Genomic DNA, 113,190 nt, shown 5'->3' with positions numbered 1-113,190 from the left:
ACGGTGGTCCGGCGGGTGTGATCGCCTGCGATGTTAGGGCAGGCTACCTTACTGCGGCCTTGATGCAGATCAGGTGATCGATTCCAGCCGTTCCTTGGACAGATCCCCAGGGACGATAGTGATTGGCACTGGCAAGGTGCCGGCTGAACGGCTGAGCTGTGTGACCAGTGGTCCTGGGCCCTTCTTGTCCGTGCCAGCACCCAAAACCAGCACGCCAATTTCGGGGTCATCATGGATCTGCGCCAAAATCTCGGTCACGGCTTCGCCTTCGCGGATCACCAGTTCGGGATCAATCCCCTGACGGTCGCGCATCCACTTGGCAAAGACCTCATAGTGGACCTCAATCCGCTCTCGCGCCTCTTCGCGCATGATGTCACCAACGCCGATCCAGTGATTGAACTCCTCCGGCTCAATGACCGAAAGGATTTCGACTCCGCCGCCGGTCTTGGCGGCGCGCATGGCGGCAAAGCGCATGGCATTCAGGCATTCGCGGCTGTCATCCAAAATCACCAGAAACTTACGCATTTTCACCCCTCGCGGATCCAAATCCCCACTCAGCGGCGATCATGGCGCAGGCGGACGCGGCTGGCAAGTATGCTGCAGGTCTTACGGTGTCAGCTGCAGACCGCTGCCGCAGTGGCGCCGAAATCCACGTAGCGTTTCCAGAACCGCTCATCCGAACGGCGATCAGACTGGCGCACTTCCTGTGCGCTGTGCGGATCCTTGAAGAACTTCGCCGCCTTGCGTTGGTCAGTCGAACTAAGTGTCTGTTTCGCCACCCGCCCGATGCAGCCACACAGCTGACGTGTTGCGCCATCGCGCGGGGAGGTCAGGCATGCCCGTTCAATCGGACCAGCGGTAGCGGGCAGTGTGATGGGGGTCATCAGGGCCGCCAGAAAGGCGGCGGTATAGATCTGTTTCATGCTCATGCCTCAAGCTCTGATGTGCAACGGGTTGTGCCGTTTGTTTTGGCCTGTCGGGGTTGAGTATGGCGTAACTGTGCGGCTGAGGGAAGGGGCTGGCGCAGAGGCGGTGCAGGGCAGGCAGGTTTATGCTATGCGACCCGAATGCGGACATTGGGCGTGATGTCAGCCATCGTGCTAGCGCTGGATCGCCTCACCTGCCACCAGTTGATCCAACACGAAAATTCTGTATTCGCCATAGCTTTGCTGCAGGATCTGAACCTCCTCTGCGGTCAGTTCGCGGCGGCTGTAGTCTGCATCTTCCAGACAGCGATCGGTTCCTCTCGCTTCGCCTGCGTAGCGGATTTGGTCTTCGTTTTCGGCAATGATCATCGGGCCCAACAGTACTCCGCCTAAAAGCACGCCAAGGACATAATTCACGGTGACGGCGTTGCTGCCGGATACCCGCGCCTCGGGTATACACTGGCGCACTGCCTCGCGGGCAGCGAAATAGGATTTTCCGGGTTGCGACGGCACCGAAGGTGGATAGGTGCTCGCGCATCCCGCGAGCAGGGTTGCAATCAGGACACAAGCCACACTGCTTCTTATGCGTTTGCGTGAAAATTCGTTTAATACTATATTGCTGGCGAGGCGCTGCATGGCAAAAGCGTGCCCTTTAAAGTAGTTTTTTCAGATTAACTTACTCGAAAAAGAGAGGCGGTCAATCCTCCATCCGGCCTCTCAGCCGATTTGCTGTGCGACAGCCAAATGCCTTTCGTTACCGTCCCCGCCGTTTCACATTGCCACCACGCTGCCCCGCACGTCCGGCGGTGGATCGGCCGCGTTTCTGGCTGGCCTCCTCGACCGCTGCGTCAACCGCGGATTGACGGGCCAGCGGATCATCGGCGATGGCCAGATCCACGGCCTCCAGCCGTTTGACCTCGTCACGCAGGCGTGCGGCTTCTTCAAACTCCAGGTTCTCTGCCGCTTTGCGCATCTCTTCGCGCAGACCATTGAGGTGGCTTTCCAGATTGGCGCCATGCATCGGCTTGTCGATTTTGGCAGTAACCCGCGACTGGTCGGTGTCGCCCTTATAAAGGCCTGCCAGCACATCCTCGACGTTCTTTTGCACTGTCGCAGGCGTAATGCCGTGCAGTTCATTATACGCGATCTGTTTTTCGCGACGACGCGAGGTTTCGGCCAGCGCCCGCTCCATTGAGCCGGTGATTTTATCGGCATACATGATCACCCGCCCGTCGGCGTTCCGCGCCGCGCGGCCGATGGTCTGAATGAGCGAGGTTTCAGAGCGCAGGAAGCCCTCTTTGTCTGCATCCAGAATGGCGACCAATCCGCATTCGGGAATATCCAAACCCTCGCGCAGTAGGTTGATACCGATCAGCACGTCAAAGGCGCCAAGGCGCAGATCGCGCAGAATTTCAATCCGCTCCAGCGTGTCGATGTCGCTGTGCATGTAGCGCACCTTGATGCCCTGTTCGTGCAGGTATTCGGTCAGATCCTCTGCCATGCGTTTGGTCAGCGTGGTGACCAGCGTGCGGTAGCCACCTGCACTGACGCGGCGGATTTCGTCCAGAAGGTCATCAACCTGCATATCAACAGGCCGGATCTCGACCTCTGGATCCAAAAGGCCGGTGGGCCGGATCACCTGTTCAGCAAAGACACCGCCGGCCTGCTCCATCTCCCACGCGGCGGGGGTGGCGGAAACAAAGACGGATTGTGGCCGCATCGCATCCCATTCCTCAAACTTCAGCGGTCGGTTGTCCATGCAGGATGGCAGGCGGAAGCCATGTTCAGCCAGCGTAAACTTGCGCCGGTGGTCGCCGCGATACATGCCGCCGATCTGTGGTACGGAGACATGACTCTCATCAGCGAAAACAATGGCATCGTCGGGGATGAATTCAAACAGGGTTGGGGGCGGCTCGCCAGGGGCGCGGCCTGTCAGATAACGCGAGTAGTTTTCAATGCCGTTACAGTGGCCGGTGGCCTCCAGCATCTCGATATCGAAGTTGGTGCGTTGCTCCAGCCGCTGTGCTTCCAGCAGTTTGCCCTCATCCACCAACTGATTGAGGCGCAGCTTTAACTCTTTCTTGATCGAAATAACCGCCTGATTAAGTGTCGGCTTCGGCGTTACGTAGTGCGAGTTTGCATAAACGCGGATCTTTTCAAAGGTGCCCGTCTTTTCCCCCGTCAGCGGGTCAAATTCGGTGATCGTCTCCAGCTCCTCGCCAAAGAAGGACAGCCGCCAGGCCCGGTCCTCAAGGTGGGCCGGAAAAATTTCCAGCACATCACCGCGCACCCTGAATGATCCGCGCTGGAAAGCCTGATCATTGCGCTTGTACTGCTGCGCCACCAGATCGGCCATAATTTCGCGTTGATTGTACTCTTCGCCCGCTACCAGATCCTGTGTCATTGCCGAATAGGTTTCGACCGAACCGATACCGTAGATACAAGAGACCGAAGCGATGATAATCACATCATCCCGTTCCAGGAGCGCCCGCGTGGCCGAGTGGCGCATGCGGTCAATCTGCTCGTTGATCTGGCTTTCCTTCTCGATATAGGTGTCCGAGCGCGGCACGTAGGCCTCTGGCTGGTAGTAGTCATAAAAGGAAACGAAATATTCGACCGCGTTGTCGGGGAAGAAACCTTTGAACTCCCCATATAGCTGCGCCGCCAGCGTTTTGTTCGGTGCCAGAATGATCGCGGGGCGCTGGGTTTCCTCAATGACCTTGGCCATGGTAAAGGTCTTGCCCGTGCCCGTTGCGCCCAGCAGCACCTGATCGCGCTCTCCCTCGTTGATGCCGCCAGACAGTTCGGCAATCGCTGTGGGCTGGTCGCCGGCGGGGGAAAATTCGGTCTGCATGACAAAGGCCTTGCCGCCCTCCAGCTTGTCGCGGGCCACGCGGTCTTCGACACTGGTTTTGGCGACAGATTTGTCGGAATGGGCGTAGGGCATTTCGCTCTCCTGATCGGTCAGGCTAATCTGGTCCCTTTTTGTTCCGGTTCAAGGATAAAGGCAATGGGAACGCGCACTGGCGCGCATGGAAAGCGTGAACGATGACAAAATTCTCGGCGGTTAACGCGGCGAGTTTTATGTGCAGACACAACTGGCGGATTTTTAATTATTCTTTTGTTTCAATGTACCTAGCGTCACTTGCAAGATAGTTGCGAAATGGTGATTTTGATGTTAACCTTTTCTGGCAAGTGCAAGGCTTGGCTGCCAGAAGGCCGCACTTCACCCACCCCTCGCTCCCTGCGGTTAACTGGCAGCCAATGCTGAAAGATGACGCAATTAACGCGCCCTGACGGGCGAAATGCCGCAACAGGCAAAGGCAGCGTGTCGAAGCTGACGCTTGCAAAACCCCTCTCGTTTATTGATAAACGCATCAACAAGAGGAGCCAGTGATGCGCGCACGAATCTACCAGCCCGCCCGTAACGCGATGCAGTCCGGCATGGGCAAAACACGCCAGTGGATTTTGGACTACGAACAGGCCGAGGCCCGTGACATCGACCCGTTGATGGGCTGGACCTCTAGTGGCGACACCCAAACTCAGGTGCGCCTGCGCTTTGACAGCAAAGAAGCGGCGCTAGAGTATGCTGCGGAAAATGGTCTGGAAGCCGAAGTGTTGGCCCCCCAAACACGCAAACCCAACGTCCGCGCGGGCGGCTATGGTGAGAACTTCGCCACCAATCGCCGCGGTCCCTGGACCCACTGACGCTGTAAATCGGGCCAAAGTTGCTGCGAAATTGGGCCAAAGATCCCACGGAGCGATGGTTGAGGTTTCGGAAAGAGCGCCTTTGGGTGCTCTTTTTTGTTGATGGTTCCTGTGCGGCTTATAGGCTTGGTAGATTGATGGTGATTATTGGCGGCGCATAATCGCGTTTTCGCTGTAAGTCGGCCCCTTATTTTTTTACAACGGCATCACATCTCAATTGCTTCAGGGGCGGACTGCATGTCATCGAAACCAAAAACTGCGATCGTTACTGGGGGGCTTTCGGGCATGGGGCTGGCGATCGCACGACGGCTGGCGCGGGACGGCACCAAGGTGTTTGTCGGCGCGCGCCGCGCGGGTGATGCGGCGCATGTCGCGGCAAAACTCGGGCCAGATGCAGGGACAATCTCTGCGGCTGTGCTGGATGTGCAATCACGTGACAGCGTTGATGGCTTCGTTGCTAACGTTGTGGCCGCGCAGGGGGGCGTGGATATTTTGGTGAATGCCGCCGGCGTCTATGACGAAGCCGCGATCATCGACCACGCCGAGGACGTCTGGCAGGATCAGATCGACATCAACCTGAGCGGCACCTTCCGCATGATCCGTGCCGTGATGCCGCATATGACCTCCGCGGGTTGGGGCCGGATTGTCAACATCGCGTCGATGGCTGCGCATACGGGTATGGCCAATAATGCTGCCTATTGTGCGTCGAAGGCAGGGCTGCTGGGGTTGGGCCGCTGCGTCAGCCTAGAGGGGGCGGCGCATGGCGTCACTTGTGTTTCCATCAGCCCAACCTGGGTCGAAACGGAGATGCTGCGAAAATTTATCGACGCTGATATCGCCGCGACAGGTCAGAGCCTTGCAGAAGTGCGGGCAGAATATGCGAAATCCAACCCGCAAAACCAGCTTGTTCAGCCCGAAGAAGTCGCCGAACTGGCCGCTTACCTGGTCAGTGACGCAGCGCGGGCGCTGACGATGTCAGACTTTGAGATCAACGCAGGATCGCCCTGGTAAGCCTGCGTTCTGCGCTCCAAGAGCGTCTTTGCATCACAAAGCGTCTCGAACGCCTGATCACTGACGCGCGCCCACGCGGCGCGGGCCTGCGCGGTCTCAAACCTCGCATCGGCGCGCAGCGTGTCGGGGAACTCGGCGATGACACCCGCAATGCCCGTATCCAGTGTGACCTTGTCCAGCCAGTCCTGTGTCGCGACGGGATCAGGTCCTGCAGGCATAACGCGCTGATCTGGGATCAGGTTGTAGATTGGTGCGTCAGGCATGGTGATATCGCCCAACAGGAACGCCGCCACTGCGGTGACGTCGATCATCGGGAAAGTAAGACCTTTGGGCATATGTCCAGCGCGCAGTCCGGCTTCTAGGATTAGTTCATAAATATCGCGTGGGTTTGGTGCCTCTAGATCATAGAGCGAGGGCAGCCGGACGATCGCCGCGCGGATGGCCGTGTTGCGGATGGTTGTCTCTGCACCGATTTTGGCCGCGCCATAGCCAGTGCACCCCTCCCACTCAGGGATCAGCCCCTCAGGCCACGGGCCGCCGCGATCAGGAACCACGGCAGTCGACGAGGTGAAGCGCAAGTCGGCCTGCGCATCGCTGCAGAATTCCAGCACGGTGGTGATGCCCCGCGCCGACCAGTCGAGCATCTCCTGACGGCCAATCGCAAGGTTCACCATTGCAGCGCAATGGATCACACGGGTGACCATCTGCGCCAGTGTCGCATATTGCGCCGGATCGAGCGAGAATTGCGGTGCGTCCAGCGTGCCGTTGACGATCACATAGCGGCTTGGGTCCACGCCATGCGTCTTGGCGACTGCGTCCAGACGGTCGCGGGCCGCGTGGTTCTTGTTCCGCACGAGGCAGTAGATAACCTCGCCCTCAGGCAGGCTGCGTGCGGCTTGGGCCAGCACATGCCCGCCAAGGAAACCGGTCGCACCGGTCAGCAAGATACCCGGGCGTTCAAACGCTTCGACTACAGCGGGGGCATCGGCCTCTTGGGTCAAAAGCTGATCGAGCCGATGCAAGGGCACGTTCATCGCCAGATCAAAATCGACGGGCAGCCCATAGATACCTTCCAGGTCGAGCATCAGATTCACGCACATCAAAGAATCGCCGCCCAGATCGTGAAAGCTGCGCGCAGGATCCAGATCGGCGGGCGCGCAGGACATCGCGCGCGCTGCAGCGGCCAGCACCAGATCCTCGGATGCACCTTCGGTGGGCGCGGTATCATCGACCTTCGGCAGGGCGCGCACATCCGCTTTGCCGGACACAGGATGCAGCGGCAGTGCGTCAAGCTGCACCAGATAGGAAGGCACACAGTAATGCGGCAGCACAGCGCGCAGGTCACTGGCCAGCGTCGCAGGGATACGGTTGATGCCCGGTACCAGCCCCCATGTGTCAGCGTTGCGCCTGGCCTGCGCGCTATCGGCAGCATAGTAGAAAATCAGGCTCTGGCCGCGGCCTTTGACCTCTGACACCCACGGTGCCGCACTGGAAAAGCCAAGGCTGTCGCGCATCGTTTCAGTCAGTTCGCGGGTTTGGATTGAATAGCCGCGCAGCTTGAGCATGTGGGCAATCCGCCCTTCGATATACAGCGCGCCATCTTCGTCCTGTCGCGCCTGATCGCCGGTATCGTAAAGTCGTGTCTGGCGGCCATTGACCTCCATCTGCCGGAACCGCAGGCGTGTTTCTTCGGGACGGTTCACATAGCCGGTCCCTAACATACGCGGGCCTTCAAAAAACAGCTGACCGGAGGTGCCGGGCGGGCAAGGTTGTTCGGCCTCGTCCAGAATAATCGCCTGCAGGTGTTCCATCGGGATACCAACAGAGGCCGGCTGATTGCCGGCTGGTTCGATCAGCTGGGTCATGCAGATATCATGCGTTTCGCAGATGCTGTAGAGGTTCCATAGCGCTGTGCTGGGCAGCTTGGCCAGCGAGGCACGGATCAGATCGTCTGTGACGACTTCCCCGTTTAGGACAACGCGGGACAGGGGCAGCGCCGCTGCGCTTTCGGGGTCCAGCGCGTTCAGGAACGTGTCGTAGAAGGACGGGGTGAAAAGCATCTCGTCGATATGGTTCTGGGTCAGAAAATTCGCCAGTTTCGCCGGCGCAAATAGCGTGCCTGCGTCAGGGAACCATAGGCTGGCGCCTTTGCGCAGCGGGCGGAACATTTCCCAGATGGCGAAGACATAGATCCCAACGCGGGTCTGTGGCGCATAGGGCGTGTAGGCGTCGCGCCACTGATAGGACAGGAACGCAGCATCTTGCGACACCGGAATGCACTTCGGACGGCCGGTCGTGCCGGAGGTGGCAACCAGATAGACCGGATCGGTGGGGGCCACGTCGGCTGCGCGCAGCTTTGGCAGCGGAGCGTCGAGCGTGCGCTGCGCCAATATCGCCTGTGCCTCGACCGTTTGGCAATCGCCTGGCAACTGCCCGGGTGCGGCGGGGTCGCAGAGGATAACCAGACCAACCTGTAGCTCGGACAGGATATTGTGCAGCACCATTTGCGGCATTGCAGGATCAAGATGCACGAAGGGACGGCCATGGATCACACAGGCCACCGCACTTGCGCCCATCGCAAGCCCCGGCGTCCCAAAGATCCCGATGACCTCATGCGCATTAAGGTGATCTGTCAGAGATGACACATACTGGCCAAGCTGCGCATAGCTCAGCTGTTGGTGGTCGTCAGACAGGGCCAGCCTATCGCTAAAGCTCTCAATGGCGCGGACAAGTTCGGTGGGCAAGGTTTGGGACAAGGTCAAGGTGCTCTGATATGGGGTGAGAATGGACCGTGGACTTACGCCTCTTATGAAACACACGTGGCGGTCAGTAAACCAACCTTTCCCTTTTGCGGTTGAAATACCAGATGCCGATGGCTGTGCAGTTCGGAGAATAAAGGTTACTTTTTGTGCATGAGAAGATTCCCGGCCGCGCGTGAGTGTCGAAGCAGCCTCATCTCGCTGCGCAGGTCCAGCACTTTCAGATTTACCGCTGACGGTCGGCGATCTGGATGATGTTCTGCGGCAGCAAACCATGTCGTGAACTGGTGCCGCCGCGCCACTGAGATGACCCATGTTGACGACTTGCGTGTTATTTTGATCTGGCGTCATACGGAAAGAGTGCAGACCCATACCGCCTTTTTTCTTGTACGGGCTTTCCAGTATCCGGTTGCGCCAAAAACAATCTGTCAATGCGGTCGCGGGTTTTATGGGCGACCAGGGGGGCTACCGATATGAAATTGGAAAAATGGCGATCCCTGAAGGACTCGAACCCTCAACCTGCTGATTAGAAGTCAGCTGCTCTATCCAGTTGAGCTAAGGGACCGCTCTGTCGACAGGGGCGCTGGGGCGCGTCCGGTCTGATTCTGGCTATAGAGTATCGCTGACGAAAGAAAAAGACCGACTGGGCAGGTGTGTGCGAAAATCTGTCAAGGTGGGGCGGATGCCGGATTAGCGTAGGGTTCGCACCCAGCTGGCAATGGCCGTGCAGCTGTCGTTGAGTGCGGCGGCGTGGTCCATGCCCGTCACCCGTTTGCGCGGTTTCAGGTCGTGATCGCCATCGTTGATCCAGTGCATGCAGATGCTGCCCGGCAGGGCGTAGCCTGCCACCTCATCAGCTGTGCCAAGGGGGTCGCGGGTGCCCTGTATCATCAGGGTCGGGGTGCGCAGGGCCATCAGGTGTTCGGTGCGCAGGCTGTCCGGCTTGCCTTTGGGATGAAACGGATAACCAAGGCAGAGGAGGGCGTCTGCCGCGCCTGCCTCTGCTGCCAAGAGCAGGCTGGCGACACGTCCGCCCATAGATTTGCCGCCGATGATCAGGCGGTTCACTTGCTCTTGTTCGCGCAAGGCCGCGATGGCAGTGCGGTATTCCGCGACCAGTACTGGCATTTTGGGGGGCGGGCGTTTGGCGCCGCCGCTGCGGCGACCGGCCATATAAGCGAACTCAAACCTTGCAACGCGCAGGGGCTTTTCGCTCAGCTCCTTTGCGCTCAGGCCTGCGGCGATCTGGTTCATAAAGGCCGTGTCCATCGCAGCGCCTGCACCGTGGGCCAGTAGCACGGTGGTGTCGGCACCTTTCGGGCCGTCAAACAGGAACGTGGCGGACAGGGCGGTCATCAGATCCCCGCAGCCTCTGCTGCTGCAACCGCCTGTTGCGCCATATTGACGATGCCATCGCGGCTGTTGGCCACCGCAATAAACAGCGCGTTATGGCAGAATACGGCACCTTCGACGCCGGTAACAGCAGCCAGATCGGCGCCGTTCAGACCGGCCCACGCGCCAGGCAGATCGGCGCGGGCCTCGAAGGTATCACCGCCCTTGCGTATGGTGGTCAGCGCCCAATCCACGCGATCGCCGTTTTCGCGCGGGTTGATCACGAACAGCAAGTGGTCGGCGCCCGTCTTCTCAACGGCAGCGCGGAAGGGCATGCCCATCGGCAGTTCCAGAATGCGCCCCTCACCCGCCTGCGCGATCGCTTCGGTCACCAGCGTTTCTGCGCGGTATTTTGCGGCACGGTTGCGAATGGCGGCTTCGACGAAGGCACGGGCCACGGGCAGGGCGGCCATAAACGCCTGATCATCCGCGCCAGCGCCGCGATCATCAAAGGTGGGTTTCAACGATTCCAAGAGGGTTGGCAGGGTCATCCCCGCCAGCGGCCCCGCGACCGAAGGTTCAATCGCGCCGTTGTCCAGTAGATCCACCGGCAGAACAAATCCTTTATCAAAGCTCAGGTGCACGCGATCCACATCCGCCTCTGGCACGTTTACTGCGCGCAGATAGTCATGGCCGAAATGTTTCCAGATCAATCCGAAAGAGCTGTAGGGTTGCTCATCCTCGCGCAAGGGCACGGGACGCTGGTGGTGATCGAAAATGCCTGCCTCCGCATCATAGGCGCGGCCGACGTCATAGATGATCTTGCCCGGACCGGGTGTGATCACGTCGGCGTCGCGGCTGCGGATCAGCGTGGCATCGGGAAACAAATGCGTCAGGATGACAGAGGACAGCAATTCATCGGCATGAAACCCGCCGGAGTGGGTGATTAACTGGGTGATGGTCATCATGGGGCCTTCAAGTTCATTTGGAGCGGTGCGTTCCTGGCACCGCGCATCGTTGTCTCAGCCGATAGTGAGGCGGACAGTGGATGTAAACCGCCGCGCGCGCTGGCGGATGCGATTGCCGGGCATGTGTGGCGTCCTGCCTGCACTGCACCGTCAGTCCTTAACCGATTGCATCGACACATGGGTCGAGGTGCTGTCCACATGCGGCAGGGTCGATACCACACGTCCTAGTACCTCACGATAGCTGCGCATGTCTTTGGTGCGCAGTTTCAGCAGATAGTCAAAGGCACCCGCGATCATATGGCATTGCTCCACCTCGGCGGCGGACTGCACGGCGGTGTTAAACTCCAGCAACGCCTCCTCAGTGGTTTTCTTCAGCTTGACCTCGACAAACACCACCTGTTCCGCGCCCAGCTTGCCGGGGTCAAGGATCGCGCGGAACCCCTGAATATACCCCTCAGCGATCAGCCGTTTCATCCGCAGTTGGCAGGGCGTTTTGGACAGGCCCACCCGCGTTGACAGTTCGGTCACTGGCAGCCGCCCCTCAACACTCAGAATGCGCAGGATTTCGGTGTCGTGGCGATCTAAGTGGCTATTAAGTGGCATTTTCATGGTGATTTGGTCTATTTGGGTGGGTAAATTTGGGTCGTTAGCCGTTAGGGTGTCATAGTTTGGGCAACGTGCCTAGAGGGGATCTGCTAAAATGGATGCCGCTCATATCAATTGGAGACCCCGATGACCGATCTGCACACCCTTCGCCTGACCCTGCGCCACAACACCCTGCGGGAGGAGGGTGCAGTTCTCGCTGATCTGTTGGCGACACATGGTCTAGACGCGGCGCAGCGGGCAGTGATCCAGAACCGTGCCACCGATCTGGTCCGCGCCATCCGCAAGGGCGACAATGCGGGCTTGATGGAGGTGTTTCTGGCGGAATATGGCCTGTCGACCAACGAAGGTGTTGCGCTGATGTGTCTGGCAGAGGCGTTGCTGCGGGTGCCGGATGCCGACACAATTGATGCGTTGATCGAGGATAAGATCGCGCCATCCGCCTGGGGCCAGCATCTGGGGCAGTCGTCATCGTCGTTGGTCAATGCCTCCACCTGGGCGCTGATGCTGACGGGTAAGGTTCTGCAGGACGGTACCGGCGTGGCCGCGACCTTACGCGGTGCGCTGAAACGTCTGGGCGAACCGGTGATCCGCCGGGCTGTCGCCCGCGCGATGAAGGAAATGGGGGCGCAGTTCGTTCTAGGCCAAACGATTGACGAGGCTATGAAACGTGCCGCGCCACAAGAGGCAGCGGGTTACACCTATTCCTACGATATGCTGGGGGAGGCAGCGCTGACCGCCCGTGATGCAGACGCTTTCATGGCCGCCTATGAGGGCGCGATTGCCCAGTTGGCGCAGGCGGCGACAGCGCCGGACAGCCGCGATAACCCCGGTATTTCAATCAAACTGTCGGCGCTGCACCCGCGCTATGAAGTCGGTCAGCGGACGCGGGTTATGTCCGAACTGGTGCCACTGGTCCTGCGACTGGCGCAGCAGGCGCGGGCGGCGAACATGGGTCTGAATATCGATGCCGAAGAGGCAGACCGGCTGGACCTATCGCTTGATGTGATCGAGGCGGTGCTGCGCGATCCTTCGCTGACGGGCTGGGATGGCTTTGGTGTGGTGGTGCAGGCCTATGGCAAACGGGCGCCGCAGGTGCTGGACTGGCTTTATGCGCTGGCCGCGGACGTGGATCGCCGCATTATGGTGCGCCTGGTCAAAGGTGCTTATTGGGACAGCGAAGTGAAACGCGCCCAGGTCGAAGGCCTGTCTGACTTCCCCGTTTACACCCGCAAGGCGGCGACCGATGTGGCTTATATCTGCTGTGCGCAGAAACTGCTGCAAATGACCGATCGCATTTACCCGCAGTTTGCCACCCATAACGCCCATACGGTGGCGTCTGTTCTGGAACTGGCCGCGGATAAGCACGCGTTTGAATTCCAGCGCCTGCATGGCATGGGCGAGGGGTTGCATGATCTGGTGCTGAAACAGGCTGGCACCCGCTGCCGTATCTATGCGCCGGTGGGCGCACATCGCGACCTACTGGCCTATCTGGTTCGGCGGCTGTTGGAAAATGGCGCCAACTCTTCTTTTGTTAATCAGATCGTTGATGAGGATGTGCCGCCTGAAACCGTGGCGGCTGATCCTTTTGACATGCTGGCAGATGCCGGTCCAAACGCTTCCGTGCGGTTGCCGCAGGATCTGTATGGGGCAGAGCGGGCGAATTCCAAAGGGTGGGATTTGCACGACCTCGACGATTTGAATGAAATTGCTGCCGCCCGCGATCCGTTCCAGGCCCACCAATGGGCCGCGACCCCGCTGATCGCCGGTACGGTGGCGGGCAGCGATACGCGTCCTGTGATGAATCCCGCCGTGCCAGATGATCAGGTGGGGACTGTGGCTGAGGCGGAGGAGGTGGATGTGGAAACCGCACTCTCCCGCGCCGCGTCGTGGGATGTGGATGCGGCTGCAAGGGCGCAGGTCCTGAACCGAGCTGCCGACCTTTATGAGCAAAACTTTGGCGAGATCTTTGCCGCCCTCAGCCGCGAGGCAGGCAAAACCCCGATGGACGCTATTGCAGAGCTGCGCGAGGCGGTGGATTTCCTGCGCTATTACGCCGCCCGGGGCACGGAACTGTCTGCACCTGCCCGTGGCGTCATGGCCTGCATTTCACCGTGGAACTTCCCGCTGGCGATTTTCACCGGCCAGATCGCGGCCGCCCTTGCGGCGGGCAATGGTGTTTTGGCCAAGCCGGCCGAACCGACCGCGATCACCGCCTATATCGCTGTGCGCCTTCTGCATCAGGCAGGGGTGCCTGCGCAGGCGCTGCAGTTGTTGCCGGGACGGGGTTCGGTGGTGGGCGCGCGGCTGTCCAGTGATCCGCGGATCAAGGGGATGTGTTTCACCGGATCGACCCAAACCGCGCAGGTGATCAACCGCGCCATGGCCGATCATATCGCACCAGCCGCGCCGTTGATTGCCGAAACCGGCGGATTGAACGCGATGGTGGTGGATTCCACTGCGCTGCCCGAACAGGCGGTGAAGGACATCGTGGCCTCTGCGTTCCAGTCGGCTGGTCAACGCTGTTCAGCGCTGCGTCTTCTCTATGTGCAGGAGGATGTGGCAGATACCATTCTGCAAATGCTCTATGGTGCGATGGATGAGCTGGTCCTTGGCAATCCGTGGGACCTCTGCACTGATGTGGGGCCGGTCATCACCTCTGCCGCGCAGGCAGAGATCGCCTCCTATATCGACGCCGCCCGCACGGAGGGCAGGGTGTTGAAGCAACTGACCACACCTGCGCAAGGCACATTCGTCGCCCCCACTGTGCTGCGAGTCACCGGCATGGCGGATCTGGAGAAAGAGGTTTTTGGTCCCGTCCTGCACGTCGCGACCTACAAGGCGGCAGAGCTGGATCAGGTCGTCGCGGCGATCAACGCATCAGGGTTCGGTCTGACCTTTGGCATGCACTCGCGCATTGATGATCGGGTGGAACAAGTCACTGCGCAGCTGTCGGTCGGCAACATCTACATCAATCGCAACCAGATCGGGGCCATCGTTGGATCGCAACCCTTCGGCGGCGAAGGCCTCTCTGGCACCGGTCCCAAGGCGGGCGGGCCTGCCTATGTCAAACGTTTCGCACAGGCGATCACGGCAGAGGTTGCAGCGGCTGAAAACGCGGCGGCTGATCCCGCAATCGTACAGGCAGCGCTGGATGCAACGCCGCATCCCGAACGTCTGGCGTTGCGGCGGCAGGAACTGCCGGGACCAACGGGGGAATCCAACGTATTGACCACCTACGGCCGTGGCCGGATCCTATGCCTTGGCCCCACTGTAGAGGCTGCACAGGCTCAGCAGCAGATTGCAGTGGCGCATGGCTGTACCGCGCTGATCATTGCGCCTGACGCATCGGGCCCACAGACGGTGGATGGCGCGATGGAACCCGATGCGCTCAGCAGGATCAATGGGTTTGATGCGGTGGTCTATTGGGGGCCGGAGGCGGTGCAACGCCAGATCCGCCGCGCCCTTGCCGCGCGTCAGGGGGCTTTGATCCCGCTGCTGGTCGAGGCCGATTTTGGCGATCGTTGCCAGTTGGAACGCCACACCTGCATCGACACCACGGCGGCGGGCGGGAATGCCTCGCTGCTGGCGGCTGCAAGCTAAGTCCGTCATTTTGGTGAGTTACTATATGCATTTCGCAGATCTAACTCATCAGATTGAACAACTCGGTCGCTAATATCTGGTGGTTTTGTCAGCAATACTGTTGGGCCAAGAGTGACAGCCACATCCAAGGCCCAACATAGGATCGCCCGCAAATGACCAAACCCCTAGCCTCTGATCTGGCCTATGTGCCGTTCGTCAGCGTCGAAAATATGATGCGGCTGATTCACCACATTGGTGTGGAGGAGATGCTGCAAGGGTTGGCGAACTATATCGAAGATGACTTCCGTCGCTGGGAGAAGTTCGACAAAACCCCGCGTGTGGCCAGCCATTCAGAGGTTGGGGTGATTGAATTGATGCCCACCTCGGACGGCGAGGCATATGGGTTCAAATACGTAAACGGCCACCCCAAGAACACCAAGGAGGGCCTGCAAACCGTCACCGCCTTTGGCCTCTTGGCTGACGTCTACACCGGCTATCCGGTGCTGCTGACGGAAATGACACTGCTCACGGCGCTGCGCACGGCAGCCACCTCGGCTATGGTTGCCAAACATCTGGCGCCCAAAGGCGCGGGCACGATGGCGATGATCGGCAATGGCGCGCAGTCCGAATTTCAGGCCACTGCGATGAAGGTGATCTGTGGCGTGGACCACCTGCGCCTTTATGACATTGATGTTCGTGCCAGTGAGAAGCTGTTGCATAATCTGACGGGGCGCGGGTTTCAGATCACCATCTGTAAAACGCCCGAAGAGGCCATCGAAGGCGCTCAGATCATCACCACCTGCACCGCCGACAAACAGAACGCCACCATCCTGACCGACAACATGGTTGGCGCGGGGGTGCATATTAACGCTATCGGTGGCGACTGTCCGGGCAAGACGGAGCTGCACCGCGATATCCTGACCCGCGCCGATGTGTTCGTCGAATACCCACCGCAAACGCGGGTTGAGGGCGAGATCCAGCAGATGCCGGAGGCGTTCGTCGTGACCGAAATGTGGGAAGTGATCACCGGCGCCGCACAGGGCCGTGTCAGTGACCGCCAGATCACCCTGTTTGACGGCGTTGGCTTCGCGATCGAGGATTTTTCGGCACTGCGCTATGTGCGGGATCGGGTGCAGGGCACGGACTACTGTCAGCAATTGGATATGTTGGCCGACCCTGATGATCCTCGCGATCTGTTTGGGATGCTGCTGCGGGCTGGCTGATTTGCCCGCCGCTTCCAGAATATCCCCTAGGGGAGGATATTGACATCTATCCCCTGGGGGAGGATGTTGTCACGATGACACATCCTCATTCCCATCCGCACGAACATGCCCATAAGCATGACAGCCACCCCAAGATCATCTCGCGCCTCAAACGCGCCGGTGGCCATCTGGAGGCGGTGGTGCGCATGATCGAAGAGGGCAAGCCCTGTGTCGATGTCGCTCAGCAGCTGCAAGCGGTGGAAAGCGCTCTGCGCAACGCCAAGCAGGCGCTTATTCACGATCATATGGATCATTGCCTTGACGAGGGTACGCTGGATGATCAGCGCGCCGAGTTGAAGGCAATTTCCCGTTATCTGTGAGGTCTGCTGATGTTCTCTATCCTCTCTGATCGCGCGTTTCGCCATCTTTTCACTGCCCAGCTTGTGGCGCTTCTTGGCACCGGTTTGGCCTCTGTCGCGCTGGGGCTCTTGGCCTTTGATCTGGCGGGCGAACAGGCGGGGATGGTTCTGGGCATCGTCTTTATGATCAAGATGGTGGCCTATGTGCTGATCGCGCCCATTGCGGGTGCCTTGGCCGATCGGTTGCCGCGCCGTACCTATCTGGTGGGGCTGGATCTGATCCGTGTGGCAGTGGCGGTGGCGCTGCCGTTTGTCAGCGAGGTCTGGCAGGTCTTTGCATTGATCTTTGCGCTACAGGCGGCTTCTGCCGGGTTTACGCCAGTGTTTCAGGCCACCATCCCCGATGTCTTGCCAGAGGAGGATCGCTATACTCAAGGTCTGGCCCTGTCGCGCATGACCTACGATCTGGAAAGCATCATCAGCCCGACACTGGCGGCGTTGCTGTTGTTACTGGTCAGCTATGATACGCTGTTTCTGGGCACCGCTCTGGGTTTCTTGGGGTCTGCGGTGTTGATCCTGACGGTGATGCTGCCTGCGCCGAAACCCGACGCCAAACGCGGGATCTATGACCGCACCACGCTGGGCACGCGGGTCTTTCTGGCCACGCCGCGCCTGCGCGGGTTGATGGCGCTCAACGTCACGGTGGCGGCGGCAGGTGCGATGGTGCTGGTGAATACCGTGGTTCTGGTGCGGGCAGATCTGGGCCTGTCAGAGGGTGCGCTGGCGTGGACAATGTTTGCCTTTGGCCTCGGCTCCATGTTGGCCGCAATGGCGCTGCCGCGGGTGCTGACACATTTGGCAGACCGCCCGGTGATGCTCTTCGGGGCGGTTCTGATGATTGGCGGGCTGATGCTATTGTCGCTGTTGACGGCGGTTTACGGTTTGCGCTGGCCTGCGCTGTTGCTGTGTTGGCTGATCCTTGGGCTGGGCTTTTCCACATTGTCCACCCCGGCGGGGCGCTTGCTACGTCGCTCCGCCCATGCGGCGGACCGTCCGGCGCTGTTTGCGGCGCAGTTTGCATTGTCGCATTTTTGCTGGCTGTTTGCCTATCCGTTGGCGGGTGTGTTGATCACATGGTTTGGTGTGCAGGCAGCGCTGCTGGGTCTGACGCTGATCGCCACGCTGGGCATGGTCGCCGCCATGCGCCTCTGGCCCGTTGGCGATCCGGTGGAGGTGGAGCACACACACCACAATCTGCCACCTGATCACCCGCACCTGCAGGGCGGCGGGCATCGTCACAGCCACGCGCTGATCATCGATGACGATCACCCGCGCTGGGCCACACGGTTTTAAACATACGCTACCGTATGGTGGGCAGTCACAGCGGCAGCCGCGCCATTTCGGCCTGAATGTGTTCGACCATGAAATCCATGAACAGCCGTGCCTTTGGATCCTGCCGACGTCGGTGCAGGTAAAGGCAGGCCAGTTGGATCGGCACTGGTGGCTCTTCTGGCAGAACCACCTCCAGCCGTCCGGTGGCAAGGTGTTCGGCAATCTCAAACACCGGTTTCATCACGATTCCATGTCCCGCCAGCGCCCATTGGGTCAGCACCTCACCGTGGTCGGTTTCAAACGGGCCAGTCACCGGCACCCGTTGCACACCGTTCGGGCCGTGCAGAGGCCACTGAAATTCCGGTGCGCCGGGGTAGCGCAGGTTCAGGCAATCCTGCGCATCGGTGCGCAACTCATCACTGTTCTGTGGCGCCCCCCGACGGTCGATGTAATCCGGCGCGGCACATAGAACCCGCGGGCAATCGGTGATTTTGCGGATGCGCAGATTGCTGTCCTCCGGCACCCCAAGGAAGAAAGCCGTGTCGAGGCCTTCTGCCGCCAGATCCAACTTCCGGTCTGACAGACGCAAACGTATGGAGATTTGCGGATACTGTTCCTTGAACGCAGGTACCGCAGGGGCAATGAACCGCTGCCCGACGCCCAAGGGGGCCGCCACATAAAGCGTGCCGCGCGGACTGTCGGTGATGTCGGAAATGTCGGCCTCTGCCTCCTCCACCGCCTCTAGGATCTTGCCCGCGCCGCTGTAGAAAATCTGTCCCTGTTCCGTCGGCGTCAGCGTGCGTGTCGTGCGATGAAACAGCCGTACGCCAAGGTGATCCTCCAATTGAGAGATCCGGCTGGAGGCCACCGCGGCCGATACCCGCAAATCCCGCGCGGCTGCGGACATATTGCCCAGTTCATAGACCCGGACAAAGGTGCGGATATTGTCGAGGTAGGCCATAGGATTTTCCGGTTTTTACTAAAGATCGGCGTATTTATTTGAATTTACCTTTAAATCCGCCGCCGCGCCACCCTATAGCCCCAGCCGCGCCTGACTACGTTCCGTCATGAAATCCACAAAGGCCCGCGTTTTCGGATCCTGCAATTTGCGGTGCGGATACAGGCAGCCAAACAGCGACGGGGCAGGGGGCGTGTCTGCCATCACTTCCACCAGGTCACCGCTTGCCAGATGCACTGCCACGTCAAAACGTGGTTTGTTGGCAATCCCATGCCCCGCCAGCGCCCAATCGGTCAGCACGTCGCTGTCATCAGCGTCAAAGCGCCCCGTCACCTCCAGCTTGCGCAGGCCTGCGTCCGTCTGCAGCTGCCAGAAATATTCGGGCGAGCGCGGATAGCGCAGCAGCAGGCAATTGTGGTTCTTCAGCAGATCCTGCGGTCCCGTTGGTCTGCCGTGGTTGGCGATATACTCAGGGGCGGCGACCAGCACACGCTCTACCTCCGCGATCTGGCGGAGTTTCAGGTTGGACTCTTTGGGTACCCCCACAAAAAACGCCACATCCATTCGTTCACTCATCAGATCCACCGCGCGATCTGACAGGCGCATCTGCACCTCCGTCTCGGGATACTCCGCCACAAATTCAGGCACCAGTGGCGCAATGATGCGCCGCCCGACACCCAGGGGCGCGGCCACTCGGATCACCCCGCGCGGGCGGTCGGAGTAATTTGCCACCACCGCCTCCGCCGTGTCCAGTGAGGCCAGCACATTCTTGGCCTCCTGATAAAACAGCTGGCCGACTTCCGTGGGGATGATCGACCGCGTGGTGCGATTGAACAACCTCACGCCCAGCCGCGCCTCCAGCTCTTTGATCCGTTTGGAGGCTACGGCCGGTGTCAGTCGCAAATCGCGCCCGCCAGAGGTGATAGAACCCAGTTCCACCACACGGGTAAAGACGCGCAGGCATTCGATATAAGGCATTTTGGACGGCGTCCTCGCGCTGATCTGCTTATTTGTCGGGCAGGCTATCATTATCAACAGATTGTAGAAAGTATTTAGCGTATAGCGTCATATTCATTGATAGTTGGCGGTGGTATTTTATTGTGGCACACCCCGCTTGCGGGGCAGCCACGCAGTCGGAGGGTCAGGATGAGCCAGCGTAGCGATATTCGGTTTTTGCTGAACGGACGGGCGATCTCGCTGCCGTCGGTTGCGGCGACGGACACACTGTTGGATTTCCTGCGCATCGACCAGCGCCTGACCGGCAGCAAGGAAGGTTGTGCTGAGGGTGACTGTGGTGCTTGTACCGTGTTGGTTGGGCGGTTGACCAAGCAGGGCCTGCGGTATGAGGCGGTGAATGCCTGCATCCGCTTTGTCGCCTCACTGGATGGCTGCCATGTGGTAACGATTGAACATATCCGTGGCGCCGACGGTGGGTTGCACCCTGTGCAGCAGGCGATGGTCGATCATCACGGATCGCAATGCGGGTTCTGCACGCCGGGCATCGTGATGTCGCTCTACGCCTTGTGGATGGAGGTGGCGCAGCCGACCGCCCGTCAGGTGGAGGTGGCATTGCAGGGCAACCTGTGCCGCTGCACAGGGTACGAACCGATCATCAAGGCCGCACTGGCGGTGAGTGAATACGGCACAGCAACGGCAGATTATCTGGCGGAGACCCGCGACGGGATCACTGAGCAGCTGCAGGAACTGCGCGATGGTGCCCGCGTGGTCACGGGACCAGTGGACAATCAGGCGATTGTGCCCGCCGATCTGGATGATTTCGCTGCTGTGCTGGTCGAAAACCCGCAGGCAACGATTGTGGCCGGTGCTACGGATGTGGGTCTCTGGGTGACGAAATTCCTGCGCCCGATCAGCCCTGCAATCCACATCAACCAGATCGACGCGCTGAAACGGATTGAGGTCGCGGATGGTGCCATCACACTTGGCGCGGGGGTCAGCTATTCGGATTTCCTGCCCTTGGTGCAGGAACACTTCCCCTTCCTCCTCGATTACTGGAACCGCATCGCCGGGTGGCAGGTGCGCAACATGGGCACAGTGGGTGGCAATATCGCTAACGGATCGCCCATCGGGGACACCCCGCCGGTGCTGATCGCGCTGGGCGCGCGTGTGACCCTACGCAAGGGTATGGAACGCCGAGAAGTGCCGCTTGAGGCGTACTTCATCGACTACGGAAAACAGGATCTGCACGCGGGTGAGTTTCTGGAGAGTGTCACTATCCCGGTGCCATCCACGGCGCAACTGAATGCGGCTTACAAAATCTCTAAACGGCGGGATGAAGATATTTCCGCCGTTGCGGTGGGCATCTCTGTCACTGTTCAGGCAGGCCAGATCACGGATGCACGCATCGCCTATGGCGGTATGGCAGCCACTCCGAAACGCGCTTCGGCGGCAGAGGCGGCGCTGATCGGTCGCCCCTTTGGCTCAGCCACCTTTGAGGCTGCGGCGCAGGCTGTGGCGACAGATTTCCAGCCACTCAGCGACTGGCGCGCCTCTGCGGATTATCGTCTGCTCTCGGCCAGCAATCTGCTGCGCCGGTTCTACATGGAACATTCAGACGTAGATCAGCCCGTGCGGCTGGTGGTTTGAGGAGGGGTTAAGATGAACAAACACGACACGCTCCCCCCGCTGAAAGGTCTGGTGAATGATGACCGTCAGCATGACAGTGCGGTGAAACACGTCACAGGCCGCGCTGAATACTGCGATGATATTGCCGAACCGATGGGCACGATGCACGCCTACCTTGGTACCTCGACCGTGGCGCATGGGCGCATCCTGTCGATGGATCTTGATGCGGTGCGCGCCGCACCGGGCGTTATTGGTGTGCTGACCGCAGAGGATATTCCTGGCCACAACGACATCAGCCCGACGGGAAAAGAGGATGAACCGGTCTTCCCCACCGAACGGGTCGAGTTTCACGGCCACCCGCTCTTTGCCGTAATCGCCGACAGCCGTGATGCAGCGCGGCGGGCGGCGGAACTGGCGAAAATGGAGTATGACGTCCTGCCGCACGCCCTTGATCCGCTGGCGGCGCGAAATGCAGGCGGCACGCTGGTCACCGACCCGCTGAAGCTGGAACGTGGCGATGTTACGCCAGCGATGGAGGCCGCATTACACCGCATTCGGGGGCGTATGGAAATCGGCGGTCAGGACCATATGTACCTTGAAGGCCACATCGCCTTTGCCGTGCCTGGAGAGGATGATGATGTGACTGTCACCAGCTCTACCCAGCACCCCAGTGAGGCGCAGCATATGGTGGCCCACGTCCTTGGCGTGCCATCGCATGCGGTGACCATAAACGTGCGCCGGATGGGAGGCGGGTTTGGCGGCAAGGAAAGTCAGATGAACCTGTTCTGCGTGGTTGCCGCCATGGCCGCGAAGAAGTGGAACCGCCCCTGCAAAATCCGTCCCGACCGCGATCAGGACATGACGGCCACCGGGAAACGGCACGATTTTGTCGTCGATTACGATGTTGGTTTTGACGATCAGGGCCGCATTCAGGCGGTCGATAGTGTCTTTGCCGCGCGCTGCGGCTATACCTCGGACCTCTCCGGCCCTGTCACCGACCGCGCGCTGTTTCACGCCGATAACGCCTATTTCTACCCGAATGTCCGCCTGCGCAGTGAGCCGTTGAAAACCAATACCGTGTCCAACACCGCCTTTCGCGGCTTCGGTGGCCCGCAGGGTGTGGTCGCGGCCGAACGGATGATCGAAGAGATCGCGTATAAGCTGGGCAAAGACCCGCTAGAGGTGCGCAAAGCAAACTTCTACGGTCAGCCCGGCGATAGCCGGACCCTCACACCCTATCATCAGGAGGTGGAGGATAACATTATCGACCGTGTGGTGGCGGAGTTGGAGGAAAACGCTGACTATCAAGCGCGTCGTCAGGCAGTGCTGGAGCACAACGCAAAGGGCGGCGTGATCCGCAAAGGCATTGCGCTGACACCAGTGAAATTCGGTATTTCTTTCACCGCGACTTGGTACAATCAGGCCGGATCGCTGATCCACGTCTATAACGACGGCTCGATCCACCTGAACCACGGCGGGACCGAAATGGGACAGGGTCTGAACACCAAGATTGCACAGATTGTAGCCGATGCCTTTCAGGTCGATTTCGACCGCGTGAAGATCACCAAAACCACCACGGAAAAGGTGCCCAACACCTCCGCCACTGCAGCCTCTTCTGGGTCGGACCTGAACGGTATGGCCGCGCTTGATGGGGCGGAACAAATCAAGGCACGACTGGTCAAATTCGCGGCAGACTCGCGCGGGGTGGCAGAGGATCAGGTGCACTTTCTGCCCAATACCATCCGTATCGGTGATGAGCTGGTGCCGTTCAACACATTGGTGAAAGAGGCCTATATGGCCCGCGTCCACCTGTCGGCCGCAGGGTTCTATAAGACGCCAAAAATCCACTGGGACCGTGCAGCGGGCAAGGGGAGGCCGTTCTTTTACTATGCCTACGGCGCGTCGTGTTCTGAGGTGTCGATCGACACGCTGACTGGCGAATACACCGTTGATCGCACAGACATTTTGCATGACGTGGGCCGCTCTCTGAACCCGATCCTTGACAAAGGTCAGGTCGAGGGCGCCTTTATTCAGGGCATGGGCTGGCTCACGACCGAAGAGTTGTGGTGGGACGACGCAGGCCGCCTGCGCACCCACGCGCCATCAACCTATAAAATCCCGCTGGCCAGTGATCGCCCGCGTGAATTTAACGTTGAGCTGGCGGAATGGTCGGTGAACAAGGAACGGACCATCAAACGCTCCAAGGCCGTTGGGGAGCCCCCCTTTATGTTAGGCATCTCGGTGTTTGAGGCGCTGTCGATGGCCGTGGCCTCGGTTGCCGATTACCGCGAGTGTCCGCGCTTGGATGCACCGGCGACACCTGAGCGGGTGCTGATGGCCTGCGAACGCCTGCGAACTGGGGGCTAACTCATGTCCATCTCGCGCACACTGCACGATTTTCTCAGTACAGACACCCCCGTGGTGGCCTTGCAGTTGACTCGTGTGCGCGGCTCTTCCCCTCGTGGCGAAGGGACGGAGATGTTTGTCAGCGCTGACGCGTTGTATGGCACCATCGGCGGGGGGCAGTTGGAACACCGTGCCATCGCCGCCGCCCGTGATCTGCTGGCGTCGGGCGACACAGCGGCCACGCTGGATTTGCCTTTGGGGCCAGAGATTGGTCAATGCTGCGGTGGTCGGGTGGAGGTCACGCTGATCCTCTTGGACGCTGCTGGTCGGCAGGCGGCAGTGGATCGCGCCGACGCAGAACAGCGGCTGCTGCCCCATGTCTATATCCTTGGCGCCGGTCATGTGGGGCGCGCTTTGGCGGATCAGTTTCAGCATATGCCGGTGCAGACCATCGTGATTGACCCGCGCCAGGAAGAGTTGGTGCAGCTCCGCGCAGATGTGGACTGTCGCCTGTCTGCACTGCCCGAACATGACATCCACATCGCCCCACCGGGCAGTGCCTTTATTGTGCTGACCCATGACCATGGTCTTGATTTCCTGCTGACCTCCGCCGCACTCGCCCGCGGTGATGCGGCCTATGTGGGCATGATCGGATCAGCTACAAAACGTGCCAGCTTCCTCAACTGGAGCACACAGAATTGCGCCGACAGATTGTCCGTCGCTCAATTGAACTGCCCCATCGGGGCAGGCGGTAGCCGCGACAAGCGGCCAGCCGTGATCGCCGCCCTTGTGGTGGCCGAAGTGATCACGGCGCTGACCTCTGAACCTGCCGCAACCGCCCCTTTGGGGGCAACTGAGCCGTCTCTGGCAGCCCAGTGATCCGCAGACACCATACGGTTGCGTATGGTTGTCTTGGTGATGGTTAAAATATGGAGGTCCCAATGCGGGATTTGAAACAACAGATGCGGCCTTCGGGTCGTTGCGCGGCGGCGTGTGCCCGTCAGATGGTGTGGCTATGACAGAGCAGGGTCTAAAACTCTTACGCGGTCGCCTCCTCACCTTCACCTCAGAGCCGCAGCATGAGGCGGATACCAACGCCTATAGCTATATCGAGGACGGCGCGCTGCTGATCGACGACGGTCGCATCATTGCGTCTGGCGACCACAGCCAGATCGCACCACAAGCGGGCGACGCGCAGGTGATCGACCATCGGCCCAACCTGTTGATGGCTGGTTTTATCGACACACACCTGCATTTCCCGCAGGTGCAGGTGGTGGCGTCCTGGGGCGATCAGCTGCTGGATTGGCTGAACAATTACACCTTCCCTGAAGAAACCCGTTTTGTCGACGCTGACCATAGCGCGCAGATGGCAACGCGGTTTTACGACCTGATCACTGGCCACGGCACCACCACGGCAGTGGCTTTCTGTTCGGTCCATGACACCTCGGCCAATGCTTACTTTGCTGAGGCCGCGCGCCGCGACATGCGGATGATCGGTGGCAAGGTGATGATGGACCGCAATGCGCCGGATGGCCTGCGGGATACAGCGCAATCAGGCTATGATCAGACCAAGGCGCTGATTGACCGCTGGCACGGACAGGGCCGCGCTCTTTATGCGGTGTCGCCACGATTTGCCATCACCTCCAGCCCCGCCCAGCTAGAGGCGGCGGGCGCGCTTATGGGCGAACACCCTGAGTGCTACATGCAGACCCACCTCAGTGAAAACCGCGATGAGATTGCGTTTACAAAGGACCTTTATCCAGACGCGCCTGACTATCTGGGGGTTTATGAGAACTACGGCCTTCTTGGTCCCCGTGCGCTGCTGGGGCATGCGATCCACCTGGAGCCGCGCGAAATCGAGGTTTTGGCTGACACAGGGTCGCATCCGGTGTTCTGCCCCACCTCGAACCTGTTCCTCGGCTCTGGCCTCTTTGATGATGCGGGCCTGCGCGGGCGCGGGATTGTGAACGGCATTGCCACCGACATCGGGGCTGGCACCAGCTATTCGATGCTGCAAACCCTGAATGAGGGGTACAAGGTGCTGCAACTGCAGGGTCAGAAATTGCATCCCCTGCGGGCCTTCCACTGGATCACCCGTGGCAACGCGGTGACGCTGGGGTTGCAGGATCAGATCGGCACGCTGGCGGCAGGGTCAGAGGCGGATATTGTGGTGTTGGATGCCCGTGCCACGGACGCTATGCGGTTGCGTATGGACCGCGCGGAAAGCCTGTCGGAAGAGCTGTTCATCCTGCAAATGCTGGGCGATGACCGTGCGATTGTCCAAACCTATGTCGCGGGCACGCCGCAAAAGGTCGCCGCCCCCGTGGCAGCGTAAAGTTAACCGCGCGATAAACGTGTTGCGACACAATCTCCCTGTTCGCAATACTCAAGGCCGCCCCTTTCCGGAGCGGCCTTTTTTCTTTGGGGCCTCTTTAGCCCCTGTATCAGGGCCAATCAGGCGCTCTGACGGTCCTGTGTCGCACCCGCATGGGCCGCTTTGATCATATCTGCGGCCTTTTCCGCGATCATCACGGTGGGCGCATTGGTGTTGCCGCCAATCAGGCGCGGCATGACGGATGCATCAACGACTCGGATGTTATCTAACCCATGAACGCGCAGCTCAGGATCGACCACGGCCTGATCATCCACACCCATTTTGCAGGTGCCGATAGGGTGATAGATCGTCTCCGCACGTGCGCGGATCGCTTTCTCCCAATCTTTGTCCGTCATGTCGTCATGCACACCAAACAGTTCTTTGCTAGCATAGCCCTTGAGCGGTTCAGTTTTCATGATCTCACGCGTCATCTTGGCCCCCTTGATCAGGGTTGCCAGATCACGCTCATCGCTGAGGTAGCCCGGATCAATCCGCGGCGGTGCCTTGGGATCAGCGCTGTTTAGCGTGACAGATCCACGCGAATAGGGCCGCAGCGCACAGACATGACAGGAATAGCCGTTGCCCCAGTGTAATTTGCGTGCGTGATCATCCACCACCGCGATGGTAAAGTGCAGTTGGATGTCAGGGCGTTCCTCCGCCGATGAGGTCTTGAGGAAAGCCGCGCCTTCGGCAAAACAGGTGGCCGCCATTGACGTGCCATCCTTACGCCAGCGCAGCATTTCCTTCACCACCTTGAACGTCGGCAGGACTCCGATGCCTATGTTGTCTGCGTCCTTGGTCTTGTAGGCAAGGGTGAAGTCGAGGTGATCCTGCAGGTTTTGGCCAACCCCCGGCAGTTCATGCACCATGTCGATGCCATGGGGGGTGATATCCTCGGCACGGCCGACGCCTGACAACTGCAACAGCTGTGGCGAATTGAAGGCACCGCCACACAGCACCACCTCTTTTTTGGCGCGGACGTTTTTTGACTTGTTACCCTGGCGATATTGGATGCCGCGTGCGGTCTTGCCGTCAAACAGGATGCGTTCGGCATGGGCGCGGGTGATCACGGTCAGGTTCGGGCGATCCATGATGGGATGCAAGTAGCCCGCCGCGACCGAACAGCGTTCGCCGTTCTTGGCCGGGTCGTGATACTGCGTCACCTGATACAGGCCGATACCTTCGTTGTCGCCAGCGTTAAAATCGGCCACCTCACGGTGCTGCAGGCGGGTGCCCGCCTCAACAAAGGCGCGGGTGATCGGGCGCGGAGCCTTCTGGTTGCTGACCTGCAAGGGGCCGGTGTCGCCATGAGCGGCATCAGCACCCCGTTCGTTGTTTTCGGATTTGCGAAAATAGGGCAGCACATCGTCCCATGCCCAGCCGTCGCACCCCAGCGCCGCCCATTCGTCATAGTCGCCCTTGTGCCCGCGTACATACAGCATCGCGTTGATCGCTGACGACCCGCCCAACGCTTTGCCGCGCGGTTGATAGGCCACACGCCCGTTCAATCCCGACTGTGGTACGCTGTTAAAGCGCCAGTTGTTGATCTCCACGTGTCCGGGCAGCATTGCGACCACAGCCATCGGCATGCGGACAAAAATGCTTTTACCTTTTCCACCCGCTTCCAGCAGGCAAACTGTGACATTCGGATCCTCCGTCAGCCGCGATGCCAGTGTTGCACCGCCTGATCCACCTCCGACGATCACATAGTCGAATTCCATTTCACCCCTCCCTTAGTTTATTATTTCTACTTCAGCGCAAAGTGCCTGTGATGTCTAATAAAAAGAGGGGGATGCTGAAAACGCGCGTATGAACTGCGGAATAGACTTGGCGGCGTAGAAAAATTTGATCATATTATTCCTGACTTCAGCGGTGTGCAGATCGAATCCCTGCGCCGTGAGGGAATAGCAATGTCGGGCATGCTGCCCGCTCTTTTGGAGGATCGTCCATGACCGTTCAGCCGAACTCAATCGAGGCGCGCGATGCGGCCTATCACCTGCACCCCTACAGCAATGCCCGCAAGGCCGAGTCCGAAGGCTCGTTGATCCTTGAGGAAGGCGAAGGCATCTACGTCACCGACAACACTGGAAAACGCTATATCGAAGGCCTGTCAGGCCTGTGGTCGGTTGCGGTGGGGTTCGGCGAACAACGCCTGATCGATGCTGCCAATGCGCAGATGCAGAAGCTGCCCTATTACCACGCCTTTGCGCAGAAATCGCACACCCCTGCGGTGGAACTGGCCGAAAAGCTGGTGCAAATGGCGCCGGTGCCGATGTCCAAGGTGTTCTTTACCAACTCAGGGTCCGAGGGCAACGATACCGTGGTCAAGCTGATCTGGTACCGCGCCAACGCTATGGGTCAGCCGCAGAAAAAGAAGATCATCAGCCGCATCAAGGGCTATCACGGCGTCACCGTTGCCTCTGCCAGCCTGACCGGTCTGCCGTATAACCACACCTCTTTTGATCTGCCGTTGCCCGGTATTATGCACGCGGGTTGCCCGCATTACGGCGGGTTTGCGCAGGAAGGCGAAAGCGAAGAGCAGTTTGTTGCCCGTCTGGCGCAAGAGCTGGAGGATATGATCCTGGCTGAGGGGCCCGACACAATCGCCGCCTTTATCGGCGAACCGGTGATGGGCGCTGGTGGCGTGATTGTCCCACCCGAAGGCTACTGGGCCGCTATTCAGGCAGTGCTGAAGAAATACGATATCCTGCTCATTGCGGATGAGGTGATCTGTGGCTTTGGTCGCACCGGCCAGATGTTCGGCAGCCAGACCATGGGCATGGAACCCGATGTGATGGTGCTGTCGAAACAGCTGTCGTCGTCCTACATGCCGATCTCGGCGGTTCTGGTGAACGATCGCGTCTATCAACCGGTTGCGGATGAAAGCGATCGCATCGGCACGCTGGGCCATGGCTACACTGGATCCGGCCACCCCGTTGCGGCGGCTGTGGCGCTGGAAAACATCAAGATCATCGAAGAGCGTGATCTGGTCGGTAACGCCGCCCGTCTGTCGCCGCTGTTCCTGTCGCGCCTGAAGGAACTGACCGCCAATCCGCTGGTGAAGGAAATGCGCGGCATCGGCCTCATCGGTGCGCTGGAGTTGAAACAGCAAGGCGACGCCGTGGGCGTGGCCGGTGGTGCGATGGCTGCGGCCTGTATGGAACGTGGCCTGATCGTGCGGAACCTCGGCGACACTGTGGCGCTGTGCCCGCCGCTAATCATCACCGAAGAGCAGATGGTCGAAATGTTCGACATCTACGCCGACGCGCTGGCCAGCCTCAGCTCCTGAGCGGTGGTATCGTGAATGAGAGAAGGCGGGCTGCGTGGTCCGCCTTTTTTATTGGGAGGGTATCAATGCCAAATCAAAGATTTGCCAGCGCCCGAACCTGCGTTTCTATTGAAATCCCGCCCAACAGGCACTGTTGGGCCGCGCCGTTCCGCCCCCACGGGGCGGCGCGTTTGCGCCTCCCCTCGGAACGGCGCTAAGTCACCAATGTTGGGTTGGTTCGGGCGCGATCTTCGCCCTTAAGCCAGCCCCTTCACCAACTCAGGCAGCCGCGCAAAATTATCAAACAACGCATGGTGCGGCAGCTCTGCATGGGGCACTTTGCAATACCCTTCGGTGAACAGCAAAAAGGGCACACCCGCGCGATCAGCGGTTTCCGCGTCCACGTCACTGTCGCCCACATAGACCTGTGGGCCATCCCCCAGCGCGTCAAATGTCGCATGCAACGGTGCGGGATCAGGCTTGCGCACATCCAGACTGTCACCGCCCAGAACCACCTCGAAAAAACCGGCCAGCCCCAGATGATGCAGCACCGCCTTCGCAGGCGCCAAGGGCTTGTTCGTACACACCCCCAGCCGGTGGTCCGCACTCCGCAATGCCTCCAGCGCGGCCAGCACACCGGCGAACACCTCGGACTTGTCTGACGAATGCATGTAGCGCTCTTCCAGCGTCGCCAGCAAAACCGCATGCTGATCCGCCGGAATGCCCCGCGCGGCGCTCATCTTCTCGATCAACACAGCCGCACCATTGCCGATAAAGCCGATCGTTTCAGCCAAGCTCAGCGGTTCCAGACCGCGATCTGCCAGCAGGCTATTGGCGACATACTGGATTTGTGGCGCAGAATGGATCAGCGTGCCGTCCAGATCAAAAACAATACGGGCCATTGGAAACCTCGGCTCAATATCTCAGGGGATCAGGCTTGCCATGTGGCGCAGCGCCAGCTGATAGCCCGCCACACCGCAGCCCGCGATCACCCCATCTGCCCGGCTGGAGACGAAGGAATGATGCCGGAACTCTTCGCGTTTGTGAATGTTAGAGATATGCACCTCCAGCACCGGACCATCAAACATGTTCAGCGCATCCAGAATAGCGACCGAGGTATGCGAATATGCGGCGGGGTTGATGATGATGCCATTGGCGCTTTGACGCGCGTCCTGAATCAGATCGACCAGCTCCCCCTCATGGTTTGACTGGGCAAAGCGCACCTCTACCCCCAGCACCTCGGCCAGGGCTTTGCAGTCACGTTCCACATCTGCCAGCGTGGTGCTGCCGTAAACCTCCGGCTGACGGGTGCCCAAGAGGTTGAGGTTCGGACCGTTGAGGATCAGGATCTGTTTCGCCATTGCGGTGCTCCTTTACGTTGGGGATGTTGTGACAAAGCCACGTCCTCATTGCAAGGTGTTGGCAGTCAGGTCGGGAGGGACCTGTGGGAAGAGGGGGACATTGCATGGATTTCAACGGGCAGATCGCCGTTGTGACCGGCGCGGGCGCTGGCATCGGTGCGGCCTTGGCACGCGAATTGGCCGCCCGCGGTGCAGAGGTTGTCGTCACCGATCTGAATGGCGAAACCGCCAGTGCGGTCGCGGCAGAGATCGGCGGTCACGGCCGGACGCTGGACGTGGCTGACGGCGCTGCGATCACCAGCCTGATTGAGGAGGTGGAGGCAGATATTGGTCCCATCGCGCTGTTTTGTTCCAACGCAGGCATCGCCACCGGATTTGATCTCAGCTTTGGCAATGCAGGTGGTGCGTCGGATGCGGTCTGGGATAAAGCGTGGCAGGTTAATGTGATGGCGCATGTGCACGCCGCCCGCGCCCTTGTGCCACTGATGAAGGCGCGGGGCGGTGGCACCTTCCTCAACACCGCGTCGGCGGCGGGCCTGCTGACTCAATTGGGCAGCGCGCCCTATGCCACCACCAAACACGCTGCCGTGGGGTTTGCCGAGAATTTGGCGATCACCCACCGTGATGACGGCATCCGTGTCTCGGTTCTGTGTCCGCAGGGGGTGCAGACTGATATGATCGCAGACATGAACATGGGGCCGCTGTCAAAGGATGGGGTGCTGAGTGCTGAATATGTGGCCAAAGTGACCTGTGACGGGCTGGTTGAGGGGCAGTTCCTTATCCTGCCACACGAACAGGTGCTGGGCTATATGACGCGCAAAGCACAGGACTATGACCGTTGGCTTGGCGGCATGGCCGCACTGCAGCGCCATGTGCGTGCGGCAAACGCTGAATAACGCGGCTTATAGACAGGGCGGGGTGGGTTAGCCCCGTCCGCCCACATCCGCGCGCGCAACAGACACCGTTTTGATCACCGCATGACAATGCTGCCCTTCGCGCAGGCCCATGGCTCTGACCGACCGTTTGGTCACGCGGGCCAGGATCTGCGCATCGCCCGCCTGCACCTGCACAAAGGCGCCGGGTCCACGTCCCATCCGCACCGAAGTCACCACGCATTCCAGCAGATTGAGGGCCGAAATCCCCTCAGGCCGGGTCAGTGACAGCATCACATCCTTGGCGTTCACGCGGACGCGCAGACTGTCGCCTACGGCTGTCGGCACTTTGGGCAGGAAGAGGCGGCCACCGGCGGCGGCGACCTCGCTTAATCCATCCGCGTGATGGGCAATGACACGACCTGCGATCAAGGCACCTGTGTCACGCAGCCCGATGATGGGTGCCAGCTCAGGATCTGACAGCAGATCCTGCACCGGCCCCGCACGGCGCAACTGCCCGCGATCCAGAACGGCCACCGTTGTGGCCAGACGCGCAATCTCACTGATCGCGTGACTGACATAGAGGATCGGAACCTCCGCCTCATCGCGCAGACGTTCCAGATAGGGCAGGATTTCTTCCTTGCGAGGGGCGTCCAGTGCGGCCAGCGGCTCATCCATCAACAACAGCCGCGGCGCGCTCAGCAGCGCCCGCCCAATGGCAACGCGCTGTTTTTCGCCGCCAGACAAATCACCGGGGCGACGGGTAAGCAGGGGGCCAAGACCCAGCATCTCCACCAGTCGTGCTTCATGCGCTTTGCCTTGTGGCACCCGTCGCCGTGCAAACCAGCGCCCATAGCGCAGGTTTTGCTGGACGCTCAGATGGGGGAACAGCCGCCCCTCCTGAAAAACATAACCGATCTGGCGCTTGTGTGCGGGCAGGGACAGATCACGCGCGGTGTCCAAGAGGGTGGTACCGCCCACGCGGATCATCCCCTGATCCGGTTGCAATAGGCCCGCAACCGCATTCACGATCGTGGTTTTGCCTGCACCTGACGCGCCAAACAGTGCAGTGACACCAGAAGGTGCCTCAAATCCCACATCAAGATGCAGATCGTTAAACCGGTGCTGTAGCTGGATCTGAATACTCATCGCCCGGATACCCGTTTTGCCGCACGGCGCGCCAAGGCTTCTGACAGCAACAAGGCTGTCATCGCGATGAGTATGGACAGGATCACCAGTCGCCAGGCCGCTGCCTCGCCGCCGGGCACCTGCAGAAAGGCATAGATGGCCGATGGCAGCGTCTGCGTCTCACCGGGGATGTTCGACACAAAGGTAATCGTCGCGCCAAATTCCCCCACGGCCTTGGCAAATCCTAACAGGGCGCCCGCAATCACCCCGGGCAGGATTAACGGCAGGGTCACGGTGGCAAAGACCCAGATCCGCGACGCCCCCAGCGTAGCCGCCGCCTGTTCCAGCTTCGGGTCCACGGCCTCAATCGCCAGCCGAATTGCCCGTACCATCAGGGGAAACCCCATGATCCCCGCCGCCAGCGCCGCCCCTGTCCAGCGAAACGCGAGGACAAGGCCGAAGGTCTGCTCCAGCCATTCCCCCAAGGGCGCACGGCGGCCGAATGTCAGCAACAACAGATACCCCGTCACCACCGGCGGCAGAATCAGTGGCAAGTGGACCAGACCGTTGAGCAGCTGCTTGCCCCAAAACTCGCGCCGTGCCAGCAGCCATGCCATCGCAACAGCCAGCGGCAACGACAGCACTGTCGCCCACAGCGCAACCTTCAGCGACAGGCGGATCGCCATCCATTCTGCGGGCGAAAGGGGAAGGTCAAGGAAAGCGGTCATAAACTGCGCGTCTGCGGCCTGATCTATTGCGGCGGGTCGGCAAAACCGTGGCGCAGAAAAATCTCTTTGGCAATGGGGCTGTTAAGATAGGCCAGCAGCTCCGTCGTCACTGGGCTGTCATGGCCCGCAACGAGGGCAGCGGGGTAAAGGATCGCCGGATGCCTCTCTGGGTCAAAGGTGTGCAAGGCCTGTACCCTTGGCTCTGCCAACAGATCAGAGGCGTAGACAATGCCCAATGGTGCCTCGCCAAGGGCCACCAGCGCCAATGCAGCACGCACGTTGTCAGTTTGCGCCACCTTTGACGCGACCGCGTCCCACAGGCCCAGTGATTGCAGCGCCGCCTTACCATAGATCCCCGCCGGCACCGCATCGACCAGCGCCATCGCCATGCGTCCGTCTTCCATACGCTGACGTATGGTTTGGGAAATATCCTGTTCAGGATCGCGCGTCTCGGCCCCCGCCGGGGCGATCAGAACCATTCTGTTGCTGAGGAGTGACAGGCGACTCTCCGCCTCAATAGCTTCACGCGCGTCGAGGTGGTCCATCCACGCTGCATTGGCAAGGATCACCAGATCCGCAGGTGCGCCCAACTCCACCTGACGGGCAAGGGTCGAGGATCCGGCAAAAGAGTAACGCAAGGTGTGGCCGGTTTCCCGTTGCCACGCATCCCCCACCTCACTCAGCGCGTCGCGCAGACTGGCGGCAGCGAAAACGGTGATCTGCTGCGGTTCTGCCGATGCGAGACTGGCCGTCAGTGCCAGTAAACCGGCCAGAGCGTTGCGGATCACCTTCAGCACAGATGCCCCCAAAAGTCCGCTTAACTTTCAGCTGTACTGGGCGCGCAGAACAGACGGTAAAGCAGGGCGATAACTTCACTCGTATTGGCGTCGGCCAGAGAATAATAGATCGTCTTGCCATCGCGGCGGGGTGTGACCAGACCTTCTTCGCGCAGACGGGCCAACATCTGACTGACGGCGGCCTGACGCATATCCAAGAGTGATTCCAGCTCGCCCACCGATTTTTCACCCGATCCCAGATGACACAGGATCATCAGCCGCCCCTCATGGGCCAGCGTTTTCAGATAGGTCGCTGCCGCCTGTGCACTGCGGGCCATTTCGCTGGCAGGGGGGGCTTGCGGTGCTTCAAGGGCGGTCTGATCGGTCATGGTGTCTTGGTCCGGTGTAGGGTGGTCCCGACAATAAGAGCTTTGGCGACGGAACGCGACAAGATATTCACATATCTCAATGTGGGGACGCCGCCCTGCGTTTCAAGACGCAGGCGCGGCGTAAACTGCCTGAATTTAGGGCGTTTGTCCCGTCGTCTTGCGGCTGTTGCTTTGGGTGATGAACACCAGGACGGCCAGCGTCATCAGCATGCCAGACACCAGGAACGGCGCGCCGGGCAGGTAGATCCCCGTCCCTTCGCGGGTCGCCCAGGCAAAGATCTGGGTCAACACCAGCGGTCCGACAATCATCGCGACTGACCCGACCGACGATAGAACCCCTTGCATTTCCCCCTGACTGTCATCCGGCGCGGTCTGCGCAATGATCCCCTGCAGGGCGGGCAGCCCGACGTTGCCCAAAGCCATCAGCGGCGTCAGGATCAGGGTGATTGTGCCCGATGTGATGAAACCTAAAATGCCAAAGATGACCACTTCGACGATCAGCCCAAACAGCACCGCCCCCCGTTGTCCCAGCCGCGCAATCACCGGCCCCACAAGGGCCCCCTGCACAATCGCCGCACCAATCCCGTAAAGCATCAGCGAAACGCCGATCATCCCCGGTGCCCAGCCGAACCGTTCGGTGGCGAAATAGGCCCAGACCGCCGGATAGACCATTGTTGCCAGCTGGTAGAGGAAAAACACCGCCGTTAACGGCTTTACCATTGGCATCTTTGACAGCGCCACAAAGGCAGACAGCGGATTCACCCCGCGCAAACGAAACGCACGGCGGGTGGCGTCTGTGACCGTTTCCGGCAGCACCAGCCACCCGAAGAGCGCATTGGCAAAGGCCAGGGCCGCCGCCATGTAAAACGGCGCGCGGGTGCCAAATTCTGCCAGCAATCCACCCAGTCCCGGCCCCAGAACAAAGCCAAGCCCAAAGGCCGCCCCGATCAGCCCGAACCGCTTGGCCTTTTCTGAACCCTCAGAAATATCCGCCATATAGGCCAGCGCGGTGGAATGTGTGGCCGCTGTGATGCCGCCGACAATCCGCGCCAACAGCAGGATCCAGACGGACCCGGCCAGCCCCATCAACACATAGTCCGCCGCCATCACAAGAAGGGACACCAACAGGATCGGGCGCCGTCCATAGGCATCTGACAGCCGTCCCAGCATCGGCGAAAACAGGAACTGCATCACCGCAAAGGAGGACGCCAGAATGCCGCCCCAGATCGCAGCCTGCCCCAAAGCCCCGGCAGACACCTCTTGGATCAGCTGCGGCATCACCGGCATGATCAACCCGATGCCCATCGCATCGATCACCATGGTGATCATGATAAAGAGGATCGGCAGGCGCTGAGAGCGGCTGGAAATGTCGGTGGTGGCCATCGGGATTCCTGACAGATTGAGCTTTGGCCAAACCTTAGGGGGCTTTTGTGGAAAAGCAACGGGGGGTTGCCCTAAGGTGACGTAGGATGGCGCAGGGACTATTTGATGCGCAATGCAGCCGCATGTTCCAGCGCAGAGCCAAGGCACAGGCACAATTGCGGCAGCACCAATGCTTCGACAAACAGGGCCGTCTGCCGGGATTGACCCGGGCCGTTTAGCGTATCGTTGAACCCGTTGATCTGCAGCGACAGGGCGCTGATCGCTGCCGCATGCACGTTTGCGGGCTGTGTTGCAGCCCACTGTGCCAATGCGTTTGCTGTGCGCACAATCCAGTCGCCAAGGGCATGCAGCCCGCTGCGGTCTGCGTGCCAGTCGCACTGCGGATCGGGCAGATTTAGCGCCTTGCCCAGTGCCTCGCGCACTGCGGCTGCGTTTGTCTCATCGGTCCCGCTGAAAGAGACACGCAGCAGACGTTCCCGCAGGGCAGGCAGGTCTTCGCGCAACTCTGCTAGCGGGGCGTGATCGGCGCCAAACGCCTCCAGCGCTTTGCCTGCGTGGGTCAGAAACTGACGCAGCCGCAGCATTTGGGCGGTGTCAGAAATATCCTGCGCAGTGGCGCCGAAATGCAGGTGCGCGGCGTGCTCTGGTGCCTCCATCAGCTTGGCAAAGGCTTCGACCATTGCGGGCACGGTGCTGCCAACCTTGGCCGTGTTGGCGGCAAGCCCACCGGGATCGACCTGCAATTCCATCGCCGAACGGTGGATAAATGCGGCGCTCTCAGTGGGGATCAGGCCTAGATCCCCCTGCACCTTAGCCAAAGCGCCCTCAACCAGCAGCATTGCGCGCACCTCGGCGGTGTCGGTGAACAGCTTGCCCACCTCACCCACGGGAAACAGGCGGTTATACAGCTCGGATCCAAAAACAGAGGCAGCCATAGCGGGTCCCTTTTCTCAGCGTAATCTCTCAGGCGCAGTTTGCGTACGCGGGGTGAAAATCTGCGCAGTGCATAGACAAAGCGTTCGCGCTTGACCAGCCGTGCAAACCTGTTGGCGAAGGCGGTGCGTGTGGCGCAGGTTAAAGAAATGCAACCTTTAAGGGTTTGTTATTAATCGTTTCGCGCGCGAAACATTCCTGCATCTCTCCATGCCGTCAGATATGGCCTGTGTCGCGCAGAAAGGCGGTCAGCGCTTCGGCGTAGGCCGTGGGCTGTTCGACGCAGGGAATGTGACCGGCGCGGCGGATCAGTTTGAACTGGCTGCCGGGGATCAGATCGGTGGTTTCGCGCACCAGATCGGCAGGCGTCGATCCATCATCTGACCCTGCGATCCCCAGCGTTGGTAGGCGCAGCCCGCTGGTGGGGGTATAGAAATCCGTCCCCGCGATCGCCGCGCAGCACCCCACAAAACCATTCACCGGCGTATGGAGGAGCTTTTGCCGCCAATGGTCCACCGTGGGGGTGCTGCGAAAGCTCTTGGTGAACCAGCGCTCCATTGTTGGTTCCACCAAGGGCGCCATGCCCTGATGACGCGCCAGCTCCATCCGGTCCTGCCACATGGCCGGTTGGCCGATCTTGGCGGCCGTGTTCGATAGTACCAGCGCCCGCACCTGATCCAGCCGTTTCACCGCCAGACCCTGCGCGATCATGCCGCCGATGGACAGGCCGACGACCATAGCATCGCGCACGTTCAGCAGATCCAGCAACTGTTCGCAATCCCGCACCAAGGTGCCCATGCTATAGGGCGGCTCAGCCACCTCGCTGTTGCCATGACCACGTTTGTCATAGCGGATGATACGCAGGCCCGCAGGCAACAAGGGCAGCAGCGGATCCCACAGACTGAGGTCCGTGCCGAGAGAGTTGATAAACACCAAAGGCGCACCGTTTGGATCGCCATCTTCACGATAGTTAAGTGTGATATCCTTGAGTTGTGCCTCTGGCATGGCGCGGTCCTGTCTTATGTGGTGCTGACGGCTTTAAGCATAAGTCAGCGCGCGGTGGAACATCGCTGCATCGACATTTCCACCGGACAATGTAGCGATCACCGTGTCCGATTGCAGTGTGCTCCCATGAAACAGTGCCGCCGCCAGCGCTGCCGCACCGCCCGGTTCTACCACCAGTTTCAAGCGCGTGAATGCCAGCGCCATCGCGCGCAGGCATTCCTCCTCGCTGACAGTGATCCCCGGACCGCACAGTCGCTGCATGATCGGAAACGTCATCTCCCCAGGGGACGGCGTCAGGATCGCGTCGCAGATATTGCCGCTGATTGCTGCGTTGACCTCGCGGGTGCCGGAACGCAGCGATCGCGTTACATCGTCAAATCCTTGCGGCTCCACTGGTCGCGCGGTGAGTCCCGGCGCCTCGGCCTCTAGCGCCAGTGCGATGCCGCCGGTCAACCCGCCACCTCCGCAGCAAATCAGAACCTCAGCCTCTTCAATGCCCATCGCCCGCGCCTCCGCCGCGATCTCCAACCCGCAACTTGCCTGACCGGCGATCACCTGTGGATCATCATAGGGTTTCACCAGATGCAGGCCACGGCCAGCCTGCAACCGCGCACCGATCTCTTCACGGCTTTCGCTGGCGCGGTCATACAGGACCACCTCCGCCCCCAAGGCGCGGGTGTTGGCGATTTTCAGCGCTGGCGCGTCCGCGGGCATGATGATGACAGCAGCCACGCCATGTAGAGACGCGGCTAAGGCGACGCCTTGGGCATGATTGCCGCTGGAATAGGCTAAGACGCCCTTGCTGCGTGTTGCGACATCAAGGGCCGAGAGGGCCGACCATGCGCCGCGAAACTTGAAGCTGCCGGTGTGTTGCAGGCATTCAGGCTTCACCAGCAGGCGACGGCCCGCAAGCTCATCCAGAAAGGGTGAAGACAAGAGCGGCGTGTGCCGTGTGTGGCCCTCCAGACGGGCAGCCGCAGCGCGGATTGTCTCGATGGTGACGGGGTCAAAGGCGGTGTCCGTGTTCATGCTGCAGCTCTGTCCATATCGGTCAGCCAATCGGCCAGCACCGCCTGAGATTCCGGTTCATCAAGGAACGGGATGTGCCCGCGATCCTGCACCGAGGCAACGCGCAGCGCAGGCATCCTGCGGGCCATTTCTGCCACTGTATCAGCGCTGAGTAGGTCAGAGTTTACACCATGAAACACGGCGCAGGGCAGGGGGGCGATCGCCTCGAAAAACGGCCAGAGGTCGATATCATCACCGGCGCCACCGGCCAGCACCGCATCGCGCAGACGGGGATCATAGGTCAGATCGACGCCGCTCTCACCTTGGATATAGTTGTGTTCTGCCTCATGCTGCCACTTTTCCAGCGGTACGTTTGGGAACTGTGCGGCGGTCAGTGACGCGCGGACTTGTACCAGGGTGTCCAGATCTGGCGCAGCGGGGCGGCGGCCGAGGTAGGTCTTGATCATCTCGATCCCTTCTGGCGACAGCACCGGCCCGATGTCATTGAGAGCCACGCCCAGCAGCCGGTCCTTTGCCGTAGCCGCCAGTCCCATCGCGATCAGCCCTCCACGGGATGTGCCCAATAGGCCGACCTGCGTGAGCCCTAGGTGATCCAGCAGTTCCAAAGCGTCCTGTGCCTCACGCGGGAGCGAGTATGTGGTGTGATCTTCGGCATGATCAGACTGCCCGCGACCACGATAGTCCATGCGGATCATCCGGTGGTCTTGCAGGATCTGCGGCGCCACATGGTCAAAATCCCGCACATTGCGCGTCAGGCCAGACAGGCAGAGGATCGGTAGGCCATCGCCCTCATCCTCATAATAAAGGGACAATCCGTCGGAACTGATGAAATGGGGCATGGTGTCTCTTCTCTTGGTCTTTAAAGCCTGGTCAGGGCTGGGACATTCGTAAGGTCCGTTAGGATATGATCGGGCGTTCCAGCCAGCCGGTCCATCGGATCTCCGGCGCGGTTGACCCATGCGGTGGTGAAACCATAGGCTGCCGCTGATCCCGCGTCCCAGCCGTTGGAGGAGACGAACAGAACCTCGTCGCGGTTGCAGTCAAAGCGTTGTTTCACCAGATCATAGACCTGCGGTGCGGGTTTGAAGATGCCGACGCTTTCGACAGACAGCACGTCATCCAACAGTGCGCTGATGCCTGCCGACTGCACGGCACCATCGAGCATGCGTGGTGACCCGTTGGACAGGATTGCAGTGTTCAGCCCCGCCGCCCTCAACGAGGTCAGCATTTGCGGCACCTCGGGGTAAGCTTGCAGCTCCCAGTAGAGCGCCAGAAGACGTTCGCGCAATTCAGGATCGCCCGTCAGGTCTGTTGCCTCCAGCGCCCAATCCAGACCGTCCTGTGTCACCTGCCAGAAATCGCAGTAATGCCCGCTGAGGCCACGCAGCCAGCTGTATTGCAGCTGCTTCAGCCGCCAGTGTTCGGCCAGTTGTGGCCAGGCAGTGGCCAGTGCACCGCGGCCCGGCTCTGCCGCAGCAATGCGGGCGGCGGCCGCGACATCAAAAAGTGTGCCGTAGGCGTCAAAGATGCAGGTGGTGATTGGCATTCCCTCTCTCCTTTGTTTGACCATTAGGTCGGCCCATCAGCGTCTGAGGCAGGTTTGCACTTCTGTGGGGCTAAGAAAACACGTTATTTCGCGACGCGGTCCGAAGAGCGGCAGGGGGGCGGCAGGGTTTACGTGGGGGGCGTCGGCCTGTTAGGCTGGTGGTCAAGGCTCAGGCGCCAGAGCGGAGAAGGTATCGCGCGCCTGAGGAGTTTTAATTTCCAGACATGACAGGATCACGCATGACCCAGGTAAAAACGGGCGACACCGTAGGTATTCACTACACTGGCACACTGACAGACGGTTCGGTTTTCGACAGTTCCGAGGGGCGCGATCCGCTGTCCTTTGAGGTGGGCAGCGGCCAGATCATTCCGGGCCTTGATAAGGCATTGCCGGGGATGAGCATTGGCGACAAGAAAACCGTCGAAGTGCCCGCCGCAGAGGCCTATGGTCCGATCCAGCCCGGTGCCCGTCAGGCGCTGCCGCGCGCCGAGTTTCCCGCCGACATTCCGGCAGAAGTTGGTCTGCAACTGCAGATGCAGACGCCAGAGGGTCAGGTGCTGCCGGTCACCATCGTTGATGTCACCGACGAAGAGATCACGCTGGACGCCAACCACCCGCTGGCGGGCAAGGATCTGACCTTTGCGATCGAACTGGTGTCGATCGGCTAAGCAGGCAGGGATACGGGCAGCAGGCTTTTAGGCTGAGAGGTTCGTTCCCATTTGATGCCCCGCCCAACAGGGACTGTTGGGCCGCGCCGTTCCACTCCCATGGGGCGGCGCTTAGCCACGCCTCGGAGCGGCATTAAGCAACTCGCGGAGATATGGCTCAGCTTGTGCGCTGATCATCTAAGGGGTGGGCAGTCTGCCTGCCTCATCCGGCCTACGCATCCGTAGGGGCACCATACTATAGCGTCGGGTTTGTTCGGCTCAGGCCTTGCGGCGCAGTTTTATCACCACATCCACCGCGCTGATTTCAGCCCCTTCGGGCGCGTCAGGCAGTTGCACGATCTTCAGCTGATCAGCGGGGGCGTCGGTCAGCATGCCGTCCTCTTCCCAGAAGAAATGAGGGTGATCGTGGGTGTTGGTGTCAAAATAGCTCTTGGATCCGTCCACTGTCACCTCTTGCATCAGCCCCGCATCGCAGAAGGCGCGCAGGGTGTTGTAGACGGTGGCAAGAGACACGCTTTCGCCGTTTTCGCGCACGGCGGCAAAAAGGCTTTCGGCGGTGACATGGCGATCCTTACCGTCCCCGACCAGCAAACTGGCGAGGGAAAGACGCTGCCGTGTGGGGCGCAGACCGGCGCCTGCCAGCCATTGCGAACCCCGTTGGGTTGCTTCGGGCGAAACTGTCATCGAGTCGGATCCTACTATTTAGGCCTTTTGTATAGCGTGCAGGTGGTGCCAACTTCAAATGAAAACAGTTCTCAACTGCAGCTGTTGTTACGGTGCCGCCGGAAGAGCACACGCGGCAGTGCAGTATTTTGCCTCAACAGGGCAACACTTGCACGCTGCACTGAGGGGGTGATAGAGGAGGTCGAACGGAAACTGACAGATATCCCAGAAGGGCAAGCCCATGGCACAATACCCGAGCAGCTTTGACAAAGACGACCTCCTGAAATGCGCCCGTGGCGAGCTGTTTGGCCCCGGCAACGCCCAGCTGCCGGCCCCGCCAATGCTGATGATGGATCGCATCACCGAAATTTCGGGCGATGGCGGCGCGCATGGCAAAGGTCACGTTCTGGCAGAATTCGATATCACCCCGGATCTGTGGTTCTTTGACTGCCATTTCCCCGGCAACCCGATCATGCCCGGCTGTCTGGGTCTGGATGGCCTGTGGCAGTTGACTGGTTTCAATCTAGGCTGGCGTGGCTGGCAGGGTCGCGGCTACGCGCTGGGCGTGGGTGAGGTTAAACTGACCGGTATGGTTCGCCCTGACCGCAAGATGCTGACCTACAAGATTGATTTCACCAAAGCGATCCAGACCCGCCGTCTGACTATGGGCGTTGCTGATGGCATCGTCGAAGCCGATGGTGAGGTGATCTATCAGGTGAAAGACATGAAAGTGGCGCTGTCTGAGAGCTGATAAGCCTTTTCATCGACAGAACACAGGCCGGCCCATCGTGGCCGGCCTCATCGTATCTGGAGTGTGTGTATGACCACCGAAACAGCCGTGCCTGAAGCAATTGTGCCTGACGCAGGTGTCACTGCTTCCATCACAGCCGCTGCTACGACAGAAGCTACCGCAACGGCCACCTTTGTGGAGGAACTTGCGGCCCGGGATTTGGCAGCTCAAGAGTTAGCGGCCCAAGAGTTAGCAGCCTGCGTCGACGCTGCCTTCCCATTGCCATCGCTGCTGTTCGTACTTGGGGCGCTGACGGTGCTGTTCTACCTGAAACGAAAGCACCGTCTCAGCCTTGGCGGTGTGTTCAAGGCAATGGTCGGGGTCGACAGGGTCCCCCATAACAAAGTGTCCAGCACGCTGATGATTGTGGCCCTGCTGGTGCCGCTGGGAGTGTGGATTGTGTTGGGTGCGAGGTGTGGGTGAGGACGCGTGGACAGGATACTTATTCCTGAGTGTTTGCTTTAGTGTTCGCTTTTCGCGCCTCGTATTGGTCCCATACATGCCTGCGCCCCTTCTGGCGGGCGTCTGCAAGCCAGAGTTTTTTGCGCAGGCCCTCTGGCTCTAGGTCTTTGTAAATGCCGCCGGAGAACTTGGGCCAGTCTATGGCGAGGCCCTGCTTTACCAATTCTGTCGATAGGTCGCGCCCATCGGGCAATGTGCATTTGGCTACGGTTCTGCCGTGATCGTCGATAGCGGTGACTTCGGCGCGGATTGCCTGACCCTTGCATAGGTTCACCAGCGCCCATTTGGCTCTTTTCCCATATGGATTGTTCATCTCTGGGGCATCACGTAGATCACAGAGATTGTAAGAATTAGGATGATGACGTCCTTACGACCTCGCGCGATTTTCTGTGCTGATTGCTCTTTTTGAGGGTATCTTAGGGCGTTGCTGTGTCAATGTGGTACTTGCGCTGGTTGAATATGCCAAAGCTTCTCCATCGGTAAAAAAACGCGCATCCCTCGCAGGGTTTTATAAATCCGACACATCCGGGTCCTAACACATTGCTCTTATACGGGCGGGCTGCCTCCGCCCTCAGCGACTTATTTCAGGAGCCAGAAAATGACCGATCAATATGATGTAGATATGTCGTGGGACGATTTTGACGAAGCCCGCGATCCGCGTCCCAACACCAACCAATTTGACAAAGTGGTCGAAGCGGCGATTTCGCGGCGTGGATTTTTGGGCGGGGCGTTGGCCTTTGGCTCTGGCGCGGCGGTTTTCGGCAGCGGATTGTTCGGCTCGACCACTGCGGCGCGGGCTGGCGGTCATGGCAAGTTTGGCTTCCACCCCATCGGAATCGCTACGGACGCCGCGGTGCATGTGCCCGAGGGCTATAAATCCAACGTGCTGGTACGCTGGGGCGATGCGCTGTGGTCCGACGCCGACGGCGCCTACAGCCCAGAGACTGGCGTATCCGCCGATATGTCCGACAAGGTGTTTGGTGAAAACACCGATGGGATGGAATTGTTTGAGGTGAACGGTAAAGAGGTGATCACCGTCAATTCTGAATATGTGAATCCCAAGATCAACCTGCCTGCCGCCTCTGAAGGCACGCCGCAGACGGCTGATGAGGTGCGCCTGCTGAAGAACCTGCAAGGTGTGACGGTGATGGAGATTGCCAAGGCCACCGATGGCTACAGCGTGGTCAAAGACAGCCCGTTGAACCGCCGTATTACCCACGAAACCGAAATGGCGCTGGCAGGCCCACTGGCCGGTCACGCGCTGGTTCAGACCAAGGCAGACCCGACCGGCACCACGGTCAAAGGCACCATGAACAACTGTGGTTCGGGCCGCACCCTGTGGGACACTTACCTGACCTGCGAAGAGAACTTTAACGGTTACTTCGGCGCCACTGGAGAAATGCCTGAGGGTGAGGGTTACATCCGCTATGGCATTAAGGGCAAGGGCCGCTACGCCTATGAAAAGTTCGACCCGCGTTATGATATTTCGAACGAACCGAACGAGCCGCACCGCCACGGCTTTATCACCGAGATTGACCCGTCTGACCCTACCTCGACCCCGATCAAGCGCACTGCGCTGGGCCGTTTCAAACACGAAAACGCCGAGATGGTGCAGGCCAAGGATGGCCGGATCGTGGTCTATATGGGCGATGATGAGCGTGGCGAATTCCTGTACCGTTTCGTGTCGAACGGCGTTTGGGCCGAGGGCACCGATGGCGGTGATTTGTTGAACGACGGCACGCTGTATGTGGCGAAGTTTAATGAGGATCAGACTGGCGAATGGCTGGCGCTGACGCCGGAAACCACCGGCATGGATATGGCGAATATCCTGTGCTTTACCCGTATGGCGGCCTCGGCCGTTGGGGGGACCACGATGGATCGCCCGGAATGGGTCGCGTCGAACCCGATTAAGGTCGAAGCCTACTGCGCCCTGACCAACAACAAAAATCGCGGCGTGAAACCGAATGCTGGTGGTGATGACACATCGGTCAATGCGGTGAACCCGCGTGAAACCAACCATTACGGCCAGATCGTACGCTGGACGCCGGCGGATGAAAACCACGCGGCGGACAGCTTTGGCTGGGATCTTTATGTGATGGCGGGCAACCCGACCGTGCATGGTGATGAATATGGCGGGTCGGCCAACGTAAACGCTGGCAACATGTTCAACTCCCCCGATGGAATGGCGTTTGACAGCAAAGGCATGCTTTGGATCCAGACTGACGGCAACTACAAGAACGAGGGCGATTTTGCCGGTATGGGCAACAACCAGATGCTGGTTGGCGATCCCGAAAGCGGTGAGATCCTGCGCTTTATGACCGTGCCTTATGGTGCAGAGGTGACCGGTCTGTGCTGGTCGCTGGACAAGAAAGTGGCCTTCGTCGGGGTGCAGCACCCGAAAGGTCAGTGGCCTGATGGTGCGGGCAAGCCGCGTTCGTCGGTCGTTGCGGTCTGGCGCGAAGACGGCGCTGAAATCGGCTAAGCCATTTATATAACTTCTGAAACGGCGCCGCACTTTGCGGCGCCGTTTTGCGTTGCGGAGGAGGGGGATGTTGATCGTGCGGTTGTGTGTGGTGGGCGCGTAAAACAGCGAATTTGATCGCCTTTTGGTGTATACTCAGCGTGTTTTTAACCAAATAGGAGTTTGAATATGAATAGACTACGTATCCTTGCCCTGTCTGCAATTTTGCCTTTGGCGGCCTGTATGACCGCCACTGAGACGTCAAACCCCACGGCGGTTGACCCGTTGCTGGACAAACAGCTGGTGTCCGCGGAGGGGACTATTTTCATCCTCAACGCTGATGGGACCGTGTCCGGTGAGATCAAAGGTGATCCGGTTGTCGGCAGCTACACCACCACCGCGACAGAGGTGTGCAGCACCTATTCTGCGCCTGATTTCCTGACAGGTCGTGAATATTGCAGCACGCCGGTGATTGAGGCGGGTACGGTTGTGTTCAACCGTCGGGACGGCACGAAATCAGCGGTTTACGCGATTGAAGGCTAACGCAAGTTTGGCGTGACCACACGTCTGAACGGCGCTGCCTACGGTGGCGTCGTTTTCCGTTTTGGCCTTAATATACTTGGCCGCAGTCCAATTCGCTTCCCCTTTCTGGCTGCCTGTTCTACATAGGCTGAAAGCTGATAAGAGGAGGCGTCATGCGCCGTGTAGTCGTTACAGGTCTCGGGGTGGTCTCGAGCATCGGGAACAATGCCGAAGAGGTTCTGGCCTCTCTCAAAGCTGGCACGTCCGGCATCACCGCCAATGAGGCGATGAAGGAACACGGGTTCCGCAGTCAGATCGCCGGTGACATCAAACTGAATGTTGCCGATCACGTCGACAAGCGCACCCTGCGTTTTATGGGGCCGGGCGCGGCCTATGCCTATATTGCGATGCAGGAGGCGATCGCCGATTCCGGTCTGGAGGAAAGCGATGTGATCAACCCGCGCACCGGTTTGGTTGCCGGGTCTGGCGGGCCGTCGACCAGCGCGATGTTGGCTGCACACCAAACGGTGCTGAAATCCGGCGCGACCAAGCGGATCGGTCCGTTCGCGGTGCCTAAAACCATGTGTTCGACCGTATCTGCGAACCTTGCAACCGCGTTCCAGATCAAGGGCATCAACTATTCGATCACCTCGGCCTGTTCGACCTCGCTGCACTGCATCGGCAACGCGGCAGAGCAGATCATGATGGGCAAGCAGGACGTGATGTTCGCGGGCGGCGGCGAAGAACTGGACTGGACCCTCAGCTGTCTTTTTGACGCGATGGGCGCGATGTCGTCGAAATATAACGACACGCCGGAAAAAGCATCGCGCGCGTTTGACGCCAACCGTGACGGTTTTGTCATCGGTGGCGGCGGCGGTATTCTGGTTCTGGAAGAGCTGGAACATGCCAAAGCCCGTGGCGCCAAGATCTACGCCGAAGTGACCGGTTATGGTGCCACCTCTGACGGTGCCGACATGGTTGCCCCTTCGGGTGAGGGCGGTGAACGTGCGATGCGCGTGGCGCTGTCGACGCTCGAAGAGGGCCGCAAGGTTGGCTATATCAACGCCCATGGCACATCGACCCCTGTGGGTGATGTGGGTGAGGTAGAGGCCGTGCGCCGCGTCTTTGGCGAAGGTCAGACGCCGGTGATTTCCTCGACCAAGTCGATGACGGGCCACAGCCAGGGCGCCACGGGCGCACAGGAAGCGGTCTATTGTCTGCTGGCGCTGGAACATGATTTCATCATTCCGTCGATCAACGTTGAAACGCTGGATCCGGCGCTGAACCCTGCGGAAATCGCCACCTCGCTGGTGGAAAACGCCGGTCTGGACACGGTGATGACCAACAGCTTCGGCTTTGGTGGCACCAACGGGTCGATGCTGCTGTCGAAATATCGCGGCTGATCTGGTTGCTGTCTGAATTTCAAAAAGGGCGTCCTGCGCGGCGCCCTTTTTCTTTGCACTTTGAGGGGATCAAAGCGCTGTACCGCGCCCTTTCGATGTTCGTTAAATGCGCAAAAGGCCGCGCAGATGCGCGGCCTTGCGACATTTTTCACAGGGATTGGGGTCAGTCGTGGGCGTAGCCCAGACCCTGCAGGGCCAGCTTGATCTCGTCCAGAATGGCGGGATCGTCGATGGTGGCGGGCATTTTGTAGTCCTTGCCATCCGCGATCGACACCATTGTGGCGCGCAGGATCTTGCCCGATCGCGTTTTGGGCAGGCGATCCACCACGGTGGCCAGTTTGAACGCGGCAACCGGACCGATTTTTTCGCGCACCAACGCCACCACTTCCTTCACCACTTCGGCGTGGGGGCGGTCACAGCCTGCGTTCAGACACAGGAAGCCCAGCGGCATCTGGCCTTTCAGCGCATCTGAGACACCGACCACGGCACATTCCGCCACGTCTGGGTGGCCTGCCAGCACCTCTTCCATGCCGCCGGTGGACAGGCGGTGGCCGGCGACGTTGATTACGTCATCGGTGCGCGCCATGATCGAGACATAGCCGTCCTCATCAATCATGCCCGCATCGCCGGTTTCATAGTAGCCGGGGAAGGTGGTCAGGTAGGAGGAGCGAAAGCGCTCTTCGGCGTTCCACAGGGTTGGCAGGGTGCCCGGCGGCAGCGGCAGTTTGATCGCGATGGCGCCCAACTCGCCCGGTTTCATCGGGTGGCCGCCCTCATCCAAAATCTGCACGTCAAAGCCCGGCATCGCCACGGTCGGGCTGCCCAGTTTCACCGGCAGTTCCTCAATCCCCAGCGGGTTCGCCGCGATGGCAAAGCCGGTTTCGGTCTGCCACCAGTGGTCAATCACCGGCACGTTCAGCTGTTTCTGTGCCCATTCAATCGTGTCGGGATCAGCCCGTTCACCCGCCAGAAAGACCTGCTTCAGGCAGGACAGATCGTAATTCTGCACATAGTCGCCTGCCGGATCCTCACGCTTCACCGCACGGAAGGCCGTGGGAGCGGTGAAGAAGCTTTTGACCTTATGCTCCGAGATCACCCGCCAGAATGTGCCCGCGTCCGGTGTGCCCACCGGTTTGCCTTCAAACACAATGGTGGTGTTGCCATGGATCAGCGGACCGTAGCAGATGTAGCTGTGGCCCACGACCCAACCCACGTCAGAGGCGGCCCAGAACACATCGCCCGGATCGACGTTATAAAGGTTCTTCATCGTCCAGTTCAGCGCCACCAGATGACCTGCGGTGTGGCGCACCACGCCTTTAGGCTGCCCCGTGGTGCCGGAGGTGTAGAGGATATATGCGGGGTGGTTGCCCTCAACCGGTACGCAGTCGGCGGGGGCGACACCGTATTGGAAACCGTGCCAGTTCACATCGCGCCCCTCGACCAGTTCGGCGACCTCTTGTTCGCGCTGGAAGATGACGCAGAAATCGGGTTTGTGATCGGCCTGTTCAATGGCGCCATCAAGCAGCGGTTTGTAGTGCACCACGCGGCCCGGTTCCAACCCGCAGGAGGCGGCGATGATCGCTTTGGGTTTCGCATCGTTAATCCGCACGGCCAGTTCATTGGCAGCGAACCCGCCAAACACCACCGAATGGATCGCGCCAAGACGGGCGCAGGCCAGCATGGCCTCCAGTGCTTCGGGAATCATCGGCATGTAAATAATCACGCGGTCGCCTTTTTCCACGCCTTTGGCGCGCAGCGCCCCAGCGAGGGAAGCCACGCGATTGCGCAGCTCGACATAAGAAATCTCGCGTTTGGTGTGGGTGATGGGACTGTCGTAGATGATTGCGGTTTGTTCACCACGGCCCGCTTCGACGTGGCGGTCCACGGCGTTCCAGCAGGTGTTTACTTTCGCATCTGCGAACCATTCGTAAAGATCGTCGCCCTTGTCAAAGAGCGCCTTTGAGGGGGCGCTGTCCCAGTCAATCGCCTCTGCCGCTTCCATCCAGAAAGCTTCGGGGTTGGCCTGCCAGTTTTGGTAAACCTCTTTGTATGACATGATTTTCCTCCTCCTCATTCCATGCCTATTGGATACGGGGGGCAGTCAGGATGGGGCAAGCATTGCCTGTGACGCGGGGTCACAATTCTGATGTTGGTTATCATTTTCCGCCAAACCGTCAAAAATCGCTTCGCAAAGCGGGAAAGACTTTGCTGAAATCCAATGCGCCACCGTTAAAATTGCAAAATTGCAAAGTTTGCAGTTGGCCTTTCAGAGGGGATCACATTCCCCCTCGCGCAGATGTTTGGGACTCGTGATCGGTGGCTCTGTCATAGTCTCCTCACTGTCGGAGTGGCGGGTGTTGACGGTGTTCTTGAGTTTGGAGGTGCGGATGAAACGTCGGATATTTATGCGATCGGCTCTGTCGTTTGGGGTGATCGCATTGGGCGCAGGCAGCGTGCAGGCGGCGCCGGTACGGTATGAACTGGACAAAGTGAACAGCGCTGTCGGATTTACCTATTATCTGGATGACGCAGGCACTCAGGGCACTATGCCGGTGCAATCTGCGGACCTGCAGCTGGACCTGCGGGATGTGTCGCGCAGCCGGATTGATGTGACGCTGAACCCCGGCCGTGCGAAGGCCGGGCTGTTTTTTGCCACTGAGGCGCTGAAAGGGGCCGAGGTGCTGGATGTACGCCGCCATCCCCAGATCCGCTTCGTGGCACGCAAGATCACTGGCACGATCCACAAGGCGACGGTGACCGGCGATCTGACTGTCCGTGGCGTGACCAAACCGGTGTCCTTACAGGCGCAGCTGTTCCGGCAGGTGGGAACAGAGCAGGGGGATCTAAGTAAGCTGTCGGTGCTGCTGACCGGCAGTCTGGATCGCAGAGTGTTTGGCGCAAGCGGCTATCCCAATCTAGTCGGGCCAACCATTGATCTGCGTATCCTTGCACGGGTGGATCGAGCGGCCGGGTGACCCGTACCTTGCGGGAGGGTGCCGCGCACAGTGCAAGGATCGGGTGGCGCTTAGCAGACGGCGCCACCCGCTTTCGTTTGTGGTTTTGGTTTAACCGTAATGATCCACTGGCGTGCCGGCGATGGCCGCCATGTTCAAAAGGCCCCGCGCAGTGATCGAGGGGCTGACGATATGGGCCTTGTTGCCCATGCCCATCAGGATCGGTCCGACCTCCAGCCCGTCAGCGCGCATTTTCAGGATGTTGCGCACGCCTGATGCCGCATCGGCATGGGCAAAGACCAGCGTGTTGGCAACGCCCGACATGCGCGAGCGCGGGAAGAGTTTCTGGCGCAGGCCCGGATCCAGCGCCACGTCCACGTTCATCTCCCCCTCATAGGTGAAATCAGTGTCGCGACTGTCGAGGATTGCCAGCGCTTCGCGCAGACGTTTGCCCGATCCTTCTGCGTGGTTGCCAAACTGGCTTTGCGAACACAGCGCCACGTTTGGTTCCAGACCAAAGCGGCGCACGTGGCGCGCGGCGCCTTCGGCGATGCGCGCCAGCTGTTCAGGTGTCGGCAGTTCATGCACCTGCGTGTCTGCAATAAACAGCGGTCCGTCCTCAAGGATCATCAGCGACAGCGCGCCCTGTGGGCTGAGGTCAGGGGTGCCAAGGATCTGCTGGATATAGTTCAGATGCCAGCGGTATTCGCCGAAGGTGCCGCAGATCATGCTGTCTGCCTCACCGCGATGCACGGCCACGGCGGCGATGGCGGTTGTGTTGGTGCGCATGATCGCCTTGGCCAGATCGGGGGTGACGCCTTTGCGCTCCATCAGTTCGTGATAGCTGGTCCAGAAATCGAAATAGCGCGGATCGTTTTCCGGGTTCACGAATTGGAAATCCACCCCCGGGCGGATGTTGAGGCCCGCGCGTTCGCAGCGTGCCTCCAGCACTTCGGGGCGGCCGATAAGGATCGGGGTTTCGGTCGTTTCCTCGAGGATTGCCTGTGCGGCGCGCAGCACGCGCTCATCCTCACCTTCGGCAAAGATGATGCGGCGGGAGGCTGCGCGGGCGCTTTCAAACAGCGGCCGCATCAGCAGTGCGGATTTGAATACCGACTGGTCCAGTTTGTGTTTATAGGCTTCCAGGTCGTCAATCGGACGGGTGGCAACGCCGCTGTCCATTGCTGCCTTGGCCACGGCGGCGGATACCACGCCGACCAGACGCGGATCAAAGGGCTTCGGGATCAGGTAGTCGGCGCCAAAGGTCAGCTGTTCACCCTTATAGGCCGCTGCCGCCTCGGCCGAGGTGGTGGCGCGGGCCAGTTCTGCGATGCCTTGGACGCAGGCGACGCACATGTCGTCGTTGATCTCCGTCGCGCCCACATCCAGCGCCCCACGGAAGATGAAGGGGAAGCACAACACGTTGTTGACCTGATTGGGGAAATCACTGCGACCGGTGGCGATGATCGCATCTGGGGCCACTGTGCGGGCTTCATCTGGCATGATTTCCGGCGTCGGGTTTGCAAGGGCAAAGACGATGGGGCGACCGGCCATTTTGGCGACCATTTCAGGCTTCAGCACACCGGGGCCAGACAGGCCAAGAAACATGTCCGCGCCTTCGATCACCTCATCCAGCGTGCGTTTGTCGCTGGCTTGGGCATATTCGGCCTTTTGTGGGGTCATTTCGCTGGTGCGGCCTTCATAGACCAGACCGTCGATGTCACAGAGCCAGACGTTTTCGCGTTTAACCCCCAGTTTCAGCAGCATGTTCAGGCAGGCAATCCCTGCCGCGCCGCCACCGGTGGACACAATCTTGATATCCTCAAACCGTTTGCCCGCGACCTGCAATGCGTTTGTTGCAGCTGCGCCCACAACAATTGCCGTGCCGTGCTGATCGTCGTGGAACACGGGGATGTTCATCCGTTCGCGGCAGATCTTTTCGACGATAAAGCAATCTGGCGCCTTGATATCTTCGAGGTTGATGGCGCCGAAGGTCGGGCCGAGGGCGCAGACAATCTCGGCCAGTTTTTCGGGGTCTTTTTCGTCCACTTCGATGTCGAAACAGTCGATGTTGGCGAATTTCTTAAACAGAACGGCCTTGCCTTCCATCACCGGCTTTGACGCCAGCGCGCCGATGTTGCCCAGGCCCAGAACGGCGGATCCGTTTGACACAACGCCCACCAGATTGCCGCGCGCGGTGTAGCGGCTGGCTTCTGCGGGATCTGCCTTGATCTCCAGGCAGGCTTCGGCGACGCCGGGGCTGTAGGCCAGTGACAGATCGCGCCCGTTGGCCAGCGGTTTGGTGGCGCGCACCTCTAGTTTGCCGGGTTTGGGGGTCTCATGATACAGTAGAGCGGCCTGGCGCAGGGTTTGTTTCTGGCTGTCGGACATCGGTTCGCCTCAATAAATATCAGTTAGTTTAGTGTTAAACCATTTTTTAACCTAGCGGAAGGTGCGGATTTTGGCTTAAGGCTGGTTTATGCCCAACAGGCGCTTGCAAAGGCCATGCCTTTAGGCAAAGGTTTCTCATTCGATCAAAAATATCCGCCATAAATATCCACCTGATCCGATGCTGTCTTTGCGCTGCCTTCTCTGGGTGACGTGGATGAGAAGAACAAAGGACACCCTCATGCCGACCGCCGAAAACCTGTTAACCATTGCCACGCGCGTGCGCGAGAACGCTCATGCACCTTATTCGAATTTCAAGGTCGGTGCGGCCATTCTGGGCAAAGATGGCGTGATCTATCAGGGCTGCAACGTTGAAAACGTCGCCTATCCCGAAGGCACCTGTGCCGAGGCAGGCGCAATTGCTGCGATGGTCGCTGCGGGGACCAAGGAACTGACCGCGGTCTGCGTGATTGCCGACAGTCCGGCGCCAGTGCCGCCCTGTGGGGGGTGTCGTCAGAAATTGGCCGAATTTGGCGCGCGGGATGTCACGGTGACGCTGGCCACCACCGATGGCGCCACCTTGCAGACCACTATTGGCGATTTACTGCCCGGTGCGTTTGACATGTCCCATATGGAACGGAGCTGAGCGATGGACGCCCGTGCGATCATTGTGAAACTGCGCGACCGCCAACCGCTGGAGCGGGCGGAATTGGCGTGGTTTGCCCGTGGCTTGGCCGATGGATCCGTGAGTGACGCGCAGGTCGGGGCCTTTGCCATGGCTGCGCTGCTGAATGGTCTGAATGAGGCAGGGCGCGTTGGGTTGACGCAGGCAATGCGTGACAGTGGCGATGTGATGCAGTGGGATCTGGACCGCCCGGTGATCGACAAACATTCCACCGGTGGGGTGGGTGATTGTGTGTCGCTGGTTCTGGCGCCTGCGCTGGCTGCCTGTGGTGGCTATGTGCCGATGATTTCAGGCCGTGGTCTGGGCCATACGGGCGGCACTTTGGATAAATTGGAGGCGATTCCCGGCTGTCGCACGGGTCTGAACGAGGATCAGTTCCGTCAGGTTGTTGGGGATGTGGGCTGTGCGATTGTGTCAGCCACGGGCGAAGTAGCGCCTGCTGATCGCCGTCTGTATGCGATCCGTGATGTGACCGGCACGGTGGAGAGTCTGGACCTGATCACCGCGTCGATCCTGTCGAAAAAGCTTGCGGCAGGCCTTGAGGGGTTGGTGCTGGATGTCAAAGTCGGCTCTGGCGCGTTTATGAAAACGGCAGCTGAGGCGCGGGCATTGGCTGAGGCGCTGGTCAGCACAGCCAATGCCGCCGGATGCCAGACATCGGCGTTGATCACCGATATGAACCAACCGCTGGTGCCGGAATTAGGTAACGCGCTGGAAGTTGCACGCTCGATGCGTGTGCTGACGGGGCGCGGCGGCGGTGCCTTGTTGGATCTGACCGCAGACTTGGGCGGCGTGGCGCTGGCCAATGCCGGATTGGCCGTGGATGCAGCGGCGGGTGCGGATCAGATTCGTGCAGTAATTGCAGATGGCCGCGCGGCAGAGGTGTTTGGCCGTATGGTTGCAGCGCAGGGCGGATCCCCGCGTTTCATCGACGATTGGCGCAGCATGTTGCCAGAGGCGCCGGTGATCTATGAGGTGACCGCGCCGCGTGATGGTTACGTCACCGCGATGAACGGTCATGCCCTGGGTCTGGCGGTGGTTGTGCTTGGCGGTGGTCGTCAGGTGGAAAGCGATGTGGTGAACCCTGCTGTGGGCCTGTCGGATGTGGCGGCCCTTGGTCTGCGGGTGCAGAAAGGTCAGACGCTGGCCTGTGTCCACGCCGCCCGTGAAAGCGCGGCCGAGGTGGCGGCTGCGGCCGTCAGGGATGCGATCGCCATTGGGGATGTAGCGCCGGATCTGCCTCCCCTCGTTCATGAAAGGATCGGTTGAAATGGCACGTGCGTTTTTGGTTGTGATCGACTCCGTCGGGATCGGCGGCGCGCCGGATTCGGATCGGTTTTTCAACGGTGATCTGCCTGATACCGGCGCCAACACCATTGCCCATATCGCCGCAGCCTGTGCGGCAGGTGAGGCAGAGGAGGGGCGCAGTGGCCCCCTGTATCTGCCCCATATGGACGCGTTGGGTTTGGGCGCGGCGGTGAAGCTGGCGTCTGGTGTTGAGGCGGCGGGTTTGGGGGCCACGCCCACAGGCCACTGGGGGGCGGCGACAGAGGTCAGTCCGGGCAAGGACACACCGTCGGGACATTGGGAAATCGCCGGTGTGCCGGTGCCTTGGGATTGGCATTACTTCCCCGACGCGCAGCCAAGCTTTCCCGCTGACCTCAGCGCGCGGATTGCGCAGGCGGCGGGCGCGGGGGGCATTTTGGGGGATTGTCACGCCTCGGGCACGCAGGTCATTGCTGATTTTGGCGGCGAACATATCCGCAGCGGTTGGCCGATTTGCTACACCTCTGCCGACAGCGTCTTGCAGATCGCGGCGCATGAGGAACACTTCGGCCTCGAACGTTTGTTGCAATTGTGTCAGGACGTCGCGCCGATTGTGCATGAGATGAAAGTGGGGCGGGTGATTGCACGTCCCTTTGTGGGGGATGAGGCCACGGGGTTTGTCCGCACCGGAAACCGTCGCGATTATGCCATTGCGCCGCCGTCGCCCACCCTGTGTGATTGGGTGCAGGGCGCAGGCCATATGGTCTATGGTGTTGGCAAGATTGGCGATATCTTTTCCATGCGGGGGATTGATAATTTGCGCAAAGGGTCGGATGAGGCATTGATGCAGCATCTGAAGGATCTGGTCATCGAGGCCGAAGAGGGCAGTCTGACCTTTGCCAATTTTGTCGAGTTTGACAGCCTGTACGGTCACCGCCGCGATATTTCCGGCTATGCGCGTGCGCTGGAGTGGTTTGATCGCGAGTTGGGGGAGGTGCTGGCGCAGCTGCGCGAGGATGACATGCTGCTGATCACTGCGGACCATGGTAATGATCCCAGTTGGCCCGGCACTGATCATACCCGCGAACGCACCCCTGTTTTGATCGCGGGCCTTGGTGCTGGCCGCATCGGGCAGGTTGGATTTGTAGACATCGCCGCATCGGTTGCGGCGCATTTGGATGTGCCTGCACAGGGCACAGGACGGAGTTTCCTATGACTGGCCAATCAAACTGGCAAGATACCCCAAAGGTCGAATTGCACCTGCACCACGAAGGTGCTGCGCCGCCGGCCTTCATCCGTCAGTTGGCGCATGAGAAGAAGGTCGACCTGAGCGGTGTGTTCAATGGTGACGGCAGCTATGCCTTCCGTGATTTTGTGCATTTCCTAAGCGTTTATGAGGCCGCGACGTCGGTGCTGAAAAGCCCGGAGGATTACGCCCGCCTGACCACCGCCGTGTTGGAAGAATGCGCCGCCAACGGTGTGATCTATGCCGAAAGCTTCATCAGCCCTGATTTCTGTGGGGGGCGTGATGTTGAGGCGTGGAAAGAATATTTGCACGCCATTGAAGAAGCGGCCGCCAAGGCAGAGGCTGCTCATGGCATCGTGTTGAAGGGGATTGTCACTTGCATCCGCCACTTTGGCGGAGACTGGGCGAAAGAAACGGCGCTGTGCGCGGCTGAGACCCGAGGCGATTTCATCACCGGTTTCGGTATGGGCGGGGATGAGAACAAGTTCACCCAAGGCACGTTCAAATGGGCCTATGACTGCGCCCGTGAGGCGGGATTGCAGCTGACGACGCACGCAGGCGAATGGGGTGGACCGGAATCGATCCGTCAGGCGCTGGATGATCTGAAGGTGGAACGTCTGGGTCACGGTGTTCAGGTGATCGAGGACGCGGCGCTGATGCAGCGCGTTATTGACGAAGGCGTCACGCTGGAGGTGTGTCCGGGATCGAACGTCGTTCTGGGGGTTTACCCGTCGATTGACGCGCACCCGATCAAGCGCCTGCGCGATGCGGGGGTGAAGGTCACGGTGTCGACCGATGATCCGCCCTTTTTCCACACCACAATGACGCGGGAATATGAGATGCTGGAACAGGCATTTGGCTGGGGTCAGCATGATTTCACTGCGCTGAATCTTGTGGCAGCGGAGGCCGCTTTCTGCGACACAGCCACCAAAACAAAAATCAAGAAACGATTGGAAGCCGTATGACCGACCATCTGACCGTCGTCGATCACCCGCTGGTGCAGCACAAACTGACCCAGATGCGTGACAAGGACACTGCAACCCCCGAGTTCCGCCGTCTGCTGCGTGAGATCAGCCAGCTTTTGGCCTATGAAATCACCCGCGAGATGGAGCTGACCACTAAAACCATCCAGACCCCGATGCAGGAGATGGATGCGCCGGTGCTGAAGGGCAAAAAGCTGGCGCTGGTGTCGATCCTGCGTGCAGGCAACGGGTTGATGGACGGTGTGCTGGAACTGATCCCCGGTGCCCGTGTGGGATTTGTGGGCCTTTACCGTGATGAGGAAACGCTGGAGCCGGTGCAATACTACTTCAAGGTGCCAGAAAATATCGGTGACCGTCTGGTCATTGCCGTGGATCCGATGCTGGCGACCGGCAACTCCTCCGCTGAGGCGATTGATCTGCTGAAAGAGGCGGGGGCTACCAACATCCGTTTCATGTGCCTGCTGGCTGCGCCTGAAGGTGTTGCGAAAATGAAGGAAGCACACCCCGATGTGCCGATCGTGACAGCCTCGCTTGATGAGCGCCTGAACGAGAAGGGTTACATCTTGCCTGGGCTCGGGGATGCGGGTGACCGTATGTTTGGCACAAAATAAGCCCCGATTCTTTACACGAGACCGCAACTCGTGCATTGTGTCCCTACATATTGTGTGGGGGCACAAATGAGTTTTAAACGCGCTGTTGTAACCGCTGTTATTCTTACTGCCACTGGCATCGGGGCCGGCGTTACCGCTGTGCCCGCTTTTGCACGTGGCGATACAACGATCCCGGCGGAATTTCCACCGCGCAGCTTTGAGGGGCGTCAATATGTTGACAGTCGCGGCTGCGTGTATATCCGCGCCAGCACGGGTGGGCTGGTGGACTGGATTCCGCGCGTCACCCGCACACGTGAACATATTTGCAACGCCAAGCCGACATTCGCTGGTGGGTTTGATCGCAACTTGCCGGTGATCCCTGATGCGGCACCTGCAGCGGGTGGTGGTGTCCCCACAACTGTGATCGCGACCGCACCTGCGGCGGCGCCGAAACCCCCTGCGCAGCCTGCAGCGGCACCGGCACCCGCGCCGGTTCGCACTGTAGCGAAGGCGCCTGTTGCGTCTGCGGCTGCGTCTGCGCCAAAACCGCGGGCGCCGCGTTTTACTCTGTCGTCGATTTTCGGCACTGACGCCTCTTCGGCTGCGTCGCGCCCGACGCCGCGCGTGGCAGCGCCACGGCCGATGCCGGTGCCGGTGATTGCGCCGAAACCCGTTCGCCCGGCGCCCGTAGCGCCGCGTGTGGCAAGCGTGCCAGTTGCGCCTGCCTGCGGTGGTGGAACCTCGGTTTCTCAACGATATCTGGGCACTGGCAGCGGCGTGCGTTGCGGCCCGCAGGCGCAATCACCGATCTTTGGTTCCGCGTCTGGCTCCGTGAGTTCTGGTCGTGCGAATTCTGGTCGTGTGATTACTGGCCGTGCGCCGGTGGCAGCTGCGCCTGCCGTTGTGCCGCCGGTGGTGTCTGCCGTGCCGCGTGCCGTGGTGCAGGCACCTGCCGCCCGCCAGGTGCGGGCGCCTGTCGCGACCACCTCTGTAGCGGCTGCGCCTGTTCTGGCACCGACCCGTCAGCCGGGTGATCCGGTGCCTGTGAAAGTGACGCCGTCCAAGCAAGCGGCGCAGAAGACGGATCCGACCGAATATGTGCAGGTGCCCGGCAGTCAGGGGCGTATCGCGCCACGCCATGTTTATGAGTGGCAGCAGAAACATGCGGTGACGAGCGGCGTGCCTGCAGGTTATCGGCCGCTGTGGCAGGATGACCGTCTGAATCCGAACCGCGCCCATCAGACGGCTAGCGGCAAGGCCGCGATGGATCTGATCTGGTCCCAAACCGTGCCGCGCCAGTTGATCGACCGTGTGTCGGGCCGCGATGTGACTCGCCATTATCCAGGGCTGGAGTATCCTCACACCAGCTATGCTCAGCAGCGGTCAAGCGTTGTCGTGTCCAGTAAATCGCACGCCGCTACAGCGCCTGTTGCGCGCAAAGTGGCCAAGCAGGCCGCACCGAAAGCAACCAGCCGCACCTATGTGCAGGTGGCAACCTTTGCCCAGCCGGATAATGCGCAGCGCACTGCGGGTGCACTTGCGGCCAAAGGCCTGCCGATGCGGATCTGGTCGGCTAAGCGAGGTGGTAAACCTGTGCAGCTGGTGCTGGTGGGTCCCTTTGCGGATCGTGGCCATGCCACCGCGGCACTGTCGATCGTGCGCCGGTCAGGTTTTGGCGACGCGTATCTGCGCTGACGCCCGCGCGACGCCCCTTTAGGTGCAAACTGTGGGAGCGATCAGCCCTCGCAGATGGCTTGCAGGCGCAGCCAGTCAGCATCGCTGAGGACCGCGCGCGGGGCTGCTTGTGGGTAGGGGTCGGCCTCGATCAGCGTCAGTGTCGTTTCACCGCTAGGATCTACCGCATAGGCGTAGGGCGTTGATTTGACCCCGACCGAACGGAAACCCTGCAGCAGCATTGCGCTGTCAGGCATTGCAGATGTAGTCATCTGGCCGAGCGTGGTGGCGCGGCGTTGCAGCGCGGCACTGTCCAACGCGCCGCTGGTCATCAGGCGCAGGGTGGCAATCAATCCGCTGTCGGTAAGTGTGGCATGCAGCGGGTCCTCAGTGTGGCCTGTCAGCAGTTGCGCCAGAATATAGCCGGCCATTACATCGGGATCGTCAAAGCCACGCAGCAACCGATCGCTGAGCACCAAGGTATTGCCTGGCAGCAGCAGCGCCGGAACCTGTAGATCCTGCAGCACAGCGATCTGTAGGCTGGCAGGGGCGAAGGGTTGCAGTCTTTCACGTAGCCGTTTGAACAGGGGCTGATGGCGCGGCAGGTCACAGCGGGGGCCGTGGTGCTGGACCAGATCCGCCAGAATGGCATTGCCGATCATCTGTTTCTGCCGTTCTGGCAGGGCCGAGGTGGCATGATCCACCAAAGCACCCGGCAACCAGAACACACAGACCGCCAGAACCGAGGCCGCAGAGGCCCCCATCAGGCCCCAGCGCAACCGGCCGCCGTTGGGGCGGCGTTTATGGATCGCAAGGCGTAGTTTTTCGATGGCAGCGACGATCTCACTCTCGTCCTCGCCAAACTCCAGTGTTTCGTCACTGTCGCCTGCGGGATGATAGAGGGCGGGGGTTTCATCGGGGTTGGCACGCATCAGAGCGGCCAGCGACCAATGCGCCAGCGGGCGATCCTGCGTGTCCGATACCACCAGCGTGGCGTCCCCAATAGCTACGATCACCTCGCGGCGTTGTGCGTCCGCGCCAGCGCGCCAGAGGGCGGTTGCTTCAAGTCGTTGGTATTTGCGTAAAGCTGTGCTCATTGCGGCTGCTCTGCCTGTTGTCGCTGCCTGTTTTTTGCAATGGGTAACATGAGCGCGTGGCGGGCGGCAATGCGGGATTGCCCTACCTTTGGGTAGGAGATCGTACAGAGAGGTGGGGGAGGGGCGTTGCCCCTCTTGGTTCATCAGAGATGTCCAATTCACCCCGGAGTACTTTGGGATCACTGAAAGGGACGCGGCGGCCCCATGTCACGGTCAGAGGGTTTTGGCCTGCGTGCGCAATTCGAACTTCTGGATTTTGCCGGTGGAGGTTTTGGGCAGCTCCTGAAAAACGACCTTTTTCGGCGATTTGAACCCAGCCAGACGTTCGCGGGCGAAGGCGATCAGCTCTGCTTCGGATGCGGTATGGCCGTCCTTCAGCTCAACGAAGGCGCAGGGCACCTCGCCCCATTTTTCATCCGGTTTGGCCACCACTGCGCACAAGAGCACGTCTGGGTGGGCCATCAGCACGCCCTCAACCTCAACAGATGAAATGTTCTCGCCGCCTGAAATGATGATGTCCTTGGCGCGATCGGCGATTTGCACGTAGCTGTCGGGGTGTTGGATGGCGATATCACCGGTGTGGAAATATCCGCCTTTAAAGGCCTCGGCGGTGGCGTCGGGGTTTTTCAGGTAGCCTTTCATCACCCCATTGCCGCGAAAGACGATCTCGCCCTGCGTTTGGCCGTCCATCGGGATCTGCTGCATTTGTTCATCGACCACGGTGACATGTTCGTAAGCGGGCATGGCGACGCCCTGACGGGCTTTTATCGCGGCGCGCGCGTCGCCTTCGAGGGGGTCCCATTCAGCTTTCCACGTGCATTCCGTGGCGGGGCCGTAGACCTCTGTCAGGCCATAGACCTGTGTGATGTTGAACCCCATCGGTTCAATTGCGGCCAGTGTCGCCGGGGCGGGTGGGGCGCCTGCAGTGAAGACTTCAACCGTGTGATCAAAGCTACGGCGGTCCGCCTCTGGTGCATGGACCAGCGTGTTCAGAACGATGGGCGCGCCGCCGAAGTGGGTGACGCCCTCATCGGCAATGGCGTCAAAGATCGCCTTGGCGGTGATGTCTCGACAACAGATCACTGTGCCGCCCATCGCGGGCATCAGCCAAGTGTGGCACCAGCCGTTGCAGTGAAACAGCGGTACGATGGTCAGGTAGTGCGGATGCAGGGTCATGCGCCAGCTGATCACCTGGTTCATTGCGTTTAGATAGGCACCGCGGTGGTGGTAGACCACGCCTTTGGGCCGCCCGGTTGTGCCGGAGGTGTAGTTTAGCGCGATGCTTTCCCATTCGTCCTGCGGCATGATCCAGTTGTAGGCGGGATCACCCGTGGCCAGCAGTGCTTCATATTCCGTGTAGTGGCCGTGGGCATGCACACCGGCCTGATCATCAGCGACCTCAATGATCTGCGGTGCGGAGCCGGTCATCAGATCCACCGCACTGGCGAGTGCAGGCAGGAACTGCGGATCACACAGGACCACCTTGGCCTGACCGTGGTCAAGGATATAGGCGATGGTTTCCGGTTCCAGACGTGTATTGATAGTGTTGAGGACACCACCACAGGCGGGCACGCCAAAATGCGCCTCTGCCTGTGCGGGAAGGTTGGGCAGCAGCGTGGCGACCACATCCCCGGGTTTCACTCCCAGCTGAACAAGGCCGGAGGCCAGACGACTGACGCGGTCGTGGTACTCGCCGTAGGTTTTGCGGTGGGTGCCATAGATCACGGCGGGCAGGTCGCGGTAGACAACAGCAGCCCGTTTTAGCCATGACAGAGGTGTCAGCGCCACGTGGTTTGCCGCGTTCTTTTCCAATCCGGTTTCGTCGGCCATCCAGCCCATTGTAATCCTCCAAATTTTAATGCGCGTATATTGTTCAGATACAGGGTCGTTGAAAAGAACGTAGTTGTGCGTAATTGCGCAAATTCATGGCTGACGTTTCGGGAACTTGCGCACGGGGCGCTGCGGGGCTGCAAAGAGGCTTTGCCTCTGGGGTGGAATTGGCTAGCTTTGGGCCATGTTCATGTCCCACGGTCGCCAATATATCTTCATCCATATTCCCAAGACGGGTGGCACCTCTATGGCTATGGCGCTGGAGGCGCGGGCGAAGAAGGATGATGTGTTGATAGGCGACACGCCCAAGGCCAGCCGTCGCCGTCGCCGGTTCCGCGATGCAGAAACGCGGGGGCGGCTGTGGAAACATTCGACATTGGCGGATATCGAGGGGCTGGTCGGACCTGATGAAGTAGAGCGGTATTTCACTTTCACTCTTGTGCGCAATCCGTGGGACCGGATGGTCAGCTATTATCACTGGCTGCAACGGCAGGATTTTGATCACCCCGCAGTGCAATTGGCGCGGCAGGAAGAGTTTTCCGGCTTTCTGGCTCATCCGATGACATGGCAGGCACAGAAAGCCGCACCAGCGCGACACTATATGACGGACGCGCGCGGCAATGAGGTTTGTGATCTCTATATCCGACTGGAACATCTGGCAGAGGATATCGGTCCGTTGGAGGCGCATCTGGGGTTGGCTCTGGAGATGCCGCATGCGAATCCCTCCCGTCGGGCACGCGATTACCGACGGTATTACAGTGACAGCGATGCTGCCTTTCTGGCCGAGGTGTGCGCCGAGGATATCGAACGATTCGGTTATGGGTTTGAGGATGTGATGGCGTGAGGGCGCTGCCCGAAGGACATCTTTTTTGTGTCTGGTGCTCTTTTCGACGACTTTGATATGTAATTCAGATATTTACATGTTCATGAGCAAACCACTGGGCGAGCCTTAAAATGATGGATGCTACTGTCGCCACGTTAATTGAAAAGGCGGATGACTTTCTTGCGCGAGACCTTCTGTATTTTTCCGCAGGCGTTCTCTTTTCAGCCACCGTTGCTTATTGTTTGGATCTGGTGTCATGGCTTGCTCTCGCAGAGCTGTCAGATCTGCCGGGCATATTACTTGCCTGCATTGCAGTACTGATTTTCTTTTACTGCTATGCCATCGCTTACTGTGTTCGGGAAGTTCTTTGTCTGGCACGTGTAACAGCGACTGTTTCTTATTTTGATGTGAAATCTGTCCCGTTAGACATGCGGGTGTTGTTCCCTGTTTTGCGGGGGCAGACGTTCGAAGTGGCAGCCGCTGTCGCGCAGAGATCTTCGTTGAGCGCCACTGTTGAGACACTGCAACAAACCGCTGCTGGCTACGGTGCGGCGCGCGCTGTTTTCAGGTCTATTTATCTAAAAGAGATGTGTGCGACGTTAGGTTCATCTGCTGTGGCTAGCGGTGCCGTGTTGATTTGGAGTGGGGTTTCCAGAACGCAGGAGGCACAGAGCGCGGCGGGCATTGCGCTGTTTGGGATGGGCTTTATCCTTTGTCGCTTGGCGGTCTATCAGTCAATGAGGGGAACCGCTTTGGTCAGCGACTGGCAAAAGGCTTTTGACAGCGCACAAAAGGGCAGTGTGGGCTGACCCGAAAATCCAGATCGCACTGAAGCTTAAGTGTTTCGTTTCGCGTGCCTCATAGCGCAAAAACGCGCCCCGGGGGGCGCGTTTTGTTGTGTCTGCGTATCGCTTTGACTTAGGCAGCTTTGGCGGCGGCCGATTTGTCGAAGCGACCGTAGAAGGATTGACCCTTCTCTGCCATTTCCAACAGAAGCGCCGGCGGGTTGAAGCGGTCGCCATACTTAGCGGCCAGTTCGGCGCAGCGTTCTGCCGCATAGGGCGTGCCGATGATGTCGACCCAGCTCAAGGGGCCGCCGGACCAAGGCGCGAAGCCCCAGGCCAGGATCGCGCCAACGTCTGCTTCGCGGATGTCTTCGATCACGCCTTCTTCCAGCGCTTTCACCGCTTCCAGAACCTGGCTGAACATCAGACGGTCCTGCACGTCGCGCAGGTCGGGCTGTTCGTCGGCCAGCGGATACTTGTCGTGCACGCCTTTCCAGTAGCCCAGACGTTTGCCCTTCTCATCGTAGTCGAAGAAGCCTGCATTGGCCTTGCGGCCCAGACGGCCTTCTTCTTCCATCCAGAAGATCATTTCGTCCGAGGGGCTTTCGGGATAGTCGTCGCCCATGGCTGCTTTGGTTGCGCGGGCAATCTTGGCGCCCAGATCGATCGAGGTTTCATCGGTCAGGGTGACCGGCCCAACCGGGAAGCCCAGCTGACGCGCGGCGTTGTCGATCAACACCGGTGCCACACCTTCGGTGATCATGCGGGCACCTTCGTTGATGTAGGGGATGATGCAGCGGTTGCAGTAGAAGAAGCGCGCATCATTCACGACGATCGGGGTTTTGCGGATCTGACGCACATAGTCCAGAGCCTTGGCGACCGCGCGATCACCAGTTTCGGCGCCTTTGATGATTTCTACCAGCAGCATTTTCTCAACAGGTGAGAAGAAGTGGATGCCGATGAACTGATCTTTGCGCACCGACGCTTCGGCCAGGCCAGTGATCGGCAGGGTCGAGGTGTTGGAGGCGAAGATGCAGTCTTCGGGAATGATGGCTTCGACCTTTTTGGTCATCTCGGCCTTCACTGCGGTGTCTTCAAAGACCGCTTCGATGATCAGATCACAGCCTTTCAGCTGTTCCAGATCAGGCGTTGCGGTGATGCGCGACAGCATCGCTTCTTTCTTCTCGGCGGTGACTTTGCCACGCTTCATGCCCTTGTCGAGGTAGGTCTCGGTGTAGGCTTTGCCTTTGTCGGCAGCGTCTTGGTCGCGGTCGATCAACACAACTTCGATACCGGCCTGCGCCGATACCAGCGCGATGCCTGCACCCATCATGCCTGCGCCCAGAACGCCCAGCTTCTTGACCGACTGGTCTTCGATGCCCTGCGGACGTACCGCGCCTTTGTCCAGCGCTTCTTTGTTGATGAACAGCGAACGGATCATTGCAGAAGAGGACGGGTTCATCAGCACGTTGGTAAACCAGCGTGCTTCGACCTTGATGGCGGTGTCAAAGGGCACCAGTGCACCTTCGTAAACCGCGCTCAGCAGGGCTTTGGCAGCGGGGAAGGCACCTTGGGTGTTGGCGTTCACCATTGCGGAGGCCCCAACGAAGGTCTGGAAACCTGCGGGGTGGTAGGGGGCACCGCCGGGCATTTTGTAGCCCTTTTCGTCCCAAGGCTTCACGATCTTGGGCTCGGACAGAACCCATGCGCGTGCATCTGCCATTGGATCTTCGCTGACCTCATCAATCAGGCCTGCGCCTTTGGCTTTCTTGGGGTCTACCTGTTTGCCCTGCAGCAGGAAGGGCGATGCAGCCATCGCGCCCAGCTTGCGGGTCAGACGGGTGGTGCCGCCCAGACCGGGGAAGATGCCGACCATGATTTCCGGCAGGCCGATTTTGGCCTTGGGGTTGTCGGCCGCAAAGGTGCGGTGGCAGGCCAGCGGGATTTCAAACCCGATACCCAGCGCGGTGCCGGGGATCACACAGGCAACGGGTTTGCCGCCTTTGTTGGTTTTGGGATCCATGCCTGCACGTTCGATTTTACGCAGTACGGCGTGCATTTTCATGACACCGTCAAACAGGGCCTGTGCCGGATTATCGCCTGCGCTGTCTTTCATGCGCGCAATCACGTTCAAGTCCATGCCGCCTGCAAAAGAGCCCGGCTTGCCCGAGGTGATGATGATGCCTTTTACGGCCTCATCCGCCAGTGCGTCATCAACATGTGCGTCCAGGTCATAGAAGCCCTGTTCGCTCATCACGTTCATGGATTTACCCTGAGTGTCCCAGGTGATGGTTGCGATGCCGTCGGCATCTTTGGTCATGGTAAAGTCGGTCATGATCTAAACTCCTACCCCGGGTTATACGCGTTCGATGATGGTGGCTGCGCCCATGCCGGATGCAACACAGAGAGTGGCCAGGCCGGTCTCTTTGTCCTGACGCTCCAGCTCATCCAGCAGGGTGCCGATGATGATCGCGCCGGTGGCGCCCAACGGGTGACCCAGTGCGATCGACCCGCCGTTTACGTTGACCAGTGAGGGATCAACATCAAACGCCTGCTGGAAGCGCAGCACAACGGATGCAAAGGCTTCGTTCACTTCGAACAGGTCGAAGTCAGAGATTGCCATGCCGGTGTCGGCAAGGATTTTCTGGGTGACGGGCACGGGGCCGGTTAGCATGATGGTGGGATCAAGGCCGATTTTCGCGGTGCCACGCACGCGGGCGCGCGGTTTCAGGCCGAACTTCTCACCAAACTCTTTGCTGCCCAGCAGAACGCCGGCAGAACCGTCCACGATGCCCGAGGAGTTACCGGCGTGGTGGATGTGGTTGATCTTTTCCAGATGCGGGTATTTCAGCATCGCAACCTTGTCAAAGCCGGGCATGGTTTCGCCCATATCCTTGAACGCAGGCTTTAGACCGGCAAGGCTCTCTTCGGTGGTGCCGGGACGGGGGTATTCGTCGCGGTCCAGAATGGTCAGGCCGTTCATGTCCTTGATGGAGATGACCGATTTGTCGAAGCGGCCTTCTTCCAATGCTACAGCGGCGCGGCGCTGCGATTCTGCGGCCAGTTGGTCAGCCTGTTCACGACTGAAGCCGTATTCGGTGGCGATGATGTCCGCCGAGATGCCTTGAGGCACGAAGTAGCCGTCAATGGCCAGCGACGGGTCTGCGGCGATGGCGGCACCATCGCTGCCCATTGGTACGCGGCTCATCATTTCGACGCCACCGGCGATGTAGCCGTCACCAGCGCCGCCCGCGATCTGGTTGGCGGCCAGGTTCACAGCTTCCATGCCGGAGGCGCAGAAACGGTTGATCGACAGACCGGGGATGCGTTCGTCCAGATCAGAGGCCAGAACAGCGGTACGGGCCAGACAGGCGCCCTGTTCCATCACCTGGGTAGCGTTGCCCCAGATCACATCCTCAACGGCGTGACCTTCAAGGTTGTTGCGCTCTTTCAGCGCGTTCAGCACGCTGGCCGACAGGTACGAGGGTGTTACCTCATGCAGGGTGCCGTCTTTACGGCCCTTGCCGCGCGGGCTGCGCAGAGCGTCATAAATGTAGACGTCTTTCATTTTGTTGTCTCCTGTTTCTCTCAGGTTGAACTGGGTTTCAGTGGCTGATGTCCGGTCGCCCTGTCGGCCAATCGCTTAGGCGCGATCCGATGGGTTGCCGGGCATCAGGTCATAGGGGTGTTTCCAACCATCCAGCTGTTCGATGTTTTTCAGCCAGCGGTCGATGTTGGGCCATTCGGCACGGTCAAAGCCGAACGGTTCGGGGTAAAGGAGGTAGCCGCAGCAGGAAATGTCTGCATTGGTCAGCCCGCCGCCGACGATCCAGTCGCGGCCTTCCAGATGGGCGTTCAGAGTGGTATAAGCGCCTTTCAGACGGCCCTGCATAAAGCCGATGACCTCTTGTGGGCGCTTATCCTCGGGAAGGAAGTTCATCAAGAAGCGGGTCATGCCTGCCTGACTGGATAGTTTGTGATTGTCCCACAGAACCCAGCGCAGCACTTCGTATTTGTCGGCGTCAGATCCGGCGAATTTGCCAGACTTGTCGCTGATATACTGTTGGATTGCGCCGGATTGGCTCAGTCGCAGATCATCGTCTACCAGCACGGGTACTTCGCCCATGTTGTTGACCTGTTCCAGATAGTCGGCAGATCGTGTTGCACCGTTGAAGAAGTCGACAAAGACCGGTTCCCAGTCCAGCCCCGACAGTTCAAGGGCCAGTGCTGCCTTGTAGGAATTGCCGCTTTCACCGAAGCAGTAGAGTTTGATCGTCATGGTTTTCCTCCCGAACCATACGCCGTGTGGCGTAGAAACTTGGTTTTCTTTTCGAACCAAACTGGCATGGCCGTACTAACGCACCCTTGGTGGTCCCGTGCCAGTTTGACGAAGCGTCAAAATGATCCGCGGACCGGATGTGCAGGCAGCGCCCTGCTGTTTGGTGGTCAAAGACTACCTGTCTCTTACCGTAGAAGAGATCACATCATTGCCATGTGACGGGGCGTTAGATCTCAACAGATCCGTGCCGCAATGGCGATGTAACCTCTTGATTGGGCGCGGTCCTCCAACCGGCCCAAAAGGGCGGGCACTTTCATGTCCGCCCTCAAGGTTCTTATCAGAACTGGTCTGCGGCCAGCGACATCACCGGATCCGCGCCCGAGTTGATCCGCGCCAGGTGCAGCTTGGTCGCGGGCAGGCGGCGGGCCATGTAGAAACGGCCGGTTGCCAGCTTGGTCTCGTAGAAGTCTTTGTCCGAGGTGCCGGCGTCCAGAGCGTCCTGAGCGGCTTTCGCCATCTGTGCCCACATCAGGCCCAGGCAAACGTGACCGAACATGTGCATGAAGTCGTTCGAGCCGGACAATGCCGCGTTCGGGTTCTTCATGCCGTTTTGCATGAAGAACATGCCTGCTGCCTGCAGATCCTTCGACGCGTCTTTCAGGGGCGCAAGGAAGTCTGTGGCCAGGAATTCGTTGTCGGCGTTGTCTTTGATGAAGTTTTTCACCAGATCAAAGAAGGCCATCACGTGCTTGCCGCCGTCTGCCGCCAGTTTGCGGCCCACGAGGTCCAGCGCCTGAACGCCGTTAGCCCCTTCGTAGATCATTGCGATACGGGCGTCGCGGGTGAACTGGGACATGCCCCACTCTTCGATGTAGCCGTGACCACCGTACAGCTGTTGAGCCTTAACGGTCATGTCGTAGCCTTCGTCGGTCAGGAAGCCTTTGATGACTGGGGTCAGCAGCGATACCAGACCGTCGGCGTCTTTGTCGCCCTTACGGTGTGCTTTGTCGAGCAGCTGAGCGCCCCACAGCAGGAAGGCGCGCGCACCTTCGTTAAAGCTCTTCTGGTCCATCAGCGAACGGCGCACATCCGGGTGCACGATCAGCGGATCGGCCGGACCATCGGGGTTTTTCACGCCGGTCACGTCGCGGCCCTGCAGACGATCATTGGCATAGATGACGGCGTTCTGATAGGCGACTTCGGACTGTGCGACGCCTTGCATGCCAACACCCAAACGCGCTTCGTTCATCATGGTGAACATGGCGCGCATGCCTTTGTGCATGTCACCCAGCAGGTAGCCGGTAGCCTCGTCATAGTTCATCACGCAGGTAGAGTTGCCGTGGATGCCCATCTTTTCTTCCAGTGCGCCACAGCTTACGCCGTTGCGTGCACCGACGGAGCCGTCTTCGTTCACGATGAATTTGGGCACGATGAACAGCGAGACACCTTTGATGCCTTCGGGGCCGCCGGGGATCTTCGCCAGAACCAGATGGATGATGTTCTTCGACATCTCATGCTCACCAGCGGAGATGAAGATTTTCTGACCCGATACTTTATATGTGCCGTCGTCCTGCGGTTCTGCCTTGGTGCGCATCAGGCCCAGATCGGTGCCGCAATGCGGTTCGGTCAGGTTCATGGTCCCGGTCCACTCGCAGCTGACCATGTTGGGCAGGTAGGTCTGCTTCTGCTCGTCGGAGCCGTGCGCCAGAATGGCCGAGGCCGCACCGTGGGTCAGGCCCTGGTACATCGTGAACGCCTGGTTCGCGGCGGAGAACATTTCGCCTACTGCAGTGCTGAGAATGACTGGCAGGTTCTGGCCGCCGTACTCTTCGGGCATGTCGAGGCCGGTCCAGCCGCCTTCGCGTACCTGATCAAACGCCTCCTGAAAGCCGGTAGGCGTACGTACAACGCCATTTTCCAGCGAACAGCCTTCTTTGTCGCCAACAACGTTCAGAGGGGCCAGAACTTCGGAGGTGATTTTGCCGGCTTCTTCCAGAACGGCGGAGGTGAATTCACCCTCCAGATCGGAATAGCCGGGGATGTCAGACTGGCTGATGTTCAGCAGATCATGCAGAACAAACTGCAGGTCTTTGGTAGGGGCGGTATAGCTAGGCATTTCTCTCTCCCGATAAAAATTCCAGCCGCAATTATTCGGCGGCGTCTTTCTTTTCACTGAGCGAGGTGATCATTTCGGCACCCCACTTCATCTGGTCTTTCAGCTCTTCGATCGCTTCATTCAGCTCCTCGCGCTGCCGCAGCATGTCATCCAGACGTTGCTGGGCCACTTCATAGGTGCGTTGCAGCTGGGTCAGCTGCGCGTCACCCATTTCGTAGAGTTCCAGCAGCTGGCGGATTTCCTCCAGCGAGAAACCAAAGCGTTTGCCCCGCAGGATCAGTTTCAGACGCGCGCGGTCACTTTTGGTGAAAAGACGTTTCTGCCCTTCCCGAATAGGGAACAGCAGTTCCTTCGCTTCATAGAAACGCAGGGTTCTTGGTGTGACCTGAAATGCTTCGCACATTTCGCGGATGGTCATGGTGTCTTCTTCGGTCATGTTTCACGCTCCCCTAACGCTCGGCCCATGAAGACAGATCTTGAGCTGTCTGATAGGGCTACACTACTGCTTTACGCTTACGTAACTATACGTGACGTCACTTTGTGGGGTGACGTGGGATCAATCAAGGGAAACTAAAATCGAGCGCCAATTGACGTTTCGTCAGAACGAAAACAGCCCCGGAATAACCGAGGCTGAGAGCGACATATGGCGACAAAAAGAGGCGAAAACGGCGCTATGTGTCTGGCTTGCGGCATGAATGCCGGGAATCACCCCTATTTTAGGGCGGCGAGCGTGGCGTCGTGCAGATCGCGCAGTTCGGTGATCGCTTCTTCGATCTGGTGACGTTGCTCTTCCAGCTCTCGCAGCTGTTTGCTCGCCATATCGACCCAGACTTTCTTCTGGGCGATATCACCTTCGTTTTCGCGGATCAGCAGCCACTGGCGGATCTCTTCCAGTGGGAATCCGAACTTGCGACCGCGCAGGACCAGCGTCATGCGCGCGACTTCACGGCCACCATAGAATCGCGAGCGGCCCTGTCGCTCTGGTTGCAGAAGTTCGATATATTCATAGTAGCGCAGGGTCCGCGGGGTAACGTCGAACTTGGCGCACATTTCTTTGAAGGACAGTCTGATTTCGGACATGGTCTAATGCTCCCTTGGGGGCAAATTAGGACGTCGTTTCCCGAAGGGCAACCGTCGGTATTGCGATTTGCGGCATTAGCGGCTCTTATCAGCGCCATGAGGGAGGGGACCGAATGACGCAGCAGCAAACCAAATCAGCGCAGAGTTTTATCGAAGCAATTCCGCATGCTAGGGCCTTGGGTATGCAGTTTACCGATGTCGGCGAGGGTCATGCAGAGATGCGAATGCCCTATGATGAACGCTTTATTGGCGATCCGGAAAGCAAGGTTATTCATGGCGGTGCGGTCTTTGCGCTTTTGGACACCACATGTGGGGCGGCGGTGATGGCGCACCCGGAGGTGAAGGGCACAACCGCAACGATTGATCTGCGCATCGATTATATGCGTCCCGCGACCCCGGGGCAGGCGATCCGCACTCGTGCAACCTGTTACCGTGTCACGCGATCGGTTGCATTTGTCCGGGCCGAAGCACTGGATGACAGCGACGAATCGGTGGTGGCGACCGCAACCGGCGCCTTTGTGGCGGAGAAGAAGTGATGGCGTATAAACGACCCGAACCTGTTCAGGTGGTGAAACAACGGCGTGATGCGGCGCTGCATGCGCTGGTGCATAGCGTGCCGTATATTGAGTTTCTGGGGATAGAGTTTGAGCGCCGTGGCGATGAGTTGACGGCGATTATGCCGTTCAAGGACGAATTGATTGGCAATCCGATGTTGCCCGCGCTTCATGGCGGGGCAACGGCGGCATTTCTGGAGATGACGGCGATCATTGGCCTCAGCTGGGTGTCGCTTTGGGATGAGATTGAAACCGGTGGTCCTGACGCCATGCTGATTGAAGCGGGGCAGTTGCCGCGCCTGCCGAAGACCATTGATTTTACGGTGGACTATTTGCGCTCTGGCCTGCCGCGCGATGCCTATGCACGGGCACAGGTGAACCGGTCGGGCCGCCGTTACGGGTCTGTGCATGTGGAGGCATGGCAGGACAACCGCGCCCGTCCGTTCGCGCAGGCGACAGGCCATTTCCTGATGCCGTCGCGGGATGACTGATCAAATTGCCCAGCCCGCCGCCCAGTCTACCGTCCAGTCTGAGGTGACACATAAAAGGGTGCTGCAGATCGCGGTGCCCATTGTGCTGTCTAATATCACCGTGCCGCTGCTGGGGTTGGTGGACACCGGCGTTGTTGGTCAGATGGGGCAGGCGGCCCCAATTGGCGCTGTGGGTGTTGGCGCGGTCTTTCTGGGCGCGCTTTACTGGATCTTTGGCTTTCTGCGGATGGGCACCACCGGATTGGTGGGACAGGCTTTGGGCGCGGGCCGTTTGGGTGAGGTTGCAGCACTGTTCAGTCGCGCCTTGCTGGTCGCGGGGGGCGGCGGTCTGGTGCTGATCCTGTTGCAAGGGCCGTTGTTTTGGACCGCCTTCCAGATCTCGCCCGCGTCGGGCGAGGTGGAGGGCATGGCGCGGGCCTATATGCAGATCCGCGTTTGGTCGGCGCCTGCTGCCATCGGGCTATACGGCGTCACTGGCTGGCTGATCGCGCAAGAGCGCACGCGTGCGGTGTTTATCCTGCAGATCTGGATGAACGGGGTGAATATCCTGCTGGATCTGTGGTTTGTGCTTGGCCTTGGCTGGGGTGTCGAAGGCGTGGCCTTTGCGACCTTTCTGGCCGAGTGGAGCGGCCTGACGCTGGGCTTTTATCTGTGCCGCGATGTCTTCGCCAACCCGGCATGGCGGCAGGGTGTGCGGGTGTTTGACCGCGCTGCCTTGCGCCACATGATGAGGGTGAACACTGATATTTTGCTGCGATCGTTGATGTTGCAGGCGATGTTCCTGTCGTTTCTGCTGGTTGGGGCAGGGTTTGGCGACGTGACGCTGGCGGCCAATCAGGTGCTGATGCAGTTCCTGCATGTGATCGCCCATGGGCTGGACGGGTTTGCCTTTGCGGTCGAGGCGCTGGTGGCGCAGTATTTTGGTGCGGGTCTGCGCGGGGCGATGCGGCGATCTATCAGGCTGACGAGTATCTGGGCTGTGGCGGTCGCGATTGCGATGACCGTTGGATTTGCACTGTTCGGCGGGATGATCATCGACACACTGACCACAGCGGAGGATGTGCGCGAAGTCGCACGGAACTACCTGCCCTATCTGGTGGCCTGTCCGGTGCTGGCCATAGGTGCCTATATGCTGGACGGGATCTTCATCGGGGCGACGGCGACCCGGGACATGCGCAACATGATGGCAGTCAGTCTGGGCGTCTATCTGGTGGCGGTCGCACTGTTGGTGCCGCTGCTGGGTCTCGGCAATCACGGTTTGTGGTTGGCGATGCTGGTGGCCTTCGTGGTGCGGGGCGTGACACTGGCCAGCCGCTATCCAGTGCTGGAAGCGCGGATGGAGACATGAACGCTTCGTTGAATGAAGTGCCGCCCAACAGGCACTGTTGGGCCGCGCCGTTCCGCCCCCACGGGGCGGCGCGTTGCGCCTCCCCTTGGAACGGCGCTAGACCTCTGAACGAACTGATGGTGATCGGTAGCCGTGGGCACACCAACGCCGCCTGACATGGTTACAAAATATCCAGGACCTGTTCTGGCGGACGGCCCAGTGTTGCCTTGCCATTGGCAAAAACCACAGGCCGTTCGATCAGCGCGGGCGTTTCTGCCATCGCTTTGATCAGCACATCCTCGGGATCGGACTTGCTGAGGCCCAGTTCCTTGAATGGCTTATCCTTCACCCGCATCAGATCCACCGCTGGGATTGCAAGCAGGCTCAATGCTTCGCGAATCTCCGCCTCACTCGGCGCGTCGTCGAGATAGCGGCGCACGATGACGTCGCCTTTGTCTTCCACCAGCGCCAGTGTCTGGCGCGATTTGGAACAGCGCGGGTTGTGCCAGATGGTGATCATAGCCAATCCCCACGTTTGTGACCTACAGCGTCGGCCACATTGGTGAACCCGTTGGCCTCCAGCAATTTATCCAGACCACGGGCAATGTCCGCGCCCAGAGACAGGCCGCCGTAGATCAGCGCGGTGTATAGCTGCACGGCCGAGGCACCCGCGCAGATCTTGGCATAGGCATCCTCGGCAGAGGCAATGCCGCCAACGCCGATGATCGGCAAACGACCATCCAGTTGCGCCGACAATTGCGCCAGAACGCGGGTGGATTTTTCCAACAGCGGTGCGCCGGAGAGGCCGCCAGCCTCACTCGCGTGCTGGCTTTGCAGACCGTCGCGCGACAGGGTGGTGTTGGTGGCAATCACCGCATCAATACCGGTGGACAGGGCGACCTCACCAATCTCGGCAATCTCGTCATTGGTCAGATCCGGCGCGATCTTCAGGAAGATCGGGATCGGGCGATCCAGCGCGTTGCGGGCCGTCACCACACCGTCCAGCAGGCTGGTCAGCGCGGCCGCGCCCTGCAGGTCGCGCAGTTTTTCGGTGTTGGGGGACGAGACATTCACCGTGGCAAAATCCAGATGCGCACCGGTATGGGCCAGAACGCGGGCGAAATCGCTGGCGCGGTCGTCGCTGTCCTTATTGGCGCCAAGGTTCAGGCCCAGCACCATATCGCGCGGGCGCTGAGACAGGCGGGTGCCAATCGCCTCCATTCCCTCGTTGTTGAACCCGAAACGGTTGATCGCGGCGCGATCTTCCGACAGGCGGAACAGGCGCGGTTTGGGGTTGCCGGGCTGCGGGCGGGGCGTGGCAGCCCCTACCTCGATAAACCCGAAGCCAGACCGCGACAGAGGCGATAGCGCTTCGGCGTTTTTGTCAAAACCTGCGGCGATACCCACAGGGTTCGCCATATTCAGGCCCGCCACCGATGTTCGCAGGCGCGGCGAGGTTACCATCCCCGCCAAAGGCACCGCACCGGTGCGCAGCGCCAGCAGCGCCAGACCATGCGCCCGTTCGGGATCCAGACGGTGCAGGGCGCCAAGGCCCAGTTTTTCGATCAGTTTCATACCATCTCCTCTGGGAACTGGTGGGCGCCGTCGACCAAGGGCAGGGGGGTGTGCCAGCTGACATCCGCCATCAGCATCTTGCGGTAAAGGTGGGGGAACTTCGCGCCGCCGCGCGACACTTCCCACTTCAACGCCTCGCCAAGGGCATCAGCGTCCAGCGCCACAAGGATCAGATCCGGCTCGCCAGTGAAATGCTTGGCGGCGGTTTCTGCGGCCTGCGTGGCGGTGGAAAAATGGACAAAGCCATCAGCGATGTCGATCGGCGCCCCATCGGTTTCGCCGTGATCGACCAGCACCTGCCATTCGGGTGCGCGAAATATCTTGTAAATCAGCATGACCGCGTGATGCCGCCCTGTGGGCGATGCGTCAAGGGGATTGGGGGTTTGGTGGGCTGTGATGTGGAATGCGCGCGCAACTGTAGCCAATCCTTCACATAGTGCCGCTAAAACCCCCAGAACGAGCGGCGCTGTAACGGCAGTCGGCGAACTTCGGCGGTTTGTCGAACAGAGATTTTGACAGTTGCGCCAACACAGTGCAGGCTCCCGCCATAATTTAACAGAGAGGAAGACCATGTCTGTTCGTCTGCTTGCTTCTGCTGCAACTCTGGCGCTGAGCGCTGGCGTTGCTGCTGCCGATTTCAACCTGACCATTCTGCACACCAACGACATTCACAGCCGTATCGAATCGATTAACAAATACGATTCGACCTGTAATGCCGAGAGCGAAGCCGAGGGCAAATGCTTCGGCGGTGTGGCGCGGATCAAAACCGCCGTTGATGCCAAACGCGCTGAACTGGCCGGTCAGAACGTGCTGGTTCTGGATGCTGGTGACCCGTTTCAGGGTTCGCTGTTCTACACAACCTACAAAGGCGCGGCTGAGGCCGAGTTTATGGAGGCCATCGGCTATGACGTGATGGCGGTGGGCAACCACGAATTTGACGACGGGCCCAAAGGTCTGTCCGATTTCGTTGATGCGGTGTCTTTCCCCGTGATTTCTGGCAACCTCGACCTGTCGTCCGAGCCGCTGTTGAACGGTAAGGTCAGCAACCACGTTGTGCTGGACGTGAATGGCCACAAGGTTGGCGTGATTTCCGTTCTGGCGACCGACACGGTTGAAACCTCCTCTCCTGGGGAAAACGTTGTTTTTCAGGATGAGATCGAGAGCCTGAAGGCGGATGTTGCAGCCCTAGAGGCCGAAGGTGTGACCAAGATCATCGCGCTGACCCACGTGGGCCTGCCCAAAGATTTGGACATTGCTGCCAACGTGCCGGGCATCGACGTTGTTGTGGGTGGCCACTCCCACACGCTGCTGTCGAACACCAGTGACCGCGCCGCAGGTCCATACCCCACCATGGTGGGGGATGTGCCGGTGGTACAGGCCTATGCCTATTCCAAATATCTGGGCGAGTTGAACGTCACCTTTGACGCGGATGGCAAAGTGACCGCCGCCAGCGGTGAACCTATGTTGTTGGATGCCTCGGTCACGCCGGATGCGGCGATCCTGGCGCGTGTTGGCGAAATGGGCGCCCCGATTGAGGAAATGAAGCAGCGCGTTGTGGCTGAAACCGCTGAGGTGATCGTGGGCGACCGCGATGTGTGCCGTGCCAAGGAATGCACCATCGGTAACCTCGTCGCGGATGCGATGCTGGACCGTGTGAAGGATCAGGGCATTTCGATCGCGATCCAGAACGGCGGTGGCCTGCGTGCGTCCATCGACGCGGGTGAGGTGACTATGGGCGAAGTGCTGACCGTACTGCCGTTCCAGAACACGCTGTCCACTTTCTATGTCAGCGGTGAAACCGTTGTCGCGGCGTTGGAAAACGGTGTCAGCCAGGTCGAGGAAGGCAAAGGCCGCTTCCCGCAGGTATCGGGTCTGAAATACACCTTCGATCTGGCCGTGGCCCCGAACGAAGGCCGTGTGTCGGACGTGATGGTGATGGAAGGTGGCGCATGGGTCGCGATTGATCCGGCCAAAACCTACGGTCTGGTGTCCAACAACTACGTGCGCAACGGTGGCGACGGTTACAAGATGTTCCGTGACGCGGAAAACGCCTATGACTACGGCCCCGATCTGGCCGACGTCACGGCAGAGTTCCTCGCCAAAAACGCGCCGTACACGCCTTATGTGGATGGCCGTATCACTCAGAAATAAGTCACCTTTGATAGGATGACAGGACACGCGCGGGGGAAACCCCGCGCGTTTTTCGTTGCCACAAAGGGGGCAGGCGGAGGGGTTCCCTCACCTCACAGGGCGCAGTATGCTGGCGCCTATGGACCATCCGCTGATTGACCTGATTGATGCTAAGATCGCCGCGGCCGAAGCAGAGGGCGCTTTTGACGATTTACCCGGCGCGGGCAAGCCGCTGCCGCAGGTTGACGATCCTGACAATCATCTGGTTAATCGTCTGGTCAAAGAGGCGGGCGGCGTGCCGGAGTTTGTCAGCCTGTCGCGGGAACTGTCCCGCCTGCGCGAAGAGCTGCGTGAGACAGGCGATCGAACCCGCCGCAAGGACATCATGCGTGAGATGTCGATGATGGAGGCAAGGATCGACATCGCCCGCAAGGCGCATCGCTGATCCATGTGCGGGCGGCTGTCCAATACGGTGCCGTCAGACGCGATGGCACGGCTGTTTGCGGCCCAGCCTGCCAATGATCTGCCTGAGGTGCCGAATTTCAACATCTGCCCCACCGATCCTGTCCATGTGGTTTACAACGACGGCGACTTGCGCCGCCTCAGCGCGATGCGGTGGGGGTTTCTGCCGCATTGGTACAAGGCGTTGAATGATGGTCCGCTGTTGATCAATGCGCGCGCGGAAACCATTGCTGACAAACCCGCCTTTGCCAGTGCCTGCCGTACGCGGCGTTGTCTGATCCCCACCTCTGGCTATTTTGAGTGGGCCAAAGACGCAGGGGGCAACCGTTTGCCGTGGTATTTTCACCGCGCCGATGGTCAGCCCTTGGTGATGGCGGGGATTTGGCAGGATTGGCAGGACGGGGCGGGCAGCCAGATCCGCAGCTGCGCCATTGTCACCACTGCTGCCAGCGCCGATTTGGCCCATGTGCACCACCGGATGCCAGTTGTGCTGGACGCATCGGATTGGGCCAAATGGCTGGGTGAGGAAGGCAAGGGGGCCGCGCCGCTGATGCGTCCGGCGGCACCTGATTTGATCCACCATCACCGTGTGGCGACCACAGTAAACAGCAATCGCGCCAGCGGAGCGGAGCTGATCGAGGTTCTGGAAGACCTCTAGGCGCGACAAAGCGGCGCAAAGGCCGCCTAAGCGGTCAAATATTTCCGCGGCGGTGATGATACCGTATTGATTTTGCGCCAAAATCAGGTGCATTCAAGCGGCGTTTCAAAGATGACTCTGCGTACTCTGTTTGAATTTGACCGGTTTGCACCAGTTTGTGGTGCCTTGCTTTGCACCTGTTTCTGTTTTTAATGCCTGCCGCATGGAGAATACCAAATGACCAGCCCCCAAGATGGCGCCACCCTGAATGCTGCGACCGATCCTGCAGCTGCGGCAGCACCCACATGTCGGGTGGAGTTGAGCAATATAAGCTATCTGCGGGACGGGGTTGAGGTCTTTGACGGGTTGAATTTGTCGTTGAACGAACGTCGGATTGGCGTGATTGGGCGCAACGGGTCAGGCAAATCGCAACTGGCGCGTCTGATTGCCGGTCTGGCCCCTGCGGATGCGGGTAAGGTCACGGTGAATGGCGTCGATGTGGCCAAGGAACGCCTGAAAGCGCTGCGCACTGTCGGCATTCTGTTTCAAAACCCTGATCACCAGATCATCTTTCCCACCGTGGGTGAAGAGCTGACCTTTGGCTTGGTCGCCCAAGGGATGCCCAAGGATGACGCGCAGGCCAAGGCACGGCGCACGTTGGAGGGTTTTAACCGTCTCGATTGGTATGACCGGTCTATCCAGACCCTTAGTCAGGGGCAGCGGCATCTGGTCTGCCTGATGGCGGTGCTGGCGATGAATCCGGGTGTGATCGTTTTGGATGAACCCTTTGCTGGTCTGGATCTGCCGACCACTTTGGCATTGAGCCGTTATCTGGACCGTGTGGCGCCCGCGCTTATTCACATCAGCCACGATCTGGACGCGTTGCGCGACTATGATCGGGTGATCTGGATCGATCAGGGTAAGGTCAAACAAGATGGCGCCGCCGCTGCGGTGATTGACGGTTATGTCGCTGCGATGCAGGGGCAGGGAGACGGTGATGATTTCGCTGACCTCTGAGGTCCGCACGCCCTATCACCATTGGTGGGCGGGGCCAAAACTTCTGGGCCTGTGCCTATTTACTGTCGTCACCTTCTATCTGGACACGCCGCTGAGCAGCGGCGGCGTTCTGGCGGTTCTGGCGCTGTGCTATCTGATTTGCGGGGTGCGCTTTGCCCGTCAGGGGCTACGCCTGCTGCGCCCGCTGGTCTGGGTCTGTGTCATCATTATGGGTTATCATATCGCCATTCGCGATATTGCCGATGGCGCGGTGGTCTGTTTGCGTTTGGGCGCTGCGGTGGCTGCGGCCAATCTGGTAACGCTGACCACCCAGCTGGATGAGATGCTGGCTGTGTTGGAACGGTTGATGGCGCGGCTGCGGGTATCGCGGCGGATTCGGCGCAGGATTGCGCTGGCTGTGGCCTTGGTGATACGTTTCATTCCGGAACTGACCCGCAAGGGCGGCACCTTGATCGAAGCCTGGCGTGCCCGCAGTACCAAGAAATTCAGTTGGAAATTGTTGTTACCTTTCGCACTGTTAGCACTGGATGACGCGGAACAGGTCGCTGAGGCGTTGAAGGCAAGGGGCGGAGTGGAATAGACACTGGCCCCAAACACAGTAGAACTACGGAAATTCACCGAGTTGGGGGAAGGACAAAATGGAACGCAATCTCACTCTAATCGCACTCTTTGCGGCGCTGATCGCTGCACTGGGGCTGATCCCGAAATTTAACCTGCCGCTGGGCGTGCCAATCACCGGACAGAGCCTTGGCATCATGCTGGCCGGCACCGTCCTTGGGGCCAAACGCGGCGCACTGGCGGTCATCCTGTTTCTGGGCCTCGTGGCGCTGGGCCTGCCGCTCTTGGCCGGTGGTCGTGGTGGTCTGGGCGTCTTTAGCGGCGTCACTGCGGGCTTCCTCTTTGGCTGGGTCGTGGCGGCCTATGTGACGGGCCTCTTGGCCGAAGCATGGAGCCAAAAGGCAAATTGGTTTAATCCGGCGCTGGCTGCCGCGATCGGCGGTATTTTGGTGCTGTACCCGATTGGTATCGTGGGCATGTACCTGAAGCTGGACGCCACGCTGATGGGGCTGACCAAGTCGATGTATGCCTTCATCCCGGGCGACCTGATCAAATGTGTTCTGGCCGGTCTGATCACCAATGGGCTGCGCAAGGCGCGTCCCTCTATAGTTGCGGGCTAAGGCGCCTTGACGCGGATGCGTCGAATGCCTTTTTTGTATGAGCTTTAAGCGTATTTCGGGGCCCACATGGGGCCCCGTTCATTTTGCCGCAGTGCAGAAAGCGATTCCTTTGCGGTTGAGCATCTTCGCGCATAAATGACGTAGGGTCGGTTTTTGTAGAAATACGTCAGAAATCTGTCGCATTTAGACCTATGTGGGTCGATTTCCCGACCTGCCCCCTGTCATAAAACCCTCAATAATAGAGGTTCAAAATAGGGGAGGGTCTTTATGACCGATACTAACGATAATAAAGAGACCGACTATGAAGTCGGTCAGGACAATGTCCAACCATTCGGGTTAGACATCCATAATCCGGTTTTTGCGATCTCCGCAGTAACCATCGTTGCCTTCGTTTTCTTCTCGCTGGTCTTCAAAGAGCAAGCGGGTGAATTCTTTGGCTGGCTCCGCCCGACACTGACCAGCAACTTTGACTGGGTCTTCATGATCGCCTGTAACATCTTCGTGGTGTTCTGCCTGTTCCTGATCGTTACGCCCTATGGCTCGATCCGGTTGGGTGGCGATGATGCAAAGCCAGACTACAGCTACATGGGCTGGTTCTCGATGCTGTTTGCCGCTGGCATGGGCATTGGTCTGGTGTTCTGGGGCGTCGCAGAACCCATTTCCCACTACGGTTCGTCGCTGGGCGGCACCGCAGTAGGTGAAGGTGGCGTACGCACCGACTGGGCACCGCTGGGTGCTGCAGCAGGTGATACCGAAGCGGCCCGCGACCTGGCGATGGCGGCGACCATCTTCCACTGGGGTCTGCACCCTTGGGCGATTTACGCTGTTGTGGCGCTGGCACTGGCCTTCTTCAGCTTCAACCGGGGTCTGCCACTGACCATGCGTTCGGTGTTCTACCCGCTGTTTGGTGAAGCAACCTGGGGTCCTCTGGGCCACATCATCGACGTTCTGGCAGTTTTCGCGACCATCTTCGGTCTGGCAACCTCGCTGGGTCTGGGTGCCACGCAGGCGCTGGCTGGTCTGAACTACCTGTTCGGCGTTCCGGTGACCGATGGCATGAAAGTGTTGCTGATCATCGCGATCACCCTGTTTGCGCTGGTGTCGGTTGTTGCTGGTCTGGACAAAGGCGTGAAGCGTCTGTCCGAAGCAAACATGATCCTCGCAGCCGTACTGCTGGTTCTGGTTCTGCTGGTTGGCCCTACCCTGCTGATCATCAGCGGCTTCTTCTCGGGTCTGGGTGAATACATCGTACGTCTGCCCGCCCTGTCGAACTGGGTTGGCCGTGAAGACACCAACTTCATGCAAGGCTGGACCACCTTCTACTGGGCTTGGTGGATCTCCTGGTCGCCCTTCGTTGGTATGTTCATCGCGCGCATCTCGCGTGGTCGTAGCATCCGCGAATTCATCATCTGTGTTCTGCTGATCCCCACCGTCGTTGGTGCCCTGTGGATGAGCGTATTCGGTGGTGCGGCTCTGGATCAGATCATGTCTGGCGCAGGCGATGCGCTGTCGGCAGCGGGTCTGGAACTGAAGATGTTCACCATGTTCGAAGCCTTCCCGATGACCAGCTTGCTGTCCTTCGTGGGTATCGTTCTGGTGGTTGTGTTCTTCGTCACCTCCTCGGACTCCGGTTCGCTGGTGATCGACACCATCACTGCAGGCGGCAAAACCAACGCACCGACCGCACAGCGTGTGTTCTGGTGTGTGCTGGAAGGCGCGATTGCGATCGTGCTGCTGCTCGGCGGTGGTCTGGGCGCACTTCAGGCGGCTGCGATCGCGACGGGTTTCCCGTTTGCCATCGTGCTGGTGCTGATGTGCCTGTCGATCTTCATCGGTCTGGTCAACGAGCGTCGCCGCGCCAAGTAAGCGCTGCGCTTTGACACAATACCAAACGAAACGGCCCTGCTTGCGCGGGGCCGTTTTGCGTTTGAAGGGCAGGTTTTAGGTGGAAAACGCCTGCAGGGTTTCGCATCCCCTTGACCTCACCGCGCGGCTGAATTACGACAGCAAAACATCTGGGCGGGTATGGTGAAATGGTATCATAAGAGCCTTCCAAGCTTAAGGTGCGGGTTCGATTCCCGCTACCCGCTCCAAGATGTCTCTCTGATAGTGTGATGCCCTAGAAGATCATCGTTATGGCCCACAGGCTGATTGCTGTTCCCGATAGCAGGTCCAGCCAACGCAGTGCCCCGTCAGTGATCTGTTGTCGCGCCCAAAGCGCCAGTTGCACCAGAAACAGCCACCAAAGCGCTGATCCCAAAAATACCCCCAGCACCAGAACAACAGGCGCCAGCGGGTGACTGTCTGCGGCCTGTCCCAACCCTGCGATCATCGCCACAAAGGCCAACATCGTCATCGGATTGGACAGCGTCAGCAGATAGGTGCTGGTAAAGGCGCTGATTAGGCTGCCGCTCTTGTTCGCCGCCACCGCATCAGGACGGGCGCGCCAAAACCCGCGCGCGGTGTGGAGGCCAATCAGCAATAGAAGTGTGCCGCCGAAGATCTGCATCTGAGCGCCATAACGTGCGACCAGCCCGCTGGCGGCGATGCCGGTGGCGACGACCAGACCATATGTGCCATCCGCTACGGCGGCGCCGAGCCCTGTTGCCAGTCCTGCACCGCGCCCCTCGACCATACTGCGCCTGATGCACAACAGACCGATCGGTCCCACAGGGGCGGCAATGGCAACACCTGCCAAAAGGCCGGTGAGCGCGACCTCAAACACAATCGTTACCTCGTGGAATGGAGAGAGCCAGCGTTTCCTTGGCGGTGTCCATGGCGATGATGCTTTCTGTGCGGGTGACGGCGGGCAGCGGTTTGACCACCTCATTCAAGAAACGTTGCAGTGCAGCCGTGTCGGCAAGGCGCAGTTTCATCAGATAGGAATGCGGTCCGGAGATGTGGTGAAGCTCCTGCACTGCGTCATGTGCGGTGAGGGTGGCGACCGCCGCTGCTTCCCCGTCATAGCTGAGGTCGAGGAGGACAAAGGCGCAAAGTGCTGCTTGAAACGCCTGCGGATCCAGCCGCGCCTGCCAGTGGGTGATGATTCCCTCTCGCTGTAGACGCCGTATCCTGTCGTTGGTGGCAGAGACGGACAGCCCCACATGGGTCGCCACATCGGTAGAGGATCGCCGTGCATCGGTCTGAAGTATGGCGCAGATTTTGCGGTCGAAGTTATCCATATCAGTCAGTTATCCTGATAATTTATCAATATGAAAGCATTGTATCTGAATTTTTTGCCTTAAAAAGGCAATATTGCGGTTGTTTATGATGCAGGCCAAAAAACTGCCACATGACCTGCAAGGTAGGGCAGGGCGAATGACCGCACCCTATATACCCCTCCTGCGCTTGCCCGTTGGGCTGTCCTCGCTTAAACCGCAGACGCGAAGAGACGGAAGGACAGGAAATGGCGCGCGCACCGGTATCTGTGGATGAAGACCGCGAAAAATCCAAACGCGTGGGCGCATTGCGTGAGCTGTGGCCCTTCCTGCGCCCCTACCGCCTGCTGGTCGGTCTGGCTGGTCTGGCGCTGATCTTTACGGCGGCGATCTCGCTGACGCTGCCTTTGGCGGTGCGTCGGGTGGTCGATAACTTCAACGTCGAAAATGGCGCGCTACTGGACCTCTATTTCACCGCTGCATTGGTGATTGCCGGTCTGTTGGCTGTGGGTACGGGCCTGCGCTATATGTTGGTCACACGTCTGGGGGAACGGGTCGTGGCTGACATCCGCAAAGCGGTGTTTGACCGTGTGGTCGGTATGTCGCCTGCTTTCTTTGAAAACATTATGACCGGCGAGGTCCTTAGCCGGATCACCACCGACACCACGCTGATCCTGTCGGTGATCGGTTCCTCCATATCGATCGCGCTGCGCAATATCCTGATCTTTCTTGGTGGGCTCGTGCTGATGCTGCTCACTTCGGCCAAGCTGACGGGGCTGGTTCTGCTGATCGTGCCCGGTGTTGTGGTGCCTATTCTGGTGCTGGGGCGCAAATTGCGCACGCTAAGCCGTGAAAATCAGGATTGGATCGCTGTCAGCTCTGGCAATGCCAGCGAGGCGTTGCAAAGCGTGCAGACCGTTCAGGCCTTCACCAATGAGAGCGCGGTGCGTCGCGACTTCTCCGATGTCACTGAACACAGTTTTGACGCCGCGCGCCGTCGGATCTCTACGCGCGCATTGATGACGATAATTGTGATTTTCCTCGTCTTTTCTGGCGTGGTTGGCGTTTTGTGGATCGGCGCCAATGACGTGCGCGGTGGCGCGATGAGCGCAGGCGCATTGGTGCAGTTTGTGATCTACGCCGTGATGGTCGCCGGTGCCGTTGGTGCCCTGTCCGAGATTTGGGGCGAATTGCAACGCGCTGCCGGTGCGACCGAACGTCTGGTCGAATTGCTGAATGCCGAAGACAGCGTTGTCGATCCTGTCACGGCTCAGGCGCTGCCGGCAGAGGTTCGCGGTGCGATCACCTTTGACACAGTCAGCTTCCGCTATCCAACGCGGCCGGATGTGTCGGCACTGGATCAGGTGGCGCTGGAGATCAAACCGGGCGAAAGCGTTGCCTTCGTTGGCCCGTCGGGCGCAGGCAAGACGACCATCATCCAGATGATCCAGCGGTTTTATGACCCGCAACAGGGCCGTATCCTGCTGGATGGCGTCGATCTAAAGGACATGGCGCGCAGTGACTTTCGTGCCCATATGGCGCTGGTGCCGCAGGATCCGGTGATTTTTGCCACCAGTGCGATGGAAAACATCCGCTTTGGTCGGCCTGATGCCACGGACGCAGAGGTAGAGGCCGCCGCCAAAGCCGCCGCCGCGCATGAATTTATCGTGAAACTCCCCGAAGGCTATCGCAGCGACGTGGGGGAACGCGGTGTGATGCTGTCGGGTGGTCAGAAACAACGTATCGCTATCGCCCGTGCCATCCTGCGTGATGCGCCGGTGCTGCTGCTTGATGAGGCCACCTCGGCCCTTGATGCTGCCAGCGAACGTGCGGTTCAGGCGGCGGTGGATGAACTGTCCAAAACCCGCACCACGCTGATCGTCGCCCACCGTCTGGCGACGGTGAAAAAGGCAGACCGCATCGTGGTCATGGATGAAGGCCGCGTTGTGGCTCAAGGCACCCATGATGAATTGGTGGCCGCCGGTGGCCTTTATGCGCAGCTGGCCAAACTGCAGTTCACCGAGGGGGGCGAGGCAGCCTGACGCGCTATGTCAAGCGCCGTAGGACGCTGCAGGAGGGCGCCGCGCTTATGCTTTGGTGCGGTGTCCATACCCCGTGATTGCAGGGATTTATAGGCCAGGCAATCGCCATAAAGGGGATGCAATGGCTGGGCCTGACGTTGCACCCCCTGACGAAAGTTCCCTTGTATAAAGCAAATTTCCCTTCCACATTGCGGTCAGGGAAGAATAGCTCCGCATAAGGGGCACAAAGGGAGGACCGCCAATGACTTTTGCCTCGATTGCAGATACGCTTGCTGTTGAGAACGAGATGCCGTGGGAGGAACGCGATGTTCCGGTCACATTTTACCAATTTCTGACGCAGACCAAAGAGCGCCATGGCAACCGTAACGCCATGACCTTTCAACTGACCAGTGGTCCGAAGGACAAGGCAGAGACGCTGACCTGGACCGAACTGCATGCGCGTTCCTGTCAGGTTGCCAACATGTTCCGTGATCTGGGGGTCGGCGAAGAAGACGTTGTGGCCTGCATCATGCCGAACGCTCATGAAACGCTGTTGACCATCTTTGGCGGTGCGATTGCTGGCATCGTAAATCCGATCAACCCGCTGTTGGAACCGGAGCAGATTGCCGCCATTCTGCGCGAAACCAACGCCAAGGTTGTTGTGACGCTGAAGGCCTTCCCGAAGACAGATGTGGCCGAAAAGACCGCCGAAGCCGTGCGCCACGCTCCCAGCGTTGCAACCGTGCTGGAGGTGGATTTGAACCGTTATCTGACGCCGCCGAAATCCTGGATCGTGCCGCTGATCCGCCCCAAGAATCCTGGCAACCATCACGCGGATGTTTTGGATTTTAACAAGACGGCCAAGAAGTATCCGACCACCCTGTCGTTCGAGGATTCCAAAGGTGATCGCGTGGCGGCCTATTTCCACACCGGCGGCACCACGGGTATGCCCAAGGTGGCACAGCACCGCTATTCCGGCATGATCTACAACGGTTGGCTGGGCGGCACACTGCTGTTTAACCCCGATGACAACGTGATCTGCCCACTGCCGATGTTCCACGTTTTCGCCTGCCACGTGATTGCGATGTCAGCGATTCAAGGCGGGTCGCATGTGGTCTTCCCGACCCCCGCAGGTTATCGCGGCGATGGCGTTTTCGACAACTTCTGGAAGTTGGTCGAACGTTGGAAAATCACCTTCATCATCACCGTGCCTACCGCTGTGTCGGCACTGATGCAGCGTCCGGTGGATGCCGATATCTCTACCGTGAAAACCGCCTTCTCCGGCTCGGCCCCGATGCCGATGGAACTGTTCACCCGTTTCGCTGACGTATCGGGCGTGGATATCGTCGAAGGTTACGGCCTGACCGAAGCGACCTGTCTGGTGTCCGTGAACCCGCCCACCGGCGCCAAGAAGGTTGGCTCGGTCGGCGTGCGGCTGCCCTATAGCGATGTGCGGATCTTCAAGGAGGTAAACGGCGAACCGGTAGAGTGTGGTGCTGATGAGATCGGGGAGATCTGTGTGTCAAACCCGGGCGTGTTTGCGGGCAACACCTACACCGAGGCGAACAAGAACGAAGGCCTCTACCACCACGGCAAGTACTTGCGCACTGGTGATCTGGGTCGCGTGGACGCAGAGGGCTACGTTTGGATCACGGGCCGTGCCAAGGATCTGATCATCCGCGGCGGTCACAACATCGACCCGGCAGAGATCGAAGAAGCGCTGATGCAGCACCATGATGTGGCCGTTGCCGGCGCAATCGGTCAACCTGACGCCCACGCGGGTGAGGTGCCTTGCGCCTATGTCGAACTGGTCGAAGGTGCCACCACCACCGCCGAAGAGTTGATGAAACACGCCAAGATTCATGTGCACGAACGTGCCGCGATCCCCAAGCATATCGACGTGATGCCAGAATTGCCGAAAACGGCTGTGGGCAAGGTATTCAAACCTGACCTGCGCAAACAGGCCATTATCCGCATTTACAACAATGCTTTGGATGAGGCGAAGCTGAACGCAAAGGTGGTCCATGTGATCGACGACAAGAAGCGCGGCCTGATCGCGCAGGTCGAACGCACCGGCGTTGTTCATGACGATGAGGTGGGCCACGTTCTGGGGGCCTACACCCGTCCGTGGGAATGGGCGGCCGCCTAGGCGCTGACCTTGTCTTGCTGAAACAGAAAACGCTGCCTCTCGGGGCGGCGTTTTACGTTCTGAGGCTGTTGACGCGTCGGTAAATCCGTCTAGCTGGCCAGTGTGCATAGGAAGATCAGGAGCGGGCAGTCGATGCCAAAGGATGACAAACAGCGCCCCCGCGCGGTCGCTGTGCCTGCGGGGCGTTTGCACCGATTGGCGCGGATGGGCGGTTTGGCGGGGCAGGTGGCGGGGTCTGTGGCCTATCAAGGCCTGCGCAGCGCGTTGTCTGGGGATCGCCGATCGCTTGGTGATCTGGTTTTAACGCCTGCCAACATAGAACGCCTGACGCGTGAGCTGGCCCAGATGCGCGGCGCGGCGATGAAGATTGGACAGCTGATCTCAATGGAGGCTGGGGATGTCCTGCCAGCAGAGGCCACCGTGATCCTATCGCGTCTGCGCGATCAGGCGCATTTCATGCCGCCCGCGCAGTTAAAGCAGGTGTTGAACGCGGCGTGGGGCTCCGGTTGGCAGCGCCAGTTCAGCCGTTTTGATGTGCGGCCTGTTGCAGCGGCGTCCATCGGGCAGGTGCACCGCGCCCGGCTTCGCGATGGGCGCGATCTGGCAATCAAGGTACAATACCCTGGTGTCGCCGCCAGTATCGACAGTGATGTGGCCAATGTCGGTGCGCTCTTGCGGCGCACGCGGGTCCTACCACCCGCTTTTGACATTATGCCCTATCTGGCAGCGGCACGTGCCCAGTTGCATGAAGAGGTGGACTATCAGCGTGAAGCCGCAGCCCTGAGCACCTACCGTGACTGGTTACCCAAACTTGCGTGCCGCGATGCTTTTCATGTGCCAGCGTATCATGCTGATTGGTCCACGGCGCAGGTGCTGGCGATGGATTATGCCGTTGGGCATCCGATAGAGACACTGGAAAACGCCCCACCAGAGCGGCGAAATAAGGTGATGCGTGATCTGTTTGACCTGTTCTTTGCCGAACTGTTCCACTCCGGTCAGATGCAGAGCGATCCGAATTTTGCCAACTTCCTTTATGATGCAGCGCAGGCGCGTGTTGTGCTGTTGGATTTCGGCGCCACGCGGGGCATCGCGCCAGAGGTGGTTCAGGGCTACCGTGGCCTGTTGTGCGCAGCGTTTCAGGGGCAGGATGACACAGCGATCGCTGCCGCTGCCAAACTGGGGTTTATCGACGACACAATGGCAGCGGACCATCGCGCCCGTGTTGAGGCGATGATGCGGCTGACCTTTCAGGCGCTGCGCAGTGCTGGGGTGGGGGCGAGGTTCGATTTTGCCGACACGACACTCTCGAAACACCTGCAGGCTGAGGGCATGGCCCTGTTCGAGGATGGATTGACCCCGCCCCCTGTGGAGATGGATGTGCTGTATGTGCAGCGAAAGCTTGGCGGTCTGGCGTTGCTGGCGACACGGTTAAGGGCGCAGGTTGATCTAAGGGCCAGTGCCGCGCCCTATTTGGGCTAGCCTCGCATCAGCGCCTGAAACGCCTCGCGCCGCTCACCTTCAATTGGGGCAGGGCGGCGGCTGGCGCGGTCGACGTAGACATGCACGAAACGCCCTTCTGCTGACGCCTGCTCCTCCTCATTGCGGAAAAGGCCCAGTTCATAGCTGATCGAACTGGTCCCCAGATGTGCCACGCGCAACCCGGCGGTGATCTGGTCGGGGAAGGCCATTTCCGCGAAATATTTGCAGCCTGTTTCCACCACCAGTCCGATGGTGGTGGATGTGTGCGGATCCAGCAGGCCGCGGTCCATCAGCCAGCCGTTCACCGCCGTGTCAAACAGCGCATAATGCACCACATTGTTCATGTGGCCGTAGACATCATTGTCATTCCAACGGGTTTGCAGGGGGTAGAAATCCACGTAGTCGGCGCGGGTGCCACGATTTTGTGTGCTCATCGTTCTCTTTCTTACCAAGCGGCAGTGTAGATGTTCAGCGCGTCCTCTTCGCTGACCATGCGTGGATTGTTCACCAGCAGACGCTGTTGCAGCATTGCGTCGGCGGCCATCTTGGGCAGGGCGCCTTTGGGGATGCCTACATCACGCAGGCGGGTTTTCATGCTCAGGCGTTTTGCCAGATCCTCCAGCGCCTCGATCAATGCAGCGCAACGGGCCTGTGCGCCGGGTACGTCTGCCAGATGCGGGAAGGCATCGGCGGCGATTTCGGCGTAGACCTCATAGGCATCGGGCGCGTTGAAGCGCAGCACGTGGGGCAGGACCAGTGCGTTGGATAGCCCGTGTGGTACATGGAAGGTGCCACCGATCGGATAGGCCAGCGCATGTACCGCTGCGACGGGTGAATTGGCAAAGGCCTGACCCGCCAGCATCGATCCCAGAAGCATTGCGCCGCGTGCGTCGCGGTTCTGGCCGTCGGCCACTGCGGCTTCGATATTCGCACCAAGCAAGCGCAGGGCCTCGCGGGCCAGCATTTTCGATAGGGGATTGTTATTGGCGGAGGTGGAGGCGTAGGCCTCAATCGCATGCACCATCGCGTCGACGCCAGTGGCTGCGGTGATGTGACCGGGCAGGCCCAGCGTCAGATCTGCGTCCAGAACCGCCATATCCGGCAGAATCACTGACGAGGACACGCCGCGCTTTTCTTCATCGCCGACGGTGATGATCGCAACCGGCGTCACCTCTGATCCTGTTCCGGCCGTGGTTGGCACTAAAACCAGTGGCAGGCGTGGGCCCTTGGCCTGCGCAACGCCCCATGCCTGATCCAGATCCTCATTTGATCCCAGTAGCAGCGCCGCCAGTTTTGCGACATCCATCGGGGAGCCGCCGCCGAAGCCCAGCACTCCAGTCACATGTGCGTCGCGGCCTGCCTCTACGGCGGTCATCAGTGTTGCGCGGGACGGGTCCGCTTCTACGGCATCGAAAATGACCACCTCATGGCCCGCAGCCTGCAGGGCTGCCAGTGCTGAATCCAATAGCCCCAATTGGCGCAGCGCCGAATCCGTGATGACCAAGATACGTGGCCCCAGCAAAGCGCCCGCCAAAGCATCCAGCCGCGCTGCGGCACCTGCCTCGAAAACCACTGATTTTGTGGTGTTAAATATGAACGGCGTCATGCGATCCCTCCCTCTTCTTCATGCGCAGGCTAGGGGGGCGGCGGCGATGCAGCAAGCGGTGATGCTCGTCACGGGCGAAATACTTCGCCTATCGGGAGAGACCAGTGCGAGGGGTGACCGGATCAGGTTTAGATCCGCGTTAGCTGCGCCTCTGCAAGTTGGTAGCCAGCAGGTGCGATGCGGGTGCGAAACTCGGGGTCGTGGCTGACCAGCAGAATAGATTGATCCAGCCCTTCCAGAATGTTGATCAGGCGGGCGTAGTTGTCAGGATCAAGCGCGTTGGTCGGTTCGTCCAAAATCAGCACTTCAGGCTCCATCGCCAGCACGGCGGCAAGGGAGATCAGACGCTTTTCGCCACCTGACAGTTTGTGCGTCACCCGATCCCGCAGGCGCATCAGCCCGATTTGATTGAGCACGCGGTCCACAATGGCCAGTGCCTCCTCCTTGGACTTGCCGAGGTTCAGTGGCCCAAAGGCGATGTCTTCGGCCACGGTGGGACAGAACAGTTGATCGTCAGCGTCCTGAAAAACCAGTCCGACGCGGCGACGCACATCCTGAAAATCGGCCTCGACCCGACAGGGGCTGCCAAAGGCACTCACCTGGCCACTGCTGGGGGGCAGAAGGCCCATGATGATTTTCAGCAGAGTGGATTTCCCTGCGCCATTGGGGCCGACAATCGACAGCCGTTCGCCCGCTTCCAGCTGCATGGAGGCACCGGCCAGGATCGGGTCCGCTCCAGGGTAGGCGAAATGAATATCGTTCAGCTCAAGCAGCGCCATAAATGACCTCGATCAGGATCAACCCAGTCAGGGCAAGCAGGAAGAGGGCACCAAACACCACATCATTGCGGCGCAGACGGAACTCTTCCAGCAGGATGATACGGCCGGAAAAGCCACGACATTTCATAGCGGCGAGAATACGTTCGGATCGTTCCATAGCCCGTACCAGCATCATGCCAACCAGATAGCCGAAGCTGCGATAGGTGTGCAGGTTGGTGCCAGGGCGGAAGCCGCGCAGTTTCATCGAGGTGCGCAGGCGCAGGTATTCTTCGCGCAGCACGTCGATGTAGCGTATGGTGAACATGATCAGATGTACCAGCCGCTCGGGGGTTTTCAGTGCAAGCAACGCATGTCCCAGCGTGACCGGCTCCATCGTGCCAGTAAGAGTTAACACCATCAGGATGACGGCATTGGCGGTCAGGCCAATCTCAAACGCGCGCCATAGGCCTTCCCAGCTGGCCTCTATCCCCCAAAGGATGAAAATCGGTGTGCCGGGCATAGTGAAGGGCAGTAGGATCAGCATAAAGATGATGAAACTGTCCATCATCGCCATGCGTTTCAGGGTTTTGCCCAAAGGCAGGCCAGATCGCAGCAGCAGCAGCGCCGATAGACCCAGTGCCACGGTTAGGGCGGCCATGTTCGACAGGGCCACGACTACTACCGCAAAGAGGGCGGTCAGCACAATGCGCAGACGCGGATCAAGCAGCGCAACCTTGGGGTTGAGCACGCTCAAACCATATGGGGTGTTGTGATCCGGTGTCAGCGCGTGTGCCATTATTTGCCCCCGATCTGGCGGCGGGCCGCGATATAGAAGCCAAGTCCAAACAGCCCGACGATATAGCCGATCCCGCCAAGGATGGACTGGAAGTTTGTTTCGTTTTTCAGCGCGGTGATTTCCTGACGCAGAGGGCGCAATTCACGGCGTAGCATTTCGGCGATTGCCGCCTCTGTGTCTTGCGACAGCGCGGTTGCAGGAGCGGCTGTGGCTGCGGCGGTGCTGGCTACCGCTGGGCTTGCCTCGGCGGCGACGCCCATGATGTCGGCAACGTCTTCGGCGGGCATAGTGATTTCGGCTACATGACCTGCACCAAGATCACCGCGAAAGATGTGGGTGACGGGTTTGGTAGGGGTATAGATGAAAAAGCCGTCCGCGTCGGTGCGGGCTTCGCCCAGTTTTGTGCCCGCTTCGTCAAAGACATCGATTTGCAGATCCACGGCCATATCACCGTTGGAAAATCCGACCTCGCCCTCGATCGCGTCGCCGGAAGGGAAAACGGAGGAGATCACCTTGTGCGCCAGTGCTGGCAGGGGGGCCATCAGGGTGGCGGAAACAGTCAGGGCAAGGAGTTTGGTACGGATCATGACAGGCCTCCCGCAGGGGTATTGATAAACAATTCAGGTTTCACCCGACGGGCCAGCAACACGGCAGCACCGGTCAGGAATGCCTCAATCGCCATGACGGGAATATGGGCAAAGAAGACAAGTTTGGCCGCCAGAAGAAACTCATCGCCGGTCAGCGCCAAGGACAAGGCAACGGCCAGCGTGGTTGCCGCAATCGCCAGACCACCGCCAATACCACCCCAGATCGCCCCCTGCATAGGCGTACCGCGGGCCACCATCGGGCGGAAGGCAAGGCCGACCAGCACCGCAGGCAGTGCGATGTTCACGGCATTAACGCCCAACACGGTAAGGCCACCGAAGCCGAAGAAGACCGCCTGCAACAATAGTCCCACAAAGAGGGCAGGGAAGGCAGCCCAGCCCAGTACCAGACCAGCCAGACCGTTCAGGATCAGGTGAACCGAACTGGGGCCGATCGGCACGTGAATAAGAGAGGCCACAAAAAAGCTGGCCGAAAGGACACCCGCCGCCGGAATACGTTCCAGCGGCAGGTTGCGCAGTCCCATCGCAATACCGCCGACCGCGGCAACCGCGCCGCCGATCACAACCGGGTTTGACAATGCGCCATCAACGATATGCATCGGGTCTGCTTCCTTATTTCAGCTCAGATTTACTTGAGCTCGGTGGCGTGAATCCACAGGACGGCGTCCTGGCTCAGCTCTTTGCCTTTGTGTTCGGTCACAGGACCGGACCCCAGCGCGGCAAAACCCCAGTGACCTGCGGTCGGGATACCAAAGGTGAAGACACCTTTTTCATCGGTGATCGCGACAATCGACCCACCGGCCATCGGCTGAACAGTCGACTCGGTGGTGGCAAACGCCTCCAGATCGGGCTCAGCGGCCATGAATTCGATCTCGATCTCAGCGCCGGCAACCGGTTTGCCTTCGGACAGCACAACACCCGAGAAGGTGGAACCGACGATGACGTTATAGGGTTTGTTCAGCGGCAGAATCTCTGTCGGCAGACCAACGGGCTGGTCCCAATCAGTGGGCAGCGCGTTGCGGTTCAGCACCGATTTGGTGATCTGCTGGATGTAGATATCTTCGCTTTCCTCATAATAAGGCGCGGGTTTGGTGATCACGACGTAGTCGCCCGAACGCTTAACCGGAACCGATGCGGTGAACGCGGCAGCTTCGTTGTCTTTGCCCTTAAAGGTAGCGGGGGCAACACGGTCCATCAGGTCGGTCTTTTCACCGTTGTGGATCATGTAGAATTCTTCCGGTTTCTCCATGTCCATGACATGGCCGTTTTCCAGCGGGTGCCAGAAGATCAGGCCCATCGGCACATCACCGGGACGATCAATCAGAACGTTGTCTGTGTGGTGCAACAGGAAGTGTGCCGAAGCAGTCATAGGCAGTGAAATGGCCGCAGCGGCGACCAGAGACATCAATTTCATATCGTCCTCATTCGACAATAGCAGGATGAAGGCCCTGCAATCAGGAATGAACAACGGGGACAAATGGCGCGGATTGTTCTTGCGGAACCGCCGTGCCAGACGCGCACCCCGGCGTCCGGTTGAAAGCTCAATGGGCAAAACCTCCCATCGACTTGTGTCCGGCAGGTCTCCTGACTTGCGGGTCATGGCTTGGCTGGCCTTCCCGGGCGCATGGTTGCATGTCCCAGTGGCGTTTCTCAGCGTTGCTCGCCGCTCACAGTTGCGGGGGCAGTCACGGATTTGGCGCCTAATGGCTACACCTCACCGTGTTCCCTATTTCTTCCGCCCGGCCTTGGGCCTTCACGGAACCGATCACAGGTACGGTGAATGTCAAAATGGGGGGGACCTGTCAAGCACGCGCCGCGCGAAATTGAGGTGATCACGTCTCATTGGGAATATCCCGCCAGCAGAAGCCGAAGCGAACTTCTACGCTGCTCTGGAAACATCAGACATGACCGCGTAACTAAGACAAATCAACCTCCGGCAAACCCGGCGCGGTTCACAACCGTTATGTACTCTGTTTCAATTTCAGGTGTGACGGGTGGTTGCTGTTTTAACGGAGATGGAAACAATCTATAGACGAATTTGCTGGAAGACAGTTCCAACTTTATCTTCTAAGATTGGCAGGGAGCGGCGCTCTTAGCCGCTCCACATTTTTTTACAAAGCATTCCCTTTAACGGTGATTACGATGAGCATCCTCGGAATAGCGTTAACATGGCTGGTTGGCTACTTGGCAGCTGAAACCCTGCTTGAAACCACCGATGAAGACGAAGGATCATCTGACAATCCAGATTCCAGCGACGGTAGTTCGGCCAATGATAGTATTACTGGCTCCAATGGGGCGGACGTACTGTTGGGGTTCGACGGAGCGGACCTGCTTCAAGCCGGAGCAGGTGATGATACTGTCTACGGCGGGGCTGGAGATGATCAAGTTTTTGGCCAAGAAGGCTCTGACAATTTGCGGGGTGGTAACGGGAATGACTCACTTTATGGGGGCTCTGGTGCCGACTTAATCGTTGCCGGCCAAGGCAATGACTTTGCCGAAGCAAACGCGGGCGAAGACACTATATATGGCAACGAAGGAAATGATTTTCTATCAGCGGTGGACGAAAACCTGTCTGAATCAGACGCCATTAATGGCGGCGCGGGAGATGATAGGTTGTGGGGTGGTGATGGCGACACGCTGGTCGGAGGCGAAGGTCTGGATAAGTTCGACATCACCGTTGCTACCCCAGGGGCGACACCCGTAGTAATTCAAGATTTTCAGAACGGTGAACCATTTGAAAGACCTGTCTCAGGCGTTGGAGACAAGGCATTCTACGAAAAAATTAACTTTGTCACCGCCAGTGGCGAACTTCTGAGTCCGGAAGAACTGACAAGCGTAGATGCTGGCAATCTGCGAACAGAAGCACTTGAAGACGGGCCAGGATATCAGGTTATTGTGTATGACCAAGTAGTTGCTGTTGTGCTTGGGGTCAATATTTCAAATGCCTCGGGAAGTGGATGGGTAGGTAACTTGTTGCCAAACGAGTCCGGGCACTTTGATGGAGATGACACGCTGCTAGGCAGCAGTGGCGACGACACAATTAGTGCTGGCCCTGGCAACGACTACGTAGAAGGAAATGGTGGAAGCGACGAGATCTACGGTTGGCGTGGGAACGATTTTGTTAGCGGAGTTGACGCGGATGGAACCAATTCGCCAGACTGGCTCAATGGCGGTTCGGGAGATGATACGCTGCGCGGCGATGCAGGCGACACCCTCTCCAATGGCAGCCGATATGTTGATCCTTCGCTTGGAGAAAGTGACGGAAAAGACCAGTTTGAAGTTGTGGTAAGTGGTGGCGCATCAGGGGCGCCGGTTAATATTTATGGCTTCGAGTCTTCCGCGACGGCTAGTGACAGCGAAATTATCTTGCTGACTGACGCAGAAGGCGTGCCGCTGTCCGCCGATGAACTTGAGGGGCGGCTTTCGTTTAGCGTCTATTCCACATCGGAATATCCAGACGAAATCGGTGCGATTTCGCTTGATGGAGATGTGGTCGCTTTGATCTATGGATTTGATCCTGACCATGAGAATGACATCTCGGTTTGGCTCGGTAACCTCTCACCCACCGGTTAAGGGATGTCTTGAACTCCAGCATGTCCGTCGTCAGAGTTTGTGGAACCAAAGGCGGCCTGAACTAAGAGAGAGTTTGGCTCATCTGTTTGGCTTGATTATGCGGCGTGTTTGCGGTGATGCAAGCGTCGCGCTTCGAATGTCTTTTGTTTGATCCTTTCCCTTTGTTTCAGAATGTCTTTGTCGCGCCCGAAGTAGACGTCGGCGGGTGTGACGTTGTTGATGCTCTCGTGATAGCGCTGGTAGTTGTAGTGGTCGACGAAGGCTTCGATCTGTGCTTCGAGATCACCCGGCAAGAAGTAGTTTTCCAGCAGGATGCGGTTCTTCAGGGTTTGATGCCATCGTTCGATTTTGCCCTGCGTTTGTGGATGATATGGCGCACCGCGCGAGTTCTTCATGCCCTTGTCCTGCAGCCACTCAGCCAGATCCCCTGAGACGTAACTTGATCCGTTGTCGCTCAGCAAACGTGGCTTGTGAACGACATGCACCTGGCCGCAGCCGGATACCTGCAATGCCAAGTCCAGCGTGTCGGTCACATCTTCAGCCCGCATGGTCGTGCAGAGCTTCCAGGAGATGATGTAGCGGCTGTCATCGTCGAGGACCGTGCTGAGATAGAACCTGCCCCAGCCGATTACCTTAATATAGGTGACGTCGGTCTGCCAAAGCTGGTTGATGGCCGTCGTCTTGTGCTGGAACTCATTGGCAGCCTTGAGCACGATGAAGGCTGGGCTGGTGATCAGGTCATGCGCCTTGAGCGTGCGATATACTGTGGTTTCCGAGACAAAGTAGCGTTCTTGATCGGTGAACGTCACGGCCAACTCGCGTGGTGACAGTTCCGTCTCCTGCAGTGCCAGATCGACAACCTTGCGCTTCACTTCGACGGGAACGCGGTTCCAAACGTGATTGGGCTTGGGAGATCGATCCTGCAAACCAGCCTTACCACGCTGCAGATACTGGTCGTATCCCATTGCCCGGCAGGCGATTTGCACGGCAAATCTGCCGAGAGGGGGCGGTAGAATGTGGTGCGGGGGATGCCCAGTTTAGCCAGTGTCCGACGCGCTGACAGATGGCTTTCCTCGACCAGGCGAATGATCTCCAGCTTCTCAGATGCAGCATACCTCATTCGTGGTCGTCCCCATCCCCGAGCATGCTTTTTTTTGAGAAGACGCAGCTCGAGCGTCTGTTCAGCGACGACCTCTTTGAGATCCTTGGCTTCACGGCGCAGTTCCTTCACTTCGTCTGTGTTCGCAGCCCGCGCAGTATCGCCAGCCAGACGCTTCTTGCCAGCTTCCATAAAGTCCTTCGACCATTTGTAGTACAGACCCTGGGATATGCCCTCCCGGCGGCACAGCTCTGCAATGCTGTCCTCGCCGCGCAGCCCATACAGCACAATCCGGATCTTCTCTTCGCTGGAATATTGCTTGCGTGTCGCGCGCTTGATGTCTTTGACGATCTTCTCGCCGGGGCTCTTCGTTGGCTTTCTCATTTTCCACTCCTCGGTGGTGACGATGAGCGACAAACACTCTCTTAGCAAATGACCCTATTTGGTCCCAGAAGGGCTGACGTCAGACAGCGTGGGGTGAACGCCATATTTCTTGGACAGTTCCGTCAGCGTCATCTCCTCGCGGATCGCTTCAAGCGCAACCTTGGCTTTGAACTCAGGCGAATGGTTCTTTCTTTTCTTCATTTTGGATCGTCACTTTCTTCATGCGATCCACCTTAACGACTGGTCCAAATTTCCGCGACCACCTCTAACGCTACTCAGATTGGCGTTTACAGAAGGATTTTCTTACCATCGAAATGAGGGAGCTAGAACACCCAAAACAACCTTGCCATTCAAGGCTTTAGGGGCGTTTTCAGGCGTGGAAAATAAATATGGTGCTGCTGGAGAGAATTGAACTCTCGACCTCTCCCTTACCAAGGGAGTGCTCTACCTCTGAGCTACAGCAGCGACCGGCAGTCGGTTGGTTGTGTCCGTCTCGACTGTGTGGCGGCTTTTAGCCAAACAAGATTCCGGGCGCAAGGGGGTAGTGGACGGTTTTTTCGCCCTCATGTAAGAAACTTTCATGCAGCAGAAATCAAACAGCAACACATCGCCAAAAAAACAAGATGCGCGCGAGGACCGATTGAAGGTCGCGCTAAAGGCCAATATGGCCCGTCGGAAGTCACAGGCAAAGGCGCGGTCCGCCGGAGATGAGTCGGAGGGTGCAGAGCCTCAGGCGCGTTTTAGCGGGCAGGCCCATCGCCACAAGCCAACGACAGACGCCGAAAACGAGTAAGGGGCAGATTTTATGGATTCAATTATTGTAACGGGTAACGGCCCATTGAATGGCAGCATCCCCATTGCGGGGGCTAAAAATGCCTGTCTGACCCTGATGCCGGCCACGCTGCTCAGCGATGAGCCGCTGACGCTGACCAATGCGCCGCGCCTTTCGGACATTGCCACGATGTCTGAACTGCTGCGTTCACTGGGCGCCGAAGTGACATCGATGCAGGATGGTCAGGTGCTGGCATTGTCCAGCCACACCATTGCGACGACCAAGGCAGATTATGAAATCGTTCGTAAAATGCGTGCGTCGAACCTTGTTCTGGGCCCGCTCTTGGCACGTGAACATGAGGCGATCGTGTCGCTGCCCGGTGGCTGTGCGATTGGCGCGCGCCCGATGGACCTGCACATCACGGCGCTGGAGGCGCTGGGGGCTGAGATTGAGCTGAAAGACGGCTACCTGCACGCCAAGGCCCCCGGTGGTCTGAAGGGCGCGACGCATGAGTTGCGATTCGCCTCTGTTGGTGCGACGGAAAACGTGGTGATGGCCGCGACGCTGGCCAAGGGTACTACAGTGCTGAAAAACGCCGCGCGTGAGCCTGAGATTGTGGATCTGGTCCACTGCCTGCGCAAAATGGGCGCGCAGATTGAAGGTGAGGGCACATCGACCATCACCATTCAGGGCGTGGATCGCCTGCATGGCGCCACGCACCCCGTTGTGACCGACCGAATCGAACTGGGGACCTACATGCTGGCCCCTGCGATTTGTGGCGGTGAAGTGGAGCTGTTGGGCGGGCGAATCGATTTGCTGGCAGCCTTCTGTGAAAAACTGGATGCGGCAGGTATTTCGGTGGAAGAGACCGAAAAAGGTCTGAAGGTCGCCCGTCGCAATGGCCGTGTGACGGCGGTGGATGTTGTGACCGAACCTTTCCCTGGTTTCCCCACGGACCTGCAGGCGCAAATGATGGCGTTGATGTGCACTGCCGAGGGCACTGCTGTGCTTGAGGAGAAAATCTTTGAAAATCGCTTCATGCACGCACCGGAACTGATGCGCATGGGGGCCTCGATTGAGGTGCAGGGTGGCACGGCCACCGTGCATGGGGTTGAACGCCTGAAAGGTGCGCCGGTCATGGCGACGGATCTGCGTGCATCAGTTTCGCTTATTCTGGCGGGTTTGGCGGCAGAGGGTGAAACGATCGTCAACCGCGTCTACCATCTGGATCGCGGCTATGAGCGGGTCGAAGAGAAACTGGGCGCCCTCGGTGCCAAGATTGAGCGGGTAAAAGGCTGATGCAGGACGACGCACGTTTTGAAGATGGTGGGGAAAAACCCCTGAACCTTGGCGCCTTTGACGGCGATGATCTGAAGGTGTTGTCGGCACTGGCGCAGGATGCGGTGTTCCCGATTTCGGAAATGCGCTGGCAGGCGGCAGAGCGGCGTTTTGCGCTGCTGCTCAACCGCTTCCGCTGGGAAGATGGTGGCCGGGATCGTCACGGAGCGGAGCGGGTTCAGTCGATCCTTGTCATTGAAAACGTGCAGCGTGTGGCGTCCCAAGGGATTGATCGCAGCGACAAAGAGATGATCCTGTCGCTGTTGTCGATCAACTGGACTGCGGGTGAGGACGCCAATGGCGTGCTTGAGTTGGTGTTGGCGGGTGATGGCGGCATCCGGCTGGAGGTTGAGGCGCTGGAAGTGTTGCTGCGTGATGTGACGCGGCCCTACCGCGCCCCGTCCGGCAAGGCGCCGGAACATGATCTGACCTGATAGGGAAGGGCGCTGCGGCGCCCTTTTTTGTTTCTGGTGCCCTTGCGCGGGTGTCAGCCCGTGCCGCGCCCGACCCTCCCCAAGGGAGGGCGCGTTTGCGATGTATCGAGAGATACAAGTGGCATCCGAGTTGTGAGGGCTCGCTAGCGTTCTGAGCTTTTTTGCGCCCACCCAGGGTCAGGCGCGGCTCGCGCTGATGTCCTCAGTGCAAACTCAACAACACCTCTATATCGCGGCGGCTGAGGCGGGACAGCAACTGACGATCCTCAAGGCTCAATCGGCCAGCGCGGCCGATCAGCCCCTCGATCTGCATCGCCACCTCACTGGTGGAGCGGTAGTAAAGGTCAGGATCAGATTGGCTCAACTCCTCCACCAGCCGTGTCAGCAGGCGCTTTTGCTTCTCACCATCCAGATCTTTGCGCTTCTCTTCCAGACTCATCGCAGTCTCCTCTCGCGTCGTCTTCTATTAGGTAGACGTGACACAGCGTCTGCCAAGAGGCGGGAGGTCGCAGGATGCTTGAGCAAAGCGGCGCACCGCTATATGTGCTAAGCCAAGAGCCGGAGGGAACATGCCTGTATTTCTGAACACCCAAGATCCTGAGTTTGACGCCGCTTTCACGGAACTGCTGAGCGCCAAGCGCGAAGATAGCCCGGATGTGGATGATGTGGTGGCAGGCATTATCGCTGATGTGCGCAGCCGCGGCGATGCGGCGGTGATCGAGCTGACCGCGAAATTTGATCGGCTGGAGTTGACGCCGGATACGCTTCGCTTCTCCGAGGCAGAGATTGAGGCGCTGATCGCTGAAGTGTCGGACGCTGAACGCGCTGCGCTGGAACTGGCGGCGGAACGGATCCGCGCCTATCACGCCAAGCAGTTGCCTGAGGACATGCTGTGGCGTGAAGAGAGCGGCGCAGAACTGGGCTGGCGATGGACGCCTGTCTCGGCGGCGGGGCTTTATGTACCGGGCGGTCTTGCTTCTTATCCCTCCTCCGTGCTGATGAACGCGATTCCGGCCAAGGTGGCAGGGGTGGAGCGGCTGGCCATCGTGGTGCCCACACCTGACGGGCAGGCCAATCCACTGGTTCTGCTGGCGGCAAGGCTGGCTGGTGTGGATGAGATCTACCGCATTGGCGGCGCGCAGGCGGTGGCGGCCCTGGCCTATGGCACCGAAAGCATCCCGGCGGTGGATAAAATCACTGGCCCCGGTAACGCTTTTGTCGCGGCGGCAAAACGCCGTGTGTTCGGCAAGGTCGGCATCGATATGATTGCAGGCCCGTCGGAAATTCTGGTCATCGCGGATGAACAAGCGCATCCCGAATGGATCGCGCTGGATCTGCTCAGTCAGGCCGAACACGATGAAAGCGCACAGTCGATTCTGGTGACCGACAGTCAGGCAATGGCCGATGCGGTCACCAAAGCGGTGGAAAAACAGCTGGAAACGCTGGAACGCCGCGCCATTGCAGGCCCCAGCTGGCGCGATTTCGGTGCGGTCGTGGTGGTTGAGGACCTTGATCAGGCGGCGGCGCTGTCAAACCGCGTGGCGCCCGAGCACCTTGAACTGTGTGTTGCGGACCCGGATGCGCTGTCGGCCAAGATCACCCATGCTGGGGCCATCTTCCTTGGCGGTTGGACGCCAGAGGCGATTGGGGATTACATCGGCGGGCCGAACCACGTGTTGCCCACTGCCCGTTCGGCACGTTTTTCGAGTGGCCTCAGCGTGATGGACTTCGTCAAACGCACCACTTTGGCAAAAATGACGCCTGCAGCGCTGCAAGCTATTGGACCTGCGGCCGAAACACTGGCAATCTCCGAAAGTCTGGAAGCGCACGGCCTATCGGTTCGTGCTCGTCTGGACGCTTTGAATAAGTAAGGAGGCGACACAATGTCCGCACCCACCGCCCGCATCAGCCATATTGCGCTGGACGACCGCAATCTGCCGCCTCCTACGCCTGAGATCGAGCAGGAACGGAAGGTTGCGATGTTCGACCTCTTGGAAAACAACAGCTTCGCCCTGCCTCAGCGCGATGACCGCGCGGTGCCCGAAGGGCCCTATCACGTCGGGCTGGCGATCAAGGACAAGCGGCTGGTGTTTGACATCAATACTGAGGACGACCAGAAGGCGGCCGAGTTTCACCTGTCCCTGTCGCCCTTCCGCCAGGTGGTCAAGGATTACTGGGCCATCTGCGAAAGCTACTTTGACGCGGTGAAAAACATGCCGCCCAGCCAGATTGAAACCATCGACATGGCGCGACGCGGGATCCACAATGAAGGCGCACGGGTGTTGCAGGAACGCCTTGAAGGCAAGGCGGAGATTGACAAAGACACCTCCCGCCGCCTGTTCACCCTGATCTGTGTTCTGCACTTTGGAGGGTGAGCGCTGTGGTTGATGGCCCCCACCAGAAGCAGCTCCAGCAACTCCCCCAATCTGTCCTATTTTGCTGTGATCACAATTCGGTGCGTTCGCCTATGGCCGAAGGCATCATGAAAAAATTCTATGGTATTGGCACTTATGTGCAGTCTGCAGGTGCCAAAGGCGACCGCGAGATTGACGGGTTCGCCATTGCTGTCTGTGAAGAGCTGGAGGTGGAACTGTCGCGCCACCAGTCACGCGGCTTTGAGGAGTTGCATGAATATGGCGACCACCTGTCGTCCTTTGATCTGATCGTCGCGCTGACCCCTTCCAGTCTGGCCGCGGTGGAGGAGTTGACCCGCGTTTACCATCTGGAGGTAGAGCATTGGCCGATCGACGATCCCGCAGGACTGGGAGAAAGCCGCAATCAGAAGCTGGATGCCTACCGCCATAGTCGCGATCAGATCGTTAATCGTCTGATTGCGCGCTGGGGGCCGCCGGTGCACGCGGTATGATGGCGTTATAACACCTATAGCCCATCAGAGAGATCCACAAATGAACGACACGATTCGCGCCTATTTCGATGCCTTCAATGCGGGTGATATTGACGGCATGCTGGCTTGCCTTAGCGAGGATGTAGCCCACCATGTGAATGAAGGTCAGGTGCGCACAGGCAAAGAGGCCTTCGCCGCCTTCTGCGCTCATATGAACCGTTGCTACCGTGAAATCCTGACCGATATGGTGATTTTCGACGCCGAAGGCGGCACGCGCGCTGCCGCAGAATTCATCGTGAACGGCACCTATTTGGAAACGGACGAGGGCTTGCCGGACGCCAATGGACAAAGTTATCGCTTGCCTGCGGGGTCTTTCTTCAGCCTTGAGGATGGCAAGATCACGCGTGTGGTGACTTATTATAATCTTGCTGACTGGATCAAACAGGTCTCTGCATGACGGCGGCACCCATTCGTGTTGAGGTTCTGACCGGCGCCGCATTGGAGGCAGCGCTGGAGGATGTGGCCCGCCTGCGTATAAAAGTGTTTCGTGACTGGCCTTACCTCTATGACGGGGATCTGGTCTATGAACGGAATTATCTGCAAACCTACCGCGATAGCGCCGGTGCGGTTCTTGTCGGCGCCTTTGATGGCAATCACCTGATCGGCGCGGCCACCGGCACCCCGATGGAGGATCATGCTGATGATTTCGCCAGCGCCTTTGCCGCCCGCAGCGAAGATCTGAGCCAGATCTTTTACTGCGCCGAATCTGTCTTGTTACCTGACTATCGCGGGCATGGAATTGGGCACCGTTTTTTCGATCTGCGGGAGGCGCATGCGCGCGCCCTTGGTTGTGCAACATCCAGTTTCTGCGCGGTGATACGCCCCACAGATCACCCGATGCGGCCTGAAAACGCCCGTGATCTGGGGCCGTTCTGGCGCGGGCGCGGGTATCAGCCGCTGGAGGGCGCCGTGGTGCAGTATGATTGGACAGATCTGGGGGACAACCAGCAAAGCAGCAAGCCGTTGCAGGTCTGGGTGAAAGATCTTTGATCTCTCTGGGATGCCTCCGGCGGGAGTATTTGGGTAACATTGAAAGAGGGGTTCGAAATGGACAGGTTTACCGTCGCAACTGCCGCCTATCCGCTGGATTGGTTTGACGATTGGGCGGCCTATGAAGCCAAGATGCGCGGTTGGGTGACCGAGGCCGCCGGCAACGGCGCGGCGTTATTGCTGTTTCCTGAGTATGGCGCGATGGAACTGGCGTCGCTAGCAGGCGCTGAGGTCGCGGGCCATGAAACGCGGGCGTTGCGCGCGGTTGCGGGATACGTGGGGCGGTCAAACGCCGTGCTGAGCGCATTGGCGCAGGAGTTTCAGCTCACTATCGTTGGCGGCTCCGCCCCTGTGGTTGTCGGTGAGGCTATGGTCAACCGCGCGCCGGTCTTTGGTCCTTCTGGCGATATCGCCTATCAGGACAAACAGATCATGACACGGTTTGAGCGTGAGGATTGGCAGATATGCGGCGGTGAACCGTTGCAGGTGTTTGATACGCCTGTGGGCAAGCTGGGCATTTTGACCTGTTATGACAGTGAATTTCCCCTGATTGGCCGCGCCTTGGTTGAGGCTGGGGTTGAGGTTCTGCTGGTGCCTTCTTGCACCGAGGGGCTTGATGGCTACTGGCGGGTGCGTATTGGTGCGATGGCGCGCGCGTTGGAGGGGCAGTGCGTGTCGGTGATGGCATCCCTCATCGGATCGCGGCCAGAGATTTACGGAGTGGAGGAAAACACTGGTATGGGCGCGATTTTTGGCCCGCCCGATGCAGGCTTTCCCGATACTGGCGTTATTGCTGAAGGTGTGATGAACAAACCCGGATGGACCTACGCCCAGATCGACCTGAACGCGGTGCGCGCGGTGCGGGCCGACGGGCGCGTGCTGAACGCAACGCATTGGGGCGAACAGGCGGGACGGGACGGAAAACCGGGCTATATTTTGGTCAAATAGAGATTTGCCCTTGAAAATCTGGTAAAATGGGACCATCTAACGCGCGTCCCGCATCAGGCGGGTCGCCAACCTAAGGAGAGACCATGGCCAAGGAAGAGATGCTCGAATTCCCCGGTGTCGTGAAGGAACTCCTGCCCAATGCGACGTTTCGGGTCGAGCTGGAAAACGGCCATGAGATCATCGCACATACGGCAGGCAAGATGCGTAAAAACCGCATCCGTGTTCTGGCAGGTGACCGGGTTCAGGTCGAAATGACCCCTTACGATCTGACCAAGGGTCGGATCAACTACCGCTTCAAATAAGTGCGCCTGATCCTCGGGTCAGGCAGCCCACGGCGCAAAGAGCTGTTGGGCCAGATCGGGGTTGTGGCGGATGATATCCGCCCGCCCGATATTGATGAGACCCCCCGAAAATCAGAACTGCCGCGTCCCTATTGTGCGCGTATGGCCCGCGAAAAAGTGCAGGCTGTCCCTGCAGAGACGGATGATATCGTGCTGTGCGCGGATACCACAGTTGCCCTTGGCCGCCGCATTATGGGCAAGCCCGACAATGTGGGGCAGGCGGCGGAGTTTCTGCTGGCCATGTCCGGTCGTCGCCACCGCGTGATCACCGCCGTGGCTGTGCGCCGTGGCGATCAGCTGTGGGAACGCGATGTTGTGACCGACGTGCGTATGAAGCGCCTGTCAGACGAAGAGCTGAACGCCTACCTTGCGACAAACGATTGGCAGGGCAAGGCTGGGGGCTACGGCATTCAGGGGCCTGCTGGTGTGTTTATCCCTTGGATTTCAGGCTCTTTCACCGCTGTGGTTGGATTGCCACTGGCGGAAACTGCCGGACTGCTGACGGCAGCCGGTTACCCGATGTGGAGAGAAACATGAAGGGACGCCAGATCATTTTGGACCATCTGCAGGGGCGCGAGGCGGCAGCGCTTATGGTGGATGGCAAACTGCATGACATTCTGATCGACGCCGATCTGCCGCGCGTTGGCACGATTTATCGCGCCGTTGCGGATCGTCCTATGAAAGGGCAGGGTGGGCTGTTCATGTCCACGCCCGACGGTCAGGCGTTTTTGCGTCAGGTCAAAGGCATCTCGCCCGGTGAGCGCCTGCTGGTGCAGGTGACCGGCTATGCCGAGGATGGCAAGGCGTTGCCCGTGACCTACAAGGTGCTGTTCAAAAGCCGCTATGCCATCGTGACGCCCGATGCGCCGGGCCTCAACATCAGCCGCAAGATCCGTGATGACGATTTGCGCGATGTGCTTTTGGGTGTCGCTCATGAGGTGATGGGGGAAGAGCCAGCGATGGGCCTGATCCTGCGATCGTCATGTGAGGGTGCCGAGCCTGGTGAAATCGCCGAAGATATCATGGCGATGTACGATTTGGCGCAGGCTGTGATGGCCGACCGAGAAGGTGACGCTGAGGTGCTGAGCGAGGGTGATGGCCCCCACGGACAGGCGTGGCGGGAGTGGGTCGAACCTGCTGATATCGTGACTGAGGCAGGCGGATTTGAAACCCACGGCGTGCTGGATCAGCTGGAGGATGCGCAGTCCGCGCGGGTCAAGTTGGAAGGTGGGGCCTATATGTTTGTAGAGGCCACCCGCGCGCTGGTTGCGGTGGATGTGAACACTGGCGGTGATACCTCACCTGCTGCAGGACTGAAGGCTAATCTGGCCGCTGCCCGCGACCTGCCACGTCAGCTGCGGTTGCGTGGTTTGGGCGGCCAGATCACTCTTGATCTGGCGCCGATGCCGAAACGTGATCGCCGCACGTTCGAACAATCCCTGCGCGCTGCATTGAAGGCCGATACGACTGAGACCGTCATGGCTGGCTGGACCCCGCTGGGCAATTTCGAGTTGCAGCGCAAGCGTGACCGTCTGCCGTTGAAGGACCTGCTGTAATGGCCTGTCCGATCTGTTCTGCGGAAACAGAGGCGAAGTATCGCCCGTTTTGTTCCAAACGCTGTGCAGACATTGATCTGGGCCGTTGGATGAGTGGCAGCTACGCCATTTCCACTGCGCCCAGTGAGGACGATGTTGAAGAGCTGGCAGAGGCGCTGGAAGAAGAACTGGAAAAGCGCAGCCACGATTTGCATTGATCGCTGACGGGCGCGGACAAAGAATAAGGCCGGGGATCACCCCGGCCTTTCTTGTTTCTGCTGTTATGTCTGATCAGACGCTCCAGTAGGCCGGATATTCCGCGTCGCGTTGTGGGCGGCGATAGATGCGGCGGCGCAGCTCGTGCTCTTTGGTGATGGCCTCTTCTTTGCTGTCGGAAACCAGCCATATCTGCAACAGCATCACACCGGCGGCGGTCATGTCGCCATCGGTCAGCACATCGCCGCGCTGACGGGTGTGGCGCACCAGAATGCCTTCTCGCTCCAACTCATCGACGTAGTCGTAATCCAGAATATCTGACACAGCACCGGTTTCCTTGGCGGTGATCAGCGCGATTAGGGTGAATTTGTGATCATCGCCCTCGCGCCATTTGATCCACGGTGTGCGTTCCTCCATCGGTTCCCCGGCCGCGAGGCGGAAGTTGTCCTCATAAAGTGAGCTGCCGAAAGAGTAGAGATAGTTGTAGTGATAGGAATGCGCCGCGCGTGGGTTGATTTCAACCAGATGGATTGCGCCATCGGGCATGACCCAGAATTCGATGTTAAAGAACTGACCGACGTAGCCGAGGGCGGCGATTTTGCCCATGTAATCTTCGATCCAGGCCTCAATCTTGGCGGCCATGGTGGTGTCGATAGAGATCGGCGGCGTCACATATCCCAGCGCCTGATGGTTGGAGAAGTAGACCTCTTCTGTCAGTGCGTAATGCACAACCTTGCCGTCGGGGGTCACATACCCCTCATAGCAGTATTCAATCGCCTTGTTCATATCGACCAGCGTTTCCGCGATGAAGGGCGGGACGATGTCGGGCACGGTAGCGGGATCGACGCCTTCCAGATAGCTGGCGTATTGCGAGGCGATCAATTCCTGCAGGTCGGTGTCCTCGCGGTAGGATTTCAGCACTTCGCGCAGCTCATCCGGTGTTTCGATTTTGAAAATCCCACGGCCCAGACTGAGCGAGGTGTTTTTCAGCATGAAGGGCCAATGCGGGATTTTGGCGATGATTTCGTCATCGGTTTCATTCAGCGGATCCACATAGTCGAAATAGAAGGGATTAGTTTCCAGCGTCCGCATCAGATATTTGTTCATGCAGTAAAGGAAAGACAATCGCGACGGCGCCTTGTTGCCCAGACCTTCGTTGATGAGGATGTGGTGAAACGCATCTTTTTGGGCAAAACCGCCGACGGAGCGGATGCCCGCCGCGCGGCAGCTTTCGACGTGACGCGCGATTTCATCTGCCGCCCATGTGTCTGCCTCCATCACATGGATATCGGCGCGGGTGCTCATCTCTTCGATGGCGTCTTTCATATAAGGTTGCGGGCTGAGGAAACCATAGCTTGACTTTGACATGTTAACGACCTGTTGAGTGAAACTTATGGTCGTAATGGTATCCGATGGGGGCGTCGCACGCTGGGCAGGAAACGCCGCATTTGCGTCAGCATTCGACGCATTTCAGCTTGCCGCGCTGGATTGTGGGCTGGGCACGAAAAACGCCCCCGATTTTGGCGGAGGCGTTTGGTGTTCTGCGCTGTGGACGGTGGGGTTTAGGGCAGTGTTTTGGATAGAGCGATGTCCAGTTTGTCCACCACTTCACCGATCTGGTCGTCACTGATAATGAAGGGCGGGGCCAGCAGGACATGCGCGCCAGTCGCGCCATCAATGGTGCCGCCCATCGGATAACAGAGTAGCCCCGCATCGAAAGCGGCGGCTTTGATGCGTTTTGGTAAAGTAAGGGCGGGATCAAAGGGTGCTTTGCTGTCACGATCCGCAACCAGTTCCAGCCCGCGGAACAGTCCTCGTCCGCGTATGTCGCCAATGTGAGGGTGGTCACCGAACCGATCCATCAACGCGGCCTGCAAGCGATCCCCCATCGGGGTGACACGGTCCAACACGCGATCCACCGTCAACCGGCGCAGCACCGCAAGGCTGGCCGCCGTCGCCACCGGATGCCCCAGATAGGTGTGCCCGTGTTGGAAGAACCCGCTACCACCTTCTATCGCGGCATAGATCTGCCGGCTGCACAGCATTGCACCAATAGGCTGATATCCCGCGCCCAGACCCTTGGCCACAGCGGTGATATCGGGGCTGATGCCGTCGTGTTCGCAGGCAAACAGTGTGCCGGTGCGTCCCATGCCACACATCACCTCATCCAGAATCAGCAGCACACCATATCGATCACAAATTTCGCGCACCCGTTTGAAATACCCCTCCACCGGCGGCACGGCACCGGCTGTCGCGCCGACAACAGGTTCCGCGACAAAGGCCATCACGCTGTCGGGGCCAAGGCGCAGGATTTCTTCCTCTAGCTCATTGGCGACGCGCTGGCCGTAGTCAAAGGCGCTCTCGTCGCTTTCACGGCCGCGATATTCATAGCAGGGGCTGATATGAGTGGTGTTCATCAACAAAGGGGCAAACTGCTGCCGCCGCCACATGTTGCCCCCCACAGCCAGAACGCCCAGCGTGTTGCCGTGATAGCTCTGGCGGCGGGCAATCACATGACGGCGCTGCGGTTCACCGATTTCGGTGAAATACTGCCGTGCCAGTTTTAGCGCGGCCTCCATCGCCTCTGATCCGCCAGATACGAAATAGACCCGATCCAACCCTGCGGGAGCATGTTCGATCAACAGGTCCGCCAGCTCTTCTGCTGGATCAGAGGTGAAGAAACTGGTGTGTGCATACGCCAACTGGGCCGCCTGCGTCTGAATGGCGTCAATCACGACCGGATCCGAATGGCCCAGACATGATACAGCCGCGCCGCCTGACCCATCAAAGTAGCGTTTGCCTGCACGGTCCGCGATATAACATCCGTCGCCAGCGACCGCGTGGGGCAGGGTGGCATGGGTATGGCGGGGGAAGACATGGGACGAGGGGGACGTGTGAGTGCCGGACATCTCTTTACGCTTTCGAGTTGGGATAAAACATGCAGGCCCGCAATTAATTTTTGTCAACGAGTCGGCTGCAGTAAAACATATGTTTCATTTTTAGTCATGTGAAGATACATTTGTGTCGTTGTCACATTTGGACGAGGATACGGATGCAGGACCCCGCAACAGATCGGCCACCCGTGCATAGGCTGGAGGACCGTATCGCCGCTCTTTATGGTAGCTTGCCAATGCAGCTGCGCCGTGCGGCAGATTATGTGGCGGCGCATCCGATGGATGTGGCGTCGCGTTCTTTGCGGTCGATCTCTGCCGCGTCGGATCTGCCACCGGCGACTTATTCGCGGCTGGCAAAGGCGCTGGGCTTTGATGGGTATGAGGCGCTGCGCGAGCTGTGCCGTCAGACGGTAGAACAGCGGGCGGATGGTTTTGCCGATAAGGCAGTGAAGCTGGGGCAGGGTGATGCCACGGCGGCGGGGATCATTGCCCGTCAGACCAATGCCGTGATTGCAAATATTCAAACCCTTCAGGTGCAACTGGACCCCGCAAGGCTGGATGCCGCGGCCAAGGCACTAGGCGAGGCGCGCCGTGTTCTGCTGTTTGGGGCCTACGGATCGACGGGTATTGTCGAATATCTGGCCTATTTGGCGCAGTACAGTCAGGACAACTGGATCCTTGCTGGTCGTATGGGGGGGGCGTTGGGTGCGTCATTGGCGGATATCGGGACGGGGGACGTTTTGCTGATCGTGACCAAATCCCCCTATGCCCGCCGCTCGATCTGTGCTGCGCAGCTGGCACGCACGCAAGGCGCGCAGGTGATCGTCATCACTGACAGCCACAGTTGCCCTGCTATGGTTCATGCGGATTTCCCGTTCATTGTGCCCTCCGACAGCCCACAGTTCTTTTCATCCTACGCTGCGACGCTGACATTGCTGGAGAGCTTGATGGCTCTCGTGGTGTCACGTGACCCAAATAGCAGCAGCGAACGTATTCGGCAGGTTCAGGCGCGCAATAATGCGCTGGAGGAGTTCTGGACCGATTGACGCCCATTGCAGGCGGAGCGCAGAATACTTCAACCCGCGCGCTAACACATAGACCCATCACTTGAGGGAGAGAGACATGTTTACCAAGTTCACATTCAGCGGGGTTGCTTTGGCGGCGACGCTGGCGACCACGGTGGTTGCTGCGGATGAATTTGTCAGCATCGGAACGGGCGGTGTGACAGGGGTCTACTATCCGGCAGGCGGGGCGATTTGCAGGCTGGTGAACAAGGGGCGGCGCAACCACGGCATCCGCTGCTCGGTCGAATCCACGGGCGGGTCGGTCTACAACATCAACACCATCCGTCAGGGGGAGCTGGACTTCGGTGTTGCCCAGTCGGATTGGCAGTATCACGCATATCACGGCACATCGCGGTTTTCGGATCAGGGACCGTTTCGCGACCTGCGCGCGGTCTTCTCTCTGCATCCTGAACCCTTCACTGTTGTCGCCCGCGCCGACGCAGCGATCTTTCGTTTTGATGACCTGATCGGCAAACGGGTGAATATCGGCAATCCGGGGTCCGGCCAGCGTGGCACGATGGAGGTTCTGATGGACGCGCTGGGCTGGGGGATGGATAGTTTCGCTCTTGCGACAGAGCTGAAGGCGTCTGAACAATCTGCCGCGCTTTGTGATAATATGATTGATGCGATGGTCTATACTGTTGGTCATCCCTCCGGTTCGATCCAGGAGGCAACATCGGCTTGCGACGCGGTGTTGATTGATGTGGCCGGCGACGAGGTGGAGCGGTTGATTGCCGAAAACAGCTTCTATCGGGCGGCGACGATTCCGGGCGGGATGTATCATGGCAGCAATGATGATGTTCAGACCTTCGGGGTTGGCGCGACCTTTGTGACCTCTGCCGATGTGCCTGAAGAGGCGGTCTACACTGTGGTGAAAGCCGTGATGGAGAATTTTGCCGATTTCCGGCGGCTGCATCCGGCCTTTGCCGATCTGGACCCACAGACGATGGCGGTCGCAGGGTTGTCTGTCCCTCTGCATGAAGGCGCAGCGCGTTACTATCGTGAAATGGGATGGTTGGACTGACAGTCCAGAAAGGTGTCGTGTGATTTACATTGAAAGCGCCTCCTACAATGGCAATCATGTCTCGTGGTTTGCTTATGGTGTGTTCCCTGTGGTTGCTCCGACTCGGGTTTTGGTCTGCTGGGCCCTTTACTGCACCGCTCTTAAATTATGGGTGAATCGCCATAACGGGGGCGATTCACTGCCTTTTTACCTCCTGAGTTGTTGCCAGAGGCGCGTTTGCACCCTTTGAGGAAAATGACCACCTGCGAGCGGGCTGCGATTCCGCAGATATCAAAGGTCTGACGGCAGCTCCCACGCCTTTATTGGTGTTCCCTTAACTTTTACCGCACCTCAACCCATTGATTTTGTTGTTTTTTTAAAAAAGTTTCATGTTTTTTTGTTTTTTCTTTAAAAACCGCTTGCGGCTCTTCTGCAATCACCTTAGAACCCCCTTCACCGGCGGCGCTGAGGCGCACAACGGGGCAGCGGACGGGGCTACGGAGGGTACTCTGGAGGGTTCGGAAG

General features: G+C 59.3%; 107 protein-coding genes, 3 tRNA genes, 2 pseudogenes and 1 riboswitch. Of the genes and pseudogenes, 57 read left to right on the top strand and 55 right to left on the bottom strand.

Going from position 1 to position 113,190, the window contains the following annotated elements; all coding sequences use genetic code 11:
* Positions 1-69: 69 nt before the first annotated feature.
* The 4 genes from MHM86_RS08650 to uvrB form a co-directional block, all read right to left on the bottom strand.
* Complete coding sequence (locus tag MHM86_RS08650) at positions 70-525, bottom strand: universal stress protein (protein ID WP_239197981.1); 456 nt, start codon at positions 523-525, stop codon at positions 70-72.
* A gap of 89 nt (positions 526-614) precedes the next feature.
* Positions 615-923: a hypothetical protein gene (locus tag MHM86_RS08645; protein WP_239197979.1), complete on the bottom strand. Its 309-nt coding sequence runs from the start codon at positions 921-923 to the stop codon at positions 615-617.
* Positions 924-1,100: 177 nt separating this feature from the next.
* The gene (locus MHM86_RS08640) at positions 1,101-1,499 is read right to left on the bottom strand and encodes a hypothetical protein (protein ID WP_239197977.1); all 399 of its coding nucleotides are present in this window, start codon (positions 1,497-1,499) and stop codon (positions 1,101-1,103) included.
* A gap of 181 nt (positions 1,500-1,680) precedes the next feature.
* Positions 1,681-3,873 (bottom strand): excinuclease ABC subunit UvrB, encoded by a 2,193-nt coding sequence (gene uvrB, locus MHM86_RS08635; protein WP_239197975.1) that lies wholly within the window; start codon positions 3,871-3,873, stop codon positions 1,681-1,683.
* A gap of 449 nt (positions 3,874-4,322) precedes the next feature.
* Between uvrB and MHM86_RS08630 the strand changes: the two genes are divergently transcribed.
* Together MHM86_RS08630 and MHM86_RS08625 are read left to right on the top strand one after the other, a co-directional pair.
* Positions 4,323-4,634, top strand: a complete 312-nt coding sequence (locus tag MHM86_RS08630) for an ETC complex I subunit (protein ID WP_239197973.1) — start codon at positions 4,323-4,325, stop codon at positions 4,632-4,634.
* Between the two features lie 237 nt (positions 4,635-4,871).
* The gene (locus tag MHM86_RS08625; protein WP_239197971.1) at positions 4,872-5,645 is read left to right on the top strand and encodes an SDR family NAD(P)-dependent oxidoreductase; all 774 of its coding nucleotides are present in this window, start codon (positions 4,872-4,874) and stop codon (positions 5,643-5,645) included.
* Here the strand turns inward: MHM86_RS08625 and MHM86_RS08620 are convergent.
* The 5 genes from MHM86_RS08620 to MHM86_RS08600 form a co-directional block, all read right to left on the bottom strand.
* Positions 5,573-8,401: an AMP-binding protein gene (locus MHM86_RS08620; protein ID WP_239197969.1), complete on the bottom strand. Its 2,829-nt coding sequence runs from the start codon at positions 8,399-8,401 to the stop codon at positions 5,573-5,575. The genes MHM86_RS08625 and MHM86_RS08620 overlap by 73 nt on opposite strands.
* Positions 8,402-8,892: 491 nt before the next feature.
* A tRNA-Arg gene (locus MHM86_RS08615) sits at positions 8,893-8,969 on the bottom strand.
* Positions 8,970-9,094: 125 nt separating this feature from the next.
* Positions 9,095-9,760 carry an alpha/beta family hydrolase gene (locus MHM86_RS08610; RefSeq protein ID WP_239197967.1) on the bottom strand — a complete coding sequence of 222 codons (666 nt, stop codon included), beginning with the start codon at positions 9,758-9,760 and terminating at the stop codon, positions 9,095-9,097.
* The gene (locus MHM86_RS08605; RefSeq protein WP_239197965.1) at positions 9,760-10,701 is read right to left on the bottom strand and encodes an MYG1 family protein; all 942 of its coding nucleotides are present in this window, start codon (positions 10,699-10,701) and stop codon (positions 9,760-9,762) included. Before MHM86_RS08605 ends, MHM86_RS08610 begins: the two co-directional genes overlap by 1 nt.
* Before the next feature lie 153 nt (positions 10,702-10,854).
* Positions 10,855-11,313: an Lrp/AsnC ligand binding domain-containing protein gene (locus MHM86_RS08600; RefSeq protein WP_239197963.1), complete on the bottom strand. Its 459-nt coding sequence runs from the start codon at positions 11,311-11,313 to the stop codon at positions 10,855-10,857.
* Between the two features lie 123 nt (positions 11,314-11,436).
* Here MHM86_RS08600 and putA point away from each other — a divergent pair, with 123 nt between their 5' ends.
* The 4 genes from putA to MHM86_RS08580 all read left to right on the top strand — a co-directional run bounded on the left by putA (position 11,437) and on the right by MHM86_RS08580 (position 17,803).
* Positions 11,437-14,910 (top strand): bifunctional proline dehydrogenase/L-glutamate gamma-semialdehyde dehydrogenase PutA, encoded by a 3,474-nt coding sequence (gene putA / locus MHM86_RS08595; protein ID WP_239197961.1) that lies wholly within the window; start codon positions 11,437-11,439, stop codon positions 14,908-14,910.
* A gap of 152 nt (positions 14,911-15,062) precedes the next feature.
* The gene (locus MHM86_RS08590) at positions 15,063-16,112 is read left to right on the top strand and encodes an ornithine cyclodeaminase (RefSeq protein ID WP_239197959.1); all 1,050 of its coding nucleotides are present in this window, start codon (positions 15,063-15,065) and stop codon (positions 16,110-16,112) included.
* 74 nt (positions 16,113-16,186) lie between these two features.
* The gene (locus MHM86_RS08585; RefSeq protein ID WP_239197957.1) at positions 16,187-16,471 is read left to right on the top strand and encodes a metal-sensing transcriptional repressor; all 285 of its coding nucleotides are present in this window, start codon (positions 16,187-16,189) and stop codon (positions 16,469-16,471) included.
* A 9-nt stretch (positions 16,472-16,480) separates the two neighbouring features.
* On the top strand, positions 16,481-17,803 hold the full coding sequence (locus tag MHM86_RS08580; RefSeq protein WP_239197955.1) for an MFS transporter: 1,323 nt from the start codon (positions 16,481-16,483) through the stop codon (positions 17,801-17,803).
* A gap of 25 nt (positions 17,804-17,828) precedes the next feature.
* Here MHM86_RS08580 and MHM86_RS08575 read toward each other — a convergent pair whose 3' ends face one another.
* Positions 17,829-18,743, bottom strand: coding sequence for a LysR family transcriptional regulator (locus MHM86_RS08575; protein ID WP_239197953.1), 915 nt, complete (start codon positions 18,741-18,743; stop codon positions 17,829-17,831).
* Positions 18,744-18,815: 72 nt separating this feature from the next.
* Positions 18,816-19,718, bottom strand: a complete 903-nt coding sequence (locus tag MHM86_RS08570; protein WP_239197951.1) for a LysR family transcriptional regulator — start codon at positions 19,716-19,718, stop codon at positions 18,816-18,818.
* A 168-nt stretch (positions 19,719-19,886) separates the two neighbouring features.
* On the opposite strand from MHM86_RS08570, the gene xdhA reads away from it, so the two are divergent.
* From xdhA to guaD, 4 genes are all read left to right on the top strand, one after another.
* A complete protein-coding gene (gene xdhA, locus MHM86_RS08565) occupies positions 19,887-21,344 on the top strand; it encodes a xanthine dehydrogenase small subunit (protein WP_239197949.1) in 1,458 nt (485 codons plus the stop codon).
* A 12-nt stretch (positions 21,345-21,356) separates the two neighbouring features.
* A complete protein-coding gene (gene xdhB, locus MHM86_RS08560; protein WP_239197947.1) occupies positions 21,357-23,690 on the top strand; it encodes a xanthine dehydrogenase molybdopterin binding subunit in 2,334 nt (777 codons plus the stop codon).
* A 3-nt stretch (positions 23,691-23,693) separates the two neighbouring features.
* Entirely contained in the window at positions 23,694-24,548 is an 855-nt protein-coding gene (xdhC, locus tag MHM86_RS08555; RefSeq protein WP_239197945.1) for a xanthine dehydrogenase accessory protein XdhC, read from the top strand.
* A gap of 136 nt (positions 24,549-24,684) precedes the next feature.
* Positions 24,685-26,004 carry a guanine deaminase gene (guaD, locus tag MHM86_RS08550; protein WP_239197943.1) on the top strand — a complete coding sequence of 440 codons (1,320 nt, stop codon included), beginning with the start codon at positions 24,685-24,687 and terminating at the stop codon, positions 26,002-26,004.
* Between the two features lie 119 nt (positions 26,005-26,123).
* Here the strand turns inward: guaD and MHM86_RS08545 are convergent, their stop codons facing one another.
* Positions 26,124-27,764 (bottom strand): GMC family oxidoreductase, encoded by a 1,641-nt coding sequence (locus MHM86_RS08545; RefSeq protein WP_239197941.1) that lies wholly within the window; start codon positions 27,762-27,764, stop codon positions 26,124-26,126.
* A 227-nt stretch (positions 27,765-27,991) separates the two neighbouring features.
* Here MHM86_RS08545 and MHM86_RS08540 point away from each other — a divergent pair, with 227 nt between their 5' ends.
* Positions 27,992-29,332: an aspartate aminotransferase family protein gene (locus MHM86_RS08540; RefSeq protein WP_239197939.1), complete on the top strand. Its 1,341-nt coding sequence runs from the start codon at positions 27,992-27,994 to the stop codon at positions 29,330-29,332.
* A 236-nt stretch (positions 29,333-29,568) separates the two neighbouring features.
* Here the strand turns inward: MHM86_RS08540 and gph are convergent, their stop codons facing one another.
* The gene (gph, locus tag MHM86_RS08535; RefSeq protein WP_239197937.1) at positions 29,569-30,213 is read right to left on the bottom strand and encodes a phosphoglycolate phosphatase; all 645 of its coding nucleotides are present in this window, start codon (positions 30,211-30,213) and stop codon (positions 29,569-29,571) included.
* A 21-nt stretch (positions 30,214-30,234) separates the two neighbouring features.
* Positions 30,235-30,672 (bottom strand): type II 3-dehydroquinate dehydratase, encoded by a 438-nt coding sequence (gene aroQ / locus MHM86_RS08530; RefSeq protein WP_239197935.1) that lies wholly within the window; start codon positions 30,670-30,672, stop codon positions 30,235-30,237.
* Between the two features lie 104 nt (positions 30,673-30,776).
* On the opposite strand from aroQ, the gene MHM86_RS08525 reads away from it, so the two are divergent.
* Complete coding sequence (locus tag MHM86_RS08525) at positions 30,777-31,568, top strand: SDR family oxidoreductase (protein WP_239197933.1); 792 nt, start codon at positions 30,777-30,779, stop codon at positions 31,566-31,568.
* A gap of 27 nt (positions 31,569-31,595) precedes the next feature.
* On the opposite strand, the gene modC is transcribed toward MHM86_RS08525, so the two are convergent.
* The 10 genes from modC to MHM86_RS08475 all read right to left on the bottom strand — a co-directional run bounded on the left by modC (position 31,596) and on the right by MHM86_RS08475 (position 40,461).
* On the bottom strand, positions 31,596-32,693 hold the full coding sequence (gene modC / locus MHM86_RS08520; protein ID WP_239197931.1) for a molybdenum ABC transporter ATP-binding protein: 1,098 nt from the start codon (positions 32,691-32,693) through the stop codon (positions 31,596-31,598).
* A complete protein-coding gene (gene modB, locus MHM86_RS08515) occupies positions 32,690-33,400 on the bottom strand; it encodes a molybdate ABC transporter permease subunit (protein WP_239197929.1) in 711 nt (236 codons plus the stop codon). The genes modC and modB overlap by 4 nt, the downstream gene beginning before the upstream one ends.
* 23 nt (positions 33,401-33,423) lie before the next feature.
* Entirely contained in the window at positions 33,424-34,197 is a 774-nt protein-coding gene (gene modA / locus MHM86_RS08510) for a molybdate ABC transporter substrate-binding protein (protein ID WP_239197927.1), read from the bottom strand.
* A gap of 20 nt (positions 34,198-34,217) precedes the next feature.
* A complete protein-coding gene (locus MHM86_RS08505; RefSeq protein WP_239197925.1) occupies positions 34,218-34,565 on the bottom strand; it encodes a helix-turn-helix transcriptional regulator in 348 nt (115 codons plus the stop codon).
* 135 nt (positions 34,566-34,700) lie between these two features.
* A complete protein-coding gene (locus MHM86_RS08500) occupies positions 34,701-35,948 on the bottom strand; it encodes a TCR/Tet family MFS transporter (protein ID WP_239197923.1) in 1,248 nt (415 codons plus the stop codon).
* A 98-nt stretch (positions 35,949-36,046) separates the two neighbouring features.
* Positions 36,047-36,883: a hypothetical protein gene (locus tag MHM86_RS08495; protein WP_239197921.1), complete on the bottom strand. Its 837-nt coding sequence runs from the start codon at positions 36,881-36,883 to the stop codon at positions 36,047-36,049.
* A gap of 214 nt (positions 36,884-37,097) precedes the next feature.
* Positions 37,098-37,886 (bottom strand): 3-oxoadipate enol-lactonase, encoded by a 789-nt coding sequence (gene pcaD / locus MHM86_RS08490; protein WP_239197919.1) that lies wholly within the window; start codon positions 37,884-37,886, stop codon positions 37,098-37,100.
* A gap of 33 nt (positions 37,887-37,919) precedes the next feature.
* Positions 37,920-38,915, bottom strand: a complete 996-nt coding sequence (locus MHM86_RS08485; protein WP_239197917.1) for a threonine/serine dehydratase — start codon at positions 38,913-38,915, stop codon at positions 37,920-37,922.
* Complete coding sequence (locus tag MHM86_RS08480; RefSeq protein WP_239197915.1) at positions 38,912-39,754, bottom strand: alpha/beta fold hydrolase; 843 nt, start codon at positions 39,752-39,754, stop codon at positions 38,912-38,914. Before MHM86_RS08480 ends, MHM86_RS08485 begins: the two co-directional genes overlap by 4 nt.
* Before the next feature lie 20 nt (positions 39,755-39,774).
* Complete coding sequence (locus tag MHM86_RS08475) at positions 39,775-40,461, bottom strand: haloacid dehalogenase type II (RefSeq protein ID WP_239197913.1); 687 nt, start codon at positions 40,459-40,461, stop codon at positions 39,775-39,777.
* A gap of 239 nt (positions 40,462-40,700) precedes the next feature.
* On the opposite strand from MHM86_RS08475, the gene MHM86_RS08470 reads away from it, so the two are divergent.
* On the top strand, positions 40,701-41,129 hold the full coding sequence (locus MHM86_RS08470) for a peptidylprolyl isomerase (RefSeq protein WP_239197911.1): 429 nt from the start codon (positions 40,701-40,703) through the stop codon (positions 41,127-41,129).
* 258 nt (positions 41,130-41,387) lie between these two features.
* Here MHM86_RS08470 and irrA read toward each other — a convergent pair whose 3' ends face one another.
* Positions 41,388-41,813: an iron response transcriptional regulator IrrA gene (irrA, locus tag MHM86_RS08465; RefSeq protein ID WP_239197909.1), complete on the bottom strand. Its 426-nt coding sequence runs from the start codon at positions 41,811-41,813 to the stop codon at positions 41,388-41,390.
* A 220-nt stretch (positions 41,814-42,033) separates the two neighbouring features.
* Between irrA and fabA the strand changes: the two genes are divergently transcribed.
* Both fabA and MHM86_RS08455 read left to right on the top strand, forming a co-directional pair.
* Positions 42,034-42,543: a bifunctional 3-hydroxydecanoyl-ACP dehydratase/trans-2-decenoyl-ACP isomerase gene (fabA, locus tag MHM86_RS08460; protein WP_058318334.1), complete on the top strand. Its 510-nt coding sequence runs from the start codon at positions 42,034-42,036 to the stop codon at positions 42,541-42,543.
* A 69-nt stretch (positions 42,544-42,612) separates the two neighbouring features.
* Positions 42,613-43,005: a hypothetical protein gene (locus MHM86_RS08455; protein ID WP_239197907.1), complete on the top strand. Its 393-nt coding sequence runs from the start codon at positions 42,613-42,615 to the stop codon at positions 43,003-43,005.
* A gap of 19 nt (positions 43,006-43,024) precedes the next feature.
* Here MHM86_RS08455 and MHM86_RS08450 read toward each other — a convergent pair whose 3' ends face one another.
* Positions 43,025-43,357, bottom strand: coding sequence for a thermonuclease family protein (locus MHM86_RS08450; RefSeq protein ID WP_239197905.1), 333 nt, complete (start codon positions 43,355-43,357; stop codon positions 43,025-43,027).
* A gap of 285 nt (positions 43,358-43,642) precedes the next feature.
* Between MHM86_RS08450 and MHM86_RS08445 the strand changes: the two genes are divergently transcribed.
* The 3 genes from MHM86_RS08445 to fabB all read left to right on the top strand — a co-directional run bounded on the left by MHM86_RS08445 (position 43,643) and on the right by fabB (position 47,430).
* Positions 43,643-45,526 (top strand): PhoX family phosphatase, encoded by a 1,884-nt coding sequence (locus MHM86_RS08445; RefSeq protein ID WP_239197903.1) that lies wholly within the window; start codon positions 43,643-43,645, stop codon positions 45,524-45,526.
* A gap of 168 nt (positions 45,527-45,694) precedes the next feature.
* Positions 45,695-46,048 carry a hypothetical protein gene (locus tag MHM86_RS08440; protein ID WP_239197901.1) on the top strand — a complete coding sequence of 118 codons (354 nt, stop codon included), beginning with the start codon at positions 45,695-45,697 and terminating at the stop codon, positions 46,046-46,048.
* Between the two features lie 152 nt (positions 46,049-46,200).
* A complete protein-coding gene (gene fabB, locus MHM86_RS08435; RefSeq protein WP_239197899.1) occupies positions 46,201-47,430 on the top strand; it encodes a beta-ketoacyl-ACP synthase I in 1,230 nt (409 codons plus the stop codon).
* A gap of 163 nt (positions 47,431-47,593) precedes the next feature.
* Here fabB and prpE read toward each other — a convergent pair whose 3' ends face one another.
* Positions 47,594-49,486: a propionate-CoA ligase PrpE gene (prpE, locus tag MHM86_RS08430; protein WP_239197897.1), complete on the bottom strand. Its 1,893-nt coding sequence runs from the start codon at positions 49,484-49,486 to the stop codon at positions 47,594-47,596.
* 331 nt (positions 49,487-49,817) lie between these two features.
* Between prpE and MHM86_RS08425 the strand changes: the two genes are divergently transcribed.
* Positions 49,818-50,405, top strand: a complete 588-nt coding sequence (locus MHM86_RS08425) for a YceI family protein (protein WP_239197895.1) — start codon at positions 49,818-49,820, stop codon at positions 50,403-50,405.
* A 90-nt stretch (positions 50,406-50,495) separates the two neighbouring features.
* Here the strand turns inward: MHM86_RS08425 and MHM86_RS08420 are convergent, their stop codons facing one another.
* A complete protein-coding gene (locus MHM86_RS08420; protein ID WP_239197893.1) occupies positions 50,496-52,775 on the bottom strand; it encodes an NADP-dependent malic enzyme in 2,280 nt (759 codons plus the stop codon).
* Positions 52,776-53,013: 238 nt separating this feature from the next.
* On the opposite strand from MHM86_RS08420, the gene MHM86_RS08415 reads away from it, so the two are divergent.
* From MHM86_RS08415 to MHM86_RS08390, 6 genes are all read left to right on the top strand, one after another.
* Positions 53,014-53,418, top strand: a complete 405-nt coding sequence (locus MHM86_RS08415; protein WP_239197891.1) for a cytidine deaminase — start codon at positions 53,014-53,016, stop codon at positions 53,416-53,418.
* A gap of 3 nt (positions 53,419-53,421) precedes the next feature.
* Positions 53,422-54,726, top strand: a complete 1,305-nt coding sequence (locus MHM86_RS08410; protein WP_239197889.1) for a thymidine phosphorylase — start codon at positions 53,422-53,424, stop codon at positions 54,724-54,726.
* A gap of 1 nt (position 54,727) precedes the next feature.
* The gene (locus MHM86_RS08405) at positions 54,728-55,939 is read left to right on the top strand and encodes a phosphopentomutase (RefSeq protein WP_239197887.1); all 1,212 of its coding nucleotides are present in this window, start codon (positions 54,728-54,730) and stop codon (positions 55,937-55,939) included.
* Positions 55,936-56,934, top strand: a complete 999-nt coding sequence (locus MHM86_RS08400; protein ID WP_239197885.1) for an adenosine deaminase — start codon at positions 55,936-55,938, stop codon at positions 56,932-56,934. Before MHM86_RS08405 ends, MHM86_RS08400 begins: the two co-directional genes overlap by 4 nt.
* A complete protein-coding gene (gene upp, locus MHM86_RS08395; RefSeq protein WP_239197883.1) occupies positions 56,931-57,563 on the top strand; it encodes a uracil phosphoribosyltransferase in 633 nt (210 codons plus the stop codon). Before MHM86_RS08400 ends, upp begins: the two co-directional genes overlap by 4 nt.
* A gap of 66 nt (positions 57,564-57,629) precedes the next feature.
* Positions 57,630-59,237, top strand: coding sequence for an SPOR domain-containing protein (locus MHM86_RS08390; protein ID WP_239197881.1), 1,608 nt, complete (start codon positions 57,630-57,632; stop codon positions 59,235-59,237).
* Between the two features lie 41 nt (positions 59,238-59,278).
* On the opposite strand, the gene MHM86_RS08385 is transcribed toward MHM86_RS08390, so the two are convergent.
* Both MHM86_RS08385 and MHM86_RS08380 read right to left on the bottom strand, forming a co-directional pair.
* Positions 59,279-60,313 (bottom strand): hypothetical protein, encoded by a 1,035-nt coding sequence (locus MHM86_RS08385; protein WP_239197879.1) that lies wholly within the window; start codon positions 60,311-60,313, stop codon positions 59,279-59,281.
* Between the two features lie 213 nt (positions 60,314-60,526).
* Entirely contained in the window at positions 60,527-62,152 is a 1,626-nt protein-coding gene (locus tag MHM86_RS08380; protein WP_239197877.1) for an AMP-binding protein, read from the bottom strand.
* 175 nt (positions 62,153-62,327) lie between these two features.
* Between MHM86_RS08380 and MHM86_RS08375 the strand changes: the two genes are divergently transcribed.
* Entirely contained in the window at positions 62,328-62,987 is a 660-nt protein-coding gene (locus MHM86_RS08375; protein ID WP_239197875.1) for a sulfotransferase family 2 domain-containing protein, read from the top strand.
* 110 nt (positions 62,988-63,097) lie between these two features.
* On the top strand, positions 63,098-63,775 hold the full coding sequence (locus tag MHM86_RS08370; protein WP_239197873.1) for a hypothetical protein: 678 nt from the start codon (positions 63,098-63,100) through the stop codon (positions 63,773-63,775).
* Positions 63,776-63,884: 109 nt separating this feature from the next.
* Here MHM86_RS08370 and MHM86_RS08365 read toward each other — a convergent pair whose 3' ends face one another.
* The 6 genes from MHM86_RS08365 to MHM86_RS08340 all read right to left on the bottom strand — a co-directional run bounded on the left by MHM86_RS08365 (position 63,885) and on the right by MHM86_RS08340 (position 71,226).
* A complete protein-coding gene (locus MHM86_RS08365) occupies positions 63,885-66,086 on the bottom strand; it encodes a 3-hydroxyacyl-CoA dehydrogenase NAD-binding domain-containing protein (RefSeq protein WP_239197871.1) in 2,202 nt (733 codons plus the stop codon).
* A gap of 21 nt (positions 66,087-66,107) precedes the next feature.
* Positions 66,108-67,319 (bottom strand): acetyl-CoA C-acetyltransferase, encoded by a 1,212-nt coding sequence (locus MHM86_RS08360; RefSeq protein ID WP_239197869.1) that lies wholly within the window; start codon positions 67,317-67,319, stop codon positions 66,108-66,110.
* A gap of 75 nt (positions 67,320-67,394) precedes the next feature.
* Complete coding sequence (locus tag MHM86_RS08355; protein ID WP_239197867.1) at positions 67,395-68,030, bottom strand: glutathione S-transferase family protein; 636 nt, start codon at positions 68,028-68,030, stop codon at positions 67,395-67,397.
* A gap of 337 nt (positions 68,031-68,367) precedes the next feature.
* Entirely contained in the window at positions 68,368-70,146 is a 1,779-nt protein-coding gene (locus MHM86_RS08350; protein ID WP_239197865.1) for an acyl-CoA dehydrogenase C-terminal domain-containing protein, read from the bottom strand.
* A gap of 31 nt (positions 70,147-70,177) precedes the next feature.
* Complete coding sequence (locus tag MHM86_RS08345; RefSeq protein ID WP_239197863.1) at positions 70,178-70,582, bottom strand: MerR family DNA-binding transcriptional regulator; 405 nt, start codon at positions 70,580-70,582, stop codon at positions 70,178-70,180.
* A gap of 275 nt (positions 70,583-70,857) precedes the next feature.
* Positions 70,858-71,226, bottom strand: a complete 369-nt coding sequence (locus tag MHM86_RS08340; RefSeq protein WP_239197861.1) for a MerR family DNA-binding transcriptional regulator — start codon at positions 71,224-71,226, stop codon at positions 70,858-70,860.
* Positions 71,227-71,339: 113 nt separating this feature from the next.
* Between MHM86_RS08340 and MHM86_RS08335 the strand changes: the two genes are divergently transcribed.
* Genes MHM86_RS08335 through MHM86_RS08325 form a run of 3 tightly spaced genes read left to right on the top strand, consistent with a single transcriptional unit; the run spans position 71,340 to position 73,619 of the window.
* Complete coding sequence (locus MHM86_RS08335) at positions 71,340-71,762, top strand: PaaI family thioesterase (RefSeq protein ID WP_239197859.1); 423 nt, start codon at positions 71,340-71,342, stop codon at positions 71,760-71,762.
* A complete protein-coding gene (locus MHM86_RS08330) occupies positions 71,762-72,271 on the top strand; it encodes a PaaI family thioesterase (RefSeq protein ID WP_239197857.1) in 510 nt (169 codons plus the stop codon). Before MHM86_RS08335 ends, MHM86_RS08330 begins: the two co-directional genes overlap by 1 nt.
* Complete coding sequence (locus MHM86_RS08325) at positions 72,264-73,619, top strand: MATE family efflux transporter (protein ID WP_239197855.1); 1,356 nt, start codon at positions 72,264-72,266, stop codon at positions 73,617-73,619. Before MHM86_RS08330 ends, MHM86_RS08325 begins: the two co-directional genes overlap by 8 nt.
* Positions 73,620-73,779: 160 nt before the next feature.
* Here MHM86_RS08325 and arsC read toward each other — a convergent pair whose 3' ends face one another.
* The 3 genes from arsC to MHM86_RS08310 are packed head-to-tail and all read right to left on the bottom strand — an operon-like array spanning position 73,780 to position 75,508.
* Positions 73,780-74,118 (bottom strand): arsenate reductase (glutaredoxin), encoded by a 339-nt coding sequence (arsC, locus tag MHM86_RS08320; protein WP_239197853.1) that lies wholly within the window; start codon positions 74,116-74,118, stop codon positions 73,780-73,782.
* Positions 74,115-75,173 (bottom strand): quinone-dependent dihydroorotate dehydrogenase, encoded by a 1,059-nt coding sequence (locus MHM86_RS08315; RefSeq protein ID WP_239197851.1) that lies wholly within the window; start codon positions 75,171-75,173, stop codon positions 74,115-74,117. The genes arsC and MHM86_RS08315 overlap by 4 nt, the downstream gene beginning before the upstream one ends.
* Entirely contained in the window at positions 75,170-75,508 is a 339-nt protein-coding gene (locus MHM86_RS08310) for a DUF952 domain-containing protein (protein WP_239197849.1), read from the bottom strand. Before MHM86_RS08310 ends, MHM86_RS08315 begins: the two co-directional genes overlap by 4 nt.
* Before the next feature lie 235 nt (positions 75,509-75,743).
* Between MHM86_RS08310 and MHM86_RS08305 the strand changes: the two genes are divergently transcribed.
* From MHM86_RS08305 to MHM86_RS08270, 8 genes are all read left to right on the top strand, one after another.
* Positions 75,744-77,324: a bifunctional UDP-sugar hydrolase/5'-nucleotidase gene (locus MHM86_RS08305; protein ID WP_239197847.1), complete on the top strand. Its 1,581-nt coding sequence runs from the start codon at positions 75,744-75,746 to the stop codon at positions 77,322-77,324.
* A 118-nt stretch (positions 77,325-77,442) separates the two neighbouring features.
* Complete coding sequence (locus MHM86_RS08300; protein WP_239198642.1) at positions 77,443-77,748, top strand: DUF1992 domain-containing protein; 306 nt, start codon at positions 77,443-77,445, stop codon at positions 77,746-77,748.
* A 3-nt stretch (positions 77,749-77,751) separates the two neighbouring features.
* Positions 77,752-78,423, top strand: coding sequence for an SOS response-associated peptidase (locus MHM86_RS08295; protein ID WP_239197845.1), 672 nt, complete (start codon positions 77,752-77,754; stop codon positions 78,421-78,423).
* Positions 78,424-78,639: 216 nt separating this feature from the next.
* Positions 78,640-79,419, top strand: a complete 780-nt coding sequence (locus tag MHM86_RS08290; protein ID WP_239197843.1) for an energy-coupling factor ABC transporter ATP-binding protein — start codon at positions 78,640-78,642, stop codon at positions 79,417-79,419.
* Entirely contained in the window at positions 79,400-79,999 is a 600-nt protein-coding gene (locus tag MHM86_RS08285; protein WP_239197841.1) for an energy-coupling factor transporter transmembrane protein EcfT, read from the top strand. The genes MHM86_RS08290 and MHM86_RS08285 overlap by 20 nt, the downstream gene beginning before the upstream one ends.
* Positions 80,000-80,057: 58 nt before the next feature.
* On the top strand, positions 80,058-80,597 hold the full coding sequence (locus MHM86_RS08280) for a biotin transporter BioY (RefSeq protein ID WP_239197839.1): 540 nt from the start codon (positions 80,058-80,060) through the stop codon (positions 80,595-80,597).
* A gap of 267 nt (positions 80,598-80,864) precedes the next feature.
* A complete protein-coding gene (locus tag MHM86_RS08275; RefSeq protein ID WP_239197837.1) occupies positions 80,865-82,463 on the top strand; it encodes a BCCT family transporter in 1,599 nt (532 codons plus the stop codon).
* Between the two features lie 153 nt (positions 82,464-82,616).
* A tRNA-Gly gene (locus MHM86_RS08270) sits at positions 82,617-82,690 on the top strand.
* A gap of 26 nt (positions 82,691-82,716) precedes the next feature.
* On the opposite strand, the gene MHM86_RS08265 is transcribed toward MHM86_RS08270, so the two are convergent.
* Positions 82,717-83,322, bottom strand: coding sequence for a LysE family transporter (locus MHM86_RS08265; protein ID WP_239197835.1), 606 nt, complete (start codon positions 83,320-83,322; stop codon positions 82,717-82,719).
* Positions 83,315-83,779, bottom strand: coding sequence for an Lrp/AsnC family transcriptional regulator (locus tag MHM86_RS08260; protein ID WP_239197833.1), 465 nt, complete (start codon positions 83,777-83,779; stop codon positions 83,315-83,317). The genes MHM86_RS08265 and MHM86_RS08260 overlap by 8 nt, the downstream gene beginning before the upstream one ends.
* A gap of 224 nt (positions 83,780-84,003) precedes the next feature.
* On the opposite strand from MHM86_RS08260, the gene MHM86_RS08255 reads away from it, so the two are divergent.
* From MHM86_RS08255 to MHM86_RS08245, 3 genes are all read left to right on the top strand, one after another.
* Complete coding sequence (locus tag MHM86_RS08255; RefSeq protein WP_239197831.1) at positions 84,004-85,797, top strand: ABC transporter transmembrane domain-containing protein; 1,794 nt, start codon at positions 84,004-84,006, stop codon at positions 85,795-85,797.
* A gap of 241 nt (positions 85,798-86,038) precedes the next feature.
* Positions 86,039-87,925 (top strand): acyl-CoA synthetase, encoded by a 1,887-nt coding sequence (locus MHM86_RS08250; protein WP_239197829.1) that lies wholly within the window; start codon positions 86,039-86,041, stop codon positions 87,923-87,925.
* Positions 87,926-88,057: 132 nt separating this feature from the next.
* Positions 88,058-89,404, top strand: coding sequence for an AarF/ABC1/UbiB kinase family protein (locus MHM86_RS08245; RefSeq protein ID WP_239197827.1), 1,347 nt, complete (start codon positions 88,058-88,060; stop codon positions 89,402-89,404).
* Here the strand turns inward: MHM86_RS08245 and MHM86_RS08240 are convergent.
* The 7 genes from MHM86_RS08240 to MHM86_RS08210 form a co-directional block, all read right to left on the bottom strand.
* Positions 89,401-89,838 carry a thioesterase family protein gene (locus MHM86_RS08240; protein WP_239197825.1) on the bottom strand — a complete coding sequence of 146 codons (438 nt, stop codon included), beginning with the start codon at positions 89,836-89,838 and terminating at the stop codon, positions 89,401-89,403. The genes MHM86_RS08245 and MHM86_RS08240 overlap by 4 nt on opposite strands.
* A gap of 11 nt (positions 89,839-89,849) precedes the next feature.
* Positions 89,850-91,010: an iron-containing alcohol dehydrogenase gene (locus MHM86_RS08235; protein WP_239197823.1), complete on the bottom strand. Its 1,161-nt coding sequence runs from the start codon at positions 91,008-91,010 to the stop codon at positions 89,850-89,852.
* A gap of 128 nt (positions 91,011-91,138) precedes the next feature.
* Positions 91,139-91,789 carry an energy-coupling factor ABC transporter ATP-binding protein gene (locus tag MHM86_RS08230; RefSeq protein ID WP_239197821.1) on the bottom strand — a complete coding sequence of 217 codons (651 nt, stop codon included), beginning with the start codon at positions 91,787-91,789 and terminating at the stop codon, positions 91,139-91,141.
* Positions 91,776-92,564, bottom strand: a complete 789-nt coding sequence (gene cbiQ, locus MHM86_RS08225; RefSeq protein WP_239197819.1) for a cobalt ECF transporter T component CbiQ — start codon at positions 92,562-92,564, stop codon at positions 91,776-91,778. The genes MHM86_RS08230 and cbiQ overlap by 14 nt, the downstream gene beginning before the upstream one ends.
* Positions 92,564-93,151: a cobalt ABC transporter permease gene (locus MHM86_RS08220; protein WP_239197817.1), complete on the bottom strand. Its 588-nt coding sequence runs from the start codon at positions 93,149-93,151 to the stop codon at positions 92,564-92,566. The genes cbiQ and MHM86_RS08220 overlap by 1 nt, the downstream gene beginning before the upstream one ends.
* On the bottom strand, positions 93,148-93,768 hold the full coding sequence (cbiM, locus tag MHM86_RS08215) for a cobalt transporter CbiM (protein ID WP_239197815.1): 621 nt from the start codon (positions 93,766-93,768) through the stop codon (positions 93,148-93,150). Before cbiM ends, MHM86_RS08220 begins: the two co-directional genes overlap by 4 nt.
* Before the next feature lie 29 nt (positions 93,769-93,797).
* Entirely contained in the window at positions 93,798-94,583 is a 786-nt protein-coding gene (locus MHM86_RS08210; protein ID WP_239197813.1) for a DUF4198 domain-containing protein, read from the bottom strand.
* A 142-nt stretch (positions 94,584-94,725) separates the two neighbouring features.
* A riboswitch (cobalamin riboswitch) is annotated at positions 94,726-94,950 on the bottom strand.
* Positions 94,951-95,311: 361 nt separating this feature from the next.
* On the opposite strand from MHM86_RS08210, the gene MHM86_RS08205 reads away from it, so the two are divergent.
* Entirely contained in the window at positions 95,312-96,742 is a 1,431-nt protein-coding gene (locus tag MHM86_RS08205; RefSeq protein WP_239197811.1) for a calcium-binding protein, read from the top strand.
* 95 nt (positions 96,743-96,837) lie between these two features.
* On the opposite strand, the pseudogene MHM86_RS08200 reads toward MHM86_RS08205, so the two are convergent.
* From MHM86_RS08200 to MHM86_RS08190, 3 genes and pseudogenes are all read right to left on the bottom strand, one after another.
* Positions 96,838-98,225 (bottom strand): annotated as a pseudogene (locus MHM86_RS08200) (IS3 family transposase).
* An 84-nt stretch (positions 98,226-98,309) separates the two neighbouring features.
* Positions 98,310-98,426, bottom strand: a pseudogene (locus MHM86_RS08195) (transposase); the annotation flags it as partial.
* Positions 98,427-98,615: 189 nt separating this feature from the next.
* Positions 98,616-98,690 (bottom strand) — tRNA-Thr (locus tag MHM86_RS08190).
* Between the two features lie 115 nt (positions 98,691-98,805).
* Between MHM86_RS08190 and MHM86_RS08185 the strand changes: the two genes are divergently transcribed.
* Genes MHM86_RS08185 through MHM86_RS08175 form a run of 3 tightly spaced genes read left to right on the top strand, consistent with a single transcriptional unit; the run spans position 98,806 to position 100,769 of the window.
* Positions 98,806-99,018 carry a hypothetical protein gene (locus tag MHM86_RS08185; protein ID WP_239197809.1) on the top strand — a complete coding sequence of 71 codons (213 nt, stop codon included), beginning with the start codon at positions 98,806-98,808 and terminating at the stop codon, positions 99,016-99,018.
* A 12-nt stretch (positions 99,019-99,030) separates the two neighbouring features.
* Positions 99,031-100,296, top strand: a complete 1,266-nt coding sequence (gene murA, locus MHM86_RS08180; protein ID WP_239197807.1) for a UDP-N-acetylglucosamine 1-carboxyvinyltransferase — start codon at positions 99,031-99,033, stop codon at positions 100,294-100,296.
* Entirely contained in the window at positions 100,296-100,769 is a 474-nt protein-coding gene (locus MHM86_RS08175; RefSeq protein WP_239197805.1) for a DUF2948 family protein, read from the top strand. Before murA ends, MHM86_RS08175 begins: the two co-directional genes overlap by 1 nt.
* A gap of 202 nt (positions 100,770-100,971) precedes the next feature.
* On the opposite strand, the gene MHM86_RS08170 is transcribed toward MHM86_RS08175, so the two are convergent.
* Positions 100,972-101,208, bottom strand: coding sequence for a hypothetical protein (locus MHM86_RS08170; RefSeq protein ID WP_239197803.1), 237 nt, complete (start codon positions 101,206-101,208; stop codon positions 100,972-100,974).
* Between the two features lie 130 nt (positions 101,209-101,338).
* Between MHM86_RS08170 and hisD the strand changes: the two genes are divergently transcribed.
* From hisD to MHM86_RS08120, 10 genes are all read left to right on the top strand, one after another.
* Positions 101,339-102,640, top strand: a complete 1,302-nt coding sequence (gene hisD / locus MHM86_RS08165) for a histidinol dehydrogenase (RefSeq protein WP_239197801.1) — start codon at positions 101,339-101,341, stop codon at positions 102,638-102,640.
* Positions 102,641-102,652: 12 nt separating this feature from the next.
* Positions 102,653-103,144: a UPF0262 family protein gene (locus tag MHM86_RS08160; protein ID WP_239197799.1), complete on the top strand. Its 492-nt coding sequence runs from the start codon at positions 102,653-102,655 to the stop codon at positions 103,142-103,144.
* A 92-nt stretch (positions 103,145-103,236) separates the two neighbouring features.
* Positions 103,237-103,635, top strand: coding sequence for a low molecular weight phosphatase family protein (locus tag MHM86_RS08155; RefSeq protein WP_239197797.1), 399 nt, complete (start codon positions 103,237-103,239; stop codon positions 103,633-103,635).
* 40 nt (positions 103,636-103,675) lie between these two features.
* Positions 103,676-104,071 carry a ketosteroid isomerase-related protein gene (locus MHM86_RS08150; RefSeq protein ID WP_239197795.1) on the top strand — a complete coding sequence of 132 codons (396 nt, stop codon included), beginning with the start codon at positions 103,676-103,678 and terminating at the stop codon, positions 104,069-104,071.
* Positions 104,068-104,664 (top strand): GNAT family N-acetyltransferase, encoded by a 597-nt coding sequence (locus MHM86_RS08145; RefSeq protein ID WP_239197793.1) that lies wholly within the window; start codon positions 104,068-104,070, stop codon positions 104,662-104,664. Before MHM86_RS08150 ends, MHM86_RS08145 begins: the two co-directional genes overlap by 4 nt.
* 57 nt (positions 104,665-104,721) lie before the next feature.
* Positions 104,722-105,612, top strand: coding sequence for a carbon-nitrogen hydrolase family protein (locus MHM86_RS08140; RefSeq protein ID WP_239197791.1), 891 nt, complete (start codon positions 104,722-104,724; stop codon positions 105,610-105,612).
* An 83-nt stretch (positions 105,613-105,695) separates the two neighbouring features.
* The gene (gene infA, locus MHM86_RS08135; protein WP_037209844.1) at positions 105,696-105,914 is read left to right on the top strand and encodes a translation initiation factor IF-1; all 219 of its coding nucleotides are present in this window, start codon (positions 105,696-105,698) and stop codon (positions 105,912-105,914) included.
* The gene (locus MHM86_RS08130) at positions 105,915-106,490 is read left to right on the top strand and encodes a Maf family protein (RefSeq protein ID WP_239197789.1); all 576 of its coding nucleotides are present in this window, start codon (positions 105,915-105,917) and stop codon (positions 106,488-106,490) included. It begins immediately after the preceding gene.
* The gene (locus tag MHM86_RS08125) at positions 106,487-107,509 is read left to right on the top strand and encodes a ribonuclease E/G (RefSeq protein WP_239197787.1); all 1,023 of its coding nucleotides are present in this window, start codon (positions 106,487-106,489) and stop codon (positions 107,507-107,509) included. The genes MHM86_RS08130 and MHM86_RS08125 overlap by 4 nt, the downstream gene beginning before the upstream one ends.
* Positions 107,509-107,706 (top strand): DNA gyrase inhibitor YacG, encoded by a 198-nt coding sequence (locus MHM86_RS08120; RefSeq protein ID WP_239197785.1) that lies wholly within the window; start codon positions 107,509-107,511, stop codon positions 107,704-107,706. Before MHM86_RS08125 ends, MHM86_RS08120 begins: the two co-directional genes overlap by 1 nt.
* Before the next feature lie 73 nt (positions 107,707-107,779).
* Here MHM86_RS08120 and MHM86_RS08115 read toward each other — a convergent pair whose 3' ends face one another.
* The gene (locus MHM86_RS08115) at positions 107,780-109,072 is read right to left on the bottom strand and encodes an acetyl-CoA carboxylase biotin carboxylase subunit family protein (RefSeq protein ID WP_239197783.1); all 1,293 of its coding nucleotides are present in this window, start codon (positions 109,070-109,072) and stop codon (positions 107,780-107,782) included.
* Between the two features lie 194 nt (positions 109,073-109,266).
* Positions 109,267-110,613 carry an aspartate aminotransferase family protein gene (locus tag MHM86_RS08110; protein WP_239197781.1) on the bottom strand — a complete coding sequence of 449 codons (1,347 nt, stop codon included), beginning with the start codon at positions 110,611-110,613 and terminating at the stop codon, positions 109,267-109,269.
* Positions 110,614-110,756: 143 nt separating this feature from the next.
* Between MHM86_RS08110 and MHM86_RS08105 the strand changes: the two genes are divergently transcribed.
* Positions 110,757-111,644 carry a MurR/RpiR family transcriptional regulator gene (locus MHM86_RS08105; RefSeq protein ID WP_239197779.1) on the top strand — a complete coding sequence of 296 codons (888 nt, stop codon included), beginning with the start codon at positions 110,757-110,759 and terminating at the stop codon, positions 111,642-111,644.
* A 76-nt stretch (positions 111,645-111,720) separates the two neighbouring features.
* Positions 111,721-112,686 (top strand): TAXI family TRAP transporter solute-binding subunit, encoded by a 966-nt coding sequence (locus MHM86_RS08100; RefSeq protein ID WP_239197777.1) that lies wholly within the window; start codon positions 111,721-111,723, stop codon positions 112,684-112,686.
* Positions 112,687-113,006: 320 nt separating this feature from the next.
* Here the strand turns inward: MHM86_RS08100 and MHM86_RS08095 are convergent.
* Positions 113,007-113,190 (bottom strand): hypothetical protein (locus tag MHM86_RS08095; RefSeq protein ID WP_239197775.1); only part of this gene is annotated, 184 nt, incomplete at its 5' end.

The organism is Thalassobius sp. Cn5-15, from assembly GCF_022347685.1.
Taxonomy (GTDB): Bacteria; Pseudomonadota; Alphaproteobacteria; order Rhodobacterales; family Rhodobacteraceae; genus Thalassobius.
The sequence above is the reverse complement of the archived record's forward strand: the minus strand, read 5'-3'. Positions and strand labels throughout refer to the sequence as shown.

Bases quoted from the DNA above. Each gene is read 5' to 3' on its own strand.
- MHM86_RS08610 (WP_239197967.1), bottom strand. From the start codon at position 9,760: ATGACCGCCCTGTCCGCCACGTTCCTGTTTGACGGCCCGAAAGGTGCC.
- MHM86_RS08385 (WP_239197879.1), bottom strand. From the start codon at position 60,313: ATGAGCACAGCTTTACGCAAATACCAACGACTTGAAGCAACCGCCCTC.
- cbiM (WP_239197815.1), bottom strand. From the start codon at position 93,768: ATGCATATCGTTGATGGCGCATTGTCAAACCCGGTTGTGATCGGCGGC.
- MHM86_RS08370 (WP_239197873.1), top strand. From the start codon at position 63,098: ATGATGGATGCTACTGTCGCCACGTTAATTGAAAAGGCGGATGACTTT.
- MHM86_RS08625 (WP_239197971.1), top strand. From the start codon at position 4,872: ATGTCATCGAAACCAAAAACTGCGATCGTTACTGGGGGGCTTTCGGGC.
- MHM86_RS08410 (WP_239197889.1), top strand. From the start codon at position 53,422: ATGGACGCCCGTGCGATCATTGTGAAACTGCGCGACCGCCAACCGCTG.
- MHM86_RS08235 (WP_239197823.1), bottom strand. From the start codon at position 91,010: ATGACGCCGTTCATATTTAACACCACAAAATCAGTGGTTTTCGAGGCA.
- MHM86_RS08445 (WP_239197903.1), top strand. From the start codon at position 43,643: ATGACCGATCAATATGATGTAGATATGTCGTGGGACGATTTTGACGAA.
- MHM86_RS08150 (WP_239197795.1), top strand. From the start codon at position 103,676: ATGAACGACACGATTCGCGCCTATTTCGATGCCTTCAATGCGGGTGAT.
- MHM86_RS08545 (WP_239197941.1), bottom strand. From the start codon at position 27,764: ATGGAATTCGACTATGTGATCGTCGGAGGTGGATCAGGCGGTGCAACA.
- MHM86_RS08290 (WP_239197843.1), top strand. From the start codon at position 78,640: ATGACCAGCCCCCAAGATGGCGCCACCCTGAATGCTGCGACCGATCCT.
- MHM86_RS08390 (WP_239197881.1), top strand. From the start codon at position 57,630: ATGAGTTTTAAACGCGCTGTTGTAACCGCTGTTATTCTTACTGCCACT.
- MHM86_RS08480 (WP_239197915.1), bottom strand. From the start codon at position 39,754: ATGCCCCATTTCATCAGTTCCGACGGATTGTCCCTTTATTATGAGGAT.
- MHM86_RS08245 (WP_239197827.1), top strand. From the start codon at position 88,058: ATGCCAAAGGATGACAAACAGCGCCCCCGCGCGGTCGCTGTGCCTGCG.
- MHM86_RS08185 (WP_239197809.1), top strand. From the start codon at position 98,806: ATGCAGCAGAAATCAAACAGCAACACATCGCCAAAAAAACAAGATGCG.
- MHM86_RS08305 (WP_239197847.1), top strand. From the start codon at position 75,744: ATGTCTGTTCGTCTGCTTGCTTCTGCTGCAACTCTGGCGCTGAGCGCT.
- MHM86_RS08580 (WP_239197955.1), top strand. From the start codon at position 16,481: ATGTTCTCTATCCTCTCTGATCGCGCGTTTCGCCATCTTTTCACTGCC.
- MHM86_RS08120 (WP_239197785.1), top strand. From the start codon at position 107,509: ATGGCCTGTCCGATCTGTTCTGCGGAAACAGAGGCGAAGTATCGCCCG.
- MHM86_RS08330 (WP_239197857.1), top strand. From the start codon at position 71,762: ATGGCGTATAAACGACCCGAACCTGTTCAGGTGGTGAAACAACGGCGT.
- MHM86_RS08650 (WP_239197981.1), bottom strand. From the start codon at position 525: ATGCGTAAGTTTCTGGTGATTTTGGATGACAGCCGCGAATGCCTGAAT.
- xdhC (WP_239197945.1), top strand. From the start codon at position 23,694: ATGTCCATCTCGCGCACACTGCACGATTTTCTCAGTACAGACACCCCC.
- putA (WP_239197961.1), top strand. From the start codon at position 11,437: ATGACCGATCTGCACACCCTTCGCCTGACCCTGCGCCACAACACCCTG.
- arsC (WP_239197853.1), bottom strand. From the start codon at position 74,118: ATGATCACCATCTGGCACAACCCGCGCTGTTCCAAATCGCGCCAGACA.
- MHM86_RS08145 (WP_239197793.1), top strand. From the start codon at position 104,068: ATGACGGCGGCACCCATTCGTGTTGAGGTTCTGACCGGCGCCGCATTG.
- MHM86_RS08590 (WP_239197959.1), top strand. From the start codon at position 15,063: ATGACCAAACCCCTAGCCTCTGATCTGGCCTATGTGCCGTTCGTCAGC.
- MHM86_RS08365 (WP_239197871.1), bottom strand. From the start codon at position 66,086: ATGACCGACTTTACCATGACCAAAGATGCCGACGGCATCGCAACCATC.
- MHM86_RS08280 (WP_239197839.1), top strand. From the start codon at position 80,058: ATGGAACGCAATCTCACTCTAATCGCACTCTTTGCGGCGCTGATCGCT.
- MHM86_RS08585 (WP_239197957.1), top strand. From the start codon at position 16,187: ATGACACATCCTCATTCCCATCCGCACGAACATGCCCATAAGCATGAC.
- MHM86_RS08160 (WP_239197799.1), top strand. From the start codon at position 102,653: ATGTCCGCACCCACCGCCCGCATCAGCCATATTGCGCTGGACGACCGC.
- MHM86_RS08645 (WP_239197979.1), bottom strand. From the start codon at position 923: ATGAAACAGATCTATACCGCCGCCTTTCTGGCGGCCCTGATGACCCCC.
- MHM86_RS08255 (WP_239197831.1), top strand. From the start codon at position 84,004: ATGGCGCGCGCACCGGTATCTGTGGATGAAGACCGCGAAAAATCCAAA.
- xdhA (WP_239197949.1), top strand. From the start codon at position 19,887: ATGAGCCAGCGTAGCGATATTCGGTTTTTGCTGAACGGACGGGCGATC.
- MHM86_RS08275 (WP_239197837.1), top strand. From the start codon at position 80,865: ATGACCGATACTAACGATAATAAAGAGACCGACTATGAAGTCGGTCAG.
- MHM86_RS08450 (WP_239197905.1), bottom strand. From the start codon at position 43,357: ATGAACAATCCATATGGGAAAAGAGCCAAATGGGCGCTGGTGAACCTA.
- MHM86_RS08415 (WP_239197891.1), top strand. From the start codon at position 53,014: ATGCCGACCGCCGAAAACCTGTTAACCATTGCCACGCGCGTGCGCGAG.
- irrA (WP_239197909.1), bottom strand. From the start codon at position 41,813: ATGACAGTTTCGCCCGAAGCAACCCAACGGGGTTCGCAATGGCTGGCA.
- MHM86_RS08485 (WP_239197917.1), bottom strand. From the start codon at position 38,915: ATGAACACGGACACCGCCTTTGACCCCGTCACCATCGAGACAATCCGC.
- MHM86_RS08470 (WP_239197911.1), top strand. From the start codon at position 40,701: ATGACCCAGGTAAAAACGGGCGACACCGTAGGTATTCACTACACTGGC.
- MHM86_RS08310 (WP_239197849.1), bottom strand. From the start codon at position 75,508: ATGCTGATTTACAAGATATTTCGCGCACCCGAATGGCAGGTGCTGGTC.
- MHM86_RS08140 (WP_239197791.1), top strand. From the start codon at position 104,722: ATGGACAGGTTTACCGTCGCAACTGCCGCCTATCCGCTGGATTGGTTT.
- MHM86_RS08220 (WP_239197817.1), bottom strand. From the start codon at position 93,151: ATGATCCGTACCAAACTCCTTGCCCTGACTGTTTCCGCCACCCTGATG.
- MHM86_RS08495 (WP_239197921.1), bottom strand. From the start codon at position 36,883: ATGGCTGCCTCTGTTTTTGGATCCGAGCTGTATAACCGCCTGTTTCCC.
- fabB (WP_239197899.1), top strand. From the start codon at position 46,201: ATGCGCCGTGTAGTCGTTACAGGTCTCGGGGTGGTCTCGAGCATCGGG.
- MHM86_RS08315 (WP_239197851.1), bottom strand. From the start codon at position 75,173: ATGAAACTGATCGAAAAACTGGGCCTTGGCGCCCTGCACCGTCTGGAT.
- MHM86_RS08420 (WP_239197893.1), bottom strand. From the start codon at position 52,775: ATGTCCGACAGCCAGAAACAAACCCTGCGCCAGGCCGCTCTACTGTAT.
- MHM86_RS08575 (WP_239197953.1), bottom strand. From the start codon at position 18,743: ATGGCCTACCTCGACAATATCCGCACCTTTGTCCGGGTCTATGAACTG.
- MHM86_RS08360 (WP_239197869.1), bottom strand. From the start codon at position 67,319: ATGAAAGACGTCTACATTTATGACGCTCTGCGCAGCCCGCGCGGCAAG.
- MHM86_RS08505 (WP_239197925.1), bottom strand. From the start codon at position 34,565: ATGACCGATCAGACCGCCCTTGAAGCACCGCAAGCCCCCCCTGCCAGC.
- MHM86_RS08295 (WP_239197845.1), top strand. From the start codon at position 77,752: ATGTGCGGGCGGCTGTCCAATACGGTGCCGTCAGACGCGATGGCACGG.
- MHM86_RS08105 (WP_239197779.1), top strand. From the start codon at position 110,757: ATGCAGGACCCCGCAACAGATCGGCCACCCGTGCATAGGCTGGAGGAC.
- cbiQ (WP_239197819.1), bottom strand. From the start codon at position 92,564: ATGGCACACGCGCTGACACCGGATCACAACACCCCATATGGTTTGAGC.
- MHM86_RS08335 (WP_239197859.1), top strand. From the start codon at position 71,340: ATGACGCAGCAGCAAACCAAATCAGCGCAGAGTTTTATCGAAGCAATT.
- MHM86_RS08210 (WP_239197813.1), bottom strand. From the start codon at position 94,583: ATGAAATTGATGTCTCTGGTCGCCGCTGCGGCCATTTCACTGCCTATG.
- MHM86_RS08570 (WP_239197951.1), bottom strand. From the start codon at position 19,718: ATGCCTTATATCGAATGCCTGCGCGTCTTTACCCGTGTGGTGGAACTG.
- MHM86_RS08350 (WP_239197865.1), bottom strand. From the start codon at position 70,146: ATGCCTAGCTATACCGCCCCTACCAAAGACCTGCAGTTTGTTCTGCAT.
- MHM86_RS08405 (WP_239197887.1), top strand. From the start codon at position 54,728: ATGGCACGTGCGTTTTTGGTTGTGATCGACTCCGTCGGGATCGGCGGC.
- MHM86_RS08240 (WP_239197825.1), bottom strand. From the start codon at position 89,838: ATGAGCACACAAAATCGTGGCACCCGCGCCGACTACGTGGATTTCTAC.
- MHM86_RS08325 (WP_239197855.1), top strand. From the start codon at position 72,264: ATGACTGATCAAATTGCCCAGCCCGCCGCCCAGTCTACCGTCCAGTCT.
- MHM86_RS08300 (WP_239198642.1), top strand. From the start codon at position 77,443: ATGGACCATCCGCTGATTGACCTGATTGATGCTAAGATCGCCGCGGCC.
- MHM86_RS08250 (WP_239197829.1), top strand. From the start codon at position 86,039: ATGACTTTTGCCTCGATTGCAGATACGCTTGCTGTTGAGAACGAGATG.
- infA (WP_037209844.1), top strand. From the start codon at position 105,696: ATGGCCAAGGAAGAGATGCTCGAATTCCCCGGTGTCGTGAAGGAACTC.
- guaD (WP_239197943.1), top strand. From the start codon at position 24,685: ATGACAGAGCAGGGTCTAAAACTCTTACGCGGTCGCCTCCTCACCTTC.
- MHM86_RS08170 (WP_239197803.1), bottom strand. From the start codon at position 101,208: ATGAGTCTGGAAGAGAAGCGCAAAGATCTGGATGGTGAGAAGCAAAAG.
- xdhB (WP_239197947.1), top strand. From the start codon at position 21,357: ATGAACAAACACGACACGCTCCCCCCGCTGAAAGGTCTGGTGAATGAT.
- MHM86_RS08125 (WP_239197787.1), top strand. From the start codon at position 106,487: ATGAAGGGACGCCAGATCATTTTGGACCATCTGCAGGGGCGCGAGGCG.
- MHM86_RS08260 (WP_239197833.1), bottom strand. From the start codon at position 83,779: ATGGATAACTTCGACCGCAAAATCTGCGCCATACTTCAGACCGATGCA.
- MHM86_RS08475 (WP_239197913.1), bottom strand. From the start codon at position 40,461: ATGCCAATCACCACCTGCATCTTTGACGCCTACGGCACACTTTTTGAT.
- MHM86_RS08110 (WP_239197781.1), bottom strand. From the start codon at position 110,613: ATGTCCGGCACTCACACGTCCCCCTCGTCCCATGTCTTCCCCCGCCAT.
- MHM86_RS08355 (WP_239197867.1), bottom strand. From the start codon at position 68,030: ATGACGATCAAACTCTACTGCTTCGGTGAAAGCGGCAATTCCTACAAG.
- MHM86_RS08205 (WP_239197811.1), top strand. From the start codon at position 95,312: ATGAGCATCCTCGGAATAGCGTTAACATGGCTGGTTGGCTACTTGGCA.
- MHM86_RS08605 (WP_239197965.1), bottom strand. From the start codon at position 10,701: ATGACCATCACCCAGTTAATCACCCACTCCGGCGGGTTTCATGCCGAT.
- MHM86_RS08400 (WP_239197885.1), top strand. From the start codon at position 55,936: ATGACTGGCCAATCAAACTGGCAAGATACCCCAAAGGTCGAATTGCAC.
- hisD (WP_239197801.1), top strand. From the start codon at position 101,339: ATGCCTGTATTTCTGAACACCCAAGATCCTGAGTTTGACGCCGCTTTC.
- MHM86_RS08540 (WP_239197939.1), top strand. From the start codon at position 27,992: ATGACCGTTCAGCCGAACTCAATCGAGGCGCGCGATGCGGCCTATCAC.
- aroQ (WP_239197935.1), bottom strand. From the start codon at position 30,672: ATGGCGAAACAGATCCTGATCCTCAACGGTCCGAACCTCAACCTCTTG.
- MHM86_RS08115 (WP_239197783.1), bottom strand. From the start codon at position 109,072: ATGTCAAAGTCAAGCTATGGTTTCCTCAGCCCGCAACCTTATATGAAA.
- MHM86_RS08155 (WP_239197797.1), top strand. From the start codon at position 103,237: ATGGCCGAAGGCATCATGAAAAAATTCTATGGTATTGGCACTTATGTG.
- murA (WP_239197807.1), top strand. From the start codon at position 99,031: ATGGATTCAATTATTGTAACGGGTAACGGCCCATTGAATGGCAGCATC.
- MHM86_RS08500 (WP_239197923.1), bottom strand. From the start codon at position 35,948: ATGGCCACCACCGACATTTCCAGCCGCTCTCAGCGCCTGCCGATCCTC.
- MHM86_RS08455 (WP_239197907.1), top strand. From the start codon at position 42,613: ATGACCACCGAAACAGCCGTGCCTGAAGCAATTGTGCCTGACGCAGGT.
- uvrB (WP_239197975.1), bottom strand. From the start codon at position 3,873: ATGCCCTACGCCCATTCCGACAAATCTGTCGCCAAAACCAGTGTCGAA.
- modC (WP_239197931.1), bottom strand. From the start codon at position 32,693: ATGAGTATTCAGATCCAGCTACAGCACCGGTTTAACGATCTGCATCTT.
- MHM86_RS08425 (WP_239197895.1), top strand. From the start codon at position 49,818: ATGAAACGTCGGATATTTATGCGATCGGCTCTGTCGTTTGGGGTGATC.
- MHM86_RS08345 (WP_239197863.1), bottom strand. From the start codon at position 70,582: ATGACCGAAGAAGACACCATGACCATCCGCGAAATGTGCGAAGCATTT.
- fabA (WP_058318334.1), top strand. From the start codon at position 42,034: ATGGCACAATACCCGAGCAGCTTTGACAAAGACGACCTCCTGAAATGC.
- MHM86_RS08100 (WP_239197777.1), top strand. From the start codon at position 111,721: ATGTTTACCAAGTTCACATTCAGCGGGGTTGCTTTGGCGGCGACGCTG.
- MHM86_RS08600 (WP_239197963.1), bottom strand. From the start codon at position 11,313: ATGAAAATGCCACTTAATAGCCACTTAGATCGCCACGACACCGAAATC.
- upp (WP_239197883.1), top strand. From the start codon at position 56,931: ATGACCGACCATCTGACCGTCGTCGATCACCCGCTGGTGCAGCACAAA.
- MHM86_RS08175 (WP_239197805.1), top strand. From the start codon at position 100,296: ATGCAGGACGACGCACGTTTTGAAGATGGTGGGGAAAAACCCCTGAAC.
- pcaD (WP_239197919.1), bottom strand. From the start codon at position 37,886: ATGCCAGAGGCACAACTCAAGGATATCACACTTAACTATCGTGAAGAT.
- MHM86_RS08630 (WP_239197973.1), top strand. From the start codon at position 4,323: ATGCGCGCACGAATCTACCAGCCCGCCCGTAACGCGATGCAGTCCGGC.
- MHM86_RS08340 (WP_239197861.1), bottom strand. From the start codon at position 71,226: ATGTCCGAAATCAGACTGTCCTTCAAAGAAATGTGCGCCAAGTTCGAC.
- MHM86_RS08375 (WP_239197875.1), top strand. From the start codon at position 62,328: ATGTTCATGTCCCACGGTCGCCAATATATCTTCATCCATATTCCCAAG.
- modB (WP_239197929.1), bottom strand. From the start codon at position 33,400: ATGACCGCTTTCCTTGACCTTCCCCTTTCGCCCGCAGAATGGATGGCG.
- MHM86_RS08380 (WP_239197877.1), bottom strand. From the start codon at position 62,152: ATGGGCTGGATGGCCGACGAAACCGGATTGGAAAAGAACGCGGCAAAC.
- MHM86_RS08230 (WP_239197821.1), bottom strand. From the start codon at position 91,789: ATGGCGCTGCTTGAGCTGAACGATATTCATTTCGCCTACCCTGGAGCG.
- MHM86_RS08285 (WP_239197841.1), top strand. From the start codon at position 79,400: ATGATTTCGCTGACCTCTGAGGTCCGCACGCCCTATCACCATTGGTGG.
- MHM86_RS08525 (WP_239197933.1), top strand. From the start codon at position 30,777: ATGGATTTCAACGGGCAGATCGCCGTTGTGACCGGCGCGGGCGCTGGC.
- gph (WP_239197937.1), bottom strand. From the start codon at position 30,213: ATGGCCCGTATTGTTTTTGATCTGGACGGCACGCTGATCCATTCTGCG.
- prpE (WP_239197897.1), bottom strand. From the start codon at position 49,486: ATGTCATACAAAGAGGTTTACCAAAACTGGCAGGCCAACCCCGAAGCT.
- MHM86_RS08440 (WP_239197901.1), top strand. From the start codon at position 45,695: ATGAATAGACTACGTATCCTTGCCCTGTCTGCAATTTTGCCTTTGGCG.